We start from the raw sequence: 115,343 nt of genomic DNA, 5'->3' as shown, positions 1-115,343 counted from the left end.
ATATTACTAAGTTCTCCAAATGCTAACGACACATCTCCTTGTACAGCTTTTGCTTGCAATTTCTCACCATCTACTTTTGTTAAGCGGAACGATGGAATAGATGAAGTACTTTCCCCAAGATAACTTGTAATTTCCCCATCTACATTGTTGTATACAATTACCGCCTTTGCGCCTGCTTCCTTAGCATTTTTAATTTTTTCATCAAATGTAATCTCACCACGTTGGATAAGAGCTAACTTCCCTTTTACATCTTTCCCTGTAAAATCACCTGATTTCCCAAGCCCTGCATATACAACCGATAAGGATTGTCCTTTCAAATCTTCAATCTTATCAGTAAAGCTTTTTCCAAGTAGCATCATCTTATCTACATGTACATCACCTGCATCGGCGGAAAACGTTGGAATATTCACTGCAGCGTCACTGGCTCCAACTGTAATTGGAAGTGCTGCTGCACTAGGTGATCCTATAGTACCTTCTTCCGGACCACTATTACCAGCTGCTACTACTGTAACAACACCTGCTAACATCGCATTGTTCACTGCAACAGAAGTAGGATATAAAGGATCATTAATAGACGCTCCTAGTGATAAATTGATAACATCCATATCGTCTTTCACTGCTTTATCAATCGCAGCAAGAATACCGCTTGTTTGTCCACTTCCATATGGACCTAATACGCGATATGAATATAAGTCTACATCTGGAGCAACGCCCTTCACTGCATAATCCACACTATTCTGTTTGTCTGCAGCAATTGTCCCAGCTACATGCGTACCGTGGGATGTATAATATGCACTTCCCTCATAAATCTCAGGATATCCTCCAGAATTTTGCCAATCCTTATACGTTGTCTCCATTGGATCAGCATCATTATTAACAAAGTCCCATCCTTTTATTGAGTTCGGATCTATTTTAGTTGGATCTTCACCTTGTTTTGCACGATACCCTTTATATGCATCTTTCAAATCCGGGTGGTTGTAATCAATACCTGTGTCTAGTACACCTACCTTAATTCCTTTTCCTGTTATTTTTTCATCATGTAGCTTGTCTACACCAATTTGTGGTACACTATCTGCCATTTTTGGTTCAACAGCAGTCTTAGCTGTTTCTTTCGGCAAATCAATTTTAACCTCATGATCTTCCCATACGCGCTTAACGATACCGGTACGAACTAAGTCTTCGATTATATTTGCTGGTAAAGAAATCGCTACACCATTAAAAGCATTCTTATATTCTCTTGTTATCTTTGCAGATTTTACATTTGTCCCTTTCTCTTTATTCTTTTGAAGCTGTTCAAGCTCTGCTTTAAACCCTTTATGTGATGCCTCTACCTTTTGTTCCGCATTTGAAAGAGCTATCTTTTTCCCTTTAGCCGCTTGTTTTAATACCTCAATTTTGCTAGGCGCTTGCTTAAATTCTATAATCACATTTACATTATTAGGACTTGCTGTATTGATACCTGGCGAAATAACAAAACCTGGTTTTGTATCTAACGTTTTTAAGGCATTACGTTGTTCCTTTGTAAGGCCTTTTAAGATAGCATCTGCATCATCAATTCCAGTTAAAGTAGATGTATTTACCTCTTCCGCTAATACGTTATATGGAATCCCTTGAGACAATAACATTCCAACTGTTAACGTTCCAATAAGAACCTTTCCAAATTTCCCTCGTTTCATATTGCATCTCCCCATTATTAATATTATTTTTTGAAACAAATTGATTCTTAAATTCCCATGTAGCATCGGAAACTCTATCAATCTCAATCTTTTGTATCATGAAAGATTTCCAACGCCACTACCATCCCCATACCTCATATAGCTAACCACTCACTTTACTCTTTTTATAAGAGCCCCCCATCATTTATTTCCAACAAAAGATTTTCATAAAATGAATTATTAACAATATTAAAATGTAATTCTATTTTTATTATTTCACATTTTGATTATTCTGAAAATTAAACAAAAGGAGTATCTTTTCTCTAAGGATTCTATGCCTACATAGTACAAAAGAACTATCTTGTCCTTTATTCTTTGTGATACAGAATAAATCGACACGATAGTTCTTTGATAGATTTCTTATTTAATCTAGCGGAACCAATTGATTTCGAACTGCATAAATCACTGCTTGCGATCGACTTTTCACATTTAGTTTTTTAAAAATTTTATTGATGTGTATTTTAACTGTTTTATCACTAATATATAAAACTTCAGCAATTTCTTTATTACTAAGTCCTTTTACTAGTTCAAAGAGAATTTCCTTTTCACGTTCCGTCAGTTCATTTTCATTTGATTCTACTTTCATTTTTTGCTGATGATATGTAATTAATTTTTTAGTCATACGCGGATGAATAACTGAATCACCTCGATATAACATTCGAATTGCTGCTACTACCTGCTCTGATGAGGAATCCTTCAATAAATAACCATCAGCACCGGCCTGAAGTGCATCCATTAAATACTCATCATGTTCATACATTGTAAACACAAGTACTCGGCAACTCGGATAAATTTTTTTCACTAACTCTGTAGCTTCAATCCCATTTTTCCCTGGCAGGTTAATATCCATCAAAATACAATCTGGTCCGCATTCTTCTACTTTTCCCAATACTTCATCCCCAGAGCTAGCTTCTCCAACCACTTTCATATCAGATTCATCTTCTAGTATGCTCCGAATTGCATCCCGTAAAAAAGCATGATCATCTACTACTAATATTTTAATCATTTTACGCACCCCTTGTTTGTGAATCTGGAATTAACAGTGTAATTTCTGTCCCCTTTCCTATAGAACTATCAATCTGTAAAGTAGCCCCTAATTGGTCAGCTTGTTCATTCATATGTAATATACCATAATGTGGCTCATTCTTTGTTTTAACCATAGACTCAAATAGTGAAAATCCAACTCCATTATCCTTAACCCTTAAAAGAACGTGTTCACTTTGATAACTGAGTAAAACATCAGTCTTTTTTGCTTGTGCATGTTTTACAATGTTTTGCAAACTCTCTTGTAATGTATCAAATATAACTCTTTCTTTTGAAAAACTAAGCGCACGTGCATGACCTCTTTCATGATAGGTAATGTCTAGTTCATATTCTCGTTTTAAAGATTTTATTTTACTTGCTATTGCCTGCTTAAGGCCTAATTGTTGTGTCGGATATGGTTTTAAAGCATAAATAGAATAGCGAACTTCTCCTAGACTTCCTCTTAAATCTTTTATGCTTTTCTCAACTACTTGCTGCATATCTTTTGGTTTATCATGGTATTTTTTCCGTGCGGATTCTAGTTGGAATATTACCCCCGCTAATGTTTGCGCAATACCATCGTGAATTTCACGGGCAATTCTATTTCTTTCTTCTAAAATCATCCTTTTTTTCTGTTCAGAAATCAATATCCTTGTTTTAACAACGTTAGCTAATTGGTTAGAAAATGTAGCTAACGACTGTACATCTTCTGGAAAGAAACCCGCATTTCTACTTTTCCCTGCAACAAACATTCCGACTAATTCATCATTTACTATAAGAGGAAAATATACAAGTGAGCGTATAACACTATCAAATATTTCATCTCCAGGAGCCGTACCAATTTTCCAATCATTAAATACAAGATTTTTAGAAAGTTTCTCAAACGCCCTTGATATTTCTGAATCATCAGAAATATGAGAGCGCACTTTCCCATCTTTTAATAGAATACTCCAGTTCCCATCATCTTTTGTCCATATTACATATGCTTGTATGCCAAAAAAACCTTTAAGTGCTTGTTTAATATGTTTCAAATTTCCTCCAGTTAATCCTCGACTAATTTCGGTCGTAATAAGAAATAACTCATATAATCGTTCCTTCTCCATCCTTATCCGTACAGAAAAAGAACTAATAACTGAAGCTGCTACAAGTGGAAAAAAGAAAAACAGTACTGTAATCTCGTTTATTTCCACACTATATATACTAATTAATACATGCATCAGGGCCGCATAAGAGAAACCAAAAGTTTCGCAAAGAAATACCGTTACAGTTTTTTTATACCACTGATATATTGAATATGGCTGTGGAAGAAGTATCATCAACAAATCGTAAAAACGATTGTTGAAAAAACAAAAAAACACGCAAAATAATAACAAAGATATTAAATTTTCATATAGAACTGACATAACTATCTTATTAAGTAATAAGGACATACATTTGTTTGAAAACCATTCGGCCAAAATCAAACTAAGTGCATGCTGAGTACTATTAAATAACATTCTTTGTATCGGTGAACGACGATGCAGGTGAATAATTAGCGTTACGAGTACAATAGCAGTAATAGTTATATGGATTCCAAACTGCCAACTCATAGCATAGATTATCGGAAAAGTAAGCGAGCTAGTTCCTCTCCAAAATCTTACAGGAAAATACTCTGCAATCCCCATAAATAGTAACAACATTATTAGTATTGTTGAATGAGAAGGGATTTTAATTTCAAGTAAAGATATAGTTATAGTAACCAAACCAAGAAAAGAAATAAAATAAAGATAAGAACTAGCAATCTTTTCTCTCATAAAGATAGAATTTACATCCTTCAAAACAACCCCTTCTTTCTTTATAAAAACTTCATTTTCCCTATTATCCAATAAAAAACCGGCACTGGCAAAATGGAAGAACATCCACTAGCCAATCACCGGCTGTGTACTGTACCTAAAAAGGCAAGACACAATACTAGTATTATAAATCGCTTTTCTTAAATTTCCTATTCATCAAATGATGTAATTATGCATCCCGCTAGATTTACTCTCCTATAGTACAAAAGATATATATTAATATCGCAAATATATACGTTCTTTCCATTTCCCTACTTTTCTAAAAAATCCAAGCATAATTTTCTCACAAAAAACAAAAATTAACAGAAATAATTTCAATGTAAAGGAGATGGAAAGTATGACCGAACAGAAGCACTCACAACAAGATAATAACAAAAAGCATATGTTTCCATCACTTCCGGAGAACATTAATTACATTGAAAATAAATTATCTCATTCTGATGATATAAAAAAATTAAATCTCCCTTTTCAAAACGGAAAAGGAACAATCTTATATATCGAATCTTTAGCAGATCCAAATCTAATTCATCAGTTAGCCCTTGAACCTTTATTGACACGGTCAGACCTAGCTTTAGATAAAGCTTTTTCTACATTAAATATGAAAAAAGAAACGAATTTAAATTATGGTGTGCAGCTTTTATTACAAGGTAAAACTTTATATTTTCATGAACATGTCGAAAGCTTTTGCATTTTTGAAACGGCTCTATCTTTAAAAAGAGATATAACAGAGCCTGATAATGAAGGCATTGTACGTGGACCACATACTGGTTTTGTAGAAGATTTAGCAACCAATTTAGCTTCCATTCGTAAACTCATAAAAAGTCCAAATATCGTCGTTAAATATTTCACACTTGGTGAAGAAATGCATACGAAAGTGGCAATTGCTTATATGCAAAACATAGCGAATGACGATTTAGTTACAGAAGTAAAAAGAAGGTTAGAAACGATTAAGACAGATGCACTTATGCCTCCGGGATATATACAAGAATTTATAGAGGATACGTCTTTCTCACCATTTCCACAGCAATTAAATACAGAGCGTCCAGATAGAGTCGCGGCAAATTTAATGGAAGGACGAGTTGCTATTTTATCTGATGGAGATCCAACTGCTCTTATCGTTCCCGTTACATTATTCGCTTTTTACCAATCACCAGATGATTATAATAATCGCTGGATTGTTGGATCTTTCGTCCGAATGATTCGCTTAGTTAGTTTCTTGATTGCCTTTCTCTTACCAGCTATATATATCGCAACCGTCGCTTTTCATCCTGATGTGTTGCCACTTGAACTCGTTTATACAATTAAAGCTTCTTTAGAAAAAGTGCCACTTCCTCCTATTTTTGAAGCTCTCTTAATGGAATTGATTTTCGAATTATTACGGGAAGCTGGTATTCGCTTGCCAAGCCGAGTTGGACAAACAATCGGTATTGTAGGTGGTTTAGTAATTGGTGATGCGATTGTAAAAGCCGGACTCGTTTCTTACACAATGATTATCGTTGTAGCTTTAACTGCAATCTCATCTTTTCTCGTTCCATCAAATGATATGAGTTCAGCAGTTCGAATTCTTCGTTTTCCGTTAATGCTCCTTGCTGCCATATTCGGATATGTAGGAATATCATTCGGTCTAATTATAACTTTCGTTCACTTATGTCAGCTTCATTCGTTTCATACACCATACCTTTCTCCTGTTGCCCCAATGCGGATTAAAGATATGAAAGATTCTTTTGTAAGACTACCAATTTGGTCGTTTTGGGAACGACCACATGATCCAAAACCGAAAAAAATGCAACGCCAACATGTAACGAGAGAGGATGAGGACGGTGACAAACACGCAAAGTAAAATTTCACTTGTTCAATTTACCTTTTTCGTTATTCAATGCCAAATTGGGGTCGGTATACTTTCTTTACCTAACCGTCTTCACCCAATAGCAAAAGGTGGCGGATGGATTTCTGCTCTCATCGCTGGGCTTGCAATTCAGCTTATTATTTTACTTATGTGGCTTTTCTTAAAACGATTTCCTGATGCAGATATGTATGAAAGTGTTTGTATGCTATTTGGTAATAAGTTTGGAAAACTATTAGGCTTTGCTTATGTTTTTTATTTTACACTTATCGGTATGACCGTTATGTTAAATGCTTGTAATGTCATTAAAGTATGGGTTTTGCAAGCAACCCCTTGGTCTGCAATTCTCATACTATTTACAATAGCTTGCTGCTATGTAGCCTATAATACATTTAAAGTAATTGTAAGATTTTATGTCATGGCTTCTATTCTCATTTTGCCCATGGCTCTTTTAATTGCACTAGGGTTTTCACGAGCTGATTTTTCTTATATTTTTCCAATTACAGAAGCCGGATGGTGGAATATTATTCAAGCATCTAGGGAAACCATTACAGCTATGTATGGTTTTGAAATTATTCTGATCGCTTTTCCAAAAGTAAATGGGAATCCTGTTGCACGGCTAAAGGCAATTTCTATCGCTAATGGATTTGTAACCCTTTTTTATACTTTCACTGTTTGGATTTGCTTTATCGTATTTAGTCCAAAACAAATTGAACTTATTCCAGAACCAGTTGCTTACTTATTACGCTCCTTGCATATCGGGATTATAGACCGTACTGATTTACTATTCATACCAATATGGATGATAACAGTTGTGGCTTCTATTGCTAGTTATTATTGTGCTGCTTCAATCGGAATTGGACATATATTCAATCTTGCTAATCATAAAAAAGCTGTTCCAATCGTTGGTATTATTGCCTTTAGTGTAGCCTTATTTATCGATACACCGGAAGAATTAAAAGTAATTGCAACTTTCACTGATAAGTTCACGTATATTTTTATTGTTGTCCTCCCTCTTTTATTTCTACTTTATTCTGTGATACGAAATAAGAAAGGAGAGCAGTATGTTCACAAGAAAAGTTAAATTACTTTCTATATTATGTGCTAGTTCCCTCCTTTCTGGCTGTTGGGATCAAGAACCATTAAGGGAAGCAAGGTTAGCTTATAGTATTGGATCTGATATTACGAAAGAGAATAAACTCCAGCAAACAATCGAGCTCGTAAAAAGTTCAAGCGGAGAGCAATCTTCATTCGAAAATGAAATACATTCAGCAACGGGGCATAACATAAGGGATACAAGCGATGCCCTAAAAAAAAATGTTACTGGGAATATTCGCTATTTTAAATATGGTGTTCAATTACTAGGAACCAAAATTCTAAAAAAAGGGATACTACCCTATTTAGATGTCAGCTTTCGGGACCCAACAAATCCAACTGCTTTAGTAAAACTTATTGCAGTAGATGGTGAAACATCCGAGATACTAGAAAAAAAGAAAGTAGGAAATTTACTAATTGGAGATTTTCTAAAGAAAAAAGTGAAAAGCTTAGAAGATATGAGTGTATTTCCAAAAGAAACTTTAGAAACAGCTGCTACAAAAATGTTAGATCCCGGTAAAGACTTTACCCTACCTTCTATAAAAGTAAAAGGAAAAGAAGTAATTACAAACGGTCTAGCTTTATTTAACAATGATAAATTAACTGGGCATTTACCTTTGAAACAATCTGTTTTATTCGTATTATTAACCGGGAAAATGGGAACAAGTGCCCGTATAACCCAGAAACTTACTAGCGATGAATCAGAGAAAACATCTGATTATTTAACAATGGAAATTAGCAATCGAAAGTTAAAACGAGACTTAAAAATAACAACAGATAAAAAAGGAAATGTTTATGCTCATATTAAGCTTCAATTAAAAGTTATAGCGCTTGAAGCTCCGAGAGATAATCTTTACAAAATGGATGAAAGAAAAAAACTAAATAAAGAATTGTCTAAACAACTTACGAAAGAAGCTAAAAAGATAACGAAAAAGTTACAAAAAGCAAACTGTGATGCTTTCGGTATCGGCAGACACCTTATCGCCTATCACCCTGACTTATGGAAGAAGAAAAATTGGAATAAAGATTATGCAAAAGTAAAATTCAAACCTGAGGTAGAGGTAAACATTTTGTACAGTGGTGTCCTAAAATAAAAGGTTGTATGCCCATGCGGCATACAACCTTTTTATTTCGTATATCGATATACAATTGATTCATATGGTCTTAAGTTAAGCTTTGTAATATCATTGCTAGCATCTTTATAATTCGACAGTAGTATTTCTTGTTTCATTCCATCTAATTGAACGTGCGCTGGTACAGAGTACGTTATTTCTTCTCCATAGAAGTTATTTATAACAAGTAGCATTTCACTTTCTGTAGTACGAGTATATGCCCAAATTTTAGAATCATTTTTATCCAAAATAGCATATTCTCCTTCTGTAATTACATCATACGTTTTTCTAAGTTCTATTAACTTTTTATAATGATAAAATACGGACTCTTTATCTTCTAATGCCTTCTCTACGTTTATTTCTTTAAAGTTTTCAGCCGCTGAAATCCAAGGTGTACTTGTTGTAAAACCACTGTTCATCTCTTCATTCCACTGCATTGGAGTACGAGAGTTGTCACGAGATTTCTGCTTTAAAATCCCTATAATCTCTTCTTTTGATAGCCCTTCTTTTAGCTTTATATCGTATATATTTAACGATTCCACATCACGATATTGCTCGATGGACTCAAATTTAGGATTCGTCATACCGATTTCTTCCCCTTGATAAATGTAAGGTGTTCCTTGCAACATATGCATAACTGTCGCTAACATTTTAGCAGATTCGTTTCGGTACTCCCCGTCATCACCAAATCGTGAGACGATACGGGGCTGATCATGATTACACCAAAATAATGCATTCCATCCCCCGCCCTTTTGCATTTCAATTTGCCAGTTAGACATAATTTCTTTTAATTTAATGAAATCAAAATCTGCTTTCGTCCACTTATCCCCATTTGGATAATCTACTTTTAAATGATGGAAACTAAACGTCATGCTTAATTCATTGCGCTCAGGATTAGAATATTTAATACAATTATCAATTGTCGTAGATGACATTTCTCCAACTGTAATTACATCTTTTCCTGCAAAAACATTTCTGTTCATCTCTTGTAAATATTCATGAACACGCGGACCATCTGTATAATACTTGCGTCCATCACTTGCCGCAGTACTACCTTCATCGTTTAAGAAACATTGGTCTTTTGAAATTAAGTTAATAACATCTAATCGAAATCCTGTTACCCCTTTATCCAGCCAAAAACGCATCATATCATATACTTCTTCACGAAGTTTTTCATTTTCCCAATTTAAATCAGCTTGTGTTTCATCAAATAAATGTAAATAATATTGCTCCGTCTTCTCATCATATTTCCAAGCAGATCCACCAAACTTAGACTGCCAATTATTTTTTTCATCACGCCAAATATAGTAATTACGATATGGACTATTTTTATCTTCCTTCGCTTCTTTAAACCACTTATGTTCAGTCGAACTATGATTTACAACAATATCAAGCATAATCTCAATGTTACGTACTTTCGCTTCTGCTAAAAGTTCTTCAAACTCTTCCATCGTTCCGTAAGATGGATCAATGCTGTAGTAATCACTTACATCATATCCATTATCATTTTGTGGTGATTGGTATATCGGTGTTAACCAAATATAATCCACTCCGAGTTCTTTTAAATAATCTAGTTTCTCTGTAACCCCTTTTATATCACCGGTTTCTTTATTGTAATAGCTATTAAAGCTCTTCGGATAAATTTGATAGACTACACTTTTATGCCAATCCTTCATGTTTAACTTCCTCCTACTTCTGTTTGACTCTTTTTGCAAATAACCATGTTAAAGTAAATGGGATTACAACTGCAATAATCATTCCGACAATAAACATTGGAATCGATTTCGGAATGATAGAAATAAATGCTGGTAATCCGCCAATTCCGATAGCAGGTGCTAATACACCATTTAATGTAATGAATATCGCTGCCACAGCAGACCCTATAATCGCTGCATAGAACGGGAACTTATTTCGTAAGTTCACACCAAACATCGCTGGTTCTGTAATACCGAAGTATGCTGAAATGGCTGATGTCGATGCCATACTTTTATCATTTTGATTTTTAGAAATCCAGAACATCGCAAGTGCCGCACTACCTTGCGCAATGTTAGAAAGAGCGATCATCGGCCAAATAAATGTACCGCCATGTTGTGCAATCAATTGTAAATCAATTGCAATAAACATATGATGCATACCTGTAATTACGAGCGGTGCATATAACGCTCCAAATAATACTGCTCCAACTACTGGTACTGTTTCATATACACCTATTAATCCTACTGTTAATAAATCTCCAATATGACGTGTAACCGGACCGATAATTCCTAATGCTAACACACCTGTCACAACGATTGTTGTAATTGGTACAACTAATAATTGAATTGCATTTGGTACATGTTTCTTTAAGAAAATTTCCACTTTACTTAATACAAATGCTGCTACTAAAACAGGTAAAATTTGTCCTTGATATCCTACCTTCTCAATTTGGAACAGTCCTAAAATGTTGAAGTACTCAATCTTTTGACCCTCTAAACCAGTCGCTGCTTTTCCATAGTCCCAAGCGTTTAATAAGGCCGGGTGCACAAGCATTAATCCCATAACAATCCCTAGTATTGGACTACCACCAAAACGCTTCGTTGCTGACCACCCGACAAGTGCTGGTAAGAATACGAATGCTGTATTGGCCATCATATTAATTAAATCCCAAAGCCCGCCTAAGTTCGGATAAACATCTAATAAATTTTTCCCATCAAAAAATAAGTCCTTTGCCCCTAATAAATTGTTAATACCCATTAGTAAACCAGCTGTTACGATCGCTGGTAATATCGGCATAAATACATCCGAAAATATTTTTACAAACTTTTGAGCTGGATTTAACTTCTGATTTCCAGAGTCTTTTACGTCAGCTACAGTCGATTCTTTCATACCTGCAAGCGTTATCAATTCAGCGTAAACACGATCTACATCCCCTGGACCAATTACAACTTGAAATATACCAGCGTTATGAAACGCTCCTTTCACTAATGAAACAGACTGTAATTTATCATTATCTATTTTACTTTCATCTTTTAAAGCGATACGGAGCCTCGTCACACAATGTGCAGCTTGTTCAATATTGTCTTTCCCACCAATATACTGCAACACTTCCTCTGCTGTTTTACGATAGTCTTTCCCCATATTCCCGTCCCTCTTTTCTTTTTTTGATACCGTTTACAATTACATATTAACTCGTATATATAAGTTAGTCAACACTCGTATATACGAGTTTGTGTTTTTTTTATAAAAAAAGAGATGAAACAATATTTTGTTCCACCTCTTTACTTCCTGCGTGCCACATCCGAAAAGTGAAAAATATCTAAACGGTGGCGTGATTCTGTATATTCAAACTGACTTCCATCATACAAATGTGTAAAGTTTTTCACAACGACAACATAGTCTGTTCCATTTAAATCTAAATACTTTCTGTCATCCTCTGTACATGGCTGTACTTCAATTACCCTCTGCGAATAACTAATGTGTAGCCCAAGCTCTTTCTCGATGTATTTATAAATCGATGCTGTTGCAATTTCTTTCGTTAATCCTGGAATAAACTCAGATACAAAATGATTTATATCTAAAATTACTTTTTCTCCATCAATATTTCGTACACGTTTAATATGGTCAATCTCTGTTTTTTCTTTTACATTTAATAATTTCGCAATTTCTTTTGTGGCTTTTTCTTTGCCCATTTCCACAACTTCTGTAATACAATGACGTCCTAAACGTTCATTTTCTTCTTGGAAACTTACAATACCGCCAAAATTAAATTCAATATTCTTTCGCTTTAAAACAAAAACACCTTTTCCATGAATTTTTTGCACATATCCACGCTCTTGCAGTAAATCTACCGCTTTTCTTACCGTTCCTCGGCTTGCCTCATACTGCTTCATTAATTCTGTTTCTGATGGGATTTTGCATCCCTCTTTTAATTGTTTATTATCAATAGATTTACTGATTTCTGTATAAATTTGTTCATACTTACTCATCATCTACAATAGCCCCTTGTCACCTTCTAATTCTATATGTATTATAACATGCTTCACTCTTCTGCCAATCTCTCACTTATTTTCCAGTACAAGAAAAATATAGGTAAATATTTAATCTTTAAAACGTATTTTTATAAAAATTTTTATATTTTTCTTTTCATTCAAAAAAACATGTAGTATACTAACTTCAAAATCAGAGGAGAAAGGGAGCAAAGAACTATGCTTACTTATACAACAACTGTAGTTACATTTGCACAAAAACATCATCATCATACGTAACCCTTGAAACCTAGCGGAAAAATTACGCGTAGGTACAAGGGTTATTCCCGTTGTACCTACGTTAGGCAAAGAGCCATGTAGGTATTTTTTATCTACATGGCTCTTTTTTTATTGTCAAAAAGCTAGTAAAAAATGATGTTTAAGCAAAACTTACTACAAAGGAGTTAACAAAAATGGAAACGAAAAAATGGGGATTATGGGTTTTAACAGCATTTGTTATCGGGAATATGGTTGGCGGTGGCGTATTTATGCTTCCAGCAAATTTAGCACAAGTATCAGGGCCAATGGGTTCTACACTCGCATGGAGTATTACAGGCCTTGGCGTATTTATGATTGCACTTGTATTTGGAAATTTAGCGATTCGGAAACCAGAATTAAAAGCTGGACCACAAAGCTATGCTCAAGCGATGTTTCCTTCAAAAAAAGCTGGTAAAGTTGCAGGATATAGTATGGCATGGGGATATTGGGCTGCTAACTGGGCTGCAACAGCATCTGTTATTATTTCCTTTGCTGGATATTTATCAACATTCTTTCCAGTTTTACAAAGTAAGCAAATTCTTTTTTCAATAAATGGATTTTCACTGGAACTCGGAAAAGGGTTAACTTTCCTCGTATGTAGCCTTATGCTGTGGGGAATTCAATATATTCTTTCTCAAAATATTGATCGAGCTGGAAACATGAATCTACTTGCTACCATTGCAAAAATTATCGGATTTACAATGTTTATTGTAATTACATTATTCATTTTCAACGCCTCTAATTTCGGAGATGGTCAAACCTTTATGAATGAAGCTGGACAATCAATCTCATTAGGTGGACAAATCAATTCAGCTGCTATTGCAACACTCTGGGCATTTATCGGTATTGAATCAGCAGTTATGCTTTCTAATCGTGCAAAATCACAGCGCGATGTAAAAAAAGCTACGATTTTCGGATTAATTATCGCTCTTCTTATTTACATGTCAATTACTTTACTTACAATGGGAGCTCTTCCGCAAGATGCTTTAAAAGAGTCTCAAAAACCTTTAGTAGACGCATTAAATTTAGCAATTGGAAATAAAGGTGCATATATAATGGCTTTACTCGCTCTTATATCTTTATTTGGATCTACAGTTGGCTGGATTGTTGTTAGTTCAGAAGTACCTTACCAGGCAGCAAAGAATGGACTTTTCCCTAAGTTTTTCGGGAAAACAAATAAAAAAGGTAGTCCTTCAAAATCATTATTGATTACAAATGTAATGACGCAAATCTTCTTATTTTCAACGATTTCTGGTACTGTTTCAGAAGCGTATAGTTTCGCTATCGTCGTAGCAACATTAGCCTATTTAATTCCATACCTTGTTTCTACTCTGTACCAATTCAAACTGGTTATTACAGGAGAAACGTATGATATAATGCCTGGTTCTCGAATAAAGGACGGGATCATCACTACATTAGCATTTGTATACTCAATTTGGGTTATCAAAACAGGAACTGCTGACTTAAAAACGTTCTTCTTAGGAATTGGATTGTTCGTATTAGGTCTTATTCTTTATCCTGTACTAATGAAAGACTCACAAAAAACGGATTAAATAAAGAGAAGCTGCTGGCTTCTCTTTTTTATTAAAAATCTGTAATTAACTTTTCTTTTAGCTCTCCTACAGATAAAGGTTTCGCATAATAAAATCCCTGTACATAATCACAGCTCATTGATTGTAACAAACTCTCTTGCTCTACTGTTTCTACCCCTTCAGCAACTACTGCTAAATTTAAACTATGAGCAATTTCAATAACGGATTTTACAATCGTTCGTTCTGGTTGTGCGTGATCATAATGAAATTCACGAATAAAATTACGATCAATTTTTACAATATCCAGTGGTAGTTGTTTTAAATAATATAAGGAAGAATAACCAGTTCCGAAATCATCCAAAGCAATTAAAACACCCATATTTCTTAATTCTTGTAATGTAGCAATAATATAATCAAAATGGCGAACTGCAATACTTTCCGTTATTTCTAATATTAAACGGTTCGGAGGAAAACCAGTCCTCTTTAAAATGCTACGTACAGACAAAATAAAACGTTTCTGCATTAATTGTTGTATAGATAAATTCACAGATAACTTTAGTCCTTCTTGGTAATTTGGCAATGTTTTAAACAATCGGCATGACTTTTCTAATACCCAGTCTCCTAGCTTTATAATAAGTCCAGACTCTTCAGCAACAGGGATAAATTCGCTTGGTGAAATAGGTCCGTCTTCTGTCATACAACGTACTAGAGCTTCTATACCAGAATATCTCTTCGTTTTCAAATCAATAATAGGCTGCAATGCTACATCTAACTCTTCATCACGAATTGCCTTTTGCAAAGCAAACTCAACTTTCATTCTACGATTTATTTTCGCGCGTAGCTCATCTGTAAAGAAACATGCAGCGTTTCTCCCCTGTTCTTTTGCACTATACATAGCTAAGTCAGAGTTTTTCAATAAAGTTTCCACATCTTGTCCGTCTTGTGGATAAGAACAAAGTCCTAGACTAGCTGAAATGTATACTTCATGGCCTTCAAGCATAAATGGTGCCTGGAAACATGACAACACAGATGTCGCTAACTGACTCATATCATCTTGTCTATGATTTTTTGTTAACAGCACAAATTCGTCGCCACCTAGCCTAGCCAGAACATCTTTCTCTCCTAGTACATAATGCAACCTTGAAGCAACTTCGCTTAAAAGTAAATCTCCTATCATATGACCTAACGTATCATTTACTAATTTAAAACGGTCCAAATCAAAGTAAATCATACCAAATTCTTTTTTATCTGCAATCAATTTATTAACGGTCGTTATTAATTGTAAACGGTTAGGCAAACTCGTTAAAGCATCGTGATAGGCAAGTTCCCTATAACGACTTTCACTTAGCCGTAATCTATGTTCCGCTTCTTTTCTACTACTAATATCATTTCGAATTGCGATAAACTGGTATGGCTCTCCTTTTTCATTTAAAAATGGAACAATTGTTGTTTTGACCCAATAATATGTACCATCTTTTGCTCGATTCCGAATCTCACCTGTCCATACTTTCCCATTCAAAATACGTTTCCATAAGTCTTGAAAAAAGGTTTTTGGATGATGTCCTGAATTTAAAATACGGTGATCTTTTCCAATTAATTCTTCTCTTTTGTATTTAGAGATTTCACAAAATTTATCATTTACATATGTAATAAGACCTTTTCGATCTGTAATTGCAACAATTGAAGACTCATCTAATGCTAACTTTAAATCTCGCAATGAAGAGTCATATAATGCATGACCTCTCTGTTCTAGCATGCGCATCTCTCCTTGCTTCTATCTGACTAAAACACAACCTGTTTCTCTTCATAGAAATAGAGATATTTCATTTTCTAATACTAGCCCATTACATAAATTATCTTTTTAAATAGACCGATTAAAATAACATAATATTATTTGTAATAAAAAGCAATATTATACCGTTCCAATTATAACTAGTAGCTTCTCATCTCCCTAATTATTTCGCGCCTTATTATACTGCAATCCCTTTAAGCGGCTCTATGCAAGCCTTGTTTCCAACTAATACCACTCACATCTGATCTCTTTGTTTTTAATAACGAAATAGAAATTAGAACATACTACATAACTATTCACGAATAATAATATAAAACTCTACATCAATGTATATGTTTTTGAATTACAATAACAAAATATTAACATATTTTCACCTTAATTTTGGAAGTATTTTATAAATAAATACCGTATTAAACTAAAAAAGAGGATAGCCTCTTTTTTAGTTTAATACGAATATGGTATTTGCTGATAACCTGGGTATGGCATTGGATACGTTACAGGGTATGGTGATGGATAAGCTACTGGATATGGAGCCGGATAATATCCTCCACTTGTTGCACCTGTTAATGCACCCGCTGTCAGTCCGCCTAATACTCCTCCTGCAAAGCTTCCAGGGAAAAATCCGCCTCCCCATGAACTACCACCACCCCAGCCCCATCCGCCTCCGTGATGATGATGGTGATCATAGTGATTGTGTCCTCCATGGTGATGATGTCCGCCGTTATGATTGTGCCCACCATGATGATTCCGATAGTACAATCCATTATTTTCTATATAATTCATGTTTCTCCGCTCCTTTTCAATTTTTTCATTTTCATATGCGTTAAGAGTGAGATAAAAAATGGGATAGTACACTGTATGTAGGACAAATGCGGAAAGTATAGGTGAAATGTCTATATTTTGTAAAAAAAGCAAAACACCTTATAATAAAGATGTCATATTACATCTTCTATTTAAGAAGTCTATATTGAAAAAAGATTAGGGGAATTATATAGAAATGAAGAAGCCTATCGTTCAATTACTATTAATATTTACAATTGTATCTATCGTTCTGTTCCTATTAAATACATCGTATATCTCGTTATATACATTTGTCGGTGCTCTATGGTCCATCACAATCGTAGGAATTTCATTCGTTATTTTTATAGAAAATAGATCTCCACAAAGTACATTAGCATGGTTTTTAGTATTAGCACTTCTTCCTATTATAGGTGTGCTTTTATACGCTATTTTCGGACGCAGCCGCTGGAGAAGAAAAAAACATCTCCATCGTTCAGAAGAACAAAGAAAATTATTCCGTGAAATATTAGAAGGAAGAAGACTAGAGTTATTACTCACAGTCCCACTAAATGAACGTTCCTTACATTTAACAGAAGTCATACAAAAATTTGGAGGCGGTCCTGCCGCAGATAAAACAACTACAAAACTTTTAACAAACGGAGATCAAACATTTTCAGAAATTTTGCGAGCTATAGAGCAGGCAAAACATCATATACATATTCAATACTACATTTATAAATCTGATGAAATTGGTACAAAAGTTCGAGATGCTTTAATACAAAAAGCAAAAGATGGTGTTATTGTACGCTTCCTTTATGATGGCCTTGGAAGTAATACGTTAAGAAGACGATTTTTACAACCTATGAAAGAAGCTGGGATTGAAATTGTAGAATTTGACCCTATTTTTTCAGCTTGGTTACTTGAAACTGTCAATTATCGTAACCATCGAAAAATTGTTATTGTAGATGGAGAAATTGGTTTTACCGGAGGACTCAATGTCGGTGATGAATATCTTGGCCGTTCAAAGAAATTTCCTGTTTGGCGTGATAGTCATTTAAAAATAGAAGGAAAAGCATTATATAAATTACAAGCAATCTTTCTAGAAGACTGGCTCTATGCCTCTAGTGGTTTAAATACTTATTCCTGGGATCAATTCATGAATAGACAATACTTCCCAGGTAAAGAGATTTCAAATGCAGAAGGTGCTGTTCAAATCGTAGCCAGCGGACCAAGCTCCGATGATAAAAGTATTCGTAATACATTATTAGCTGTTATGGGCTCTGCAAAAAAATCAATTTGGATTGCTACACCCTACTTTATTCCAGATCAAGAAACTTTAACATTATTACGCTTAAGTGCAATTGCCGGAATAGATGTACGGATTTTATATCCAGGTAAAAGTGATAGCATCATTAGTGATCAAGCATCTCAATCCTATTTCACTCCGCTTTTAAAAGCTGGTGCTTCTATTTACAGTTATAAAGATGGTTTTATGCATGCAAAAATTGTACTCGTTGATGATACAATTGCAACTATTGGAACAGCAAACATGGATGTACGTAGCTTTGAATTGAATTACGAAATTATTAGCGTACTTTATGAATCAAAAACAGTTCACGATATTAAACGTGATTTTGAAGAAGACTTTAAACATTCAACTGAAATTAAATGGAACTCTTTCCAAAAAAGAAGTATAAAAAAACGCATATTGGAGTCTTTCATGAGGCTCATTTCTCCTCTACTGTAAGCAATCAACTTCATCTTGATTGCTTTTTCTTTTCCCTTTATCCTCCTTCCTTTTCTTTGCATACCATATTAAAACAAGTTATCATAAGATGTATTACTTTATGAAAATAATGTTAGGTGGGAAATACATGTTAGAACAATTTCATATACATTCTGATTTAAAACAACAGCTTTCTACGATTCATGAAAAGAATAAACAACAAGCTGGTGAAAATGCACATTTAATCGGAACGAAAATATATAAAGCGTCTGATAATAGCATTATTGAAGATGCGATTACAGCACTTCTTCTTGGCAAGAACATTCTATTAAAAGGACCGACTGGTAGTGGTAAAACAGTACTAGCGGAAACTCTTTCTTCTTTATTCCAAAAACCAATGCATAGCATTAACTGCTCTGTCGACTTAGATGTAGAAGGTATTTTAGGATACAACACACTACAAACGAAAGATGGTGCATCTGAAGTTTCATTCGTTAACGGTCCTCTTATGAAAGCAATGAAGAACGGTCACTTCCTATATATTGACGAAATCAATATGGCAAAACCTGAAACTTTACCGCTACTTCACGGCGCATTAGATTACCGTAAAATGATCACAAACCCATTTACACAAGAGGTTGTATACGGGGATGACGAATACCGTGTAATTGCTGCGATTAACGAAGGTTACGTTGGAACAAGTGAACTAAATGAAGCATTAAAAAACCGTTTCGTTATTATTGAAGTTCCTTACATTCAAGGTGACACATTAAAAGAACTATTATTAGCAGAATCAAAATTAAATGATGTTGCAACAATTGAAAAGTTTGTTGCATTTGCAAGCGACCTTATGCCTTTAGCTCGCGATGGACGTGTAAGTGAAGAAGCAGCAAGTATTCGTGGTATTATCGACGCATGTGATTTAGGTGTATATATTCCTGTTATGCGAGCGATTGAACGAAGCATAATTGCAAAACTTAATGATGAAACAGAACAAATGACTGTCCGTGAATTAGCAGAAAGTTATTTCTTTGAGGGATAATTTATGAGACAAATTTTTAGTGACAAAAAAATTGATGCGTCGCTGTTTCTACAAATGGAAAATTTAATGTATGCCCTTCTAAAAGAAGACGATGCCTATCTTGAATATGGCTATAAAGCATACTACGACGAAATTGAAAAGAAAGTTGTCATTAGTCACTTTTGGGATGATCGAAAAGAAGAAGATACAGTAATCGGATTAAAAAGCGAAGTGTTCTTAAAAGCACTTGGTAATAAACATTACTCGGACATGACTTTAATTCGTTCGTATGCGATTGAATTGCAAGAATCGCCCCTAAAAAAGTTTTTAACACAATTATTTGTTCTATTAGAAGATTTACGCGTTGAGGAAATCGTAAAGAACTTACGTCCTGGCACGAAGCATGTTTTTAAACGCCGAAAAGAAATGTACCGCAACTATTTCGGCTCTCAAAATGAAATAAACCGCGTTCGTAATTATCACGGTGATCGTCTATTTTGCCTATGCTATCTTTCATTAACGAGCGATAAATATGAAATGTTTAATAATGAATATTTTGAGCAAATTGAAGCGATTTTACATGAAACATTCCAAGCACGTAATACAGAAGATATTATGTATATCGTTGAGAAAATTCGCTATCGCTTAGAGGCGCTTCTTGAAAGTGATATGCTTAACAACTATTTCGGACATGCTCCACTTTACTTATCTGTCCTTGCAGACGAAAAGAACTGTCGCGTCGAAGATTTAGCAAATGATGATACGCAGCTTATAGACGATGAAAATAAAAACAAAATGGATGAAAGTTTCTCCACATGGCATCGTGAAAATAAAAATAACGAAAACGAGAACTTTTTACGCTTTGAATTAGAAAGCGGAACAAAAACAAACATGATGGGCGATACTGCTCGTGAATCAGAAGATGGCGACCAAGCACTTGGTTCTGTACAAGGTACTTCTCAAAAAAGTACACAATCCAACTTTGATGGCGCTGATACAGAAGAAGCAAGGGCTTCACACGCTTCTAGCCATCCCGACGGTGCATACGGTAAGTATAATGTAGGTGCTTCTCATACATTTAAAGAAGCTCGCAAAGCAAATATCGATGAGAAAAAAGATTACCAAGCTATCAAATCAGTCGTCAATAAAGATGTAAAAGAATTAAAGAAAATTATCGAAAAAACGATTGAAAATAAAACGAATGCGAATAGTGATAAATATTACGGAAGACTTCGTAAGAAATTCCTTCGTATTTATACCGAAAAACAACCGCGTATGTTTTATAAAAAAGGACAAGAGTCACAAGAACTCGATGTTGCATTCCAACTGTTAGTTGACTGTTCTGGTTCTATGTATAACAAAATGGAAGAAACGAAGAAGAGTGTTGTACTATTCCATGAAGCTTTAAAATCTTTAAAAATCCCGCACGCTATTAGCGGATTTTGGGAAGATGCCTCTAGCGCTATACCTGAAGATAAGCCGAACGTTATCCATGAAGTTGTAAATTATAAAAACTCAACGTTACCAAACGTTGGTCCAGAAATTATGCAACTTCGTGAAGAAGAAGATAACCGCGACGGATATATTATTCGTATCGTTTCTGAAAAGCTTGCCAAAAGACCTGAGAAACATAAATTCTTACTAGTCTTCACAGACGGTGAGCCTTCTGCGCTAGACTATCAACAAGACGGAATTTTAGATACGCATGAAGCTGTTAAACTCGCGCGTAAAAGTGGTATGGAAGTAATCGGTATCTTCATCGAAGAAGGCGAAGCGAAAGAAGCAACTTATCAATTGATGAAAAACATTTATAACCATCACTTCTTAGTTGCAAATCATGCTGAAGATTTACGATTGAAGATTAAACCATTGCTGAAAAAACTATTACTGAAGACGATTGAATAGAAAATAGGAGCCTTGTGGCTCCTGTTTTTTCGTTCAATTACTTTGTTTCTGGTTGAAACTTGTATGGAATGGCTACTTCTAACAAAGATTCAAATCCTCCGTCATAGTATGGGAAGCGCTCATTCGCAATTGTTCGATCCACCCACTCTATTGCAGAAATTTCACCTTCATCTTCCGCAATAAGTTCACCTTTTACTACATTCGCTCGGAATGTAAAAAATAGCGCATGATTCCCTGATTCTTCAAAGAATTTTTCATTAATCGCAACAAGTCCAGCTAACGCAGCAGTTAAACCTGTCTCTTCTTTCACTTCTCTTATTAGTGCTTCCTCTAATATTTCACCTTTTTCCACAGCCCCGCCTGGCAATGACCAAACGTTTTGTTCTACATTATGTACCATTAATATTTTATCTGTTTCTTCGTCATGTATTAGTGCATATACGACATCAACTCTTTGCATGTTGCATTTCCCCTTCAATTAACTCATCCATTGTAAATAAGGAGTGCAACTGCAATCCATCTTCTAATAAGTTATCTCTTCCTTCTTTTGTTCGTTCAATCACACCTAGAACATGATTAACTTTCGCACCTAGTTCTCTTAAATCTTTCGTGCTTAATAATATTTGACCGCCTGTCGTAATGACATCTTCAACAACACAAACATTTTTCCCAGCAATATCAACACCCTCTGCCAACTTACATGTGCCGTACTTCTTCGCTTCTTTTCTTACAAATACGACTGGTATACCTGTTTGTAAAGATAATGCCGTTGCTACTGGAATTCCTCCCATCTCTAAACCAGCGAGTGCTTCTGTATCAGGAGGAATGAGCTCTTTCAACTGTTTAGTAATTTCTAATAACAGTACTGGATTAGATTCAAATAAGTACTTATCAAAATATTGATTTGATACTTGTCCTGATCGAAGTTTAAATGTTCCCGTTAAACGTGACGTATTGTAAATTTCCTTTGCTAACTCCCATTTCTCCATTCCTTGTCTCCCCTTTACACACAAATTAACTCATTCTATCACATTTGTAATTATTTGCATATTCCCAAAATACAAATAAAAAGAGTCGATTCCTAAGAATCGACTCTTCCTATTAATTCATCACTAACTCAGCTGTGAGCTTTTTTTTTAACTTAGCCAGCATGTCAGTTGTCATTTTATCTAAATCGTATTCTGCTTTGAAGCCCCACTCTTTCATTGCTGCTGTTGCGTCAATAGAGTTTGGCCAGCTATCAGCGATTGTTTGACGAGCTGGATCTACTGCATAATCCATTGTAAACGTCGGAATGTGTTTACGAATTGACGCTGCAATTTGCTCTGGCTCGAAGCTCATTGCTGTAATGTTAAATGCATTTCTATGCACTAGCTTACTTGGATCAGCTTCCATTAATGAAATGATCGCTTGTAAAGCATCAGGCATATACATCATGTCCATGTACGTTCCTTCAGCAATGTATGAGGTGTATGCACCTTTTTTAATCGCCTCATAATAAATTTCAACTGCATAATCAGTTGTTCCGCCTCCTGGAGGAGCTACGTAAGAAATTAAACCTGGGAAACGGACACCGCGCGTATCTACACCAAACTTTTGATAATAATAATCACATAGTAATTCTCCTGCTACTTTGTTTACCCCATACATCGTAGTAGGACGCTGAATTGTATCTTGCGGTGTATTATCTTTTGGCGTCGATGGACCGAATGCACCGATAGAACTTGGCGTGAAGAACTTACAGTTTAATTCACGAGCTGCTTCTAGAGCATTTACAAGTCCACCCATATTTAAATTCCATGCAAATAACGGATTTTTTTCTGCTGTTGCTGAAAGTAAAGCTGCTAAATGAATAATTGTATCTACTTCATTACGCTTTGCGATATCATGTAGTTTTTGTCCATCTGTTACATCTAACGTTTCAAATGGACCAGACGTTACTACTTCACTGTCTGTTTCACGAATATCTGTTGCAATAACATTTGATGCGCCGTATACATCACGAAGTTTCATTACTAGTTCAGAACCAATTTGCCCTAAAGAACCGGTTACTAGAATTTTTTTCATTTTCCCCACTCCTCATTTGCAAGCTATTCAAAAGATGTCGTTACTTAAATGATGCCCATTTCTTTCCCTACTTTTTCATACTTACGAATTGCTTCATCTAACATTTCTTTCGTATGAGCTGCTGTAGGCATATTACGAACACGACCTGTTCCTTTTGCTACAGTTGGGAACACGATAGATTTTGCGTATACGCCTTCTTCATTTAGACGTTTACTAAATTCTTGTGTTAATACTTCGTCCCCAATAATACAAGGTGTAATTGGCGTTTCACTTTCCCCAATGTTAAAGCCAAGTTCTTTTAACCCTTGTTTTAAATAGCGACCGTTTTCCCATAGACGATCATGTAACTCTGTGCTTTCCATTAAGATTTCAATTGATCTCATGCAAGCTGCCGCATCAGCTGGTGTTAATGCTGTAGAGAATAAGAATGGACGTGAACGAACTTTTAACCAGTCAATTAAGTTTTGTTTCCCTGCTACATATCCACCAATTACCCCAATTGCTTTTGATAATGTACCAATTTGGAAATCAACTTTATCAGAAAGACCGAAGTGCTTTACAGTTCCTGCACCTTTTCCAAGTACACCTGAACCGTGTGCATCATCTACGTATGTCATTAAATCTAACTCTTCTGCAATCTCAACAATTTCTGGTAGTTTTGCAACATCTCCATCCATTGAGAAAACACCGTCTGTAATTACCATTAATTTATTATAAAGACCTGATTCTTTCGCCGCGATTGCTTTTTGGCGTAAATCTTCCATATCAGAATGTTTATAAACAATAATTTTTGCTTTTGATAGACGACTACCGTCAATAATAGATGCATGATTTAATTCGTCTGAAAGAATCGCATCATTTTTATCCATAACAGCTGAAATCGCTGCCATATTACAGTTAAATCCTGATTGATAAGCAATTGCTGCTTCTGTATGTTTAAACTTTGCAATTGTTTCTTCTAACTTAATATGCAAATCTAAAGTACCGTTAATTGTACGAACAGCCCCTGCTCCAACACCGTACTTATGAATAGCACCAATTGCTGCTTCTTGCAAACGGCTATCTGTTGCTAATCCAAGATAGTTGTTTGAAGATAAGTTAATATATTCTTTTCCGCCAATTGTAATGATTGGTCCATTCGAACTCTCAAGCGGATCAATTACGTTATAAAGCCCCTTTGATTTTAAATCCTCTAAATTTTCTTCTAAAAATTTCGCAAGTGTTTTACTAGACATTGTGAAGCCTCCCATCGTTCATGTAAGCGGATTATTGTCTTAATAGTTCTAATAATCCCTCTACTAGCTTAACACGTTTTCAGAATTTATTATAGAAAAATAGTTTAAAGTAACCGCTTACAATTCTAGATTATATATGATTCATTACAATAAATCTATCATTTACTTTTCATATTTGATAGAATTAAAAAAATATTTAGGGAGGCTTCAAACATGGCATTTAAAGAATCTGATGTATACAATAACACAGCATTTTTCGAACAATATATGAAACGAAGATACCGAGAAAATAGCCCAAATGAATCCATTGAAAAACCAGTATTCTTTCAGCTCATTGGTCATGTGCAAGGAAAACAAATTCTCGATTTAGGCTGTGGTGATGCTAAGTTTGGTGCGGAATTATTAGAGAAGGGATGCTACTCTTACACCGGCATTGAAGGCTCCGAGCTTATGTATGGAAAAGCTAAAAAACAACTAGAAAATAAAAATGGATCTGTTCATTTTTTAAACCTCAAAGATTATACCTATCCCTCTTCCACTTTTGATTTAGTAACCTCTAGACTCGCCTTACATTATATTGAACATCTTGATATCATTTTTCAAAATGTGTTTCAAACTTTAAAAACAAATGGCACCTTTACCTTTAGTGTTCAACATCCCGTTATTACTTCTTCATTTGAAAGCTTACAAACAAGTGGTAAAAGAACGAGTTGGCTCGTCGATGATTATTTTAAACTAGGCAAACGGGTTGAACCATGGATTGACCAAGAAGTTATTAAATATCATCGTACAACGGAAGAGTATTTCACATTATTACAGCAAGCCGGATTTACCATTACATCATTAAAAGAAGCTACACCAAATCCAACCTATTTTCAAGATGAAGAAGAGTATAAACGTCGCTTACGTATTCCTCTCTTCCTGTTATTTTCTTGTACCAAATAAAAAAAACGATGACTCACTCATCGTTTTTTTATCTCATTGCCTGAGCAACTTCTTTAACTACACGTCTTCCTCTTCCGTGAGGGATACAAAGCGGTGTTCCAAACAACGGATCCGTACTAATTTGACACTCCATTCGGAATACATCACGTACTAGTTTCTCATCTACCACTTCTTCAGGTTTACCTTGTGCATATATTTGTTTATCTTGAATTGCTACAATGTTATCTGCATAGCGGCATGCTAAATTCAGATCATGTAATACCATAACAATTGTTCTTTGTTCTGTTTCATTTAATTCGAATAATAAATCTAGCACTTCAATTTGGTGAGTCATATCTAAGTATGTAGTTGGCTCATCCAGTAAAATGATATCTGTATCTTGTGCAAGTGTCATTGCGATCCAAGCACGTTGACGCTGCCCACCTGAAAGAGCATGCACATCACGCTCAGCAAATTCTGTCATACCTGTTGCTGCAAGTGCCTTCTGTACCATTTCCTCGTCTTTTTCTGACCATTGCTTCAGCCATGTTTGATATGGATAGCGTCCTTGCTTTACAAGTTGTAATACTGTAAGTCCTTCTGGTGCTTGTGGTCCTTGCGGTAAAATCGCCATTTGACGAGCAATTTGCTTCGTTTGCATACTTTGAATTGCTTGATTATCTAACAAAATATCACCATTTGTTGGCTTTAATAATCTGGCTAGTGAACGTAATAAAGTTGATTTCCCACAACCGTTAGAACCGATAAAAATTGTAATTTCTCCTTTTGGAATTTCTAAGTTCAGCTCATCAATAATAATTGTTTCACCATAAGACAACGTCAAGCGTTTCGTCTCCAATGCTTTTTGCATATTCATCTCCCTTTATGAATTCCGACTTTTATAAAGTAAATAAATGAAATAAGGTGCACCAATTGCTGATGTAAATACCCCTGCTGGAATTTCAAGTGGTGTGAAAATTGTACGCCCTATTAAATCTGCAGCAAGTACTAGAATTGCACCGACAATAGCTGCAACTGGGAGTAATGCACCGTATAAAGAACCAACTAATCTTCGTGAAATATGAGGTGCCATTAAACCGACAAATCCAATCCCTCCGGCAAAAGCTACCGCACCACCAATTAAAGCTGTACTAAGTAATAACATAAATACACGCGACTTCGTTAAAGGAACCCCAAGTCCTACCGCTATATCATCCCCTAGCTCTTGTGCATTTAAATGCCTAGCTGCGATAAATGATATTACTGTTAAAATGAGAACCCAAGGCGCAAGTACCATAACATTTTGCCAAGAAGAGCCGTAAACGGTACCCGTAATCCATACATTCGCTTGGCTCGCTTGATAAATTGGTGCTAGCAACATAAATAATGTTGTCGCCGCCTTCGTTAATGCCCAAAATCCAACACCAATTAAAACGAGACTAATTGGTGATAATCCATCATTTTTCCATGCAAATAAGTATACAAAAACCGCTACAATCGTTGCTCCTGCAAAAGCTGCGAGCGGCATATAATGAATACTTACCGTTAGTGCATTATTTTTATCACTAAATAGCGCTAAAAATAATACAACTGCGACACTTGCCCCGCCCGTAATCCCGATGATATCAGGAGAAGCAAGTGGATTTCGAACGAGCCCTTGTAAAATACAGCCCGCTACCGCAAGTGCAATTCCTACGAGGATAGCAATTAAAATACGTGGCATACGAAACTTATTTACAACCATATTTGACATTGCATCGCCATTTCCGGTAATTGCTTGCCATACATCATAAGGAGCAATTTTCATGTCTCCCATACCTGCGCTCGCAAAGAATAATCCTATTAAAACAACTAGTAAACTTAACAAGACGAGACAAGCTCGTTTATACATTAAAAACGAGAGCTCGCCTTTTCCTATACGAAACGGAATATATTTCTTCATTTGCTAAGCCCTCTCTTACGTGCAATATAAATAAAGAACGGTGCTCCAATAAATGCTGTCATAACTCCTACTGGTACTTCTTGTGGCATAATGACATATCTTGCTGCTATATCAGCCAATATTAGTAGTATTGCCCCTAACAATCCGCTATAAGGTACTCTCCATCTGTGGTCAACTCCAACAAGAAATCTAGCAAAATGCGGAGTAATAATTCCAATAAATCCAATTGGACCAGCAACCGCAACTGAACCACCAGACAACAGTACAATAATAAGTAACACGAATGATTTCATTAAAATTGTTCGTTGTCCAAGTCCTTTCGCGACGTCTTCTCCCATCATCAATGTATTTACTTTCCCTGCCATCATAAGAGATGCAATCCATCCTATTAATAAATATGGGAATACAGATTGTAAAATTTCTAACTTTCTCCCTTGCACAGATCCAGCAAGCCAAAATAATACCTCTTCAAGTGCTTTTTCATTTAACACAAGTAATCCTTGTGTTAATGATGAAAATAACGCACTAATTGCGACCCCTGCTAACGTTAACTTAAGAGGAGTAGTCCCTTCTTTTCCTAAAGAACTAGAAGCAAATACAAGTACAGCTGCAACCGCAGCTCCTAAAAAGGCAATCCATGTGAAAGCTGATAATGATGTTACTGAAAAGATTACAATTGCTACAACTATGAAGAACGCAGCACCTGAATTTAATCCAATAAAATCTGGAGAAGCAAGTGGATTCTTAGTTAAAGTTTGCATAAGACAACCCGCGATGGCTAAACTAGCACCAACACTTGCTGCTATAAGTGCCCTTGGAAGGCGCACATTTTGAATAATAATATGTTCATTAGAACCATTAAAATGGAAAAAAGCATCTAGCGCTAATTTCCAGCTCGTATTTGTATATCCGAAAATAATACTTCCCCAAATACAAATAACGACTGCAATGATTCCAACAAATAATCCAATCCATTTTGCTTGATTTGTTTTTAATAACATGCAGCGTTTCCCCTTCAATGTATAATGATACGTTGTAAGTGTATTTCAACTTAATTCTTATTGTCAACGGAAATGAGAATTATTTTCAACCATATGTATTGACAATCAAAAGATAAAGGCTTAATATCATGCTTGCTATTGAAAAATATTCTCAACATGTAGGGGGTACATAATGAATTTCATGCGGAAAAAATCGTTTACAGTATTTGTATTTTTACTAGCATTTTCAATGCTTTTAAGCGCTTGTGGAAAATCAAATAACAAAGAAGAATCTACAAAAGAAGATAATAAAAAAGAAGTGGTTACTGTAGAACATGCAATGGGTAAAACAGAAGTTCCTGCTAATCCAAAACGTGTAGTTATCTTAACAAATGAAGGAACTGAAGCTTTACTTGAATTAGGTGTGAAACCAGTTGGTGCTGTAAAGTCTTGGACGGGTGACCCATGGTATCCACATATTAAGGATAAAATGAAAGATGTAAAAGTTGTTGGTGATGAAGGACAAGTTAACGTTGAAACAATTGCTTCTTTAAAACCAGACTTAATTATCGGTAACAAAATGCGTCACGAAAAAGTGTACGAACAACTAAAAGCAATTGCACCTACTGTGTTCTCAGAAACATTACGTGGGGAATGGAAAGATAACTTCAAATTTTATGCAAAAGCATTAAATAAAGAAAAAGAAGGTCAAAAAGTTGTAGCTGATTACGAATCACGTATGAAAGATTTAAAAGGCAAACTTGGCGATAAAGTAAATCAAGAAATCTCTATGGTTCGTTTCATGCCTGGTGATGTTCGTATTTATCATGGCGATACATTCTCTGGTGTTATTTTAAAAGAACTTGGATTTAAACGTCCTGGAGATCAAAACAAAGATGATTTTGCAGAGCGTAACGTATCTAAAGAGCGTATTTCTGCTATGGATGGTGACGTATTATTCTACTTCACATTCGATAAAGGAAATGAGAAAAAAGGATCTGAACTAGAAAAAGAATACATAAACGATCCTCTATTTAAAAATTTAAATGCCGTAAAAAATGATAAAGCATACAAAGTCGACGATGTTATTTGGAATACAGCTGGCGGTGTAATGGCTGCTAACCTATTACTAGATGATATCGAAAAGCGCTTTGTTAAATAATTTCATTCTAACCAGCTCTCTCTTTGATGGAGCTGGTTTTTTCATTTCACTGAAGTGTCACATTATTTCATTTTGTATTTTTATTCCCAATATGTTATATTATAAAAGTAAATAGAATATATTTTCTCTATATCAGAATAGATGTTGTAATCTAAATTTTCTGATTAATCACTATTTTATTTTCTTTTAGAATTCAATTATTACATTTGAAAACGCTTATCATCTCGTTTTCAGGGCAAAATACAGTAACGGTTGAAGAAAAATAGAACTTTTTTAGAAATTTTCTTTCTATTTCCATATAATTCTATTGACTTCTAAATATTTTGTAAATTAAAATGATTACATAAATATCCGTTATACAGGATTAGGGGGAAACAAAAATGGATGCAGCTTTAAAATTAGACAAAGCTGGAGAGCAACAGTCACCAAAAAAACATCCACCAGGGTTGTATTTGTTGTTCTTAACAGAAATGTGGGAAAGATTTAGTTATTATGGAATGCGTGGCCTTTTAGTTCTTTATTTAACAACTGCTGCTGTTAGTGGTGGGTTAGGATTTGATAAGGCAGTCGCAGTGCAATTATATGGTACTTTTACAGCGGCAGTATATTTCATGCCAATTATAGGCGGATGGCTAACTGATCATTATATCACAAGACGTCATGCCATTACTCTCGGCGGAATTATTATGGCAATCGGCAACTTTGTACTATTCTCAATGAATACAAAAACAGGACTATTTCTAGGATTAATACTATTAGTTATTGGTAATGGGTTCTTCAAACCAAATATTTCTACACTGTTAGGTGAATTGTATGGTGAAAATGATTCACGTCGTGACAGTGCATTTACTATCTTCTATATGGGTATTAACGTAGGTGCTTTCTTCGCTCCACTTATTTGTGGATTTTTAGCAGAAGATTTCTTTAAAACAAGCGTTGATGGCGTTATGGTTATGGGATATAAATACGGATTCTTAGCAGCTTGTATCGGTATGATTATTGGACAAATTGTTTTCAACTTATTAGCTCCTCGCTACCTTGGTACAGCAGGAACAACAATTGTTGGTAAAAAAACAAAAAATCAACCTGCAATCGAAAAGAAACCTTTAACAAAACAAGAAAAAAATCGCACTTGGGCAATTGTAATTTTAACTTGTTTCGTAGTATTCTTCTGGGCAGGCTTTGAACAAGCTGGTAGTTCTTTAACACTTTATACAGATAAATTTGTTGATCGTACAATTTTTGGATGGGAAGTTCCAACATCTTGGTTCCAATCCGTTAATCCAGCGTTCATCGTACTCCTTGCACCATTCGTATCTATGCTATGGTTAAAACTTTCTAAATCAAAGCGTGGCGATTTAAAAATACCAACAAAAATGGCATTTGGTATGATTTTACTAGGTATAGGTTACCTGGTTTTAACATTAGCGGTTCTAAAAACTGGAAGTAGTGAAGCTGATATAACTGTTAAAGCAAACTTATTATTCATCGTTATCACTTATATGTTCCATACAATTGGAGAACTATTCTTATCACCAATCGGTCTATCAATGGTAAGTGCAATTGCACCTGTTAAATTAGCATCATTACTAATGGGTGTATGGTTAGCTGGTTCAGGTATGGCTAACTGGTTAGCTGGTAAACTTGCTTCCTTTACACAATCATTAGGATACCTTGAAGTATTTGCAAGTATCGGTATTATCGTTATCGTCTTAGGACTTGTACTCCTTCTCTTCTCTAAAAAAGTTGCGAGTATGATGGAATAACACACAAAAAGACGCTTCTAAAATTAGAAGCGTCTTTTTTATTATTTCTCCTCTAAAGCTGTCACGTCCACATGAACGCTCTCACCAGGATTAGATACATCATACACTTGAGCACTCCCTTTCTGCTCATCACAGCTCTCAATCCATACTGGTACGCCCTCATATGTAACGTCAATTCTACTTGAAGAAGATAAGATTTGTTTCACACGTTTCACATCCATACTAATATCCCTCCTTTTGCTTACTACACTCCTTTCTATTTTTTCTTTTCCTTTTAGAATATATTCCGTAAAGCAGCATGTTGATTGATAGTCATTTCTTCCTCACATGCTAATATTTACTCTCTCGCTACCTTTCTGACAAATAAAAAAAGACGTATATTCTACACGTCTTTTTCCATAATATTCAAATTTTAAGAAAATAATGTTTTTACTACCGCACTTACTTTATCATTATGGATTTGGTAATACACTTCTAATCCTCGTCTTTCAAAGCGCACTACTTTATTTTGCTTTAACTTCGTTAAATGTTGTGAAACCGTTGATTGCGGAATTTCTAATACTTCCTGTAGTTGTGTTACATTACATGTTCCTCTTTGCATAAGTTCCATTACTAGACGTAGACGAAGTGGGTGAGCTAACGCTCTTAACATTTGTACATCTTCTTCTGAAATACGACATTCGAATTGATTTTGGCTCATAAAGTTCCCCTCATTTTCGTTTTTATTTGCGTTTTTATGTTCTTTTTATTTATTTATATATCTGTTCTTATATTTCCTGTTACGACATAACTTTATCAACCTATAAAGCCGAAAAATTTTTCCATTTTCATCAACAAAAATTCAGGAAAAAATCCTTGTTGATTTTGAATATTATACTATATGATATAACGAAAAAGCAAAATAATGGCCTACGAATACTTTGCTTGCAAACGTTGTTTTATCAGGCTTTTTGTTATATTTTCACCTCATTGAAATGCACAGTAACGGTATTGTAAAATACCGTCTATAATTGATAACCTATCGTAATGTAGCTGAACTATACTTAACCTCTTTGTTACGCTAAAAGGAATTTTCAGTAAAAAGAGATGATGTGGTATTAAAAATTTGTTTCTAATTTTTTATTCGTATTGCAAGCGGTTGGACTGTTGTGCAAAACTTCCTATTAAATCCACTCACCATTCCTCCCTCACTAGATCAAACAGGACAGATCAGTTCATATATCAAACTTTATACTCGATATAAAAGATGGCATCTAATATACGCCTATAAGGAACATGCCATCTGAATAAGCAAAATAATATGCAAATAACTTATACAGCACATTTAAATTCATTTGAGTGTGTTTTTTGTCTACTTTATGAACAAAGCTTTTCTTTTAACACTATTATGGAATAATTATACTTTTTTACGTTGACAATAGTGTTGAAGGAGAATATACTAAGCATGTAAGTTGATTGTGAATAGTTTCACAAATAATGTGAATTTCTTCACATATAATAGATAGGAGTTGTCATTATTATGAGTACTTGGACACAAATTTATGACCCATTAAACAATATTTGGTTATCTGCACTAATCGCAGCACTTCCAATCTTTTGTTTCATCATTTGTTTAATGGGATTCAAAATGAAAAGTTACATGGCTGGTCTTTATAGTGTGATTGTCGCTATTATCCTTGCAATATTTGTTTATAAAATGCCAGCAACAGTAGCTGTAGCATCTGCCGGATTCGGTGTTTTATCTGGATTTTATCCAATTTGTACTATCGTTATCGCCGCAATTTTCCTTTACAAATTAACTGTTAAAACAGAGCAATTCAATATTATTCGCGATAGTATTTCAAGCATTACAAATGATCAACGTTTACAAGTATTATTAATCGCTTATTCTTTCGGTGCTTTCTTAGAAGGCGCAGCTGGTCTAGGGGTTCCAGTTGCTATTACAGCTGCACTACTTGTAGGTATGGGATTTAACCCATTAAAAGCAGCAGGTATTTGTTTAGTAGCTAATATCGCTGGTGGTGCTATGGGTGCTATGGGTATTCCAGTTACAGTACCAGCACAATTAACTGAACTTGACGCATTAACTATCGGTCGTCAAACTGTTCTTATTTTACCTTTCATTAGTATCATCTTACCTTTCTTACTTGTTTCAATGGTCGATGGAATTAAAGGTATTAAAGAAACTTGGCAAGGTATTCTTGTAAGTGGTGTTTCTTTCGCAATTACTCAGTTCCTTGTAACTTACTTCTTAGGTGCAGAACTTACTAACATTTTCGCAGCCGTTGTAAGTATGATTGCTCTTGCATTATTCTTACGTGTTTGGCAACCAAAATCTTCTACTAAAGAAGAAAAACAAGAAACTAAAGTATCACATACATTCAATCAAATTTTATATGCTTGGTCTCCATTCGTATTCTTAACTGCATTTGTAACAATCTTTAACTTAAAACCGATTAAAGCTTTATTTGCTCCAGATGGTGCGTTAGCAAACTTAGTATTTAACATTCAGTTCCCTGGTCTTCATAATGCTGTTATGAAAACTACACCAATTACAAAAGCTGATACACCTTTCGCAGCTGTTTTCAAATTCGATGTATTCTCTTCTACAACTACTGCGATTGTACTAGCAATTATCGTTTCACTTATCGTTTACCGCGTAAAAGGTAAAATGGTTAAAGAATTAATGATTGAAACAATGAAAGAATTAAAAGCTCCAGTATATACAATTTGTAGCGTTATCGCTTTAGCTTACGTAGAGAACTACTCTGGTATGTCATCTACACTTGGACTTGCATTCTCTTCTACTGGTAATGCATTCCCAGTTCTTTCTCCAATCTTAGGATGGATTGGCGTATTCATTACAGGTTCAGTAGTTTCAAGTGGTTCTTTATTTGCACCACTTCAAGCAGTAACAGCAGACCAGTTAAACATCGTTCCTTCTACACTCGTTGCCTTAAATGTAGTAGGTGGTACAATGGCAAAAATGGTTTCACCACAATCTGTAGCAGTTGCTTGTGCCGCAGTTGGACTAGTTGGTAAAGAATCTGCTCTATTTAAAACAGCAATGAAATACAGTTTAATTTTCTTAGCTGTTATTAGCTTACTTCAATTAAACGCTGTATTTAATATCTTTTAAAAATAAAACACCGATCCAAATGGATCGGTGTTTTTCACATTACATTTTTTTATTTTTTAATAAAGAAGCTCCAGCAATTTCAGGGTGAGTCATTTCGAATGGATCTAAAATAATATCCAATTCCTCTTCTGTCAGTACACCATGTTCTAAACATAACTCCCTAACAGATTTTCCTGTTTCAATTGCTTCACGTGCAATACGAGATGCTGCTTCATAACCAATATGAGGATTAACTGCTGTAATAATTCCAACACTTTTCTCAACATATTGCTTCAGCAATTCTTCATTTGCTGTAATTCCTTCAATACAATATTCACGGAATACACGGAATCCATTATTCATAATAGTTATAGATTGAATTAAATTAAATACAAGCACAGGCTCCATTACGTTTAACTCTAATTGTCCTGCTTCTGATGCTAAGCAAATTGTATGATCGTTTCCGATTACTTGGAATGCGACTTGGTTAATCACTTCTGCCATAACTGGATTTACTTTACCTGGCATAATCGATGAACCCGGCTGACGTGCTGGCAATTGAATTTCAGCTAACCCAACACGTGGACCAGACGCCATAATACGAAGATCGTTTGCAATTTTAGACATGTTCATCATACATACTTTAAGTGCTGCAGATACTTCTGTGTATGCATCTGTATTTTGCGTTGCATCAACTAAATGCTCTGCACCAACAAGTGGGAATCCACTAAACGTTCTTAAATGTTTTACTACTTGTTCAATATACGTAGGATTTGCATTTAATCCTGTACCAACAGCTGTCGCCCCCATATTCACTTCATATAAATGTTGACGAGACTGTTTAATTCTTTTTATATCACGCGCAAGCACTCGGCTATACGCTTCAAATTCTTGCCCAAGGCGAATTGGAACTGCATCTTGTAAATGTGTGCGTCCCATTTTAATAACGTGATCAAACTCTTTTGCTTTTTTACGAAAAGCAGAATGAAGTTCTTCCATTGTAATAAGAAGCTTTTCTAACATCATAAGAGTTGCAATATGAATCCCTGTTGGAAACGCATCGTTCGTTGATTGGGCCATGTTCACATGAGTGTTTGGGCTAATTTTCGCATACGCCCCTTTTTCATATCCCATACGTTCTAACGCTCTATTCGCAATTACTTCATTTGTATTCATATTAATAGAAGTTCCGGCTCCGCCTTGAATAGGATCCACGATAAATTGATCATGAAACTTTCCATCAACAATTTCTTGCGCTGCTTCTGCAATTTCATATCCAATGTCTTTAGCTAAGTAACCAGTATCTATATTCGCAAGCGCCGCCGCTTTTTTCACAATTGCCATTGCTGTAATGAGTGATGGATGAATGCGATATCCTGTAATTGGGAAGTTTTCTACGGCACGTAATGTTTGTACACCATAATAAGCTGCACTTGGTACTTCTTTTTCACCTAAAAAATCTTTTTCTATACGTATATCCTTCGTTGCTATCATTTTTATCACCTATACTTTTTCATTCTAAATCCTTATCCAAAAAATCCGCCCTCTAAAAACACGAGTATCATTCAGAAGAATTTTTCAGTATCCACCTTCACTATATAGCACCTTTTTTGAAAGCGCAAACATTTATTTTTCTGTATATCCTTTTTATTAAAGTTTATAGAAAATCATTCTTCTACTTTCCTTATTTCCACTCGTTTAATTTGATGCATATCCTTTTCAAGGACTTTAAAATAAAAACCGTGTTTCTCAATAACATCTCCTTCAGCAACGATTTGTTTTTGTACCATAATCCAGCCACCAATTGTATCTACATCATCAGCAATTAAATGTATGCCAAGCAAATCATTTACTTCACTAATAAGCACTTTTCCCTCTACGATTTTATACCCTTCACTTACATGCTCTATAGGTGGATTCTCATCTTCATCGTATTCATCTCGAATTTCTCCAACAATTTCTTCTAAAATATCTTCTAGTGTAACAATTCCTGCTGTACCACCATATTCATCATACAATACAGCTAATGGAATGTGTTTTCTTTGCATTTGTAATAATAAATCATGAATTGGAATATTTTCTAGCACTTCAATAACTGGCCTTGTATATGGCATAATCGAGCACTCCTCGTCACGATTCCCATCCATATAACGAATAAATAAATCTTTTACATTAACCATCCCAATAATTTCATCTTTATCTTCACCAAATACAGGATATCTCGTGTACTTTTCTTGTGCGATTACTTTAATATGTGTTTCAAATGGTTCGTCCTCATATAAGCCTACAACTTCCGTACGAGGTACCATAATTTCTTTTGCTACTCTATTATCAAATTCAAAAATATTATTTACATATTTAAATTCCCTTTGGTTAATCTCTCCGCTCTCATAGCTCTCAGATAAGATTAACCTTAATTCTTCTTCTGAATGAGCTACTTCATGTTCAGAAGCTGGATGTAATCCGAATAAACCAGTTACAACCCTCGCTGAACCATTCAAAGCCCAAATAAACGGATACATAACTCGGTAAAAATAAATAAGTGGTTTCGATAACAATAAGCTAACTTGTTCTGCTTTTTGTATAGCAAATGTCTTTGGAGCAAGTTCCCCAATGACAACATGTAAAAATGTAATTACTGCAAAGGCAATAATAAATGAAACTGTACTGGAAATTGCAGGTGAGAATTGTAATTTTAAAAACAACGGCTCGAGTAAGTGTTTAATAGTTGGTTCCCCTAACCACCCGAGCCCTAAAGCAGTAATTGTAATACCTAGCTGACAGGCCGATAAATATTCATCTAAATTTGACGTTACCTTTTTAGCTGCCAGTGCACCTCGTCTTTTTTCGCTAACGAGTTGATCAATACGACTGCTACGTACCTTAATAATTGCAAACTCAACAGCCACAAAAAATGCTGTTAACCCAATAAGAATGACTACCATCAATAATTTTAAAATATCCACATATGTCCTTTAGCTTTCTTAGCTAAAGTTACACCTCCTTTTAAAAAGAAGTTTCACTTTAGTTTCTTCAATTATTGGAAAGCAACTCTATATAAAATCCACCAATTTTCAAACCTCATACAATTCTAAAGGTAAACCATCGGGATCTTGGAAAAAGACGAATTTCTTCTCCGTTATTTCATCAATACGGATCGATTCTGTCTCAACACCACATTGATTTAAATGCTTCACAGCTTCTTCTATATTTGTAACAGCAAATGCTAAATGTCTAAGACCTGCTGCTTCTGGAAAACTTTTGCGCTCAGGCGGATTTGGAAATGAAAATAATTCGATTTGATACTCTTCTCCTACACATAAATCTAATTTATAAGAATCTCGTTCCTTTCTATATACTTCATTTAGTTCTTTAAATCCTAATATTATAGTATAAAAATCCTTTGACGTCTCATAATTCGAACAAATAATTGCAACGTGATGCACTCTACATATATTCATACTCTCTCTATTCCTTTCTTTACCAAAGATGCATATTCTCTCTTGAAATGAAAAACATATATAGCAGAATATCTCTTTTAGGGGGCTTATCATGAAATTCATTACTTTTTTCGTCGGACTAATTGTTGTTTTCTTGCTCGCTTATATTGCTAGCAATAATAAGAAGCATATTAAATTTAAACCAATTTTTATCATGCTTATTATACAGTTAATTTTAACCTATTTACTACTAAATACAGAAGTCGGCCTCATACTAATTAGAATCATTTCCAGTTTGTTTACCAAGCTACTCGAGTATGCTGCTGATGGAATAAATTTCGTATTTGGTGGTCTTGCAAATAAAGGTGAAATGCCATTTTTCCTTAATGTATTATTACCAATCGTCTTTATTTCTGTTTTAATTGGCATATTACAACATTTCAAAATACTACCATTTTTTATTCATTGGATCGGGTACTTTCTTAGTAAAATAAATGGTCTTGGGAAATTAGAATCTTACAACGCTATCGCCTCTGCCATTGTCGGCCAATCAGAAGTTTTTATTACAGTGAAAAAGCAATTAGCTCAAATTCCAAAACACCGTCTTTATACACTTTGTGCCTCTGCTATGTCAACCGTATCTATGTCTATCGTAGGTGCCTATATGACAATGATTGAACCTAAATATGTAGTAACTGCACTCGTTCTCAATTTATTTAGCGGTTTTATTATCGTACTCATCATTAACCCTTACGACGTTAAAGATGACGAAGATATTTTAGAAATCAAAGGTGAAAAACAGAGCTTTTTTGAAATGCTTGGAGAATACATTCTTGATGGTTTTCGTGTAGCCATTGTTGTCGGCGCTATGCTCATCGGATTCGTCGCATTAATTAGTTGTATTAATGACCTGTTCCTCATTATATTCGGTATTACGTTCCAACAATTAATCGGCTATGTATTTGCACCTATCGCATTCCTTATCGGTGTACCAAGTTCTGAAATTGTCGCAGCTGGAAGCATTATGGCAACGAAGCTTGTAACGAATGAATTTGTTGCAATGATGGACCTCAGTAAAATTTCTAATAGCCTTTCTCCCCGTACAGTTGGTATTATTTCTGTTTTCCTTGTGTCTTTTGCCAATTTCTCTTCCATTGGTATTATTTCAGGTGCGGTAAAAGGACTAAACGAGGAACAAGGAAACGTTGTCGCGAGGTTTGGCCTTAAATTACTATATGGAGCTACTCTCGTTAGCATTTTATCTGCAATTATCGTAAGCATTATGTTGTAATTAGGTAAAATTTTATCATTTTCTTATCCCTATCTTTTGTATACAATAACGAATAGATGTCTTATAAATAATCAAGACATCTATTTTTTATACATGTACAATCGCTTTTATTTAGCGTAAAATATTTTTTATGTGTTTGAATACACTTCTAAATGTATACACTTTGATAGTTTTAAAGGAGAAAAAATGATGAAATCCGACACGAACAACAATACGCGAGCCAAAAAAGGACGCTCAAAGAAAAAACGCCTACTTTGGTTCCTTCTTATTCCATTACTAATTGTAGCACTTGGAGCAGGAGGCTACTCCTTCCATATATACAGTAAAGCAAAGTCCGTCTTAAATAATGCTTATGCTGAACTAGGTCGAGGAGATAAGTCCAGCAAACGTGAAAAAGCTGTTAAACCTATGACCGACAACATTTCCGTACTTATTATGGGTGTTGATGAAAGTGAAATTAGGGAAAAAGGTTATGGAAAAGCGACTCGAACAGATGCGTTATTACTTGCAACAATTAATAAAAACGATAAATCCGTTAAACTTGTAAGCATTCCACGTGACTCACGCGTCTACATTAAATCACGTGATAAATACGATAAAATTACACATGCGCACGTATTCGGTGGTGTAGACAGCACAATTGATACAGTAGAGAACTTTTTAGATGTTCCAGTTGATTACTATGTAAAATTCAACTTTAAATCCTTTATTAAAATTGTTGATTCTCTTGGTGGTATTACTGTAGACGTTCCAGTTGAGTTCACAGAGCAAAATAGTAAAGATGAAGCAGATGCAATTCATCTTAAAAAAGGACGTCAACATTTAAATGGAGAAGAAGCATTGGCGCTAGCTAGAACTCGTCATATCGATAGTGATTATATGCGTGGCCAACGACAACAGCTTGTATTAGAAGCCATTGCTGAAAAGGCACTATCTCTTAATTCCATTAATAAAATCGGTGGCCTACTAGACGCTGTCGATAAGGATTTAAAAACCAATTTAACGTTTGATGATATGATGACAATTACAAAAAATTCAATGGATTCAAATTTAAAGATGGAAAAAATGCAAGTAGAAGGTACAGATAAATATATAGGTGGTATTTATTATTACGTTCCAAATGAAAAAAGCGTCGACACTATTTCAACTACCCTTCAAAAACATCTCGGTGTTACGAATAAAAATGAACATAAAAAATTATAATAAAAAGGCTGCTAGATCTTTCTAGACAGCCTTTTTATTATATTTTTCAACATATTTTTCATACACATTGTGACAAGAAGTGACAATTATTACAGCGATGTAACATTTTTTATGAAAACATTACACACACAGTGAAAATAATAGTATACTAGTACGTACATAATGTTATTTTCATCATTTTTATACAAAAAATGTAATACATATATTTATACATAAATTTCTGGGGGGAAATAAATGAAGCTAAGTAAAATACTGATTGGTTCTGCAATTGCTGGGGGCATATTACTTTGTGTAGGCGGTGTTGGGGGATATCAATATGTATCCAAATTAAATAATCAATTAGATACTACTGCATTACCAAATACTACATTTGAAGGTATTTCTCTCGAAGGAAAAAATAAGAAAGATATTCAAGCAATTATTAATCAAAAGGTAACTGAGTTAGATCAAAAATCCCTTACCTACATATTCCAAAACGATAAACAAACTTACACATGGAAAGATTTAGGGATAAATTATAAAGAAAAAGATATTATTGACAAAATCTTCAAAGAACAAGAAGGAAACGTAATGAATCGTTACAAAATGCGTAAGCAAGCTGAAAACGGTGAATTAAAACGTGACTATAAATTAACACCACAATTAAATGCAACAGCTTATGAAACCTTTATAAAAGATAAATATAATGAAACATTAAAAAATCCTGTTAATGCAGAATTGAGTATTGAAGGCTCAACAGTAAATGTTAGTCAAAGCCAAAACGGAGAAAAAATTGATAAAGGGAAACTAAACGGTTTAACAAACGAAGCTATTACTACTGGTAAATCAGATGTTACATTGCCAGTTACATTTATAAAACCAGAACGTTCTACAGAAGACATACAGAAAATGGGTATTAAAGAAGTCATTGCTGAATATTCTACGCCAATGGCTGGCCGTAACGGAAATCAATCATTTAACGTAAATAAGTCAGCCAATACTTTAAGTGGGGTTATTGTCGCACCTGATGAAACATTTAGTTTTAATGGCCGCGTTGGCGTAACTGATGCTGCACATGGTTATAAATCTGCAGCAGTATATTCACAAGGTAAAGTAATACAAAGTGCAGGCGGAGGAGTTTGCCAAGTCAGTAGTACTTTATACAGCGCAGCTTTAAGGGCAGATTTAGGCATTGTTTCTCGAAGCAATCATTCTATGCCGGTAAATTATTTACCACTTGGACAAGATGCAGCAGTAGCAGATTATGGTCCAGATTTAAAATTTAAAAATAATACGGGCAATCATATTTATATTCAAGCATTTTCAAATGGAGGTAGTATTACTACACGCATTTTCGGTACAAATACTGGTAAAAATGTTGAAGTTTCTTCTCAAGTAATTAGTAGGACTAGTGATAAAATCACAGCGGTTACGTATAAAAAAGTAACACAAAACGGGGCAGTAATATCAAATGGACAAATTTCAAAAAGCGTATATAAAAGCGCTCCAAAAGAATAGATAATATCAACCGAATAGCATAAAGAAAAAGGCGTGATTTAATCACGCCTTTTTCTTTTGCAGTAATAGTAAAAAAGTTTCAAGATGGTCTTTCGTTTCTTCTAAAGACCACATACGATTCCCTTCCTTCGCAGCTAATACACACGCCTCTTCCCACACGTTCTTTTTCTTCATATTTATTAATTCATCACGTAATTTCAAAACGATTTCTTCGTCTTCTTGTTCAATAAACTCTTCCATCACGCTTACTATTTCATCCTCATGAATACTTAACGTACAGTACGATTTAAGAAAGTATTGTAATGTCGTATACATAATGTACTCCCCCTTCTTATTTATCAGATGGATAAGAAGTAATAATCTTAAACCCTAATTCTCCTGACTTATCTCTTGCTAAAACAGTAACAGTTTTTACCAACTTGTCTTTTACACTCATATTTTTCTTTATTACCGTTTTTCCAACCGGGAATGAATGTGTTGTATTTAATACGAGACGAGCCTCTTTAGAATTTTTTAACCAGTCTTGAATTTCCTTATCATGCTGCTTCAAACTATCTTTTACAGCTTTCGTTGCTATTTCCTTGTCATAGTATGTACTTGCTGCTGATACTTTATCTGTCTTCAAGCGATTCTTCAAATCTTCTTCTGATTTGCCTACATGTCTTTCAATCGTATGACCATTTTTAGGTGGCCCTTCCATTTCATCTAAAATATTATCACTAATTTTTTCTACTGATGTCGATTGATTCCCTGTTTGTTTCTCTGTTTTTTGTTCTTTTCCTGCACATCCACTTAAGATCAGCATTAGTGCCAATAAACCACTCAAGAAAAGACTACTTATTCGTTTCATCATATCACCTCTTTCATGATTATTATCGCAACTTCACTAAAAGTCAATTTCACAACGAAAAAATCTATCAGTTTTCATTTTTTCCATCTATTTTTCCATATTTACCCGCGCAATTTCATCAACCCTCTATTTTTCGACTTTTATAATATATACCCCCTATATTTTATGATTATTTCCCATATAAAAACACTGATAATATCACTATAAAACTCTTTCACGCAAAGGTTTTTATAGTGTTTTTCAAAATATTTTAAAATACCCCTATTTTTATATACCCAATACCCATATAAGGTATAAAGCCCCCTTCTTATCAACGTTTTTCTACATTATGTAAATTTACCCTTGCCTATACAAACGAAATATGGTGTAATGCAAAAAAAGATAAAGGATTTTAAACAATGGCTGAAACGATTCAAAATTTCTTAACAGAATACTATTCAATCGCAATTCCACTTAGTATCTTAATTAACATCATCATTAGTCTTTTAGGTTTTATCCCTAGTATTTTTTTAACCGCCATTAATATACAGCTCTTCGGTGTAACAAATGGCACAATCATTTCGATCGCAGGTGAGGCCTTAGGGGCTATTATCTCGTTTTATATTTACCGCATGGGCCTTCAAAAGTTCACTCACGATAAAGTAAATAAGTACCCAAAGGTAGAGCGTCTTCTTTATGTACAAGGTAGAGAGGCCTTTCTACTCGTTCTATCGTTTCGATTGATACCTTTCATCCCATCAAGTATCGTGACTTTATTTGCAGCTCTAGGGAAAATGTCATTACTCTCCTTCAGTATTGCCAGTACAATAGGTAAAATACCGGCATTATTGATTGAAGTATATTCGGCATATCATGTTATGAACGGAACAAATGAAGCGAAGTGGATTGTAACAATCGCAGGTTGCATTGGATTGTTCTATTTGTGGAAAAAATGGAGAAAAAAATAAAGAAGGAGCCTATGCTCCTTCTTTATTTTTGAGGTATCTTATTAATAGCTATCCTTTAAATCCTTAGTTAATACCAACAGCACTAAATGATTGCTTAACTGCTGCTACTTCCGCAGAAGTCGCACCATATAAATCAGCTGCAGCTTGTACTGCACCAGCACGAGCTTGGCTAAATGTAGTAGATTGCGTGAAATATTGTGTATTTGCACGGTAGTAAATCGCACCTAACTTATCTTTACCAATGCCCGTTACAGTTACACCCGAATGCGTACCACCATTTGCTAATAAATAAGCTTGTTTGTTAATGATACCACTGTTTGTATGAACCCCACCGTTATCACTAGTACCAGTGTAACGCTTAGAATAATGGTCTGGGTCACCATATTTCGCCGGATCACTCATAGAGCGAAGCGCATCTCCTGCTTTACCAGGCGTGTAAATATCTTCACCAATCTCCCAATCTGGGTTACGGTTATCATAGAATTCTACTAAAGTACCAAAGATATCAGAAATCGCTTCATTTAACGCTCCTGATTCATTTTGATAAATTAAGTCCGAGCTATTTTCCGTAACAGCATGCGTTAATTCGTGACCAATTACGTCAATTCCACCAGATAATGAAGTGAATGTTACACCATCTCCATCTCCGTATACCATTTGTGAGCCGTTCCAGAATGCATTATTATACTTACTTCCGTAATGAACTGTTGATTTTAACGGTGCCCCTGCATCATTAATAGAGTTTCTATTAAATGTAGCTTTATAATAATCATATGTTTTACCTGCATAGTAATGAGCATCTACTGCCGCTGCATCATACGCTGCATTGAAAACATTATCTGCATCTACCCATAAAGTTCCTGGCAATGTAGTACGATTTTTCGCATCATATGTGAAAATCGTTGCTCCGCGCGTATTATCTTGTAAGTAGTAAGATGAGCCAGATAATGTTGTATTGAGTGATTTCGTATCTCCTAATACACCTTTACCAGTTCCTACTTTATTTGTTCCTGTTACAGGTTTTACTACTGCTTTCGCATCCTGTTTAGGAGCCTCTTGCTTAATTGGTGATTTATCTTCATTTGCTACATGATCCAATTTATTATATTTATTTAATACTTTACCGCTGTCTGCTTCAATGAAATAGTAGTAGTTTCCTGGACTTGGATCTAAGAAATTTAGATTTACAACATATGCATATGTTGTTTCTTCACCATTTTGATATACATATAAGTCCGCTTTTGGTTCTACCTCATATTTCGGTGTTACCCCTAAATCTTGCTGCGCGATTTCAATCGCTTTTGCGCCTTCAATCTTATTTTTATTTTTTAACTTTTCCTTTTTGTCTAAATCAGGTGCAACTGTTCCAGACAATACTTTTAAAGAACCGTCTTTACTTACGTGAGCTACTTGAGTAGAACCCCATACAGGTACTCCTTCGTAAACTTGTTGCATACGTACTACTGTTGAATCAGTTACAGCATCTTTCTTCACTTGTTTCACTTTGAAAGAATCTTGCGCACTCTTTTCCCCTAGCTTGTAATCACCTTTTGCTGCGTTTAAGTAATCAAACACAACAGATTCTGCTTTCTTACCAGTCGCTCCAGTTAGATCACCAGAAATAAACTCAGGTGACTGTACTGTCTCATTGTACTTCTTCGTAGAGAGTACATTTTTAGAATCCGCAAATGCAGAGCCTGTCCCTCCAAATGTTGTAACTGCCATTCCTGTCGCTAACACTAACGCTAAACTTTTCTTTTTCATGAACCTTCCCCCTAATAAAAATTTTTTTGAAAAAGAGTAGTTTCATATTAGCATTATGTTTCCACTATTAATATACTAAAAATTCAATTAATTTATTTCTCAAGTTTTGTAGAATTTTGAGGAACAAATATTGAAAAACCCCCTTCCGATTGGAAAGGGGTTTCTGTTAAGAATTTATTAATTCTACTACTTTTTCTCCTTGACCATAAATATCCGATGTCCAAGCATATTGCGGTTCCAATACCACTAATACAGCTACCAAAGCCAAAGCACCAATAATTATTTTTTTCATATTATTTTCCTCCCTTTTCTTCTAATAAATTAATTGCTAATTTATAGTAGTTATTACTTTCCTTAAATTCTAGTAATTCCTCGTGATATCCTGCTAGTTCTAAATACACCATTTTTAATTCCTTTTTATTTTCTTCGCCTCTAAAAAATGGGATTGCCTCAACTTCTAAAAATCTTTTATAAACATCTTTCGTTTCAAAGTATTTATTCTTAAGCATTGAAAGTATATATAGCATACTTTTATACTTTTCATCCCTCTTGGCAACATCTATTCCTTTATTAATCCAATCTTTCGCTTCTTCAAATTCTTTTAATTCAATACACTGCAAAGCGATCTCATACACTGCATCAATATAATTTAAATCCTCTTCCTTTTTGTACTTTAGGCATTGTAAATAATAATCTTTTGCTTTTGAATAATCTTTTAAGTTATAGTACAAGAAGCCTAAATTATTTAAAGCAATAGCTGTTATACTTTCTTTATCAGCAAAAGAATTTGCTTCCCTCAAAATATTATTATAAATAGATAGTGCTTCATTATATTGCTTTTTTTGTATATAACTCAACGCAATAAGTAACTGGCAATTTATCACATAACGGAATTTATATTCATTCTTAAATCCTTCCATTGCTACATTAGCAAAATGTAAAGTCATATGTTCAACTTCTAATTCATTATAAACAAGAGCCAAATTGAAATATATTCCATTCTCATGATAACCTTGTTCCTTTGCCATTACTTCTGTTCGAGTCAAATACTCCAATGCCTTCTTATATCTATGTTGTAAAAAATAATATAACCCTTTGCTATACGTATATAATAATTTTTGGAATGGTGAATACTTTTTGTACATCTTCTTTAAGCTCTCTAACTCTTTTTCGACAGCAGGAAAATCCCTTTTCATAATTAAATAACGTGTATACAGCAGTTTATAATAATTTATAATTTCAAAATCCAACACATGCTTCATTTCACCTTGCAACTCTTCATATATACGTTCTACTTGTTGCTTGTCTAAATGAACTAGTGCATTTAACCATTCATCCAGCTTCCCCTTCACATCTTCTTCTACATCTCTCAAATCCGTCACGGCAATTTCTAGTCTTGTGCAGAGCAATTGTAGAATTTCTTCTGATGCTTCGATCTTTCCATTTTCAATCTTACTTAAGTATGAGACAGAACAAATGCCCTGACATAATTCTTCTTGTGTCATTTTTTGCTGAAGCCGTTTGTAAAAGACTTGTTTGCCTATTTTTTCTAATGTTTGTTGCATTGTCCTCCTCCATTCTCATTACCCCATTACTCTAATAATACATAAAATTTGGAGAAATATAAATTGATAAATATAAATTTTCTAAAAAATATGCATAATTTCATTTTTTTCTCTCTTGACTTCACTTCAATATCTCTTCTTTGCTACGAATGGTGAAAAATTGGTATACTATAACCAAATTATGGAGGTGTTCTCGCGATGACTCATTATAAAGACGATAGTTATGCCTTACATACAGACCTATATCAAATCAACATGGCTTATACATATTGGAAAGATGGTATTCATAATCGCCGTTCCGTGTTTGATTTATACTTTCGAAAGCTTCCATTTGAGAACGGCTACGCTGTTTTTGCTGGCCTTGAGAAAATTGTAGAGTACATAGAAAATTTCAGCTTTACTGAAAGCGATATCGCTTATTTAGCAGAATTACAATTTGAAGAAGAATTCCTTCATTATTTACAAAATATGAAATTCACTGGGACGATTCGTAGTATGCAAGAAGGTGAAGTTGTATTTAATAACCAGCCTTTATTACGCGTTGATGCACCACTCGGTGAAGCACAAATTATTGAAACCGCTCTCTTAAATATTGTGAATTACCAAACATTAATTGCAACAAAAGCAGCCCGTATGAAACATGCTGCAAGTAATGATGAGCTTTTAGAGTTCGGCACAAGACGTGCCCACGAGTTCGACGCTGCCCTTTGGGGGACGCGTGCTGCCTTTATTGGTGGTTTCTCCTCTACAAGCAATGTTCGTGCTGGGAAACGCTTTGGGATCCCTGTAGCTGGCACACATGCGCACTCGTTCGTTCAAGCATATCGCGATGAATACGTCGCATTTAAGAAATACGCTGAAACTCATAAAAAGTGCGTCTTTCTCGTTGATACATATGACACATTGAAATCTGGTGTTCCAAATGCAATTCGTGTTGCAAAAGAATTTGGGGATCGTATTGATTTCTATGGTATACGTCTTGATAGTGGTGATATGGCTTATTTATCGAAAAAGGCACGAAAACTACTAGATGAATCAGGGTTTACAAATACAAAAATTATCGCTTCTAGCGATTTAGATGAATACACAATTATGCACCTTAAATCTCAAGGAGCAAAAATTGACGTATGGGGCGTTGGGACGAAATTAATTACGTCCTTTGAGCAACCTGCATTAGGGGCTGTTTACAAACTAGTTGCGATTGAAGATACTGACGGAAAATTAAATGATACGATTAAAATTTCATCTAATCCTGAAAAAATTACCACTCCAGGACTGAAACGAATTTATCGTATTATCAATCGGGTTAACGATCATGCAGAAGGCGATTATATTGCGTTAGATTCTGAAGAACCTGGAAAAGAAGAGCGCTTAAAAATGTTCCATCCAGTTCACACATATATAAGTAAATTCGTAACAAACTTTGAAGCCCGTGAACTCCATAAAGACATTTTCGTTAACGGTGAAAGAACATATGAACTACCAAGTATATTAGATATTCAACAATATAATGAACAGAGTCTCGCTCTATTTTGGGAAGAATACATGCGAACTTTAAATCCCGAAGAGTATCCTGTCGATTTAAGCCAAGAATGTTGGGATCATAAAATGAATTACATTCAAACTGTTCGAGAACAAGTTGAAAAAAACATACAAAAGTAAACAGAGAAGTTTCTCCTTCTCTGTTTTTTTCAATACTATATGGATATTTGTAAAAAATATATTAAAATAATAAGACGAATGTTTTTTATTTGTAAATTTTAATATTACACTATTTAAAAGTGGAATAATATTTGATATTATTTTATTGAATCAATTTCAACAAAATCACTAATAAAAAAGAGGACGCAGGTTGCGTCCTCTTTTTATAAATCCTTCACTCGTAATACACGCATTGCATTTAACACTGCAAGTAGTGTCACACCAACATCTGAGAAAACAGCTTCCCACATTGTTGCAATACCAAAGGCACCAAGTAATAGAACGATCCCTTTTACACCTAAAGCAAAGATGATATTTTGCCATACTATACTTCTTGTGCGTTTTGCAATTTTTACAGCTGTCGCAATTTTCGAAGGCTCATCAGTCATAATAACGATGTCTGCCGCTTCAATTGCTGCATCTGATCCTAAACCACCCATCGCAATACCAACGTCTGCACGGGCTAATACTGGTGTATCATTAATACCGTCACCAACGAAGGCAATTTTTTCTTTTCCGTGCTTCGCTGCATCAATTTTTTCAATCTCTTCTACTTTTTGTTGCGGTAGTAATTCCGCATGAACTTCATCTAAGCCTAATTCTTTACCGACAGCTTCACCAACTGTTTTTGCATCACCAGTTAACATTACTGTCTTTTTAATACCTAGTTCTTTTAACTTTTGAATCGCTTGTTTCGAATCCTCTTTCACCTCATCAGAGATAACAATGTAACCTGCATATTTTCCATCTACAGCAACGTGAACTAATGTACCTACTGTTTCTGGTTGTTTAAATTCAATATTTTCTTTTCTCATTAATTTTGCATTACCTGCAAAAATTTCTTTTCCTTGTACTTTTACAACTGTACCGTGACCAGAAATTTCGTTATAATCATCGATTATTTTTTCATCAATTGATTTTCCATATGCCTTTCGAATAGATTGGGCAATCGGATGGTTAGAATACACTTCAGCAAATGCCGCATACTCTAATAACTCTTCGCTTGTAGTACCTTCACTCGGTTCCATTTTTGTAACTTTGAAAACACCTTTTGTTAATGTTCCTGTTTTGTCAAAAACAATATATTTTACATCATTTAAAGCTTCTAAATAGTTACTACCTTTTACTAACACACCACTTTTAGATGCACCACCAATACCTCCAAAGAATCCAAGAGGAATGGATACAACTAACGCACATGGACAAGAGATTACTAAGAACACTAAAGCTCTATAAATCCACTCAGAGAATGTAGCCCCTTCTAAAATAAGCGGTGGAATAAACGCCATGATCGCCGCTGTAATAACTACAACTGGAGTGTAGTAACGCGCAAACTTCGTAATAAAGTTTTCTGTTGGTGCTTTTTTACTGCTTGCATTTTGAACTAAATCTAAAATTTTCGATACAGTTGATTCACCAAACTCTTTTGTAACTTCAATTGTTAATACACCGTTTTGGTTCACAAAGCCACTTAATACATCATTTCCAACTTCAACTTCACGTGGTACAGATTCACCAGTTAATGCTGAAGTATCTACCATTGATGTTCCTTCAATTACTTTTCCGTCTAATGGTACTTTCTCACCTGGCTTAACGATAATATAATCGCCAATTTGTACATCTTCTGGTGATACTTGTTTCGTTTCATTCCCAATCTTTACATTCGCATAATCAGGACGAATATCCATTAATGAAGTAATTGATTTTCGAGAGCGGTTTACCGCAATGCTTTGGAATAGTTCTCCTACTTGATAAAATAGCATTACTGCTACGGCTTCTGAATATTGCTGAATTGCAAAGGCTCCTACAGTTGCAATTGCCATTAAGAAGTTTTCATCAAATACTTGGCCGCGAGTTATGTTTCTTACCGCTCTCCAAACGATATCTCCACCTATTAATAAATAAGCAAGGACGAATAACGGAATTGTTACCATTTGTGGTAAGCTCGCTAATGCAGCAATTGCTGTCAAAATTCCGCCGACCACTAACCTCCCTACCATCTTTTTCACGTTTGCTTCACCATGATCGTGACTATGTCCGTGGTCATGACCGTTCTTCTCTTCACGAACAACTTTCACATCTGGCTCTAACTTTTGAACGACATTTGTTATATTTGCTACAGTTGCTTCTAGTTCTCTTTTATTCGCAACTTCTACTCGTAGTTTCTTCGATACGAAATCAACAGTTGCTTCTGAGACAGCTGGCATTTCCTTCACTTTATTTTCAATTTTCATTGCACAGTTCGCGCAATCTAAACCTTCTAATATAAATACTTCTTTAGCAATTTTATTTTTTTGCTCTTCTTGCACTTTAATATGCGGTTCTAATTTTGTAACGAGTTGTTTTGCTTCCGTAACAACTTCGTTTTCTTTATTTTGTGCTGTTTCTAAGATCATTGTCTTTGTTGCGAAGTTTACAGAGCAAGAATTTACTCCTTCTATATTCCCAACACCTTTTTCAATTTTCATTGCACAATTCGCACAATCTAAACCTTCTAACATCAGTTTCTTTTTCACTAACGCTTCAGCCATCGTTCTCCCTCCTCGCGTTCTTTTTATTCTTCTTCGTTTACGTGTTCAAACGCTTGCTCGAAGATATGAATTACGTGCTGGTCAGCTAACGAATAATAAACAACCTTTCCTTCTTTACGATTCTTCACAAGTTTCGCTTGCTTTAACACACGAAGCTGATGCGAAATAGATGATTGTGTCATTCCTAATAGATAAGCTAAATCACAAACGCACATTTCAGCTTCAAATAGCGCATGTAATATTCTCGTACGTGTACGGTCACCTAATACTTTAAATAGTTCTGCTACTTTACTTAAACTTTCATCAGTTGGAATTGTTTGTTTTACTTGCTCTACAACTTCTTCATGAATTATCGTTTGAGAACATGTCTCTTGTGGTGTTTCTACTTTATTTCCAGCCATAATAGCTCACCTCTTTAATTGAACATATGAACAATCATTCATATATCTTATACTCTCATTATATGAGCGCCTACTCATATGTGTCAATGAAATCTGAATTTTTTTATGAACATTCCGTTCACATTTTAATAAGTCATATACGTATTTTCCGCACCCTCTATATTCTCATACAAAAAAGGATGTACAATTCGCACACCCCTTTTTACTTACTTTTCATTTTTTACCGCATCCACAATTAAAGAAACAAATCCTAACTGATTATCCCGATTTCTATGGTCAAAACGTTTCGAACGATAAATAAATCCATCTTTCTCATTCCAATCATTATAGTGAAACTTACCATTCTCATCACAGTATTCTAAGAGCATCACTTGAAAACCTGCTGATTCAAACATGGACGTGATTGTTTTATAGTTATGAACAATTTTATGGCTTGCTGCAGGATGATCTAATGGACCAGGTCCACCTACTTGTACCCCTTGCTGATATTCTTCATCTGGAAAAAATGCATCTGGTACTGCACAACGAATATATCCATTCTCCATTAAAAACTCATAACAAATTTTTGCAGCTTCAATTCCTTCTTCATATGATAAATGCTCCCATACATGTTCTGCCAAAATTACTGATAAAGAATTAGGTTGAAATTTATCAAGCCAAGTTTCTCTCCGTAATAAATTTAATTCCTCTTCATTCGTATGTAACCAACCAGGGTTATTATTATAACCCTCTGCTCCAACAACAACTTTTGTTTCTTCCATTTTGCTCCCACCCTTTTTTCATATTCCGACATAAAAATTCAACAAAGTAATATACATCCCCTTTATTTCAACAAAAGAAAAAGCCTTGCGCGCTCCCTAGACGCACAAGGCTTACTGTGTTTATATCCCTTTAATTAGCTTGATCTAAATTATCCTGCGAACTTCCATCGTCTTTTAAATGACTATGTTTTTTCGAATAAACAAAGTATACAACTACTCCAATCGCTAACCAAATACCAAAGTATATCCATGTTGTTAACGGTAAATTTACCATTAAGAATAGACAACATGCAATTGAAATAATCGGTAAGATCGGTACAAGTGGTACCATAAATCCACGTTGTAATTTCGGATGCGTTTTACGAAGAATGATAACAGTTACACCAACCATGGCGAATGTTAATAACGCTCCAATATTCGCTAAATTCGACAATTCTTTTAAATCGATAAATCCAGCAATTAAAGCACTACCAATTCCTGTTAACCAAACTGAAAATGTTGGCGCTTCAGTCTTCTTGTTAATTTTCGCAAAAGATTTTGGTAATAAACCGTCACGACTCATTGCGAAGAATACACGTGTTGTCGCATAAATGTAAGCGAAAATTACAGCCATAATACCGATTACAGCTCCAATAGCAATTACACCAGCCACTTTATCTTGTCCTACAACCTCTAACACATATGCCATCGCTTCCGGTACATCTAGCTCTTTATAAGAAACCATACCCGTCATAACGAGACAAACTACAACATAAATGATTGTACAAATAACTAACGAAGCAATAATACCAATTGGTAGATCACGTTGCGGATTTTTTACTTCTTCAGCAGAAGTTGCTAATGCATCAAATCCTAAGAAAGCAAAGAATACTGCTGCTCCCCCTGCGAACACTCCACTTAAACCGTAAGGTGCAAATGGTATCCAGTTTTCTGGTTTCACGTAGAATACACCAACTGCAATGAATAAAACAACAATACCAATTTTAATTAATACCATTATGTTATTCACACGCTTACTTTCTTTCGTACCTCGTGATAATAACCAAGTTATCACTAACGTAACGATAACTGCTGGTAAGTTTACCATACCACCTTGCGCTGGAATTGTTAGCAACGCTTTCGGAATTTCAAGTCCCAGTCCACTCACTAAATTATTGAAATAACCCGTCCATCCGCCAGCTACTGCGGCAGTCGTTACGACATATACGGATAACAATGTCCATCCCATTAAATGAGCAACAAACTCACCAATTGTTGCATACGAATATGTGTACACACTACCTGAAACAGGAAGTGTAGATGCAACTTCTGCATAACATAATGCTGCAAATCCACAAACAATTGCTGCAATCATAAATGAAAAAATAACTGCTGGACCAGCATCTCTTGCTGCTACTAATCCAGTTAATACTAGAACTCCTGTACCAATTATCGCACCAATCCCTAGCATTGTTAGGTCAAATGCCCCTAGCGTTTTCGTCAAAGTTTTACTTTTACTTTCCCCTAACAATTGCGTAACGGATTTCTTTTTAAATAGGTTGGCCACGATGTATGCCCCCTTTTACTAAGAAGAGCTAAGAGGTATTATCTCTTAGCTCTTATCATGTTGTATTATATATTGTTCGATTTTGTTTTGTATAATGCTTCTATTAGCAAGATACTGTTTCTGCTTCTAATAATTCTTTAGCACCTTTGTACTCTACACCGTGAGCTTCTGCAACTGCTTCAAATGTTACATAGCCATCTAATGTGTTAATACCTTTTAGTAATGCAGAGTTGCCTAGGCAAGCTTCTTTGTAGCCTTTGTTAGCAATTTGTACTGCATATGGTACTGTTACGTTTGTTAATGCAAGAGTTGATGTACGTGGAACCGCACCTGGCATGTTTGCAACTGCATAATGGACAACGCCGTGTTTTTCGTAAGTTGGGTTATCATGAGTTGTAATACGGTCAGTTGTTTCGAAAATACCACCTTGGTCAATCGCGATATCTACAACAACAGAACCTGGTTCCATTGATTTAATCATTTCTTCTGTTACAAGTTTTGGCGCTTTTGCACCTGGGATTAATACTGCACCGATTACAAGATCAGACTCTTTTACAGCTTCTGCAATATTGTAAGGATTAGACATTAAAGTTTTTACTTGGTTTCCGAAAATGTCATCTAATTGACGAAGACGTTCTGCACTTAAGTCGATGATTGTTACATCCGCACCTAGTCCAACTGCAATTTTAGCAGCATTTGTACCAGCTTGTCCACCACCGATGATTGTTACTTTACCACGTTTAACTCCTGGAACACCTGCAAGTAAGATACCTTTACCGCCTTTGTTTTTCTCAAGGAATTGCGCACCAATTTGTGCAGCCATACGACCAGCTACTTCACTCATAGGTGCAAGTAATGGTAGAGAACGGTTTTCTAATTGTACTGTTTCATATGCAATCGCAACAACTTTCTTCTCAATTAACGCTTTTGTTAATTCTGGCTCTGGAGCTAAGTGTAAGTATGTGAATAAGATTAAGCCTTCACTGAAGTGTTTGTATTCGCTTTCAATTGGTTCTTTAACTTTCATAACCATTTCCATGTTCCAAGCTTCTTCAGCTGTATCAACAATTTTTGCTCCCGCTTCAACATACTGAGCGTCTGTGAAACCAGATCCTAAACCTGCACCCTTTTGAATGAATACTTCGTGATTGTTACGAATTAAATGTACAACACCTGCTGGTGTCATTGCCACACGGTTTTCGTTGTTTTTAATTTCTGCTGGTACCCCAATACGCATAATGAAATGCCCCCTTATAATTAACAGAAAAAAGAGATTCTTTTTTCTTTTTGTAATAATTAATAACTTATGTCCTTATTCTAGCATAACTTAAAAGTTATGAAAACGCTAACATATCATTTTTCTAAAGTTTTTATATTTAGAATAGTGTAAATATATAAAACATTGATTCTATTATGGGTTTCGTGACATTCCATTATCTTTCACTCAATTTTTATTATACTTCTTCAAAATAAACAGTAATCATTTATTATTTGACAATAATGTAACAATGTAAAAAACTAAGCTATAACGTATACATATACAGTTATTATTTTACTTAATACTTTAGAGATATATTCTTTTCACAAAAAAACAGCTGCTAGCATTTAGCTAGCAGCTGGGTAACTTATAAATAATTTTAAAAACAAATCATCTGTCGTTTCAGTAATTTTATCAAACAGATCACTTTCTTCCACTTCTTGCTCTTTTAACATCTTAATTGTTTCACGTGCATCTTCAGGGTAATCAGTTATGATACCATCTACGTTTAACTTATAATATGCCTTTAAATTTTCCATATCATTTACTGTCCATACGTAAATTGGTTTGTTTAACTTCCTTGCTTCTTTTACTAATTTCTTATTTAACATATATTCTTCTGCTACGTAAAAGTCAGCCTTCACATTTTTTAAGTTAGCTCTACTTGCATACAATATATACCCTACTTTTATATCTGGATTTGCACGCTTAAACTCTTTAATAAGCGGATAGTGTAACGTTTGAATTACACATTGCTTCTCAAATTCATTATCTTTAATCGTTTTTAAGACTTTGTTTACAAAGTCTTTTTCGCCCCCATGAAGCTTCACTTCTATATTAAGTTTGATTTTGCCATTTGCTAGCTTAATGATTTCATCAAGTGTACTTATTTGTCCTGAAAGTCCATCTTGACTAAGGGTAAGCTGCCTTAACTCAGCCATCGTTAAATCTGACACATGCACATTTGCATTTGCGAGACGTTTCAGCTTCAAATCATGTATAACCGCTAGTTCACCGTCTTTCGTTTGTAATACATCTATTTCAGCGTAGTCTGCTTTTGCATCAATAGCACCTTGCACAGCTTCTTTCGTATTTTCTACGCCTTTTGATATATACCCGCGGTGCGCCATAATAATTGGTTCTTTATACGAATTTGAAATAAACGTTACAATGAAGGCAACAACCATTCCGGCAGTAATAATCCCCACAATATATACGCCAATAAATTTCCAGCGATGTTTTTGGAAGAAACATTTATCTGCTTTCGTTTTCGAATAATCTAATCCTTCTTCTAATAAAACATCTTCAACCGGTACCTTTTGTAAGTATAATCGCGTAATCGCCATAATATAAAATGGCGTCACGATAAAGCTGAATAAATACAATGTGCTCGTTAAAAATACAGAAATCGTTGATTCAGCTAATAATGCAAATGTTCCTTTCGGGTTTGTAAATTCATAAACACCCCATAGGCACAATAAATATATTCCCAAAAATACGACATATACAATTCCAATTGAAATAAAAAATCCTACTAAAAAGAGTAGTACTTTAAAAAAGCTTTCCTTTACTAAATTTGCACTTTTACGTGCTGCCACGCGAAATGATTTTTGCTCTAAAACAACAATAGGTAGAACGAAAATCCATCGAAGATTCAAATACGCGACTACAGCAAAGAACGTGTAATAACCAACTTGCCCCATCGTTGTCTTAAACAGTTCTCCTGTAATAAAGTTAGGAATTTGAATTTGCGGGATTAATGCCGTTTCATATCCCATATTTAAAAGAGGCAACAATACGACAGCATATAAAATAAATCCTGGTAAGCAATATGTGAAAAGAGTAGGTAAATACGTTACCGTTTTATATAAAATCGGACGTAATTTCACCTTCTGTCTTTTATGAGCGAAATACGAAATAATAATAAGCACCGCAAATTCCGTAAAGATAAGAAACAGTGCTAACAATGACAAAATTACAATTGCTAAGATGCCATAAGGCGTCTTTAAAAATGCTAATAATTCATCATTTGTCGCATTTGCATAACCACCAAAATACAATAACTTATTAAAAATGATCCCAAATAGTGGAACAAACACAATCGCTGCTAATAATTTATAAGCAAGTTGAAAAGTTAATACATTCCAAAAAGCAAATTTAACTGTTTGAAAGGAATGTCTCATTACTCCTGGTATAGATAGTTTTTTACGGTGTTGCATATATTCCTCCAAATTCTAAAACGGTATTTGAGATGGATTCCACATTTCCAGTTCTAATCCATCTTTTTAATAATAATAATAATAATATATTCCGCTTAACATGAACACTCTTATACATATAATGAAAAAAGTGATGGCTACTTCCCATCACTTTTTCATTTATTCTATTTTTTCTCTAACCCTTGTCCAAATGCTTTCAAGAAGCTAAAACCGAATGTAATAGCTCTATTGATATCTGGATCTTTTAATACTTTAAAGAAATCCATCACTTTTGTTTTTTTACCACTATTTAATTCGTCTGTTGCAAATTGCAATCCTGTAACTAAACTTGACGTAATTTGCTTCGTTATTTCTGGGTCAACTGAAGATAACGCTTCTCCTGCCCCCATCATATTATTTAACGCATTTTTAACGGGTTCACGATTTAATTGCTCCACAGCGATTTTTGAAACATCTTCCTTCGCAGCAAGTAAACTAATTGCTGCATCTAATATACCAGCCTTCTGCAACTGCGCTAAAAGCTGCATCGTCTCTTCTACTGCTTCACGATTATTAGATAGCTCATTTAGAAGTTCATCTGCTACTTGCTGTTTCTGTTCTTCCTCTGTTACAACTTTCTTTTTAATTACAGTAATTTCTTTCGCCACTCTCTCCGCCCCCTAGTCCACAAGTGATACGTATTGTTTTCTTTGCCATTTTTGCTGGATTTCAACACCGTTTTGCGGATTACGCTTTTTATCTCTCGGGTTTGAAGATGGTAACGGACGATTCCCTTTTTCACGTAGTACACGCATCTTTACCATCGTTTGTTTGTACGCTGGTGTACACGTATAAAGATCTGTCGCCGTTCCAGTTAAAATATTGATTGCCTCTTCATTTACCGTTGCATGCATCGGTAAATATAGCTCTTTCCCCGTTACACGATCTGTAACAAGTGCCTGTACTTTAATTTTCCCAAATGGTGATGCTAATTCTACAAGACCACCATCTTTCACATTGCGCTCTAGGGCAAGTTCAGGCGAGATTTCAACGAACACTTCAGATACTTTAGATAAAATACCAGCCGATTTATTCGTCATATTCCCTTCATGGAAATGTTCTAACATACGACCATTATTTAAAAGTAAATCATACTCATCTGGCGCTACAACTGGTGGTACCCATTCATCTAATGATAGACGAGCTAGTTTATCTGGGAAGTTAAATCCGTCCACATATAATAGTGGTGTATCGCTACCATCATGGCTACCCCAACATAAACTATTCCATCCTTCTAAACGATCGTATGTTGCCTGAGAATATAAAGGTGCAAGCGATGCAATTTCATCCATGATTTCACTTGGATTTTCATAATTCCAGTCCCCGCCAAGTGCACGAGCTACTTTTTGTAAAATCCACCAGTCTGGCTTTGAATCACCAAGCGGCTTCAATACTTCATATAATCTTTGAATACGGCGCTCTGTATTCGTAAATGTTCCCTCTTTTTCTAAGCTTGGTGCTGCCGGTAAAATAACATCAGCAAAACGAGCTGTTTTCGACAAGAACATATCTTGAACAACAAGGAAATCTAAATTCGCTAAAATATGTTGTACATGGTTGGCATTCGAATCTACTAAAGCCATTTCTTCACCCATAACATACATACCACGTAGTTTTCCTTCATCTGCCGCAAGTAACATTGCAATATTATTTAAGCCTGGTGCTTTCGGAATTGTAGTACCGTATGCTTTTTCAAATTTCGCACGGAGCGCATCATCTGAAACTGCTTGGTAACCTGGAAGCCAGTTTGGTAATGTTGCCATATCACAAGCGCCTTGTACGTTATTATGTCCGCGTAATGGATATGCTCCTGCACCAGGACGACGATAATTACCCGTAACAAGCAATAGATTTGAAATTGCTGCTGAAGTTGTACTTCCTCCAGTATTTTGAGTTACACCCATTCCCCAAAGTACACAAGTACCATCTGCTTCATATACCATACGAGCCATTTCTTTCAGATTTTCTTTCGAAATCCCCGTAATTTCTTCTGTATAATCAAGCGTATACTTTTCTACCATTTTGCTATATTCATCAAAATTCTTCACATTTTCAGCTATGAACTTTTTATCGTGCCAATCTTGATCAATAATATATTTCGTAATACCAGCGAGCCATACATAATCAGTTCCTTGGCGCGGATGAATGAATAAATCCGCACGCTCTGCCATTTCATGTTTACGAAGGTCCGCCACAATTAATTTTTGGTCATGTAATTTATGAGCACGTTTTACACGCGTTGCAAGTACAGGATGTCCTTCTGTTGGATTTGCTCCAACGATAATGACAAGGCCTGCTTCCGCAATATCCTTCACTGTTCCAGCGTCCCCTCCCATACCGACAGTTTTAAATAAACCATCTGTTGCTGGAGATTGACAATAACGGGAACAGTTGTCTACATTATTCGTTCCATATATTTGACGGGCTAGTTTTTGCATAAGATAATTTTCTTCATTCGTTACTTTCGAAGAAGAAATAAATCCAAATGCATCACTTCCATATTCTGATTTAATATGCTGCATATTGGATGCAACAACTTCAAGAGCCTCTTCCCATGAAGCTTCAACAAACATATCTCCTTGGCGAATTAATGGCTTTGTAATACGATCTTCACTGTTTACAAAATCCCATCCAAATTTTCCTTTTACACATGTGGAAATACCGTTAACCGGCGCATCTGAAACAGGCTGTACTTTCAAAATGTGGCGGTCTTTCGTCCATACTTCAAATGAACAACCTACACCACAAAATGTACAAACTGTTTTTGTTTTATTCACTTTCGTCTTACGCATCGCAGCCTCTACTTCTGAAACTGCTAAAATACTACTATATCCAGGCTCTACATCCTTTACAAAATCAATCATCGGATCTAACACATCTGGTTTCAATCCAGTCATGAATCCGGCTTCACCCAGCATTGTTTTTTCCATTAACGCATTACATGGACATACTGTTACACACTGTCCACAACTTACACAAGATGAGTCATTTATACTTACACCATTGTCCCATATAACACGTGGACGGTCTAAGCTCCAATCAATCGATATAGTTTCATTCACTTGTAAGTTTTGACATACTTCTACACACTGCCCACAAGCAATACATTGATTTGGATCATATCGATAAAATGGATGTGACATATCCACTTCACACGCACTTACTTTTGGCTCATACGGATATTTCTGTTCCTCAATTCCCATCATATGTACTGTATTATGGACTTTACAGTTACCATTATTGTTATCACAAACGGTACAATACAGTAGATGATTCTCTAATATTCGATCCATTGCCTCAGTCTGTGCCTCTTTTGCACGCTGGGACTGTCTTTCGATATACATACCGTTCTCTAATTTCGTTGAACAAGCACGCAATAACTTTCCATTTACTTCTACAATACACGTATCACAAGTTTGAATTGGATCTACTTCTGGTACATGACAAATTTGAGGATGTTCCAAATTACTCTCGTTAAATAATTGTAGTATCGTCTTTTCACCTGATGCAGAAAATTCTTTACCATCGACGGTTACACGGACTGTCTGTTCTGCCATAGTTTCCCCTCTCCTTACAACCAACTGTACAACACAATTATGAATCCGTTTTCAAAACCGCATTACTGTACATATTTTTGAAACGCTCTACCCAAATACTTTCTTATGAAGTCGATTCTAGATGTTATAAGGTATAACTACGAAAGCTTGAAAATATCACTATTCTACAGTTCTATTATATCGTACATATACAATAATAACCAAAATAATCTGTGATCTTCTTGTTAATAGGTGTTTTTATTTTTTCCATTGTTTTATGATAAATGTGGGAGAGAAATACATATAAAAGGGGAATTAAATATGGGGCCTACGCAAGAGACTTATACAATTGTACGTTATCAATCTGGTACATTTTCAAAACAACTGGATGAGATTGTTACAGAATCTCCTATTACTATTAAATTGAATGGTGAAGAATATGTAACAGTCGTATGCACACCAAATTATATTGAAGATATGGTAATTGGTTTTTTAATTTCTGAGGGGATTATTTCTTCCTATAACGATGTTGAAGAACTATGGATTCAAAAAGATAACGGAATTGTCCATGTAAAATCATCAAAAGTGAATCCGCTCTATCAAACTTTATATAATAAACGATACATCACTTCTTGCTGCGGAAAAGGTAGACAAGGTTTTATTTTCGTAAACGATGCGGCAAAAGCAAAAGACTTACATGATATACATGTAAAAATTACTCCTGAAGAATGTTTTTACTTAATGAATACTTTACAACAATCTTCCACTACCTTTCGCCAAACTGGTGGTGTTCACAATACCGCGCTATGTGATCGAAATAATATCCTTCTATCAAGAATGGATATCGGAAGACATAATGCATTAGACAAAATATACGGTCATTGTTTACGCAATGATATATCTGTTAAAGGAAAAATTATCGCATTTAGCGGACGTATTTCATCCGAAATTTTACTCAAAGTTTCAAAAATCGGATGTGAAATTGTTCTATCTAAATCTGCCCCAACAAAACTAGCATTGCAACTCGCTCACGATTTAGGCATTACAGTCGTAGGATTTATCAGAAATGAATCCTGCAATATTTACACACATCCACATCGAATTGATGGTTATCAATCGAATAACTAAAATAACTCCTCAATTGAGGAGTTATTTTAGTTATGAAAATGTAATATATTAAAGACTTGAATAGTTAATAAAGTTAATATATAATTTCATTACATATTAAAAAACAAAACATTGTAGCATATATCTTTTCATTCTTTTACAAATTAAAAGAGACTGCTAACAAAACACATACACAATCTTATAAAAGTAATGGATTTATTTTATTTGAAATCGACCAAGGAGGTTACAACTATGGAAATTCGCTTATTAACGACAGAGGACGCAGAAATATATTTAAAAGTTTGTATGGAAGGTTTAACGAAGAACCCGGAAGCTTTTAGCTCTTCCTATGAAGATGTTTTGAAACATGAGGATCCTGTAGCTGCTATGGCAAAACGATTAAGCAATCCGGATAATTATACTCTAGGGGTCTTCAAAGATGATGATTTAATCGGCATTGCTACTTTAGAAACAAAGCCTTTTATTAAACAAGAACATAAAGCAAAAATCGGTTCCGTTTTCGTTTCCCCAAAAGCGCGTGGCCTTGGAGCAGGACGAGCTCTTATTAAAGCAATTATTGAAAATGCCGATAAATTACATGTAGAACAACTTATGCTCGATGTTGTAGTTGGTAACGCTGGTGCCAAAAAATTATATGAATCATTAGGTTTCCAAACTTACGGCGTACAAGAGCGTTCATTAAAACATAACGGTCAATATTGGGACGAGGAACATATGGTTCTGTTCTTAAATAATTAATACTTCAATATAGTTTTCCAAAAGCATCTTTTTATTAAGAAAGATGCTTTTTTCATTACAACAATGTAATCTTCATGTCACCTTTATCGATCGTACCAAACCTTTCCATTCATTATACTAAAAATATAAAGTGAAACTTTACTCAGTGGGGAACTACATCCCACGTTAATCGCATGTACTTGATATGTAGAGGAGAATGTGACATGAAACAAAACAAACGAGCTATGCTTTTAATATTTACTACAGCAATTGTAACTTCTGGGTTAGCAATTTTACCTTGGTTTATCATATGAACACTCCCCCACTTAGCAAAGCTTGAAGTGGGGGTTTCTAACGTTTCGACCTAACGGACGATTAACGTCAGGGGAGTTAACACATTAGCGAGCTGTTTCACGCCTTCCCCTAACAACGAAAAAAGCTGATTGCTTTGAAGTGACCCCTAAAAGTTAGACACGGTTATTTCATTAGGCAGCTTGATAAAAATGAGTCCGGTATTGCACCGGGCTCATTTTTAATTTTGCTTTTATCCGTTTTGTATTGTAATAATCTATATATTTTTCTAATTCTATTTTGAAGTGCTCTACACTTTCAAACTCTTTTATGTAGAGAAACTCAGACTTCATGATTCCAAAGAAATTCTCCATTACTGCGTTGTCATAACAGTTGCCTTTACGAGACATACTTTGTACGATACCTCTTTTTTGTAATGCGTGACGGTACTGTTTCATTTGATAATGCCACCCTTGATCTGAATGCATCATTAGTTGGTGATTTTCAGGTAAACCTTCTAATGCTGTCTCTAACATTTCTGAAACAAGTGAATACGTCGGTCTAGAGCCAATTGTATAGGTAATGATTTCACCATTATACAAGTCTAATACAGGTGATAAATAAAGTTTCTCACCGAATAATTTAAATTCTGTAATATCGGTTACCCATTTTTCATTTGGCGTATCTGCCGTAAATTTACGCTCTAAAATATGAGATGCAATTTTACCGACTGTTCCTTTATAAGATTTATATTTTTTCATACGTACAAGACATTTTAAACCTAACTCTTTCATAATTCGTTGCACTTTTTTATGATTCACTATTTGATTACGATTGGCTAACTCATCACGAATACGACGATATCCATAACGACCTTCGTGTTCATCATAAATCGCTTTAATTTCTACTTTTAAATCGGCATCTGGATCGATTCTATCCATTTGTTTTACATAAAAATAATAGGTGCTTCGAGGGATATCCGCTAACTTTACTAATTCTTTCACTTGAAACTCATGCCTTAATTCATAGACTACTTGTGCCTTGTCTTGTTTGGTGATTTTTCCTTGTTTTGAACTAAGGCATTCAACTTTTTTAAATACGCATTTTCCATACGTAAGCGTTCTAATTCAGCTTGTAACGCTTCAACTGAACCTTCTGCCGGAATCTTTTTAGTATCATGTTTTGTGTTTTTATTTTTCATGGATGGACGCCCCTTTTTCTTTGGTTCAAGGGCATCTAAGCCACCTACTTCAAATTGCTTCTTCCATTGATAAACCGTTGTAAAAGAAGGAATCATGAAGATAGCCGCTGTATCCATTAACGATATACCCGATTGAGCCATAAAATTTAGTACGTCTAGTTTAAACTCTGCGGTGTAATTTGTATAGACCTCGTGTAAACCTTCTTCTCCATGGAGTTCGTATAAGCGTAACCAGTATTGAAATTGTGCCTTTGTAATATGCATCTGTTTTGCATATTCTGCTTGAGAAATTATTTTCGGATTAAATCCTTGAACGAGCGTTAACTTTAAATCCTTCGTAAATTTTGTCATACAAAAAACTGCACCTCCAATTGTTAGACTGTGTCTAACAATTGGGGTGCAGTTCACTTCTTAAGAAGCAATCAGCTTTTTTTATATTATAAAATCCCCAAAATTTTATTTACGCAACTTATAATAATAACCATAGATACGGCAACGCATATGACAACCGTATTACGATCTTGCTTTTCTTTTTTTGAAATTTCTTCTTTTGAATTCATGTGTATGATCTCCTTTTAAAAAAAGTGTGAGATAGGAAATTTTTCTTATCCGATGCGAGGTGAATACGAAAACCCTCTCTATCTCACATACACAATAGAATGGAATTGTCATTTTATAAATAAAATGACATGACGTTATGTCGCAACATAGGGTATTTTGTGTCGCTACGTTTTCTATTATAAAAAATAGTTGTGCAAAACTAGTGCATTTTTTATGTCAATTACTCTGAGCGAAAAAATCAGCCCTCCATTCAATCACATAAAAAGAGTTTTTTATTATTTTCATGTAAACTATACAAGTAGAATGAACAGTTTGGGGTGCACAAGATTATGGTAAAAATTTTATTAGTAGACGATGAAGAACGTATGTTACGATTATTAGATCTGTTCTTAAGCCCTCGCGGCTATTTTTGTATGAAAGCTACCTCTGGCCTTGAAGCACTAAAATTAATCGAACAAAAAGAATTCGATATTATTTTATTAGATGTTATGATGCCAAATATGGATGGATGGGATACTTGCTATCAAATTCGTCAAATTTCCAACGTTCCTATCATTATGTTAACAGCTCGCAACCAAAACTACGATATGGTGAAAGGCCTCACGATGGGCGCAGATGATTATATTACAAAACCATTTGATGAGCATGTATTAGTCGCGCGAATCGAGGCTATATTACGCCGTACAAAAAAAGATGGCTTTGTTAGTTTCAATGGTATTGAGTGGGATAAAACGAAACATACTGTCACAGTTTATGATGAAAAAATCTCGCTAACTCCTATCGAATTTTCGTTACTCGGGCTATTTTTGCAAAATACAAACCGTGCTTATAGCCGAGATGATTTAATCGAAAAAATTTGGGGCTATGAAACAGATATCGAATATAGAACAATTGACTCACACATTCGTAATATCCGTGATAAACTACGCAAAAAAGGATTTCCGATTGAAGATTACCTAGAAACGGTCTATAAAGTCGGATATAAATGGAAAAGTGAATAATTACTTCGGTCAGTGGGAAATCGTATACCACTGACTCTTTATTATGAATAAGGTATGGTGAAAAAATGAGTAAACTTTCCCTTAAAATTGGGACATACTTTTTAATATTAGCTTTATGTATTGAAACAATTGCTTTCGTATCTTTTTATAAAAGCCTTTCAAAAATGCGTATTGTAGAGGAAACAGATGCTCTTTTAGAGAAAGGTAATCGCTATAGTAAAAAAATTAAAAGCCGCGAGAGACGGGATGAATATTATAAAGAAATGAAACACGCTGAACATAATAAAAATCCTAAACGTCCTGTGTACCCTGAGTTCGATATTACGAATGAGGCTGCACACTTAGTTGAATCGGAATCAATTTCTAACTCCGATATAGCTATCATTATTACTGACCATAACGGCAAAATTATTTCCACCTCAGAACCCGTAACAAAAGATATGCAAAAACAACTTACTTGTAAAACAGAAACTGTCCCAGACGGCGGCTTAGTCGTTGAAAGGAACTGGAAAAAATCAAAGTTCATCACAACAGTAAGCCCACTTAACACAACAAAGTTTCAAGGAAAGCTATATATGTTATTAAAAACATCTTTCCTAGAAAATATGTTGCTTAAACTCATGAACCAATTTCTTATCATTAGCGTTTTAACAATTATTTTAACAACAATTTCTGTCTTTGTTTTTTCACGCGTTATTACAGAACCACTTGTAAAAATGAAAAGAGCGACAGAAAAAATGTCAAAATTAAACAAGCCAATTCAATTAGGTATTAAACGAAATGATGAACTCGGTAGTTTAGCAAAAACAATTGAAGATTTATCGAGTGAACTTACGTATATGAAAAAAGAGCGCAATGAATTTCTCGCTAGTGTCGCTCATGAACTATTAACTCCATTGACCTATATGAAAGGTTATGCAAAGGTAGCAAAGAGAGACTCTTTAACAAAAGAGGAGCGAGAAGAATACTTACAAATCATTGAGGATGAAACGGATAGTGTAACCGATCTCGTCCAAGATTTATTTATGCTTGTACAATTAGAACAACACCAATTTGTTATAAAAAAACAAAAAGTGCTTCTTCAGCCATTTTTAGAACGAATGGTAGAAAAAACAAAAACAACATTAACAAATAAGCAAATGCAACTTCATGTATATTGCAAAGATGATTTAGAAGTTTGTATAGACGAAAGACGTATGGAACAAGTTATGTTAAATTTATTACACAACGCTTATCAACATTCGCCAGAAAACACAGCCATTACGATACGTGTACTTACAAAAACAGATTCTTTTACAATAAGTGTACAAGATGAAGGTGAAGGTATTCCTGAAGAAGATATCCCGCATATATTTGACCGTTTTTATCGTGTCGATAAATCTAGAACACGAGCTACAGGCGGAAAAGGTATCGGGCTAGCTGTTGCAAAGGAAATTGTAGAATTGCATAACGGTTCTATTCTAGTAACAAGCCAATTAGGAGCGGGAACAAACTTTATAATCGAGCTACCTTTTGAATAATATGCGTGTGAAAACACCAGTAGTAGTAAACACTACTGGTGTTATTTTGTTCATAAAAACAGCTCATATAAGCTAAGCTTTTGAAATTATTCTTATTTCAATATAAAATAAAGGTACATTTGCAAAGATTTGGAGGGTGATATAATTGGATATCCATGTATTAACAAAAGACGAAGCAGAAATTTACTTAGAACTTCGCGTAGAAGGATTAAAGCAAAACCCTGAAGCATTCAGCTCTTCTTATGAAGATATTATTAATAAAGAGTGTGCGATTGAATATAAAGCACAAAAATTAGCACAAGATGAAAACTATACGCTAGGTGCATTTAAAGATGGAAAATTAATCGGGGTTGCAACACTGGAAACGAAACCATATGTAAAACAAGAACATAAAGCTAAAATCGGTTCTGTATATGTATCTCCAAAAGCACGCGGACTTGGAGCAGGAAAAGCACTTATTAAAGAATGTCTTGAGCTTGCTAAATCTTTAGAAGTAGAACAAGTTATGCTTGATGTTGTTGTTGGCAACGATGGAGCGAAAAAACTTTATGAATCATTAGGTTTTAAAACATTCGGTGTACAAGAACGTTCATTAAAATATAACGGACAATATTGGGACGAAGAGCATATGGTCTTATTCTTAGATGAAAATAAATAATAAAAAACATCCTCATGTTTGGAGGATGTTTTTTACTTTCTTGTAAACCATGCCGTGTGTAATAATTGAATCGCTTTCGCAATTTCTTCCTCTGATAATATCGCAAACCCAAGTAAAACTACATTCTCAGGCGCCGTACCGTCTTTATAGTACGTAGACACAGGATATATTTTGATACTATGTTTCGCAGCTTCTTGAATTAATTCTTCTTCCCGCATTCTATTATGCACTTTTAATAAAATGTGTAATCCCGAATCTTCTCCTATCACTTCAACACGATTAGAGAAATATTTCTCTATTTCAAAAACAAGTCGATCTCTCTTCTTTCGGTAGACGACACGCATTTTATGAATATGTTTTTCCCAATAGCCTTCATTTAAAAATCTTCTAATCACTTCTTGGTCCATTCTTGAAACACTTTGTGTATAAAATAAATATTGCTGTTGATACTTTTTAATTAATTTCTTCGGCAACACCATATAGCTCATCCGTAGCGATGGCAATAATGCTTTAGATAGCGTCCCCATATAAATAACTTTCCCCTCTGTATCTAACCCTTGCAGCGCCGGTATAGGCTTTCCAGAATAGCGAAATTCACTATCGTAATCATCTTCAATAATATACCTGCTCTCTTCTTTCTTTGCCCATTGTAAAAGCTGCATCCTTCTCGTAATAGGCATAATCATTCCATATGGAAACTGATGGGAAGGTGTAACAAATACAACATTCGCATTGCTATTTTCTAAATCTGCAATACAAATTCCATCTCTATCTAAAGATAACATTTGGACTCTTGCTTCTCCCTGTTCAAAAACAACCATCTTTCTATGATACCCTGGGTTTTCAACTGCATAATTGCTTCCCTTTAACAATTGAAACAATAGTTTCACTAATATTTGTGTTCCCGCTCCTAATACAATTTGACTAGCTGAACAACGTACACCTCTAGATTCATACAAATAATTCGTAATCTCTTCTCTTAAGCTCGCTTCTCCTTGAGGGTGTCCTAGAAAGAGAAGTTCGTTATTATGCGGCTGCCATATTTCATTTACAATTTTCCGATACATATTGAATGGAAAAGCATTTGTATCAATTCCTGTTTGTGTAAAATCAAATTTATAACTCTTCTCCTGAAACGGTACTTCTTCTATTCTCTCTCCGCTATCCTCTACATGAGCCATTTGCTCAATCTTGCATACAAAATAACCTTTTCTCAATATCGACTCAATATAACCTTCTGCAAGTAATTGTTCGTACGCTGCCTCTACTGTATTTTTACTTACCTGTAAATGTATCGCTAACTTTCGCTTAGCCGGTAATTTCGTAAAAGGGACAATTGATCCATCTTTAATCTCTTTTTTTATATACTCATACAATTGCACATATAATGCCTTTTTACTATTCATATTTAAATTAGGCGTTAATTCTAACATAATATCTGACCCCTTAATAAAACTAAAATCTGATACTTTTTACAGTACCAGATTTTATATATAATTCCTTTTATCATGTCACACATAAAAAATCAAATACTGGAGAGGAGAAACATGATAATGAACAATGGTAGACGTATCGGACTTATTATGATTATTACAGGGGCTACATTATGGGGATTATCTGGTCCAATGATTCAGTGGCTATTTCAGCATACTAATGTATCCTCAATTGATTTTTTAACAATTCGATTGTTGCTTGCAGGAATATTTATTTTGTCTTTCTTACTTATAAAGAAACAAAATATATTTCAAATTTGGAAACACCCTAGATATTCTATACAACTTATTATTTTTTCTATTCTCGGCATGCTCGGTGCGCAATACGCCTTTATCGAAACGGTTCATATTAGTAATGCAGTCACAGCAACGCTATTTCAATTTCTAGGCCCTGTTCTTATTACCATGTATGTTGCATTTGAACAAAGAAAATTCCCTGCTTCCATGCAACTATTCGCAATTATAGCCGCGCTAATAGGAACATACTTTATTATTACAAATGGCTCAATTGAAAATATTGTTTTATCCAAAAAAGCTATTATTTTTGGACTATTAACAGCAATCGGATTTGCATTTTATACCCTTCATCCGGCTTCTCTCATTAAAGAATGCGGGACAACTGTAGTAATTGGTTGGGGGATGTTAATCGGAGGAATTGCACTACTTATTTATAATCGTTCATTCGGGTGGAATCAATTTTCACAAACCCTTACACTAAAAACTTTTTCTATGCTTATTCTTATCATTATTAGTGGTACCCTTTCTTTCCTTCTATATATCGGTAGTCTTAAATATTTAGCAGCAACAGAAACAAGCATTTTATCTAGCATTGAACCCCTTGTAGCTGCCATCGTTTCAATCACTTGGCTAAATGAATCTTTTGGAACATATCAATTATTAGGCGGCGTATGTATCGTTCTGTCCGTTATTTTTTTGACGATGCCTCAAAAAGAAACCGAACCAACCTATACAACGGAACAAATATAAAATGAAACTTTAATTAGTGGGGACTATCTCCCACTAATTATTAACCTACACCAATCGGGCTTTTACGGGATAAAAATGTCAAAAGAGGTCGTACAAAACTTACGACCTCTTTTTATACTTTAAAGGAATTGTCCCGCCTTCTAGCAAATACAATTACACTAACAATAAAAACTAGGAGTGTGGCACCATGAAAAAAATCGGAACTATGCTACTTCTCTCCTTCCTCATCACTGGATGCACACCAGCACAACCTGATTCAAAAGCATCTAAAACTGAAGCTGTCGCAACGTCATCCAATCAAGTGAACGCACCTTCCTTCTTTCATCTTAGTGTTTTAAAAGATGTAAATTGGGAAGAAGCCCCCTCATTCATAGACGGAAAAATACCTTTAAAAGGCATCGAAGGAAAAATCGCAATGGCTGATAGTCCTATTATCGCGAATGAACAAAATGAAATAATGTGGTACTTTCTAGATTCTGAAATACCAACTGGAAAATTGTCTATTATTGCGCTAAAACAAGGATCTGTAACTCCGACACCAGTACTCTTTCAAAAAGAAACTTCCAAACAAACTTGGACCACTTCAAATACAATCGATTCTACTGCAAACGAACTCCCTCTCACTATGTCACTACCTTCATCTGGATTATGGTTATTAAATATATATGTGAATGAAAAATATTATGATCAGTTTGTAATCACTGCTGAGTAAAGTGACAAAATAAACCACTTTCTTACAATAATGTAATTTCTACGTCTTGTACTTCGATAGTTGAATTCTCTCTCTTCTCTTATACTTAAAGTAAGAAATGAAACGAGGAGAGATGAGAGATGAAAAAAATGATAGAAGTAATCGTAGCAGTAACTGAGGTTTTAGTGAATGGTAAACAAGTTGCAATGGAATTAAATAAATAGTGAAGAAACATAAATAATTCTACACTTCTTCATTATTTTGATTTCTTATCTCAAAAAAGCAGTGCCTTTTAGGCACTGCTTTTAACTATTAATAACTTGGTATTTTCGTAATTTGCGCCACGCCCGAATCAATAGCTGCTTTCGCTACTGCTTCTGCAACACTTGGAACAACTCTTTTATCTAATGGATTCGGGATTACATAATTCGCATTACGTTCTTCATCAGTAATGATGTTAGCGATCCCATATGCTGCCGCTAATTTCATCTCTTCTGTAATATCAGTTGCGCGCACATCTAACGCACCGCGGAATATTCCGGGAAACGCCAATACATTATTTACTTGATTCGCATAATCCGAGCGCCCAGTTCCTACTACAGCTGCACCAGCCTCTAACGCATCCTCAGGGAAGATTTCTGGAATTGGATTCGCCATTGCAAACACAATTGCTTTCTCATTCATCGTCTGTACAAGTTCTTTCGTTAATACGTTAGGAGCAGATACGCCAATAAAAATATCAGCTTGGTGAATCGCTTCTTTTAACGTTCCACGCACATGTTCACGATTTGTCTTTTTTGAAACTTCAATTTGTGCTTCGTTCATCCATGTTTCACCTTCACAAACAATACCTTCTAGGCTAACTAGCGTAATGTGATTTGCACCAGCCTTTAATAATAATTTTCCAATTGCAATTCCTGCCGAACCCGCACCGTTAATAACGATTTTCACATTATCCATTTGTTTGCTAACAACTTTTAATGCATTAATAACAGCTGCTAAAACGACAATAGCTGTTCCATGTTGATCATCATGGAATACAGGAATATTCGTTTCTTCTTTTAGTCGTTTTTCAATTTCAAAACAACGCGGTGCTGCAATATCCTCTAAATTGATCCCTGCAAATGTAGGCTCTAAATTTTTTACAAGGGTAACGATTTCATCCACATCCGTCGTCCCTAAACATAATGGGAAAGCATCTACATTCGCAAATTTCTTAAATAAAATACTTTTTCCTTCCATAACAGGCATAGCCGCTTTCGGTCCAATGTTTCCTAGACCAAGTACCGCTGTTCCATCTGAGACAACTGCTACCATATTGCCACGTGCTGTATAGTCATACACTGTTTCTTCATCTGCCGCAATTGCTTTACAAGACTCCGCTACACCTGGTGTATACGTCAGGCTTAAATCATCCGCTGTATTTACTTCTACTTTACTTGTAATTTCAATTTTCCCTACTAATTCTTTATGCAATAACAATGATCTTTCATTAATTTGATTTGCTAACATACTTATAATCTCCCCTTAATTTGACAAGCTAGCTATATGAATATAGCTAGCTTGTTTGATCATGAAAACATTTTTAATAATATTGTCGCCGTTACAACCATTGCCGCCCCGCCTAAACGAGTTGAAATTTGCGCGAACGGCATTAATTCCATACGATTTGAAGCCGATAAAATAGCAACATCTCCAGTTCCGCCTAAACCGCTATGACATCCAGTTACAATCGCCGATTCAACTGGATACATCTTCATCACTTTCCCTACAAGAAAACCTGATGCTACCATTGTAAGAACAACCGATGCGCACACAACAACATATCCTACTGAAAGAACTGCTGCTACGTCTTTTAACGGAATATATAGCAATCCTAATCCAACCATTAAAGGCCAAGTTAAATTCTTCGAAATAAATTTATATAAATGGAATGCTCCTTGCTCCATTTTTGCTGGCATTAATTTAAAGTATTTCACAAGTGCTGCTGAGAAAATCATAATGATCGCCCCAGGAATACCGATGAACTTAGAAGCAAATCCTCCGAAGATGAAGAACGTACACGCAATTAATAAACCTGCTCCCATTAATGAGAAGTCAATTGGTTTCTCTGTATTTTGTTCTTTTAATAATTCTGCTTGATTGTCTGTTTTCACTAATACACCGTTACCACTAAGCTCCGGTTTCTTCTCACCTAAACGCTTCATATACCCTGCACTTACAATTGCGAACATATTTCCAATAATAGCTGCTGGAATAAGCTGTGATACAAACGTTGCTGATGATTCATTTAAAATATCACTATAAGCTAGCGACAGTGGTAAAATTCCTTCCCCGATACCACCACTCACAATTGGTACGATGATAAAGAAGAATGTCTGCTTCATTTCAAATCCAAATAATGAACCGACTAATAATCCTACTGCTACAGAAGCTAACGTCCCTACTACTAAAGGAATAAACATGCGAACGAAACCTTGTACTAACACTTTACGGTTCATTCCTAAAATACTTCCGACTACTAAACAAGAAATATATAAATATAAAAAGTTCGATTTTTTCATTAACATAGTCGCGGCTTCCATTGAAGCTGGATTCATCCAGTTAAAAAATACAAGTAATGATGGAATAAATAACGAAAGTATTGCTGGACCGCCGATATTTTTTAAAATTGGAATTCTCATCCCAATATCGCCTAAGAAAATTCCCATGATCATAATAACTGCAAATCCACCAATCATATCTGCTGGCAATTTATTATATACAGATGCCCCATAAATAATAGCAGCCAATACTACATATAACGGTAAAGGTATAACACCGATTTTTACATTCATAATTTTAGAAGCGAAAGATTCTCTTTGTAATTCATTTCCTCCAGAAAATGATACCGCTTCCACATTCTTTTGAATTCCCATATGGCACCCCCTCGTTTTCTTAATAACAATATTAAAACGCTTTCAATAGTAAAAATAGTTTTTGTAAGTTTTGTAATTGATTTTGTAATTAAAAAAAGTATAAGCGACTTATACTAAGTCGCTTATACGTAAAACTCTATTTTCTTTTGATCAACACATCTTAATTTACTTACAGGTCTTCCCACATGTTGGTACATCATTTCGTTTTCTAACACCCCAATGTCAGTCAGAAACATTACATATTTCCGAATAGAAACTCTTGAAATTCCAACTAATTGTGCCATTTCATCTGTTGTAAACACTCTTCCATTCAAAGACTCGATCTTTTGCCAAATTAATTGCAACGTTTGCTTCGTTAACCCTTTCGGAAGCTCTTTAGTGACAATAGGCTCCCTTTTTTCTTTTTGTAAAATTAACGAATCTAATTCCGATTGACTAATTTTTTGTTGTTCTTTCATGAAAGTAAGTTTTTCTTGATATATAGTTAATGCTTCTTTAAATCGTTCAAATGTAAATGGTTTAATTAAATAATCTACAACTCCATATTGTAATGCTTTTTTTATACTCCCCATATCATGTACAGCTGAAATCATTATAATATCAATTTCTTTTTCTTGGTTCCGGATATACATTAAAAGCTCAAAACCAGTCTCTTCAGGCATAAAAATATCAAGTAATACTAAATCTACTCGTGATTTCTCTAATATTTCGATCGCCGACTTTACTGAGTTAACTGCTTGAACAAGTTCAAACCCTCCTACTTGCTCTAAATAATGCGTATTTAACATCGCTACCATCGGGTCATCTTCTACAATTAAAACTTTAATCATATTTGCCTCTCATCCCTACCTTTAGGTATTTCAATTGTTATCGTTGTTCCCTTTCCTACTAATGAATGCATATGAATTTCCCCATTTATTCGCTGTATACTTTCTTTTACAAGATACAAACCATAACCGCGGTTATCTCCCTTTGTGGAATAACCTTTCGTAAATAATTCCTCTATTTCTTTTTCTTGTATACCTTTTCCCGTATCTTGCACTGTAATAGTTAATATATCCTCTTGTTGTATCTTAACTTCAACTTGTTTCTGTTCACAATTCGTAACTGCCTCTAATGCATTATCAATTAAATTTCCAACAATCGTAATAAGTTCATGGATAATACTTTCATCATCTATTTCCGGCATATAAGAATCTTCACTTATAATTAATTTTATATTTTTCTCTCTAGCATAGCTGAGCTTACCGAGTAAAAAACCAGCAAATACTGGACTTTTTATTCTTTTCATAACTCCACCAATTTCATATTGATGCTCTGATACCATGCCGCTTATATACTTCTGTAATTCTTCATACTGTTTCATATGTGTAAGCCCTAATACGACATGCATCTTATTCATAAACTCATGAGATTGTGCCCGTAATGCTTCTGCATATAGTCTAATACCAGTTAGTTCCTCTGCTAGTTTTCTAATCTCTGTTTTATCACGAAATGTTGCAATTGCACCAACTATTTCTCCTTTTACATATAAAGGAACTCGATTCGTCACAATCGTAATTCCATAAATATTTTGTTCTTCGTTTAATTGTACTTCTCCCGTTTGCAATACTTCTTTTATACGTGAATTTGGCATATACAACTCAACATCTTTACCGATAAAATCTTCTTCAAGTCCGCTTTTTTTAAATAGACGTTTCGCTTCATTATTAATTAACGTTACTCTAGCCTCTTTATCTACAGCAATAATACCTTCCTTTACAGATTGTAGCATCGTATTTCTTTCTTCAAGGATTTTTGCTATCCTGTGCGGCTCAAGACCGAATAAACTTTTCTTTATATGTCTAGCTAGCAATATTGCTCCTATAATTCCGACTAATACACCAACTCCGACACCAATATAAATGATATGTCTACTTTCCTTAACTCTCTCTTTTACATTATCTGCTGAAATACCAACAGACACTGCTCCAAGTTGTTCACCTGTTTCAGAAAATATTGGTACAAACACTCGCATGGAAATACCTAAAGTTCCTTCTGCTAACGATACATGTTCTTTTCCTTTCAATACAGGCCCTTCATCCCCGCCAATAAAATGATGACCTATTTTTTGAGGATCTGGATGAGATTTTCTTATTCCATCCATGTCCATAACTACAATAAATTGAACACCTGTGTTTTTTAATATCCTATTTGTATACGTTTGGATTGCAGAGGTATCTGCTTTCCCAACCAAACCATCGATTACAATCGAATCATTCGCCACAATGTGTGCAATTGTTTTTGCCTTCTCTGATTGGCTATCCTCCGTCGTCCGTTCCACATTATGACTAATTAATATATCTGTCACAAGTAAAGAAAAAATTACAACTGTACAAACTAACAATGTAATCGTTTTCCATAAATTCCATAGTCTTTTTCTTTTTTTCATCCCGTTAATGACTCCCCTAATTGCTGAATAGAAAAATAAGTAAGGTGATATTATTTTCACCTTACTTATCTGCTGTTATTATACTTTAAATTTACTAGTCATCGCTTGTAGTTCTTCGGCCATCTCAGCTAAGTTTTGCGAAGCTGAACTAATTTCTTCCATGGAATTAACCTGTTCTTCTGTTGAAGCTGCAACACTTTGCATACTAGCCGTATTTTCTTCTGCAGCAGCTGCAATTTCATCAATAGCATTTGTCACTTCATTTGCATCTCCAGCAATTCTCTTCGTTGTTTCTACCATTTGATTAACTTGAGAAACAATATGTGTAGTAGAACTTAAAATTTCCGTAAAACTTACTTTCGTTTTTGTTACAACATCAAGGCCTTGTTGAACTTCTCCATTCACATTATCCATTGCCTTAACAGTATGTTCAATATCCGCCTTAATTTCTGCGATTAAATTTGCAATCTCTCCAGATGACTCTCCTGATTGCTCTGCTAATTTTCTAACCTCATCTGCTACAATAGCAAATCCTCGTCCCTGTTCACCTGCTCTTGCTGCTTCAATAGCCGCATTCAAAGCTAACAAGTTTGTTTGAGTAGCGATATTTTGAATTGCTTCAGAAATAGCTCCTACCTGCTTTGATTTCTCATCAAGAAGTTTAATAATAGCATCTGACTCGGATACCGATTTAGAAATAGACTGCATTTGTTTTGCGGTTTGTTCAACTAAATCTTCTCCCTCTTCAGCTCTTTCTCGCGCATGTAATGAGGAAATAGAAATTGACTCTGCGCTTCCAGTTACATCTTGAATTGCTGTATTTACTTGTTGCAATGTAGCCGCACCTTCTTCAACACCTTGACTTTGTGATTCGGCCCCACCTGATACTTGTTCCATTGCAATTGTAATTTGGTCTGTCGCATCATTTGCTTGCTGTACGCTTGCTGTTAACTCTTCTGCCGATGCTGCAACATGTTCTGCTGAAAAGCTAATTTGGGTAATAACATCTTGTAAAGACGTAGACATTTCATTAAATGAATTCCCTAATTTTCCTATGTCATCCTTGGAATGGATTGTAATTTTCTCTGTTAAATCTCCCTTACTAATTTTATATGCCGATTCAGCTATTTTTCGTAATGGCCTTGTAATAGACTTTGTAATGAAATAAATTAATACACTACCAAATGCAATAGCAATAGCAATGACAATCAAAGTCTTATAAAACACTGGACTGGCAGCTTGGGTAATTTCTTCATCGAACATAACGCCAACTACTTTCCAGCCCGTTTTCTCATTTGTTGCAAAGATTAAATTCTTTTTATCATCTTGTTCTGTATAAGACACATTTCCTTGTTTATCTTCATAAATTGGTTTAATCCAAGGATCAGTAACTTTTGCACCTGGTTTTCTAGATGGATGACTAACAATTTGCTTATTTTGATCTAAAATAACTGCATAACCTTTTTCACCAATGTTAATCATTTTGGAAATTTTTAAGATGTTATCTAAGTTTAAATTAATTCCTATAACACCTTTACCATCTTTTACTTCTTTCGCAATCGTCACTACCATATTTTTTGTAGATGCTGACTGATATGGCGCAGTAACAATTACTTTCCCTTTATTTTCATGTGCTTCTTTATACCAAGATCTATCTGTTGGATTATACCCATCAGCCATTTGAATAAATGGTTCTCTTATAAACTTTCCCGTCTCTGTTCCAATATAAATACCTTCTACTTCTGGATGAAGCTTTATATATTGTGCTAACTTCGTTCTTACTATTTCTTCTTGTCCATTTGGATATGTATCCTCTGTTAAGATGTCTGCAAAGTACGTCGCATCAACAAATTTCTCTTCTATATTTTGAGAAATAACAGTATTTAAAATCGAAATATTCTCCTTTGCTTTATCTGTCATTTGATGTTCAAAATTTGTTTTGGCAGTTTGATATGAAACACCACCGATAATAATTCCTGGTATAGTTAAAATAATAAAAAATGAAATGATTAATTTTTTATTGATACTCATACATTTAACCCAGTTAAATATTTTTTGCATAATAAGCCTCCTTTATGTAATGTGGATACTTGTGTCATTTTATACAATTAACATGTATAAAACAATATATAATGATAACATGTAAATTTTTCGTCAATTATGCATTTTTGCATATTCACTCCTTATACGTATTTTAATCATAAAAATAAGAGAACTTTAGCATTATATATACTAAAGTTCTCTCATTTCTTAACAGCTTCTACTCTACAAAACTTCTCTTATAATCCTCAAATCTTTACCCTTCGCCTTATAGTCATATTACTAAAACTCTTCGTCCTAATTTATTTGGCGCTCTTTACATAACTAATTGCCTGACTTCCCATTTGTACCCATGCCTGTTCAAAGGTTTCTCTCGGTACTTTTACATCTAAGCTATCCTCAAGTGGATCTCGAATATATACAGATTCCTGATCATATCCAATAAGTACAACACAATGTTCATTATACGTAATAGAAACATCTCCACTATTTGTTTCCCATGTAGTAAATTCATCTTCATCTAATGGTGCAAATGTTGCATTCGTGATCATGACTACAGGTTTCCCTGCTTTTACACTCTTATAAATTTCTTCTATATTCTTCCCTGTTAAGTCTACAGCTTTATTAGGTAAATATTCTTCCGCTAACTGAAAAAGTGGCCCATGATATACACCGTATCCTGATTCAGAGAATGTATAAATATTACCTACAAATCCTTCATTTGGATTCCCGCGCACACCAGCGTCTATAAAATCAACTTTTTTTATTTCATTTGCTAATGTCATCTTATCCACTGAAACACCAGCGTATTGTAACATCATCGCTAAGCTTGTCACTTCACAGCCTCTATCCAATTCTGGTAACTGCTGAATTAATGGAACATTTGATAAGATGACTTTTTCATCGTTATTACTAAACTCCGTTTCTTTTCCTCTTTGTATATTTGAGAGTGTTAACTTCTCTACATACTTTGGAATTCCATTTGTATATACACTCCATATTGCTGCACCTAGTAAAGCTGTACATATATACCACTTCAATTTTCTTATCGCTTTCACGCCCTTATTAATTCGTTAAATAAGAATAAAATGCGTCAGCATCCGTTCGTATCATCGGTACAAAATTTAGTTCTTTTCCTTTTTCAGGCTGATCTTTTTTTATCTTTTCCGCTAACTCTTGAATATTCATATTCATTTTATCCATATTAAGCTCATCTGCCATTTGTAGCACCTTTTGTTCATTAATTTCTCTTAATATTTGATATATATCTTTACCATACAAATCAATATGATATTTTTTTGCTTCTTCCTGTACTTTTTGTTCGTACACTTCTTGTGCTAACTCTTCAATCTCTTTTCCTTTTTGAGAAATGTCTAACTTTCCTGCTTCTTCTCTTACTTTCTTTCCGTAGATTTCTTCCGCGATGTCTTCGATTTCTTTTCCATCTGTCGAAATACCTAATTTATCTGCTTCATCTTTAATTTTAATCGCATTAATTTGAGTAATTAAATCTACAATTGATGCATTCTCTATAGATATACCTAGCTTTAATGCTTCTTGCTTTACTTTTGTTTCATAGATTTCTTCTGACAGCGTCCCAACATCTTTTCCTTCAATCGATATGCCTAACTGCTCTGCTTCCCTTCCTACTTCTGTTTCATGAATTTCTTTTTCTAGTGTAATTTGTTCTTTTCCTTCCGTTTCAATACCTAGTTTCTCTGCTTTTTCTTCTGTATGCACTGCATGTATCTTACCATTGTTCAATTGTTCTTTACTGCGCTGCGTGTAATCAGTCTTTCCTTTTGATGTTTCAGAAGGAGAGGCACCCCCTAATATACTTAAACTCATTACTCCAATAGCGAATACCGTCATCATTTTCTTTTTCAAAATTAATTCCTCCCTCTTATACTTTCTTTCCCATCATTCCCCTAGTTTTTTTAATACTATACATACATCTCATCGCTGCTTGAGATAACATTATGATTGATAAAACTCACTCACATACACCTAGTCTCTTCTTCATGTAACGAACTTTCTTTATGCCATACATAATATAAATAGTTTCTTAACTTTATCTTAAAAAAAGACGACCTTGTAAAAACAAGATCGTCTTCTTACTTATATTCTTTGATTTTTAGGGAATATCACTTCAAAGCAAGTTCCATCTCCCCATTTGCTCTCTACTGATATTTTTCCATAATGCTTTTCTACAATCCAATTTGCGATTGAAAGACCTAATCCAGCTCCTTCTGACGTACTTCTTGCTTTATCCCCTTGATAAAAACGATTAAATAATTTCGGAATATCCTCTTCTTTCACTCCTATCCCGTCATCTTTCACCTGTATACGAATTGAACTACTCGTTTGCGTGCAATCGATTTGAATATGCCCACCTTCGTTTGTATACTTCATCGCATTATCTAACAGTATGACCATCATTTGATGAATCCGCTCTCTATCCCCCATAAAAGATACACCACGTTCTACTTTTAGCATCATTTCTTTTTCTTGATAAGAAGCAATCTCCTTATATGGAGCTACTATTTCTTCTAACAATTTATCAAGTTCAAATGTTTTCTTATCCATCTCAATTTGATTAGAATCAGAACGTGCTAGCAATAATAAATTACTAACGAGTTTCGATAACCGCCTACATTCTTTTGAAATTGTAGAAATATCCATCGCTTTTTCTTCTATCGTAGCGGATGGTGACTGGAATAAAACATCCGTTTTTGATTGAATAACTGCAAGTGGTGTCCTGAGTTCATGTGATGCATCAGAAACGAATTGCTGCTGTTTCTCCCATGAATTTTGAATAGGTACGAGTGCTCTACCAGCTAGGAAAAAGCCGATACCTATCGCACAGAGGCTTCCTATGCTACAACCTATAACAAGGATTAAAAATAAAGTATTTAACATTCTTTCTTCCGCTGTTATATCTCGCACGATTTGAACTATTTCTCCATCTTTTTGAAGCGAAAATACTCTAAAATATCGTCCTTGTACTTCAATATCTTGTAACTCCTCTAAATTTTTTGGAGAAAACTTTTCCAAATTCTCTTCAAAAATAGAACGGAATTTACGGTTATCGCCCTCTATTTTCACTATTTTTCCATTCCAAGTTATTCTAGTTACTCGCGGATCTCCAATTTGGATATTCTCCATGCGTTTTCTTGGTGGTATTTTAACATCTAATTTTTCTCTATACTGAGCCATCATTTTTATAGATTGATCCACTTCATTATAAATACGCTTATATGTGTATGAATAAATAATACTACCTAATATACCTATTAATAGGATAAATACTAATGAATTCACTATAGTCAAACGAATGCGTGTCTTTTGAAACATACTTCCCTTTTTCATTGTTCTTTTAATATATATCCAATACCTCGAACGGTTTGAATATCTTTCTGATAACCGAATGGTTCTAATTTTTTACGTAAATGATGCACATACACTTCTACAATCGCTACTGTCGTATCTGAATCAAATCCCCAAACACGATCAAAAATTTGTTCACGCATTAAAATCTTCCCGCTATTTTGAATGAGGTACTCTAGTAGCTCATATTGTTTCAATGTCAACTTAATACTTTTTCCATCTACTTGAACGTCTTTATCTTTTCCGAACAATTCAATCCCTTTATAACGAATCGTTTGCTGCGTTGTTAAACTACCACTTCTGCGTAGTAAAGCGCGAATTCTCGCTTTTAATTCAGGGGCCTGAAATGGCTTAACGATATAGTCATCTCCACCAAAGTCCAATCCCTTCACCCGATCTTCTAAAGAATCTCTCGCTGTCAAAAACAGGACTGGTGTTTCAATCTTTTCATCACGTATTTTTTGAATCACTTCAAATCCGTCCATCCCTGGCATCATCACATCCAGCAAAATTGCATCATATATATTTTGAAGAGCTAAAAACAATCCATCTTCTCCATTTATTGCCGTATCTACTTCAAATTCATCACGCAAAATTTGTACGATAGACTCTAATAACGAAGCATTATCTTCTACTACAAGTAAACGCATGCTCTCACCTTCCATCAAATAGTTCAATTCTATTTATTATTACATTTCTTCTCTTCATAACAAAAGAATGTAGTTGCATTACGTAATTTCATTTTTAACTATTTCCTTCTAAAATTTTGAAGTTTTATTATAAAAACTTTGTCTTAAATTTAGCTTAATAAAAAATTGAAAGAAATAAGATTCCTCTTATCTCTTTCAATTTTTTATTACATATACCTTTTTACTCGGCAACTCCAAACAATTTAGCTGACCGCCATACACAGCCCCGCCATCAATTCCAATAATACGATTACTACCAAAATACACTCCGCAATCCTCACTACCATGAAGCATTTTTGTTTCCGTATGCCCAAATACAACAACCTTTTCACCACTATATCCATTATGAAATTCATTACGGATCCACATTAACGTATATGGTTCAGATTCAGAAATTCGTTTCATCGGTTCAACCCCAGCATGTACAAATATATACTCTTCTGTTTCAATATAATGATCTAATTCTTGAATAAACTTTATATGTTCCTCTAATACACGAGATTGTAACATCGGTTTTTGAAAGTCTTTCTCATTAACCGCAATATCCTCTTCTACAAATCCATAGCTATATAATGTCTTATCTCCACCATTTCTTTTTACCCAATGGTTCCATGAACGTTCCTCATTTGTCGTTAACGCCTTAATCATCATATCTTCATGATTTCCTTTTAAAATGAGTGCTCCCTCTTCTTTCAATTCTCTTACCTTTTCAATTACAGCACGCGCATTTGGACCACAATCTACATAATCTCCCAGTAAGATCAATTGATCCTGTTTCGCATCATATTGAGCTTCTTCCAATAACTGTTCGAACTTTTCTATCTCTCCATGAATATCACTAATAACAAGAATTCTTTTCATATTATCCCCCCTCTTTCTAATTATAGTTCAAAACAACAGAAAATTCCGAATCTTAATCTTGAATCAAATTTATCCCGCATTAACGAGCAGTAACCCCCCACTGATTACAGTTTCACTTTATTACAAACTAAACTATTATCCTTACAACAATGTAAGTCTCTTGTCATCCAATTCGATAGTTGTAATTACTGTATTTCCTTATACTGAGAGTAAGAAATGAAACAAAAACAAGGAGAGATGAGAGATGAAAAAAGTAATGGAAGTTATAGTAGCGGTAGTAGAGGTTTTCGTAAATGGTAAACAAGTCGCAATGGAGTTAAATAAATAATGAAAAGGACAACATTCACTCTAGACCCTTTACTCATATAAAAGAGATAAGACTTCATCACTTCTTTGATCCCTTATCTCCCTATAGAGAAAGCCGTATCCCTTTTAAGGATACGGCTTTCTCTTATTTTTGACTCGTACGAGCTGAAATGCTAATTGCTCTATCTGTTGCTTTGGCAGCTTCATCTAACGCTTCTTTACTATTCTTCCCGTCATACATTGCTTCTAATGCTTTTACAACTGCATCTCGTGATTCTGGGAATACACTAATTAAAGCCCCTTGTGTTGCTGGAGATTGCTTTGTCGCTTGCAGTTGATCTACTGTTACTTTTAACTGTGGATATTTTTCATATTGCTCTTTTACTAATGGCTCATTATATGCATCTGGATTAATTGAGAAATAACCTGTTGCCGTATGCCATTTTGCTTGTACGTCTGGCTTCGTTAAATATTTCATAAAGTCCCAAGCACCTTGTTGCGTTTCTTCTGAAACCATATTCGTCATCCATAATGATGCGCCTCCAATGACAACACCATTTTGTTTCGAATCCTCTGGATATGGAATATATGAAACACCTACATTAAACTTAGATGCATCAATTAAATCACGAACACCTGCTGAAGAATCTAAATACATAGCAACTTGTCCAGACTGGAACGCAGCACGAATATCATCCCAACTTGCTCCATACTTTCCAAGTGCGCCAGCTTTATTTAAATCATCTAACATTCCAAATACTTTCTGTCCTTCTTTACCGTTAAATACCGCCTTCTTTGCAGCATCTTTACGGCCGTTTTCGTTATCTACATATAAAGCACCTTGTGTCGCTAACAATTCTTCAAAGAACCAACCGTAGTTAAGCATGGAGAATCCATATTGTTTTACATTTCCGCCTTCTTTAATCGTTAACTTTTTCGCCGCTTCTTGTAATTCCGCATATGTTTTCGGAGCTTTCTCTGGATCTAAGCCCGCCTTTGCAAAAGCATCTTTATTATAAATTAATACTGGTGTAGATGAATTAAATGGCATAGAATACATTTTTCCATCAACTGAATAATAATTTGTAATTGCTTTTTCTAATTTTGACGTATCGTACTTATCTTTTTTTATCCAGCTATCAATTGGTGTGATTTTTTTGCTATCAATCATATATTTCGTTGTAATTTCACTCGATTGAACAAGCGCTGGCGCTTCTTTCGTTGCAGACATCGTTCTAAATTTTGTTAAAGACTCTTCATATGTTCCTTGGAACTCTGCCTTTATCTCGTATTTATTTTGTGACTTATTATAGTCTGCAACAAGACCATCTAGTACCCCTTGTGTTTTTCCACCCATCGCATGCCAGAAGCGAATTACAGTTTTATCACCATTTTTTTCAACTGGTGCTACTTTTGCCTGCGCTTCAGGTTTTCCCTCTGTTTTACTATTTGAACAAGCGGCACTAGATAATGCCATTGTTGCTGCCATTAATAGAGCAGCACCTTTTTTTACTAAACTCATTTTAAGCTCACCTTCTCTTAGTTATTTAATTGCACCTTTTGTTAATCCTTGTTGTAATTGCTTTTGCCCTAAAAATAGTAAAATCAATGTTGGAATAACGATAACCGTAACACCGGCCATTACGCTTCCCCAATCAGTTGCAACTTCTTGAGACTGAAGCTGCTTCACACCGATTTGCACTGTTCTTACTTTTTCATCAGTGGTCACTAAAAGTGGCCATAAATACATATTCCATGTTGTTAAAAAGCTATATACTCCAAGCGTAATAAAACTCGTTTTACAATACGGTATTACAACGCTAAATAAAAACCTTACATTTCCAATCCCTTCAATAAAAGCAGCTTCTTTCAGTTCATTCGGGAGTGTCATAAAATGTTGACGTAACAAGAAAATACCGAAAGCTGTTGCAAAAAACGGCACTGTCATTCCAGCGAAACTATTGATCCAGCCAAAGTTTTGAATCGTTAAAAAGTTAGGCACCATCGTTGCTTCCCACGGAATAAGCATCGTTGAAATAAACAGGAAGAAAATTAAGTTTCTCCCTTTAAACTGAAGAAAAACAAAAGCATAAGCTGCTAAACTTGATACGATAAGTTGTCCAATCATAACGACTGTCGATACAATTAAACTGTTATATAAGTATGTAAAAAGCGGTACTTTTTGAAAAATATTAATGAAATTATCAAAAGTAAACTGGGTCGGAAATAACCTTCTCATTTGAATATCGTCTGGTGTCATAAAGCTTATTAAAAACGCATACAGTACAGGAAAAAATACCATTACTGCACTAATTATGAGCAGCATGTATAATAGGAAATTTTGCTTCCACTGTTTAACAATCATTTATAATGCACCTTTCTCTCAGCAAACTTAAATTGAAGTAATGTAGCAACAAAAATGAAAACAAATAATACCATCGCTTGTGCACTTGCTGTTCCAAATTGATGATTCACAAACGCCTCTTTGTAAATCGAGTACACAATTAAATTCGTTGCATCATTCGGTCCACCGTGCGTTAAAATATCAATTTGTCCAAAGCTTTGGAACGCACTAATTAATGTTACTGTTACAATAAAGAATAAAGTTGGTGATAGCATCGGTAATGTAACACAGCGAAGCTTATATAAATAACTAGCACCATCTATAGATGCACTCTCATATAAAGACGTATCAATATTTTGTAAACCACCTAATATAACTAAAAATGCAAAACCTGTATTCACCCAAACTATTGTAACTGATACAGAGAATAGTGCCCAGTCCGGACTCGTTAACCATGCGATTGCAGGAAGGTTCATAGAGGCTAATATATTATTAAATAATCCTACACTTGGATGAAATAAAAATAGCCAAATCACTGCACTAGCAGCTACTGATATTCCCATCGTCGAAGAAAACAGAACTCGGAATAACCCAATACCTCTTACCTTTCCATTTGCAATCAATGCAAGAAACAAAGCAAATATAATACTCGTAGGAACTGTATATAAAACAAATAATAAAGTTGATTTTATACTTTTGTAGAAGGCTGGATCAGAGAATAAATATTGATAATTTTCTAAGCCAACGAAAAGATTAGCTTCTCCATGTATATCGGTTAAATAAAAACTATAATAAATCGTCCTAAACAATGGATAGAACAGAAAAATCGAAAATAGCAAAATAGATGGCGCCAAAAACAATAATCCTATTCTTAAATCTTTCGTTCTCCCCCATATTTTTTTCTTTTTTGACACCTTTGTTTGAACTGGTAACTTACTTACTTCGATCATTATTTCGCCACCACTTTCAACTCTTCTTCAGCTACCACTTTTAAGCGTTCATTTGTGTTTTCGTTAAAGAAGCATAACTTTTCTTGTGAGAATAATAATTTTACTTTGTCACCTTTGTTCAAGAGTAACTGTCCGATGACTTTCGCACTCCAAGTTGTTCCATTTACCGCAAAGTTTAATATAGATTCATTCCCTAATACTTCTACAGATTGCAGCATCACTTCTTGTCCTTCCTCAGACAGTGCAATATGCTCAGGACGCATGCCTATACGAATTATTCCTTCTGGTAATTGCTTTAACTGTCCAATAGATAATGGAATTTGCAATTTCCCTATATGTAATACACCTTTTTCTTTATCCACTTCTCCATCATTTATATTCATAGAAGGAGAACCTATAAAGCTTGCAACAAATTCGTTTGCTGGTTCGTTATATATGTCAAGTGGTGTTCCAACTTGCTGTATACTTCCTTTATTTAAAACCATGATACGATCTCCCATAGTCATCGCTTCTATTTGATCGTGGGTAACGTAAATCATCGTAATTCCTAATCGCTGCTGAATTTCTCTAATTTCAATTCTCATTTGCGCACGTAATTTCGCATCTAAATTCGAAAGTGGTTCATCCATTAAACAGATTGGTGCTTGACTCACGATCGCCCTAGCAAGCGCAACACGCTGTCTTTGTCCGCCTGATAATTGACCTGGTTTCATTTTCACATACTCTTTCAGTCCTACCATTTCAATAGCTTCCATTAGTCGCTTTTGTCGCTCTTCTTTTTGTACTTTTCTTACCTTAAGTCCAAATAAAATATTTTCTTCTACAGATAAGTGTGGATATAATGCATAATTTTGAAATACCATTGATAGATTACGGTCTTTCGGCTCTAGATCATTTGCAACACGTTCATTAATAATTAAATCTCCCGAAGAAATCTCTTCTAAGCCAGCGATCATTCGTAATAATGTGCTTTTCCCGCATCCCGAAGGTCCAACTAAAACAAAAAATTCGCCCTTCTTAATATGAACCGATACGCCTTTAACCGCTGTCTCTTCTGCATTTTTATATACCTTTGAAACATTTTTCAATTCAATCACAAAGTTGCACTCCTTTTTTCTTCATGTATCCATACTTCATAATGACTTGTTGAAATCGCACTTGCTCCTGCACGAATTGCAATTTCCGCATCTTCTCGCGTTTGAATCAACCCGCCTGCAATAATAGGAAACTCTATTTCCTCTACTAGCTGTTTAATTATAGAAGGCATAATCCCCGGCATAATCTCTACTGCATTTGGTCTAGTCGTTTTACAATTTTCAATTGATTTAGTAAGAGATAAAGTATCTACAATAAAAATACGTTGAATTGTTTTCAATCCAATTTTATTAGCATTTCGAATTGTCGAACCCTTTGTTGAAATAATACCTTGTGCCCCGATAACATCTTGAATATACAAAAGCGCTTCCTCTGTATTCGTATTTAAACCTTGTATAAAATCACAATGAAGAAATACATCATGTCCATGTTTCTGCAATTCATATACACGCTCTGGTAATTCCAGCATTGAACCAGTCATAAGAAAAACTGTTTTCGGCAATTTTTTGTATGCTTTGTATCCTTTCCAATCCTTTATCATCGCAATATAAGGTTCTTTAAACATTCATTCCACCTAACTGTTCTATTTTTATCCAAACTAAAAACACCTACTTACATAGAACGCCTTTCTCCTTATTTGAACTCTAGGGAATAGAGCACACCTAAGAAAGTGGCACATTATATGTAAGTGGGTGTTCTCAAATGTTCTCTACCCTAGTTATTTTGTTACCTTTACTATATTACGCATTTATTAAGTCAGTTTTGATAGATTGTTAATTAGGTGTTAACCGAATGTTAATATTCACCATATCACCATTTACATTAATCTATATATTTAAATACAAACAAATAGAACGAAACAATACTTAAAATTCAATAAATATGTAAATTCATTCCATAGTTAATAAGTTTTAGTTTGCTTGCCACTGCTTGCGAAGCAAAGTTATCCCAAGCAGTACTATAAAGTGGAATGCGCTTTTCCTCTTGTATTGATAAGGCCCAGGCTGTAACAACATCAGTACCATATCCATTCCCTTGAAATTCCGCTAAAGTTTCCACACTTGCCTCAGCAGCTACGGGCGTACTTCTGGCACTGCAACAAACAGAAACTACCTTTTCATTTTTTACAATTGCAAAATAAGGTTTCCTCCATTCCATCTGTTCTATTAGATTAGGAAAATTTTCTCGCAAAAGCTCTCTATTCTTCTCAGTTATTTGTATTGTTCTAGTCGGCTTATGTAAATTACTATGAAACATGAAAGCAGGACCCATCCAAATATTTTCCACTGTTCTTTCTTCATTTAATATATTAATAATCTTTGCTATCTCTATATGCTTTGAAGGTTCTCGAATTAACTTCTCAATCTTACTTACCGTTTCATCATCCACATTACAATGATATCTCGTTATACTCCCTTCACGAGTTCTGCCAAGAAAAAAACGTGGTGCTTTCGGATTTCCTTGTTCATTTACATATTTCATTTTTCCTACTTGATTATGAACAAATAAAACCTCTGCCTGAATTACTATTAAATCAAGTTTTGAGAGCCTCATTTTTATCCTCCTTATTTACTCCATTTACCATCCATTCATAATCTATTTTTCATGTTCAAAATAAAAATCCCATTTAAATACACATTACTGAATCCATCATACTAACTGATTTCTTCATTCTGTCTATCCAAATGGGATTATTTTTCGTTTTTTACTCTACTGGTTGTTGTGGCTGTACTACTTCATTCGCTCCAGCTAACCTCAACATATTTACAATATCTTTAAAACCTCTTTTTTCAGCGTATTGCAGTGGCGTCAGATGTTCCTTGTTAGCCATGTTTACATCTGCACCGTGATCAATAAGCAATTGAATTACTTTCTTATGGTTTTCACTACCATTTCCTAATACAATTGCTTCTAATAGCGCTGTTCCACCACGTTCATTTTTATAATTCACATCAATATCTGTATGCTCTAATAATTCTTTAACAACCTCTACATGGCCACGTTCAGATGCAGAAATAAGTGCTGTCCCACCTGACCTAGTCGTTTCTTTCGTATTAACTCCTGCATTAATTAATACTTTTACAATATCCGTATATCCTTCTCTACTTGCATAAAGAAGTGGATTACTTTTTTTCTCATCTTTAATTTCAATATTAGCACCTGCACCAATTAATGCTTTAACTGTCTCTACATGATTTTGGTACGTCGCTGCAAGGACAGGCGTTTCTCCGTTGTCACCTTCTACGTTTATATTCGCTCCATCCTGAATCAACTTCATAGCTGTCTCTGTGTCTCCAAGAGTAGCTGAAAGTAACAACTGTTTGTCCATTAAATTTATACTTTTCTCTTCTTTAGATTCTTCCTGTTCTTTATGCTTCTCTTTTTTCTTTTCATTTTTCACATGAACCGGTTTCGATTCTGGTTCTTCTTGCTTATCGCAAGCCACTACCGTCATTAAAAGTCCTAATAAAATACATAATAAAATTTTTTGTTTTCTCACAACTACAGCTCCTATGAAAGATAATGTTTTCTTAACCATTCCTCCATCACATACAATAACTCTTCTTGAGTACATTTATCCATAAGCCCTTTAGATTCCTTCTTTAATCGGATTATCTTAAGCTTATACTATGTTTCTCAACCTATTGAAATGATACGCCTGATGGCCCCATCATTAACATTATGAAGCAATTAGTTTAGCACGTTTTTACCGCATTTGTATACATTTCTAAAAAGTACATAAATGATTGCTTTAGGTTACTATATTCCATTGTAACCGTTCTGCTAAAAATTTTACACCTTTTCTATATTTGCACCTGAGTAATAATAGAAAAAGACAACTACATAGTTGTCTTTTTCTATTAATGATGTCCACCATGATTTCCTGCTTTCGGTTTCCCCATCATCTCTTTATTCATTTCCCATTTATGCTCTGCTAGCTCTTTATACGAAAGAACTTTCCCCTTATAGTTAGATACAAAGCTCTCTGCATCTTTTTTATTTTTAAATGAAATGACATTATAAGCCATCGGTGTCGTTATTGTTTTATCATATACGTAAGTAGCGTCTTCTAACGAAATCCAATCTTTCGAATCATAATCTCGGACAAATTTCTCTTTCGTCTTTTCATCTGAGTTGATCTCCATCCATTTATACATACAACCGATATCATCAAACTTTAACGCTTTTCCATTTTCTAAAATAATTTCTGTTGCAAATTGATTATCTGTTACCCCAATTTGGCAAATATCACATTTATCATGTTTCTCATCAATGGCAACAGCTGCTGTTTCCTTTTTCCCACACCCGACTACTGTAAATACGAAACATAAACATATAGCAAGTACGACATATTTTACTTTCATCAATATTCCTCCCTAGAAACCGTATACTCCACGAAAAGAATACCAAAAGGTTGTGTGAGATTTGTGAAAAAACAATGTGCTTTTTGTAATATAGGAAACAAAAAAAGATGTGTAGTTATTTCTACACATCTCTCATCACTCACAACCTGTAATTAATAAATCATCTTCTAATTTAACTAATAATGTATCCGCACTAATTTCCTGTCCAACTTCTACATTTACCAATCTTATATTTCCACTAATCCCGACTGCAATTTTTTTTAGCTCACCGTCATTTTTTCGGATCATCAGTAATTTTTCCCATTCATATACGTAAGAAGATTCATTAATAAAAATCTCCTCTACTTTTCCTTCATAAGAGCTATAAATCTCTTCTATTCTCGTTTTCATATAACATCTACTCCCTATTTCACACTTCACTATTTTCATCTTATTCTACCATTCTTACGAGGAGTGGCTTACTTTTTAAAAATTCAAATTAACTACCGTGAACAAAATGAACAAAATAAAAATTATGCTTCTAATGATGTTATTTTTCAAATTATTTACCATTTGAATAGATGCTTTTATTATAAATAAAAAACCTTTTTCTGAATTTTTATTCTATTTTGAAAGCGCAATCATTCTTTTGAGGGGGAAATTACATGTTAGCACTACTTGGATTTGCGATGGTATTTGTCTTTATGTTTTTAATTATGACGAAACGTATGTCAGCACTAGTAGCCTTAATATTAATTCCGAGTGTTTTTGCAGTAATTGGCGGATTCTATGCCAATATGGGGCCTATGATGTTAGAGGGGATTCAAAAGTTAGCACCTACTGGTATTATGCTTATGTTCGCTATTTTATATTTTGGGATTATGATTGATAGCGGTTTATTTGATCCTGTCATTAGTAAGATTTTAAAATTTGTAAAAGGAGATCCTTTAAAAATCGTTGTCGGAACGGCTATATTGACTATTATCGTTTCTCTAGATGGTGATGGTACAACAACATACATGATTACAGTTTCCGCAATGTATCCACTATATAAGCGCCTTGGAATGAACCCCCTCATATTAGCTGGAGTTGTTATGTTAGGGGCGGGGGTAACAAATCTTACACCTTGGGGTGGACCCACAGCTCGTGTTATGAGCGCACTTGGACTTGAGGCTTCCGAATTATTTACACCTCTTATTCCGGGAATGATTGCTGGTGCAATTTGGGTTGTTTTCGTTGCCTACTATCTTGGAAAAAAAGAAAGAAAACGTTTAGGAATTATGGATGTACAGTATTTAAAACAAATGCAAACAATGGATGAGCAAGCTGCAACTGTTGAAGCTGCAGCGCATAAACGCCCTAAACTTCTATGGATTAACTTTTTATTAACCGCTGCATTACTTGTTTGTCTCATACTAGAAGTTATGCCGTTACCTGTTTTATTTACAGTCGCTTTTGCTATTGCTGTTATGATTAACTATCCAAACTTAGAGCAACAGAAAGAACGTATTGCTTCTCATGCAGGGAATGTATTAGCAGTTGTTTCTCTCGTATTTGCTGCCGGTATTTTCACTGGTATTTTATCTGGAACAAAAATGGTAGATGCAATGGCTAACAGTGTAGTAACTCTTATACCAGATGCACTTGGACCACAACTACCAATTATTACAGCACTTCTCAGTATGCCATTCACATTTTTCATGTCTAATGATGCATTTTACTTCGGGGTATTACCTATTTTGACGAAAGCTGCTGCTACTTACGGAATTAGTGCAGCTGAAATGGGACGTGCTTCCTTACTTGGGCAACCCGTTCACTTATTAAGTCCTCTTGTCGCTTCCACTTATTTATTGGTCGGAATGGCCAAAGTTGATTTCGGTGAACATCAACGCTTCACTTTATTGTGGGCCGTTGGAACGACAATGGTTATGTTAATTACCGGAATTGTGATTGGGATTATTCCAATATAAGATGCAAAAAAACAGTAGAAGAAATAAAATCCTCTACTGTTTTTTATTATGAAGAAACAAGAAAATAACGTCTCTCCGGTCTCCCAACACTTCCATATATTAGCTCTGCGTGGACTTTCTTCCTAGATATCAAATACTCTAAATAGCGCCTTGCCGTTGATCGGCTTACTCCAATCATTGAGCTTAACATTTCTGCTGTAATCCCTTCTTCATTAACTGTTAACATATGCTTTTTTACTTTCGCTAAAGTATAAGGATCTATCCCTTTCGGGGCATATTCTATTTGATCTCCCTTCACGCCTCTTTGAGACCATAAATATTCAATTTGCTCCGTAGATAATTGATTGTTTTTCTTTAACTGTATAATCTTTTTTTGATAGCCTTCCAGACTTGCTTTAAATCGGTCAAACATTAGTGGCTTTACGATATAATCTGTTACTCCACCTCGCAGCGCGTGCCTTACTACATCTGTTTCCGATGCCGCTGTAATCATAATAATATCTGTATCGTGCAAATGATGCCTAATATATGTGACAAGTTCCGTTCCTTGCATATCAGGTAAGTACACATCTAATAAAACAAGCTGTGGCTTCACAAGCTCTAGCCATTCTTTCGCTTGTTCTCCAGTCGTTGCCGTTCCAATTACTTTAAATCCCTCAATTTTTTCAGTAAAACGACGATGAATGTCTGCAATCCGAATATCATCTTCTACAATTAATACTTCAATCTCCTCACCCATTACTATTCGCCTCTCTCTTTCGGTAGTGCAATAATAAATAACGCACCACCTAAATCCCCTTTTTCGATTGCAATACTTCCATTTAAATCTTCTACTAACTCTTTCACTTTTGCTAATCCATATCCTCGCTCTCCTCCTTCTTTCGTCGAAAAGCCTTTATAGAATACGCTAGTAATTATTTCATCATGAATCCCTTGCCCTGAATCTTCCACTTCAATTAATATTTCTTCTCCAATATCAGTTACAAACATCCTTACTTTCTTATCATTCTCTTCATTTTTTTCAATTGCTTCAAATGCATTCGTAATTAAATTTCCTAAAATAGAAACGACATAATTACTCTCAATATGTGGACTTAATTTGTCTAAACCACTTTCTCTATCTAGCATAAAATCAATCTTCAACTCTCGTGCTCTATTATAAAATCCAATTAAAATTCCACCTAGCCATGGATTTTGAATCCGCTTCATAATAAATTGAACAAAATCTTGATATACCGCTGTTTCCTTATGAATAAGCTCTAAAGCATCTTCGTATGATTCTAATTGGATAAGACCTGAAAGCGTATACAATAAATTGTTATATTCGTGCGTTTGCGCTCGTAATGCCTCTGTATATTGCTTCGTCTGAGATAATTCTGCTGTTAACTGATCCATTTCAGATTTCAAACGTAAGCTCGATACAACGCCAGTTACTTTATTCTTTACTTTAATAGGTAGACGGTTCGCAATAACAGCCTGTCCTTTTATATTTAATTGACGATCAAACTGTTCTTCACCAGTTTGAAGTACATCTAGTATCGTTGAATTAGGAATTACATTTAAAATAAATTCCCCAATAATATTTTGTTGCTTATCTAGCGAAAGAATATCATAAGCTGCTTGATTGACTAAACTAATCATGCCATTTTTATCGATTACAATAATCCCTTCACGTACAGATTGAATCACTGTACTATGCTCTTCATATAAAGATGAAATTTCTTCTGGTTCCATCCCGAACATCATTCTTTTTATACTTGCCGCTAAATATATAGAGCCGATTATCCCAATTAAAAGACCTATTATTGTAATCCAAAATACACGCTTTCCATACACTTCTACCGCTCCATGAATATCAGCCATTGAAAACCCAACAGACACCACACCAATAATTTCATTTTCCTGGTTACGGACTGGGACTTTCCCACGCAACGAAGGGCCTAATGATCCATTAGCTTTAGAAACATAAGATTTCCCTTCTAATAAAACGCCTCTATTATCTCCGCCAACCATTTTTTCTCCTATTTTATCTCGCTCAGGATGCGCATAACGAATCCCCTCTTTGTTTCCAACTACAATAAAGTCAGCCTCTGTATCAATTCGAATTTTTTCTGCGATTGGCTGAATAATAGAAGCTGGATTTTCTTTTTGAAAAGCTTCCTGAATTTCTGGTATCGCGGCAACTGTTTTCGCAACATGCAAAGCCCGTTTACCAATTTGCTCTTCTACCGTTTCAGATAATATGTAATAAAATAAATAACTCGTTAGCATAAGTACAACTAAAATAAGTGTACTAATAGTTAATGTAATTCTCGGTTGGAGTTTTAATTTTTTAAATTTCAAAACCATTCCCCTAACATGATTAAAGATAGAATTTAAAGAAAATACAGTTTTTTATTATCATAACACGGTTACTATATATTTCTTTCTTTTTTATCTTCATAAAAAAAGAAACGAAGCATAAGTACTACTTCGTTTCTTAACAGTTTATTATTATATTTTAAACTTACCAATCATCTCTTGTAATTCTTCTGCCATTTGTGATAAATGGACTGCTGCTGCATTTATTTCATCTACTGAAGCTAATTGTTCCTCAGAGGAACCAGCAATATTTTGAACACTTGCGGCATTTTCTTCAATCGTAGCTGCAATTTCATTAATAGATGCACTTACTTGTTTTGCATCTACCGTCATTTGTTTTGCTACATCTACCATGCTATCAATTTGTACAACTGTATCATTTGTAGACTTCAATATTTCGACAAAGCTTTGCTTCGTTTCATTTGCAACTACAAGTCCTGATTGTACTTCTGCTCCAACTTGATTCATAGAGCTTACTGTTTCTTTTATATCAAATTGAATCTCTTTCACTAGTTTCCCAATTTCCGTAGAAGACTGTCCTGATTGTTCTGCTAGCTTTCGCACTTCATCTGCTACAATTGCAAATCCTCTTCCTTGTTCTCCAGCTCTCGCAGCCTCAATTGCCGCATTTAACGCTAATAAATTTGTCTGTTCTGCAATATGTTGAATTACTTCAAGGATTGCTCCAATTTGTTTCGACTTATCGTCTAACAAACCAATGATTTTGTCTGATTGTGAAACAGACTCATGAATTAATTGCATTTGATTCACAGTTTGTTCAACTAACTTCCCACCATTTTCAGCTTTTTTCTTCGTATACATAGAGGCTGTAGATACTAATGAAGAACTATCTGCAACACGCTGAATTCCTTCTGTAACTTCTTCTAACAATGTTGCTCCTTCTTCAACTTCTTTCGTTTGTATTTCTGCACCACTTGATACTTGCTCTATAGCCTGTGTAATTTGTTCCGTTGCTTCGCTTGTCTGCTTCATACTAGCTGTTAATTCTTCTGAAGATGCCGCTACATGACTTGCTGAAGTGTTTATATTGGAAATGACACTTTGTAACGATGCAGCCATCTCGTTAAAACTTTCTCCTAGCTGTCCAATTTCATCTTTAGAATGAACTGTAATTGATTCTGTTAAATCACCTTCACTAATCTTCTTCGATGATATGACAAGTTGTTTTAACGGTTTAATAATAGACGCAATTATGAAGTAAATTACAATCCCACCGATTATTAGTGAAATTCCAAGAACAGTTATTGTTTTATAGAAAATAGGTTCAGCCGCTTCGATAATTTCTTTGGAAGGCATAATTCCTGCTATTTTCCATCCAGTTTTCTTATTCGTTTTAAAAGTGATATTGCGATCTTCACCATCTAATGAATAATGAAAATCCCCAGCTTCCTGTTTATACAATTCTTTACTAAGTTTCTCTTCTAATTTCTCTCCTGGCTTCATTTTCGGGTGCGCTACTACATTTTTATCTTGATCAAATATCGCTACATATCCTTCCTTACCGATATTAACCATCTTGGAAGTAGTAACGATATCATTAATGATTAAGTCAATCCCAAGAACTCCACTTTTATCCTCGTTTTGTTTTGCTAGTGTAATAACAATATTTCCTGTCGTTTTTGACTTATATGGAGCAGTTACAATTACTTCTCCGCTTTTCTTCACTGCCTCTTTATACCAATCTCTTTCTGTAGGATTATATCCATCTGGCATCTGAATAGCTGGTGATTGAATGAACTGTCCATTACTAGATCCTGTATAGATTGCTTCCATTTCTGGATGCAGTTTATTGTATTCTTCTAGTTTATTTTGTATGTTTTGAATTTGATCTGCTTGGTAACTTGATTGTGTAAATAATTTCGTAAAATAAGTTGCATCTATTTTTTTACTATCCAATTCCTTATTAATTACATTATCCAAAATTTTTATATTATCTTTCGCCGAGTTTAAAATTGTTTCATTAAAATTCGTCTTCGCCTGTTGATAAGACGTCCAACCAATTACAATACTTGGAAGAATTAAAATAATAATAAATGATACAAGTAACTTTGTTTTTAAACTACTACTCCTTAATTTCCCTTGAAACATACTTCTACCCCTCCATACCGTTTTAAATGTAATTAATTAACATTTAATCTTTCTATAAAAATAATACGATTTAAATGTATCAATGAGACTCTCTATCTTTTTATACATCTAAAGAATTGATACATATCTTTTTCATTCTATATAAATTAAATAATTAAAACAATGTATAAAAATGTATATTATTCGAAATATTATAATTCATAGGAGAACCTCTAGTATTTCACTTACTAGAGGTTCTTTCCACCTTACTATTCTTTATCTACTTCTTTTTTCTCATCTTCTACTACAGATACAACAGGTTTATCGCTTGATAATTGTTGTACCGCTCCTTTTCCTGCAAATCCTTCTAATAGCTCTTTTAAGTCAATGCCAGAAGAAGCTTTTAACGTTTCTTGCATCGTTGCCATTAAATCAGTCGCATAACCCGCAACTTTTCCGGCCCCGCTATTTTTACCACCGCCGCCTGTATCGACAACTGTGATTTTATCAATATTACTAAGCGGACTTGCAAGTTCCTTCGCATAACTTGGAAGCATTTTAAGAACCATATCCATAATTGCCGCTTGACCATATAATTCAAATGCTTCTGCGATTTTTTGTTTCGCTTCTGCTTCTGCTAAACCTTTTAATCTAATAACATCTGCCTCTGCTGTTCCTTGCGCTTTTTGTACTTCCGCTTTCGCTTGACCTTGTGCTTTTTCAATTTCCGCCTTCGCTAAACCTTCTACACGTACTTCTTCTGCACGTGCTCTCGCTTCTGCTTCAATCTTATATTGATCCGCATCGGCTTTTTTAATTTGTTTTACTTTTTCTGCTTCCGCTGATTGCTCAACAGCATAGCGATCTGCATCGGCTTTTTTCTTAACTTCTGCATCATATTGCTTTTCACGACGCGCAATTTCTTTTTCTTCTAACTCAATTTGCTTTTCACGCTCAATGATTTTAACGCGCATTTGCTCTTCTGTAACACCTTGTTGTGCTTTCGCTTGTTGTAATTCGTAAGAAAGATCCGCATCTGCACGCGCTTGTTCTTGTTCTCTCTTATAAGACTGTACTTTTAATTCTTTATGTTTTTCAGCTTCAGCGATTTGTGCATCACGTTGATATTCTGCTTCTTTTGCCTCTTTTTCAGCACGGGCTTTTTCAATACGTGCTTCTTTTTCACGCTCTGCATTCGCAATTGTTGCATCACGCTTAACTGTCGCAATTTGGGGCTGACCAAGCGCATCTAAGTATCCGTTTTTATCCATTATTTCTTTAATTGTGAAAGAAACAATGCGAAGTCCCATCTTCTTTAAATCTGTAGAAGCTACTTCATGTACCTTTTGAGCAAATTGCTCTCTATTACTATACGCATCTTCTACTGTCATAGAAGATAAGATAGCACGGAGATGCCCTTCTAAAACTTCTTTTGCTTCTATTTTTAACTCTTCTGTTTCTTTTCCTAAATATTGTTCAGCTGCTGTGGAAACTTCTTCAATTGTTGATCCCACTTTAATAATAGAAACACCGTTTACTGTGATCGGTACACCTTGTTTCGTATACGTATCACGTGTACCAACTTCTAATTTATAGTTTAATAAGCTTAAAGGCTCTGCTCTCTGCATAATTGGAACTACGAAAGTACCGCCCCCGCGAATAATCTTAATCTTCTTTCCATCATCAGTGGTAACTACATTCTTTCCTCCACCAAGCCAGTTCCCTGTAACAATTAACGCTTCATCCGGACCAACCGTACGATACTTCGTAATAAATACTAAAATGAGTAGAATTAAAATTGCGAGTAAAACTCCACCGATAATTAATGGAATCGTCATGTAAATTCCCCCTTATAATTTTGGTTTCTTTAAAGAATAAGCGATGTTTTGTACAAGTAAAACACCATCTTGGACTCCCTCGATAATAACCTCTGTTCCTTGCGAAATATCTTTTTTTCCAACAGTTTTAGCTGGGATTGCATTACTTCCAAATTGGGATGAAATTAATACTTCACCAAATCCTTCTGTAGGAATTGTCGTAATGACTTCTCCTTTGCAACCGATAAATTCATCCATACGTTGCATCGTATTTTGTTCTGCTTCTGCAATCGGTTTTAAAATTAGTATTTTCATGATGAAAACACCGATAAAAGATATAGCAAATGCAGCCCCGAAAATAGTAATACTATTAAAGGAGAATAAGTACTCTCCTATATAACTAAGCCCACATAACATGGCGAAAAAACTAAGTAATAAAGTAACAACGGATACAGATCCGCCCCCAAAACTAAATATCGATTCAAATATATCTCCAAAAAAGATATAAATAACAGTGAGTATAGTAGCAATAATAAATCCATATAAATAAATTGTTTCAAGTGGATAACCAAACAAAGCCATTTCTTATCCCCCTCTCTTAAACAATCCCTTTTTTGTTATGTGTATGCCCCACCTCTTTCAAAGATTATTGTTCTTAATTTTCAGTCATTTACCTTTTAAATAAAAGCCTGTAAGACAGGCCTCTAAAAAAGAACAGGAGAAACCTATTGTGACAGGCTCCTCCTAGAAAATAACCGATATATTATATATCTATATAATATACTATTTTCCACAAAAAGTAAAGTTAAACATACATTGGAAAAGCACTTATTTTACTGACAATTCGTATGTTCCATCGCCATTATCATATTTATATACATACAAGTAATACTTACCTGGTTTTGCATTAAATTTTGCTTCTATATGATTCCCATTAGCTTGACCGTAAGCCGCATAATTTTGCATATCTGATTCATGGTGAAGTACCCACGTCATCCCAATTCCATACTCATTTAAAACAGAAATGTCGATATCTTTCGCTGATGCTACATTAAATGTATAAACATCAGTGTGGTCCCCGCCAATAAGACTACCTTTTATAGTACTATTTAGCTCGATACGATTTGCTTCCTCTGGACGATTATTTGGTTCTGATTCTGTTAAACTTCCATCTTTAATCGTAACAGTTGTTTCGCTTCTGCTCTCTTTTCCTTTATCGTCTTTTACTCTTAACGATACTTTATAAGAACCTTCTTTTTCATATACATGTACTGGATTCACTTCTGCACTTGTGCTTCCATCTCCAAATTCCCATAAATAAGAAACAATTTTTCCATCTTCATCGTTTGAACCATCACTTTTAAATTGAATTCCCTCTTTTACAAGCCCATTATAAGGGCCATTTATATTAACTGTTGGAGCTTTATTTTCTCCATCATCTTTCGCAATTCCATGGAAGACTACATCATATTCAAATTCATTTGAACTATTCACACGATAATTAACGAAGTAAGCTGTAACAGTTTTGTAGCCACTCCATTCTTTTTGCGCCAATTGTTCTAAAGATTCATTTACTCTTTTACTCATCGCTTTCCAATCTTCTGATTCACCTTTTGTGACACTTCCTGTATACGTACCTTCTAATGTAAATGTATTAAAGAATTGAGAATTATGTTTTGTCATTTTTGTATCTTTCATAGGCAACGTATCACTAATTTCTTTCTTCACCGCTGTTAATGACTTTGTTGCATGTTCAGCTAAATAATCATCAGCTACTTCTGGTACAGTGTATGTATCTTGATTATCAATTAACTGCTGCATATACTCTTGATACTCTTTATTTAACTTAGGATCTTTACTTAGATTTTCACGATATGCATCATAATTTTTCACGTCATTCGCACGAATCAAATCTTGAATTTTATCAAATGTTTCAAACTGATGCGTATATAAGTAAGACTGCAATGCGAACGAGTAATTATAGAAATCCCAAGAACCGTATTTAGCAAATAGTGTACGCTCTGCTGTATAACGGCTTGCAGGATCAGATGATAATCCGCTAATTATACTCTTTCTTGGTACAACGTTATTCGTACGAGTAGATCCTGCGAAAAACTCTGCATTTCCTTCTTGGAACCAAGTTAACCTTTCATTTTGATACATATCTCCTCTTCCAAATAGACCTGGTACTTCATATCTACCTTGCAGGTAATGAGTAAATTCATGACGGAATAACTCTTCTAAACTATAAATACTTTGCTCTGGTGTACGCTCATATGTAAAGAATGTACCTGTCTCTTCAATATAAATTCCACCGTTGTTTGTTTCATATCCATACAATTGTCTATTTAACTGATATTCATCTGGACTATTATAAATTACGATCGTTAATACATCATCCGCATTTCCTGGCTCTAACGCTTTGTCATTTCCAATTACACGGTGATACTGTGCCTTTACTTCCTTCGCAGCCCAATATAGTCTCTTAATTTTTTCTTCTGATACTTTATCTCCTGTTTTGAACACAATTGATCCATCGTCGAATGTATACGTTTTTGGTAAGTATTGCTCTTTTCCTTCTTTACGTATTTTCTCTAAATCTACTGTATTCCCGCTATAATCTTTACCATTATAATTTGTTGTAATTTGTTCTACCGCAACAAAATACGGTTCACTTAAGCGCGGGTACATATGCATCGCTTGTGTAACAACCTCTAATCCTTTATTTGGATTGATATGAAACTTCCCTAAACGGCTAGCAAAATAAATGCCATTATTAACGAGCCATTTATTTTCTGGCGTTACTTCATTTAGAAGAGCAATACGATTTATTTCATTAATAAACCCATCTACTTTTCCATACCACATCGTTTCATTCGCTTCTTTACGAGCCTCAGTTAAGTACGACTGTATATCATAGTCAATACCTTGCATAATATCGTATATTGCTTGTCCCTTCATTCGATCATTTACATAAGTAGTATAATTATCATTGTATTGCTTTAAAATATTCGATGCGTATTGAACCGTTTCAACATCGCTTGAAGCATTACTAATTAATTTACCGTATGCAGATACGACTGTATCTTGTTCAACTGTACCAAGCTTAAAGTTTGGATTTTTTGCGATTGCTTTTAAAGCAGGTAAACATTTATCCTGGAAGCTTCTTTCATTTAAGTCGCTTAATTCACTATTATAAAATGCAAGATAAAAAGCTGAACGCAACACTTCAGTAAACGTTTGAATTCCTTTTGAATCATCTTTCGTAAATGTACTACCTCTATGAGCTAATTCATCTATAATGACTTGCATTTTTCCTTTATCTTTATAAAAAGCCTTTGCATCTTCATTAAACTGGAATAAGTCTGTAATTTGGTGCCACTTAATACTGCCTAACGTTTCAACTAATTCTTGATCATTCATTTTGTTTAAATCAGCCATTGAATAGCTTTCTTTAACTTGCTTTACTGCAGTTTTCTTCGTAATAGATGCTGGTCGCTGTGAAAAATCTCCTACTTTTAAACGTTCTTGAAATGATAAAGTTTCATCAACTTTTGAAATATGTCCAACTTCCTCTACCGACTTTTCAATTCCAACCGGTTTCGTTTTCAACACGTTATACGGTACTTTTTCTTCCGCTGCTGCATGAGTTTGAAGTGCCCCTAACGATAAAGCCATTGTACTAATGCTAAGCATCACTTTATTGATCTTTGATTTCTTGTTCATATCCTTGCCCCCTATTTTAATATTCCATTCAAGAATTTAACATAAAATCTGGATGTAACAATATAAAATGCAATATTTCATATTATTTCTTCCTATAATTTGTACATATCGTGAACGCATTGCTCTTTACCTCCCTAAAACAAATTACATCCTTTCACGTTATAAAAAGGGAATTTTTTGACAATTAAAAACTTAATTGTTATGATTATTATAATTGTTAACTTTATTAAATAAGGGTGGGATTCTATGATAAAAAAAGAAAACAGCGTATTTTATATCTCCTTCTTGCTAACAACATTATTCATTATATGGGGAATTACCCCAGCAAGTTGGATACAAGGCTACGATTTACAAAGTGTTACATCTTCTTTAAACTCATTTATCCTCAATAAATTTGGGTGGTTTTACTCTCTACTTATGACTACAATGATTATTTTGGCTGCTTATTTAGCATTTTCTAAGTACGGTTCTATTCGTCTTGGTAAAGATGGAGAAAAGCCAAAATATAATTATCCATCTTGGCTATCCATGTTGTTTGGAGCAGGAATGGGAATTGGACTCCTCTTTTATGGAATCGCTGAACCGATTTCACATTTTACAGATCCATTAACAGGAAAAGCAGGTACAGAAGAAAGCGCCAAACTCGCTATGCAATATTCATTTTTCCACTGGGGACTCTTTCCGTGGTCACTATACGCAATGGTCGCTTTAACAATTGCATATTTCACATTCCGCAAACAAAAAGGTAGCACTATCGGGGCTACAGTTACTCCATTATTTAATCGATCGAAAAATTCCCGTATCGGAAAAACAGTTGATATTTTAGCTGTTTTAGCCACAGTGTTTGGCATTGTACCATCTGTTGGGATTGGTGCTCAACAAATTGCTGGAGGATTAAGCTATTTATTCCCTTCCATTCATAACACTTTACTTACCCAGCTCGTACTTATAGCTATCTTCGCTGTTTTATATTTAACAAGTGCACAAACTGGCTTAGATCGTGGGATTAAATATTTGAGTAACTTGAATTTCTCTCTTGCAGGTATTTTACTCATCTCTTTCTTACTTTTAGGGCCAACCGTATTTATTATGAAATATTTCACATCTACACTCGGTTCTTATATTGGAGCTTTGCCTAGTATGGGATTAAATTTAGGAGCATTTAATGAAAAATCTTCTTCTTGGATTGAAAATTGGACTATTTTCTATTGGGGATGGTGGATTTCTTGGTCTCCATTCGTCGGCACATTTATCGCACGTATTTCTAAAGGGCGTACAATAAAAGAATTTATTTTTGGAGTTGTATTAGTCCCAACTCTTATCTGTACATTTTGGTTTGCAGTATTTGGTGGTACCGCAATTCATATGGAAATGTTCCAATCGCTTGGAATAGCTGATGAAATTGCAAAAAATGGTACAGAGATTGGATTATTTGCTATTATTTCACATCTACCATTCTCTACATTTTTAACGATTATCGGGTTAATTTTAGTAGCCACATTTTTCGTTACTTCTGCTGATTCAGCAACATTTGTTGTTTCCATGCAAACGAGTAACGGAAGCCTATCACCGAAAAATAGTTTAAAACTTATATGGGGATTAACAATCGCGATAATTGCCGCTATTTTATTACAAGCTGGAGGATTAAATGCACTACAAATCGCAGCTATCATCGCAGCACTACCATTTTCTATCGTAGTCGTTCTTATGGTCATTTCGCTCTTTAAGGAGCTGCGAAAAGAAGATGTTAATTTGCAAACAAAAGAAGTATCTCAAAAAATAAAAAAGGTTATGTAACGATTAGCACCTCAAATTACTTCTGAATCCGTAACAACTGAGGGAAAAGTAGATTAATAAAACCCATTCGTATGAAATATAATTTTCATACGAATGGGTTTTCACTCTATTATATAGTGTTGTAAACATGCCTTCTCCTCAAATCCTACTTTCTTGTACAATTTCATCGCACGATCATTATTCGTATTCAAACATAATTCTATCTCCTTCATTCCTTGGAAGGAAATAATATACTGAATTGCCTTTTGTAATAACCGCTCTCCGACACCTTTTCTTCTACTATTTTCAGCGGTTGCAATAAATTCGATATTCGCTTCTTGAAACTCTGGATTTACTTCCACATATACATAACCTTCTAACTTATCATTCTTCATACTTACAAATAATTTATTCGTATTACTTAAACGTTCAATAATTTCGTTTCCGTCATAATACGTATTAGAAAACACATGATTGTGTAAAGCGATAAACTGCTCAAACACTTGTGGTAAAGCCTCTTCTACATTACATATAATACGGTGCTCCACAATATTATTTAAAACGAGAATACTATGTCGACCTTGTTCTTTTGCATGTAAATTCCTCATTAAACGGGCACAATTATTATTTTCCACATGATAAAAACCATAAAATCTCTCAATATGAAAAGGCACCTTTTCTATAAGTTCCTTCCACATATGTAAAGCAACTTCTTCCCAATTCTCTGCGATAATAAACGGCCCCCATATCTCTGCACATTTCTTTACTTCATCCACATCAAATCCTAATAAACCTATTAAATTATTATTCTCATAAGTAGCAACAAAAGATTGTTCCCAGCCTATATCTGAAAAATCATGAATAATTGTCTGTAACAACTCCTCTTTCTCATCTCCACAATAGCCAACATGGTGAGTAGCATCTTTATTCATATTCGCAATAAATGCTGCCACCTCTTCAATTTTCAAAATAGAACTGACATACATAACCTCTCCTCCTTCACTAATATATTCACACCTTTTCCATTTATATCCTTCTAAAAAAAACATCACCATAAGCATATTTCAAAATGAAATCGCCATGATAATGTCTTCTCAAAAACTCATATAATCATCTTACGTTATAATAAGATAAAACGTTTTTTATTTCTTAAATAATCTCTTTCTAAATACAAACATACTCAGTGCTGAAAGAACTAACGCTATGCCTGAAAGTAATGTTGATGTATTCTCTTGTCCACCTGTTGCTCCTAATGATTTCTTACTTTCTTCTTGCTTATTAACAGCTGGTTTATTTTCTTTCACAACTTGATTATTCACGTTTTGTTCTTGGACTACTGCTGATTGATTTACCGCGTCTTTTGAACCTTCAATTTCTTTTCCTGTTTCTTTTACCTCCGCTTTCGATCCTTCAACTCCTGTTGTTGGCTCGTCCACTTCCTCTTTCGCTTCTTCAACTTCTTTCGTTGGCTCTTTTACTTCCTCTTTTACTTCCTCTTTTACTTCTTTTACCGGTTCTTTCACTTCTTCTTTTGTACCTTCAACTTCTTTTACCGGTTCTTTCACTTCTTCTTTTGTACCTTCAACTTCTTTTATCGGTTCTTTCACTTCTTCTTTTGTACCTTCAACTTCTTTTATCGGTTCTTTCACTTCTTCTTTTGTACCTTCAACTTCTTTTACCGGTTCTTTCACTTCTTCTTTTGTTTCTTCAACTTCTTTTGTTGGTTCTTTTTCTTCTTCTTTTGTTTCTTCAACTTCTTTTACTGGCTCTTTCACTTCTTCTTTTGTTTCTTCAACTTCTTTTACCGGCTCTTTTTCTTCTTCTTTTGTTTCTTCAACTTCTTTTACCGGCTCTTTCACTTCTTCTTTTGTTTCTTCAATTTCTTTTACCGGCTCTTTTTCTTCTTCTTTTTCCACTATATTCTGTATAACTGTTCCGTTAAACCTTATGCTAATTTCATCAGAATCTAAATCAAATTTATACACCTTTTCACCTGGGGTACTCCATTTTATTACTCCGTTATTAAACGTCCCTCCCTCACTTACCAATTGAATATTTTCAATACTTTCTCCTTCTAAATCATATACAGGAACTTGAATTTCTTCGTTTATTTTTGCATCATTTAAAATGATATTTTGTCTTCCAACATCAATTGTAAACCACTGACCTAATTGTATTAACGGCCTTACATCACGAATCTCATTTCCAGCTAAATTTAAGCTAAATAAGTTTAGCATGGAACCAATAACCGTTACATCTTTAATATGATTGTCCGCAAGATTTAACCACTGTAAATTTTCCAATGAAGATAGTGGTGTTATATCTTCAATTTGATTATGAGATACATTCACATTATTCAATTGTTTCAAGTTTGAGATAAACTCAATATTTTTCAGGCCTACTCCTTCTAAAGTGAGTTTTTCTAAGTTCGTCATGTATTCTAAACCTGTTATATCTTTTATCTCATTTCCTTTTTCTTTAAGTATCTCTAATTTTTTAATCTGTAATAAATCTTCTTTTGTGATAGGAGCGTTTACATTCTCTCTACCTAAATTCTCTTTATTAATATGTTGTTGTAAAGTTTTATCGAGAATTACATTTTGACTTTCTTTTTGTTTTTCAACTATATTCTGTATAACCGTGCCATTAAATCTTATTTTACTTTCAGTAGAATTAGTATCTAGTTTAAATTCATATATTTTTTCTCCAGGACTATTCCATTTTATAAATCCGTTATTCAGAGTAGCCCCCTCACTTTGTAGATTAATATTTTGAAGTGGCTCTCCTTTAAGGTTGTATACTGGGATTTTTATTTCTTCATCTACACTTGCTTCATTTAAAAAGATTTTTTGTCTTTGAATGTCAATTGAAATTCGCTTACCTAATTCCTCAACAGGCCTTACGTCAAAAATTTCATTTGCTCCAAGATTTATCTCATGTAAATTTGTTAAAGTGCTCAACGGCGATATATCAGAGATATAATTCTCTTCTAAATTCAGCACTTGTAAATTTCCTAATTGAGATAGTGATGATATATCTTTTATTTCACTATCAGAAATTTCTAGTTCAATAAGATTACTCATTTTACTAATAGATTCAACATTATTAATTTTATTGTTCCCTATCCATAATAGTTCCACATTATTTAATCGATCAATTCCCGTAAGATCACTGATTTGATTATTTGCTAAGTATAATTGTTTCATAGTTGATAATGTAAATAATGGCTGGATATCTTTAATGTTATTACCGATTAAATCTAATGTTTTAATTTTTTTCATTTTACTTAATGGTGTAAGATCAGAAATTTTATTATCTCTTAAAAAAAGCATATTAATATTCTCTAACTGCTCAATTGGGTGAATACTTTCAATTGAATTAGACGTTAAATCAACGTACTTCAAACCTCTCAATTTCGAGATGGCTGATATGTCTTTTACATTAGACTCTCGTAACGTCAACTTCTCTAAGTTTGTCATATACTCTAAACCAGTTATTTCAGTTATTCCTTTTCCTGAATAAATGGATAATGTTTTAATTTGTAATAAATCTTTCTTTGTGATTGGCGCATCTACATTATCTCTATTTAAGTTATATTTATTAATATATTTTTGTAATTGCTTATCTAATATTACATTTCCGTTTTCATCTTGTTGCTCCTCTTTATTTTCCTTTTGTTTTTCTGGAACATTGTTCTCTAAATTCAATGTATTTACTTCAAACTGTACTTGGTACTTATTATCATAGGCCATTGTTGGAATATAAATATGCATTCGCATATTATACCTTTTTCCTAATTCCCCTACTTCAAACTGAATCACTTTCGTTCCATTTTTCTTTTTATCTTCTGATATTACTTTCACATCATGAAACACACCTGGAGTATGAATATCCTCTGTTTTCAAGTATTGAAAGAAATCACTATCACTTAACGTTGCTGTTACAATTTTCTTTCCATTCTCAATTGTTAATTTCGGATCCTTTATATAAACAGCTGCCATAGACTCTTCATTCGTTTTATCTTTATAGGCTTTAATAACAGCGTCATATGTACCATCTTCTAAACCTTGTCCCGTTTTATTCGTCTCAATTGCTACTGCCGCTAAAGCAGGTGTTGAATACACAGCAAACGGAAGTGATAACGCCGCCGCTATAATCATTGCATTTATACGTTTTCTTTTATTTTGTTTCAACTTTACATCTCCTCTGAAATATATAATTCGAAATGTAATCATTTCTCGAATAAATGATAATGATTTTCATTATCATTGTCAACTAAAAAAATAAAAAGTTTACAAAAAAAGAACCTCTTTGAAAGAGGTTATGCCATTTTCTCACCTGATTCTTCTCTAAAAAAGCTTTTCATCGCATGAAATACGTCTGCTTTTTGCTTTAAAATATAGTATCTAAAGTTTTCATCTTTAATATTTTTATAGGCTGACATGAGTGTACTGTGGCGATTGTATTGGTTCACTTCCCCATATCCAAACATATTACATTTCTTCATTAATTCTTCCACAAGCTTTACACATCTAGCATTATCTGATGTTAAATTATCACCATCTGAAAAATGGAATGGATAAATATTATAGCGGTCTGGTGAATATTTATTATCGATTAGCTCGAGTGCTTTTTTGTATACGGAGGAGCAGATTGTTCCACCACTTTCTCCTTTTGAAAAGAATTCTTCTTCTGTAACGACTTTCGCTTCTGTATGATGAGCAATAAATTCAATATCAACTGTTTCATACTTTGTGCGTAAAAATCTTGTCATCCAGAAAAAGAAGCTACGTGCCATATACTTCTCCCACATTCCCATCGATCCACTCGTATCCATCATCGCTAAGACAACAGCCTTTGAATCTGGCTTTAATACTTCATTCCAAGTACGGAACTTTAAATCTTCTTGATGAATTGGATGGAAAGATGCTTTACCACGCATCGCATTTCGTTTATATGCGGATATCATTGTTCGTTTCTTATCGATATTTCCCCATAATCCTGTTTTTCTAATGTCATTAAATTCAACATGTTCAATCCGGTTTTCATCTATTTCTTTTCTCTTTAAATTAGGCAGCTCTAACTCTCTGAAAAACGCTTGCTCTAATTCTAAAATAGAGACTTCAGCTTCATAGTAATCTTCCCCAGCTGCATCTCCTGCTCCTTGCCCTTTTCCTGGCCCTTTTTGTTTTTGACCACCTGATCCATCTCTCGCAACGACATCACCAACTTTGCTGTCACCGTTTCCTTGCCCTACATGTTTATTTTTATCATAATTGTATCTAATCTTATATTCATCTAGAGAACGAATTGGTATTTTTACAACATCCTTGCCATTAGACATAACTATACTTTCTTCTGTTACAAGATCGGGTAAATTATTCTTAATTGCCTCTTGTACTTTTTCTTGATGGCGCTGTTGGTCGTCATATCCTTTGCGATGGAGGGACCAGTTTTCCTGTGAAATCGTATAATTTGGTTGATTTTCTTCGCCCATTCCTTTCCCTCCTTACTGTAATTGTCTTCCTGTATGAACAGCAAGCTACAAATTTTGTTCTGTAATGTGCAAGCTAGAATATTTGAAAGGTAACTGCCCATAGAAAATCATCCCATAAACATTTATAACGTTTTTCATACAATACCCCGAGCATCCTAAACAAAATTTTGCCACTCACATAATAGAAAGAAATATTCAGCCACTGATAAGAAAGAAACACAATGCATTGTTGCACACATTTTTACTTTGCAACATATTGTATTGTGTTGGCTTTTTTCGTATGAATGGTTGGTTACTCTATCATATGCATATTGTAAAAATAATTGACAATAAATTCATCAAATTGCATCTTAATTTATTACATTTGGACAAGGTATGACACTTTACACACATATGAACGGATAATAAAACGCTGTCCCGCAAAATACAAGAGACAGCGTTTTGTTATCAAACTATCGGTTTAACAAGCTACCTACATAGCGTAGTAATTCATTTGCTGAAGAAGAATTATAACCATGCTCATCAATTAAACGCGCAACAACATCATTGATTTTCTTAAGCTGATTTTCGTCCGGCGTTTTCGTTGATGTTGTAATTTTCACTATATCTTTTAAATCAGCAAATAGTTTTTTCTGAATCGCTTCACGAAGACGTTCATGTGAATTATAATCAAAGCGTTTTCCTTTACGGGCATAAGCAGAAATGCGAATTAAAATCTCTTCACGGAACGCTTTCTTAGCATTTTCTGAAATTCCAATTTGCTCTTCAATTGAGCGCATTAATTTTTCATCTGGACTCATTTCTTCTCCTGTTAACGGATCACGTAATTTCGATTTATTGCAGTACGCCTCAACGTTATCTAAGTAATTATCCATAAGCGTCTTAGCTGATTCTTCATATGAATAAACAAACGCTTTTTGTACTTCTTTCTTCGCGATTTCATCGTATTCTTTTCTCGCTAATGAGATGAAGTTCATGTAACGTTCACGGTCTTCATTACTAATGGATGGATGCTGATCTAGCCCATCTTTTAAAGATCTAAGTACATCTAACGCGTTAATAGATGGTACCTCTTTTCGAATGATTGTAGACGAAATTCGGTTAATGACATAACGAGGATCAATACCCTTCATACCTTCATCTTGATATTCGCGTTGTAATTCTTCTACATCAATCGCATTATAACCTTCTACCGTTTCTCCATCATACAAACGCATCTTTTTAATTAAATCAATATCCGGACGCTTCGGATCTTTTAAACGAGTTAAAATAGTGAACATTGCTGCAACGCGAAGTGTGTGTGGTGCAATGTGAACATTCGATACATCACTTTCACGAATCATTTTTTCATAAATATGTTCTTCTTCACTTACTCGTAAATTATAAGGAACTGGCATTACAATAATTCTTGAGTGCAATGCTTCATTTTTCTTATTTGCTATAAATGAGCGATACTCTGTTTCATTCGTATGCGCTACAATTAATTCATCTGCTGAAATAAGCGCAAATCTTCCCGCTTTGAAATTCCCTTCTTGCGTAAGCGATAATAAGTGCCATAAAAACTTCTCATCGCATTTTAACATCTCTTGGAACTCCATCATTCCTCGGTTTGCCTTATTTAATTCTCCATCAAATCGATACGCACGCGGATCTGATTCTGAACCATATTCTGCAATCGTAGAAAAGTCCAGACTACCTGTTAAATCTGCAATATCCTGTGATTTTGGATCAGACGGGCTAAATGTACCAATCCCTGTACGGCGATCTTCAGAGAAGAAAATACGCTCTACAACTACATCCTCAATTCTTGATCCGTATTCTTGCTCTAAACGCATGACATTTAGTGGTGATAAATTCCCTTCAATTCTAACCCCATACTCATCAAAGAAATCATCTCGTAAATGATGTGGAATTAAATGCAGTGGATCCTCGTGCATTGGGCATCCTTTAATTGCAAAAATTGCTCCGCGATCTGTTCTTGAATATGTTTCTAATCCTCGTTTCAACATCGTAACTAACGTTGATTTCCCTCCACTAACAGGACCCATTAATAATAAAATTCTTTTTCTAACATCTAATCGTTTTGCAGATGGATGAAAATACTCCTCTACAAGGCGTTCTAGAGCATCCTCTAATCCAAAGAGCTGATTACTAAAGAAGTTATACTTTCTTCTACCATCAACTTCTTCAATTCCGGCATCTTTTATCATATTGTAAATGCGAGAGTGTGCTGTTTGAGCCACCCATGGTCTTTCTTTCACAAGCTCCAAATACTCCGCAAACGTACCTTCCCATTGTAAACGTTCTTCTGCTGCTCGATGCTGTTCAATCTTTTTTAGAATATCCATTATAGCTCCTCCCCCATCTCCTTGTTCAATCGGATTATTATAAAAGGTATGCTAGGATGTCCTTAAACATTCTTTAAATCAAAACGAAATATATAATAGCACGCTAAAATTCTCTCCAAAATTCAAAGAAAATTCTGTATAATATAGGTATTAACGTTTTTACACTGCTATTCATTATAAATAAATTCTTTTCTTCTAAGAACCTTACATACATTTTGGGTAATAAATAAAACTCGTGAACCGAAAAAAGTAAGGAGGATATTAGTATGAAATTATTATTAATTTTAGGTGTATCACTCACATTTCTTACAGCTATTTTTACATCCGGTTACAATGACAAACCAGGTACACATAAAAAATGATGTGCTTTTAGCACATCATTTTTTTATGCATTATTTATAATACATATTTTCCATATCATATTTGGATAGTGGTCGGCTATAATAATAACCTTGTACAAGCTTCACATTCTTTTCTTTCAAAAACTGTATTTGCTCCTTTTTTTCTACTCCCTCTGCAATTACATTCAATTCTAAAGTATGAGCTAAATGAATAATTGCAGCTGTAATATTCGTATCACGTTCATCTATATGTATACCTTCCATAAAAGAACGATCAATTTTTAAAGTATCAATTGGATATGTTTTTAAGTAACTTAAAGATGAATAGCCTGTTCCAAAATCATCTAAATGAATCTTTAAATTTTGTTCTTTTAATTGTAGTAACACCCTCTTCGATATATCTTTATGTATAAGAGCTCCTTCTGTAACCTCTATCGCTAATAAATGAGCTGGTACATTGTACTTATTTAAAGCCCGTGTAATCATCTCTATTAATGTAATAGAGCGAAAGTGTCTAGCTGAAATATTAACTGCAATTGGGACCACTTCATATCCTTTATTTAACCATTCGCGCAGTTGCTGACACACTTGATTTACTACCCATTCATCGAGCTTAATAATAAATCCTGTTCTTTCTGCCAACGGAATAAATTGGTTTGGAGAAACAAATCCTAATTCCTTATTCTCCCACCTTATTAAAGCTTCCATACTAGCTATTTTTTTCGTCTCAATATTAATTTGTGGCTGATAATATAAGAAAAATTCATTTTTTTCTATAGCACGATGTAACTGGTTTTCTATTATAAACCTTTGTTCACGCTCACAGTCTAATCCACTACAATAAAAATGATAATGTCCTTTTCCTTTGTCTTTTGCTTTTTCTAAGGCAGCATCGACTCTCTGAAATAGTATTTTTTCATCTTCTCCATCTGCTGGAGCCATTACAATTCCAATTGACGCACTTAAATATACATCTTCTTTCTCAATTACAAAATATTCACTAATATTTTTCAGTATGCTTTTTGCAACTTCCTCTACACATTCTTTCGTTATATTTTCTATCAACATAACAAATTGATCATCGTGTTCTCTAAATAAGTGCATACCTTCTATTTTTAGATTGCTTAAACATTCTGTCACTTTTTGTAATACTTTATCTCCCTCTTTATGACCAAATGTATCATTAATACGATGAAACTCATCTAAATCTATAAATACAAGCGCAAAATTTATACTCTCTTTTAAAAAAGTATTTAACTTATTTGTACATGAAATTCTATTCATTAATCCTGTTAACTGGTCATAGTAAGCTAAATATTCTGTTCGCATTTCGTTTAATACTTGCCTTGTAACATCTCTCGTAACAATATACACTCCAACAATTTCACCGTTCACAATAATCGGGATAGTTCTCAAAGAAATATA

91 protein-coding genes and 2 pseudogenes (2 of these 93 cut by a window edge) are annotated in these 115,343 nt (G+C 34.6%); 25 read left to right on the top strand and 68 right to left on the bottom strand.

Annotation, left to right across the window (positions count from 1 at the left end):
* The 3 genes from N2V79_RS03225 to N2V79_RS03215 form a co-directional block, all read right to left on the bottom strand.
* Nucleotides 1-1,676, bottom strand: the beginning of a protein-coding gene (locus N2V79_RS03225) for a S8 family serine peptidase (RefSeq protein WP_340719565.1). Its footprint begins 2,566 nt before the window's first position; the window shows 1,676 of its 4,242 coding nt (coding positions 1-1,676); the start codon lies at nucleotides 1,674-1,676; the stop codon falls past the left edge of the window.
* A 403-nt stretch (nucleotides 1,677-2,079) separates the two neighbouring features.
* Nucleotides 2,080-2,721, bottom strand: coding sequence for a response regulator (locus N2V79_RS03220; RefSeq protein WP_000590668.1), 642 nt, complete (start codon nucleotides 2,719-2,721; stop codon nucleotides 2,080-2,082).
* Between the two features lies 1 nt (nucleotide 2,722).
* Nucleotides 2,723-4,555: a GAF domain-containing sensor histidine kinase gene (locus N2V79_RS03215; protein ID WP_340720337.1), complete on the bottom strand. Its 1,833-nt coding sequence runs from the start codon at nucleotides 4,553-4,555 to the stop codon at nucleotides 2,723-2,725.
* Nucleotides 4,556-4,907: 352 nt separating this feature from the next.
* Here N2V79_RS03215 and gerKA point away from each other — a divergent pair, with 352 nt between their 5' ends.
* Genes gerKA through gerKC form a run of 3 tightly spaced genes read left to right on the top strand, consistent with a single transcriptional unit; the run spans nucleotide 4,908 to nucleotide 8,602 of the window.
* On the top strand, nucleotides 4,908-6,410 hold the full coding sequence (gene gerKA / locus N2V79_RS03210) for a spore germination protein GerKA (RefSeq protein ID WP_340719564.1): 1,503 nt from the start codon (nucleotides 4,908-4,910) through the stop codon (nucleotides 6,408-6,410).
* A complete protein-coding gene (locus N2V79_RS03205) occupies nucleotides 6,391-7,497 on the top strand; it encodes a GerAB/ArcD/ProY family transporter (protein ID WP_075718957.1) in 1,107 nt (368 codons plus the stop codon). The genes gerKA and N2V79_RS03205 overlap by 20 nt, the downstream gene beginning before the upstream one ends.
* A complete protein-coding gene (gerKC, locus tag N2V79_RS03200) occupies nucleotides 7,478-8,602 on the top strand; it encodes a spore germination protein GerKC (RefSeq protein WP_064532021.1) in 1,125 nt (374 codons plus the stop codon). Before N2V79_RS03205 ends, gerKC begins: the two co-directional genes overlap by 20 nt.
* A 32-nt stretch (nucleotides 8,603-8,634) precedes the next feature.
* Here the strand turns inward: gerKC and treC are convergent, their stop codons facing one another.
* From treC to treR, 3 genes are all read right to left on the bottom strand, one after another.
* Complete coding sequence (gene treC, locus N2V79_RS03195; protein WP_340719563.1) at nucleotides 8,635-10,296, bottom strand: alpha,alpha-phosphotrehalase; 1,662 nt, start codon at nucleotides 10,294-10,296, stop codon at nucleotides 8,635-8,637.
* 13 nt (nucleotides 10,297-10,309) lie between these two features.
* On the bottom strand, nucleotides 10,310-11,737 hold the full coding sequence (treP, locus tag N2V79_RS03190) for a PTS system trehalose-specific EIIBC component (protein WP_075718953.1): 1,428 nt from the start codon (nucleotides 11,735-11,737) through the stop codon (nucleotides 10,310-10,312).
* Nucleotides 11,738-11,877: 140 nt separating this feature from the next.
* A complete protein-coding gene (gene treR, locus N2V79_RS03185; RefSeq protein WP_053565260.1) occupies nucleotides 11,878-12,588 on the bottom strand; it encodes a trehalose operon repressor in 711 nt (236 codons plus the stop codon).
* Nucleotides 12,589-13,037: 449 nt separating this feature from the next.
* Here treR and N2V79_RS03180 point away from each other — a divergent pair, with 449 nt between their 5' ends.
* Complete coding sequence (locus N2V79_RS03180) at nucleotides 13,038-14,435, top strand: amino acid permease (RefSeq protein ID WP_000448446.1); 1,398 nt, start codon at nucleotides 13,038-13,040, stop codon at nucleotides 14,433-14,435.
* Between the two features lie 31 nt (nucleotides 14,436-14,466).
* Here N2V79_RS03180 and N2V79_RS03175 read toward each other — a convergent pair whose 3' ends face one another.
* Both N2V79_RS03175 and N2V79_RS03170 read right to left on the bottom strand, forming a co-directional pair.
* On the bottom strand, nucleotides 14,467-16,170 hold the full coding sequence (locus N2V79_RS03175; protein WP_000893346.1) for a putative bifunctional diguanylate cyclase/phosphodiesterase: 1,704 nt from the start codon (nucleotides 16,168-16,170) through the stop codon (nucleotides 14,467-14,469).
* Between the two features lie 480 nt (nucleotides 16,171-16,650).
* Nucleotides 16,651-16,989, bottom strand: a complete 339-nt coding sequence (locus N2V79_RS03170; RefSeq protein ID WP_001106382.1) for a hypothetical protein — start codon at nucleotides 16,987-16,989, stop codon at nucleotides 16,651-16,653.
* 214 nt (nucleotides 16,990-17,203) lie between these two features.
* Between N2V79_RS03170 and N2V79_RS03165 the strand changes: the two genes are divergently transcribed.
* The 3 genes from N2V79_RS03165 to N2V79_RS03155 all read left to right on the top strand — a co-directional run bounded on the left by N2V79_RS03165 (nucleotide 17,204) and on the right by N2V79_RS03155 (nucleotide 21,638).
* A complete protein-coding gene (locus N2V79_RS03165) occupies nucleotides 17,204-18,733 on the top strand; it encodes a cardiolipin synthase (RefSeq protein WP_023521037.1) in 1,530 nt (509 codons plus the stop codon).
* 127 nt (nucleotides 18,734-18,860) lie between these two features.
* The gene (locus N2V79_RS03160; RefSeq protein ID WP_075718949.1) at nucleotides 18,861-19,754 is read left to right on the top strand and encodes an ATP-binding protein; all 894 of its coding nucleotides are present in this window, start codon (nucleotides 18,861-18,863) and stop codon (nucleotides 19,752-19,754) included.
* A gap of 3 nt (nucleotides 19,755-19,757) precedes the next feature.
* Nucleotides 19,758-21,638, top strand: coding sequence for a vWA domain-containing protein (locus N2V79_RS03155; protein WP_075718947.1), 1,881 nt, complete (start codon nucleotides 19,758-19,760; stop codon nucleotides 21,636-21,638).
* 37 nt (nucleotides 21,639-21,675) lie between these two features.
* Here N2V79_RS03155 and N2V79_RS03150 read toward each other — a convergent pair whose 3' ends face one another.
* The 4 genes from N2V79_RS03150 to N2V79_RS03135 form a co-directional block, all read right to left on the bottom strand.
* The gene (locus tag N2V79_RS03150) at nucleotides 21,676-22,098 is read right to left on the bottom strand and encodes an NUDIX hydrolase (RefSeq protein ID WP_069354954.1); all 423 of its coding nucleotides are present in this window, start codon (nucleotides 22,096-22,098) and stop codon (nucleotides 21,676-21,678) included.
* Nucleotides 22,085-22,627, bottom strand: a complete 543-nt coding sequence (gene pyrE / locus N2V79_RS03145; RefSeq protein ID WP_000417032.1) for an orotate phosphoribosyltransferase — start codon at nucleotides 22,625-22,627, stop codon at nucleotides 22,085-22,087. The genes N2V79_RS03150 and pyrE overlap by 14 nt, the downstream gene beginning before the upstream one ends.
* 112 nt (nucleotides 22,628-22,739) lie before the next feature.
* Nucleotides 22,740-23,705, bottom strand: coding sequence for an L-threonine 3-dehydrogenase (locus N2V79_RS03140; RefSeq protein ID WP_000723149.1), 966 nt, complete (start codon nucleotides 23,703-23,705; stop codon nucleotides 22,740-22,742).
* 44 nt (nucleotides 23,706-23,749) lie between these two features.
* Nucleotides 23,750-24,940 (bottom strand): glycine C-acetyltransferase, encoded by a 1,191-nt coding sequence (locus N2V79_RS03135; RefSeq protein WP_000095906.1) that lies wholly within the window; start codon nucleotides 24,938-24,940, stop codon nucleotides 23,750-23,752.
* 213 nt (nucleotides 24,941-25,153) lie between these two features.
* Here N2V79_RS03135 and N2V79_RS03130 point away from each other — a divergent pair, with 213 nt between their 5' ends.
* Nucleotides 25,154-25,885, top strand: a complete 732-nt coding sequence (locus tag N2V79_RS03130) for a class I SAM-dependent DNA methyltransferase (protein ID WP_340719562.1) — start codon at nucleotides 25,154-25,156, stop codon at nucleotides 25,883-25,885.
* A 28-nt stretch (nucleotides 25,886-25,913) separates the two neighbouring features.
* On the opposite strand, the gene N2V79_RS03125 is transcribed toward N2V79_RS03130, so the two are convergent.
* Genes N2V79_RS03125 through N2V79_RS03115 form a run of 3 tightly spaced genes read right to left on the bottom strand, consistent with a single transcriptional unit; the run spans nucleotide 25,914 to nucleotide 28,807 of the window.
* Complete coding sequence (locus tag N2V79_RS03125) at nucleotides 25,914-26,735, bottom strand: ABC transporter ATP-binding protein (RefSeq protein ID WP_001167953.1); 822 nt, start codon at nucleotides 26,733-26,735, stop codon at nucleotides 25,914-25,916.
* A 12-nt stretch (nucleotides 26,736-26,747) separates the two neighbouring features.
* Nucleotides 26,748-27,806 (bottom strand): FecCD family ABC transporter permease, encoded by a 1,059-nt coding sequence (locus N2V79_RS03120; RefSeq protein WP_000760057.1) that lies wholly within the window; start codon nucleotides 27,804-27,806, stop codon nucleotides 26,748-26,750.
* Nucleotides 27,803-28,807, bottom strand: coding sequence for a FecCD family ABC transporter permease (locus N2V79_RS03115; protein ID WP_000925211.1), 1,005 nt, complete (start codon nucleotides 28,805-28,807; stop codon nucleotides 27,803-27,805). The genes N2V79_RS03120 and N2V79_RS03115 overlap by 4 nt, the downstream gene beginning before the upstream one ends.
* Before the next feature lie 172 nt (nucleotides 28,808-28,979).
* Here N2V79_RS03115 and N2V79_RS03110 point away from each other — a divergent pair, with 172 nt between their 5' ends.
* On the top strand, nucleotides 28,980-29,948 hold the full coding sequence (locus N2V79_RS03110) for an ABC transporter substrate-binding protein (protein WP_340719561.1): 969 nt from the start codon (nucleotides 28,980-28,982) through the stop codon (nucleotides 29,946-29,948).
* 380 nt (nucleotides 29,949-30,328) lie between these two features.
* Nucleotides 30,329-31,714, top strand: coding sequence for a peptide MFS transporter (locus tag N2V79_RS03105; protein ID WP_069354950.1), 1,386 nt, complete (start codon nucleotides 30,329-30,331; stop codon nucleotides 31,712-31,714).
* A gap of 41 nt (nucleotides 31,715-31,755) precedes the next feature.
* Here the strand turns inward: N2V79_RS03105 and N2V79_RS03100 are convergent, their stop codons facing one another.
* Together N2V79_RS03100 and N2V79_RS03095 are read right to left on the bottom strand one after the other, a co-directional pair.
* Nucleotides 31,756-31,935, bottom strand: coding sequence for an acid-soluble spore protein H (locus tag N2V79_RS03100; protein ID WP_000382679.1), 180 nt, complete (start codon nucleotides 31,933-31,935; stop codon nucleotides 31,756-31,758).
* A 191-nt stretch (nucleotides 31,936-32,126) separates the two neighbouring features.
* Nucleotides 32,127-32,414 (bottom strand): ArsR/SmtB family transcription factor, encoded by a 288-nt coding sequence (locus N2V79_RS03095; protein ID WP_000081428.1) that lies wholly within the window; start codon nucleotides 32,412-32,414, stop codon nucleotides 32,127-32,129.
* A gap of 819 nt (nucleotides 32,415-33,233) precedes the next feature.
* Between N2V79_RS03095 and N2V79_RS03090 the strand changes: the two genes are divergently transcribed.
* Nucleotides 33,234-34,853: an L-lactate permease gene (locus N2V79_RS03090; RefSeq protein ID WP_016083562.1), complete on the top strand. Its 1,620-nt coding sequence runs from the start codon at nucleotides 33,234-33,236 to the stop codon at nucleotides 34,851-34,853.
* A gap of 39 nt (nucleotides 34,854-34,892) precedes the next feature.
* Here the strand turns inward: N2V79_RS03090 and aspA are convergent, their stop codons facing one another.
* From aspA to gloA2, 3 genes are all read right to left on the bottom strand, one after another.
* On the bottom strand, nucleotides 34,893-36,326 hold the full coding sequence (gene aspA / locus N2V79_RS03085; protein ID WP_340719560.1) for an aspartate ammonia-lyase: 1,434 nt from the start codon (nucleotides 36,324-36,326) through the stop codon (nucleotides 34,893-34,895).
* A gap of 173 nt (nucleotides 36,327-36,499) precedes the next feature.
* Complete coding sequence (locus tag N2V79_RS03080; RefSeq protein WP_000353320.1) at nucleotides 36,500-37,798, bottom strand: hemolysin family protein; 1,299 nt, start codon at nucleotides 37,796-37,798, stop codon at nucleotides 36,500-36,502.
* Between the two features lie 108 nt (nucleotides 37,799-37,906).
* Nucleotides 37,907-38,293 carry an SMU1112c/YaeR family gloxylase I-like metalloprotein gene (gene gloA2, locus N2V79_RS03075; RefSeq protein WP_098679295.1) on the bottom strand — a complete coding sequence of 129 codons (387 nt, stop codon included), beginning with the start codon at nucleotides 38,291-38,293 and terminating at the stop codon, nucleotides 37,907-37,909.
* A 91-nt stretch (nucleotides 38,294-38,384) separates the two neighbouring features.
* Between gloA2 and N2V79_RS03070 the strand changes: the two genes are divergently transcribed.
* From N2V79_RS03070 to N2V79_RS03060, 3 genes are all read left to right on the top strand, one after another.
* A complete protein-coding gene (locus tag N2V79_RS03070) occupies nucleotides 38,385-39,563 on the top strand; it encodes a NupC/NupG family nucleoside CNT transporter (RefSeq protein ID WP_000668875.1) in 1,179 nt (392 codons plus the stop codon).
* Between the two features lie 186 nt (nucleotides 39,564-39,749).
* The gene (locus N2V79_RS03065; protein WP_002153524.1) at nucleotides 39,750-40,766 is read left to right on the top strand and encodes an LCP family protein; all 1,017 of its coding nucleotides are present in this window, start codon (nucleotides 39,750-39,752) and stop codon (nucleotides 40,764-40,766) included.
* A 234-nt stretch (nucleotides 40,767-41,000) separates the two neighbouring features.
* A complete protein-coding gene (locus N2V79_RS03060; RefSeq protein ID WP_064532000.1) occupies nucleotides 41,001-42,263 on the top strand; it encodes a VanW family protein in 1,263 nt (420 codons plus the stop codon).
* A gap of 42 nt (nucleotides 42,264-42,305) precedes the next feature.
* On the opposite strand, the gene N2V79_RS03055 is transcribed toward N2V79_RS03060, so the two are convergent.
* Together N2V79_RS03055 and N2V79_RS03050 are read right to left on the bottom strand one after the other, a co-directional pair.
* A complete protein-coding gene (locus N2V79_RS03055; RefSeq protein WP_000288806.1) occupies nucleotides 42,306-42,578 on the bottom strand; it encodes a hypothetical protein in 273 nt (90 codons plus the stop codon).
* A gap of 16 nt (nucleotides 42,579-42,594) precedes the next feature.
* On the bottom strand, nucleotides 42,595-43,113 hold the full coding sequence (locus tag N2V79_RS03050) for an RNase A-like domain-containing lipoprotein (RefSeq protein ID WP_000822703.1): 519 nt from the start codon (nucleotides 43,111-43,113) through the stop codon (nucleotides 42,595-42,597).
* A gap of 398 nt (nucleotides 43,114-43,511) precedes the next feature.
* On the opposite strand from N2V79_RS03050, the gene N2V79_RS03045 reads away from it, so the two are divergent.
* Nucleotides 43,512-44,060, top strand: coding sequence for a TVP38/TMEM64 family protein (locus N2V79_RS03045; protein ID WP_000852216.1), 549 nt, complete (start codon nucleotides 43,512-43,514; stop codon nucleotides 44,058-44,060).
* Between the two features lie 63 nt (nucleotides 44,061-44,123).
* On the opposite strand, the gene N2V79_RS03040 is transcribed toward N2V79_RS03045, so the two are convergent.
* The 3 genes from N2V79_RS03040 to N2V79_RS03030 form a co-directional block, all read right to left on the bottom strand.
* Nucleotides 44,124-45,824, bottom strand: coding sequence for a M4 family metallopeptidase (locus tag N2V79_RS03040; RefSeq protein ID WP_000730376.1), 1,701 nt, complete (start codon nucleotides 45,822-45,824; stop codon nucleotides 44,124-44,126).
* Nucleotides 45,825-45,990: 166 nt separating this feature from the next.
* Entirely contained in the window at nucleotides 45,991-46,116 is a 126-nt protein-coding gene (locus tag N2V79_RS03035; RefSeq protein ID WP_000720172.1) for an NprX family peptide pheromone, read from the bottom strand.
* A 1-nt stretch (nucleotide 46,117) separates the two neighbouring features.
* Complete coding sequence (locus N2V79_RS03030) at nucleotides 46,118-47,389, bottom strand: helix-turn-helix domain-containing protein (protein ID WP_053565271.1); 1,272 nt, start codon at nucleotides 47,387-47,389, stop codon at nucleotides 46,118-46,120.
* 198 nt (nucleotides 47,390-47,587) lie between these two features.
* Between N2V79_RS03030 and N2V79_RS03025 the strand changes: the two genes are divergently transcribed.
* On the top strand, nucleotides 47,588-49,051 hold the full coding sequence (locus N2V79_RS03025; protein ID WP_064531998.1) for a nicotinate phosphoribosyltransferase: 1,464 nt from the start codon (nucleotides 47,588-47,590) through the stop codon (nucleotides 49,049-49,051).
* A 203-nt stretch (nucleotides 49,052-49,254) separates the two neighbouring features.
* Here the strand turns inward: N2V79_RS03025 and N2V79_RS03020 are convergent, their stop codons facing one another.
* The 8 genes from N2V79_RS03020 to fdhF all read right to left on the bottom strand — a co-directional run bounded on the left by N2V79_RS03020 (nucleotide 49,255) and on the right by fdhF (nucleotide 61,402).
* Nucleotides 49,255-51,621, bottom strand: coding sequence for a heavy metal translocating P-type ATPase (locus tag N2V79_RS03020; protein ID WP_000796571.1), 2,367 nt, complete (start codon nucleotides 51,619-51,621; stop codon nucleotides 49,255-49,257).
* Between the two features lie 23 nt (nucleotides 51,622-51,644).
* A complete protein-coding gene (locus tag N2V79_RS03015) occupies nucleotides 51,645-52,022 on the bottom strand; it encodes an ArsR/SmtB family transcription factor (RefSeq protein WP_000918378.1) in 378 nt (125 codons plus the stop codon).
* A gap of 206 nt (nucleotides 52,023-52,228) precedes the next feature.
* The gene (locus N2V79_RS03010; protein WP_064531996.1) at nucleotides 52,229-52,783 is read right to left on the bottom strand and encodes a class I SAM-dependent methyltransferase; all 555 of its coding nucleotides are present in this window, start codon (nucleotides 52,781-52,783) and stop codon (nucleotides 52,229-52,231) included.
* Between the two features lie 130 nt (nucleotides 52,784-52,913).
* Nucleotides 52,914-54,329: an amino acid permease gene (locus N2V79_RS03005; protein ID WP_001284896.1), complete on the bottom strand. Its 1,416-nt coding sequence runs from the start codon at nucleotides 54,327-54,329 to the stop codon at nucleotides 52,914-52,916.
* Between the two features lie 103 nt (nucleotides 54,330-54,432).
* The gene (gene ald, locus N2V79_RS03000; RefSeq protein WP_001219741.1) at nucleotides 54,433-55,566 is read right to left on the bottom strand and encodes an alanine dehydrogenase; all 1,134 of its coding nucleotides are present in this window, start codon (nucleotides 55,564-55,566) and stop codon (nucleotides 54,433-54,435) included.
* Nucleotides 55,567-55,934: 368 nt separating this feature from the next.
* Entirely contained in the window at nucleotides 55,935-57,806 is a 1,872-nt protein-coding gene (locus N2V79_RS02995) for a glycerophosphodiester phosphodiesterase (RefSeq protein ID WP_197235730.1), read from the bottom strand.
* A 164-nt stretch (nucleotides 57,807-57,970) separates the two neighbouring features.
* Nucleotides 57,971-58,453 carry a DUF1641 domain-containing protein gene (locus N2V79_RS02990; RefSeq protein WP_001040540.1) on the bottom strand — a complete coding sequence of 161 codons (483 nt, stop codon included), beginning with the start codon at nucleotides 58,451-58,453 and terminating at the stop codon, nucleotides 57,971-57,973.
* A gap of 12 nt (nucleotides 58,454-58,465) precedes the next feature.
* Complete coding sequence (gene fdhF, locus N2V79_RS02985) at nucleotides 58,466-61,402, bottom strand: formate dehydrogenase subunit alpha (protein ID WP_064531992.1); 2,937 nt, start codon at nucleotides 61,400-61,402, stop codon at nucleotides 58,466-58,468.
* Nucleotides 61,403-61,702: 300 nt separating this feature from the next.
* On the opposite strand from fdhF, the gene fdhD reads away from it, so the two are divergent.
* Together fdhD and N2V79_RS02975 are read left to right on the top strand one after the other, a co-directional pair.
* A complete protein-coding gene (gene fdhD / locus N2V79_RS02980) occupies nucleotides 61,703-62,509 on the top strand; it encodes a formate dehydrogenase accessory sulfurtransferase FdhD (protein ID WP_064531990.1) in 807 nt (268 codons plus the stop codon).
* Nucleotides 62,510-62,740: 231 nt separating this feature from the next.
* Entirely contained in the window at nucleotides 62,741-63,247 is a 507-nt protein-coding gene (locus tag N2V79_RS02975) for a GNAT family N-acetyltransferase (RefSeq protein ID WP_340719559.1), read from the top strand.
* Nucleotides 63,248-63,711: 464 nt separating this feature from the next.
* On the opposite strand, the gene N2V79_RS02970 is transcribed toward N2V79_RS02975, so the two are convergent.
* A protein-coding gene (locus tag N2V79_RS02970; RefSeq protein ID WP_284558962.1) for an IS3-like element ISBce18 family transposase occupies nucleotides 63,712-65,069 on the bottom strand; the annotation gives its coding sequence in 2 pieces (ribosomal slippage) (nucleotides 63,712-64,613 and nucleotides 64,613-65,069; 1,359 coding nt in all).
* A gap of 86 nt (nucleotides 65,070-65,155) precedes the next feature.
* Nucleotides 65,156-65,278, bottom strand: coding sequence for a hypothetical protein (locus tag N2V79_RS02965; protein WP_340719558.1), 123 nt, complete (start codon nucleotides 65,276-65,278; stop codon nucleotides 65,156-65,158).
* Nucleotides 65,279-65,608: 330 nt separating this feature from the next.
* On the opposite strand from N2V79_RS02965, the gene N2V79_RS02960 reads away from it, so the two are divergent.
* From N2V79_RS02960 to N2V79_RS02950, 3 genes are all read left to right on the top strand, one after another.
* Complete coding sequence (locus tag N2V79_RS02960; RefSeq protein ID WP_000238956.1) at nucleotides 65,609-66,280, top strand: response regulator transcription factor; 672 nt, start codon at nucleotides 65,609-65,611, stop codon at nucleotides 66,278-66,280.
* Between the two features lie 65 nt (nucleotides 66,281-66,345).
* Nucleotides 66,346-67,800 (top strand): HAMP domain-containing sensor histidine kinase, encoded by a 1,455-nt coding sequence (locus N2V79_RS02955; RefSeq protein WP_000041023.1) that lies wholly within the window; start codon nucleotides 66,346-66,348, stop codon nucleotides 67,798-67,800.
* 145 nt (nucleotides 67,801-67,945) lie between these two features.
* Nucleotides 67,946-68,458 carry a GNAT family N-acetyltransferase gene (locus N2V79_RS02950; RefSeq protein ID WP_000351212.1) on the top strand — a complete coding sequence of 171 codons (513 nt, stop codon included), beginning with the start codon at nucleotides 67,946-67,948 and terminating at the stop codon, nucleotides 68,456-68,458.
* 32 nt (nucleotides 68,459-68,490) lie between these two features.
* On the opposite strand, the gene pdxR is transcribed toward N2V79_RS02950, so the two are convergent.
* Nucleotides 68,491-69,891 (bottom strand): MocR-like pyridoxine biosynthesis transcription factor PdxR, encoded by a 1,401-nt coding sequence (gene pdxR, locus N2V79_RS02945; RefSeq protein WP_064531988.1) that lies wholly within the window; start codon nucleotides 69,889-69,891, stop codon nucleotides 68,491-68,493.
* A gap of 120 nt (nucleotides 69,892-70,011) precedes the next feature.
* Here pdxR and N2V79_RS02940 point away from each other — a divergent pair, with 120 nt between their 5' ends.
* Both N2V79_RS02940 and N2V79_RS02935 read left to right on the top strand, forming a co-directional pair.
* A complete protein-coding gene (locus N2V79_RS02940; protein WP_064531986.1) occupies nucleotides 70,012-70,938 on the top strand; it encodes a DMT family transporter in 927 nt (308 codons plus the stop codon).
* A gap of 187 nt (nucleotides 70,939-71,125) precedes the next feature.
* Nucleotides 71,126-71,650 carry a DUF4871 domain-containing protein gene (locus N2V79_RS02935; RefSeq protein WP_000719680.1) on the top strand — a complete coding sequence of 175 codons (525 nt, stop codon included), beginning with the start codon at nucleotides 71,126-71,128 and terminating at the stop codon, nucleotides 71,648-71,650.
* 291 nt (nucleotides 71,651-71,941) lie between these two features.
* Here the strand turns inward: N2V79_RS02935 and N2V79_RS02930 are convergent, their stop codons facing one another.
* From N2V79_RS02930 to N2V79_RS02840, 20 genes and pseudogenes are all read right to left on the bottom strand, one after another.
* Nucleotides 71,942-73,141: an NAD(P)-dependent malic enzyme gene (locus N2V79_RS02930; RefSeq protein ID WP_197241428.1), complete on the bottom strand. Its 1,200-nt coding sequence runs from the start codon at nucleotides 73,139-73,141 to the stop codon at nucleotides 71,942-71,944.
* Between the two features lie 59 nt (nucleotides 73,142-73,200).
* The gene (locus tag N2V79_RS02925; protein ID WP_265939120.1) at nucleotides 73,201-74,547 is read right to left on the bottom strand and encodes a 2-hydroxycarboxylate transporter family protein; all 1,347 of its coding nucleotides are present in this window, start codon (nucleotides 74,545-74,547) and stop codon (nucleotides 73,201-73,203) included.
* A gap of 122 nt (nucleotides 74,548-74,669) precedes the next feature.
* Nucleotides 74,670-75,377 (bottom strand): response regulator, encoded by a 708-nt coding sequence (locus N2V79_RS02920; RefSeq protein ID WP_340719557.1) that lies wholly within the window; start codon nucleotides 75,375-75,377, stop codon nucleotides 74,670-74,672.
* Complete coding sequence (locus N2V79_RS02915) at nucleotides 75,374-76,978, bottom strand: sensor histidine kinase (protein ID WP_340719556.1); 1,605 nt, start codon at nucleotides 76,976-76,978, stop codon at nucleotides 75,374-75,376. Before N2V79_RS02915 ends, N2V79_RS02920 begins: the two co-directional genes overlap by 4 nt.
* A 78-nt stretch (nucleotides 76,979-77,056) precedes the next feature.
* Nucleotides 77,057-77,875: a methyl-accepting chemotaxis protein gene (locus N2V79_RS29190; RefSeq protein ID WP_438285312.1), complete on the bottom strand. Its 819-nt coding sequence runs from the start codon at nucleotides 77,873-77,875 to the stop codon at nucleotides 77,057-77,059.
* 120 nt (nucleotides 77,876-77,995) lie between these two features.
* Nucleotides 77,996-78,898: pseudogene (locus N2V79_RS29185) on the bottom strand (cache domain-containing protein); the annotation flags it as partial.
* 422 nt (nucleotides 78,899-79,320) lie between these two features.
* The gene (locus N2V79_RS02905; RefSeq protein WP_340719554.1) at nucleotides 79,321-80,076 is read right to left on the bottom strand and encodes a C39 family peptidase; all 756 of its coding nucleotides are present in this window, start codon (nucleotides 80,074-80,076) and stop codon (nucleotides 79,321-79,323) included.
* Nucleotides 80,077-80,083: 7 nt separating this feature from the next.
* Entirely contained in the window at nucleotides 80,084-80,905 is an 822-nt protein-coding gene (locus N2V79_RS02900; RefSeq protein ID WP_340719553.1) for a transporter, read from the bottom strand.
* A 231-nt stretch (nucleotides 80,906-81,136) separates the two neighbouring features.
* Nucleotides 81,137-82,387: a sensor histidine kinase gene (locus N2V79_RS02895; RefSeq protein ID WP_078401632.1), complete on the bottom strand. Its 1,251-nt coding sequence runs from the start codon at nucleotides 82,385-82,387 to the stop codon at nucleotides 81,137-81,139.
* The gene (locus N2V79_RS02890; RefSeq protein ID WP_016083590.1) at nucleotides 82,384-83,055 is read right to left on the bottom strand and encodes a response regulator transcription factor; all 672 of its coding nucleotides are present in this window, start codon (nucleotides 83,053-83,055) and stop codon (nucleotides 82,384-82,386) included. Before N2V79_RS02890 ends, N2V79_RS02895 begins: the two co-directional genes overlap by 4 nt.
* Nucleotides 83,056-83,250: 195 nt before the next feature.
* Nucleotides 83,251-83,955, bottom strand: coding sequence for a metallophosphoesterase family protein (locus tag N2V79_RS02885; RefSeq protein WP_340719552.1), 705 nt, complete (start codon nucleotides 83,953-83,955; stop codon nucleotides 83,251-83,253).
* Between the two features lie 451 nt (nucleotides 83,956-84,406).
* Nucleotides 84,407-85,783, bottom strand: coding sequence for an ABC transporter substrate-binding protein (locus tag N2V79_RS02880; RefSeq protein ID WP_000060579.1), 1,377 nt, complete (start codon nucleotides 85,781-85,783; stop codon nucleotides 84,407-84,409).
* A gap of 21 nt (nucleotides 85,784-85,804) precedes the next feature.
* A complete protein-coding gene (locus tag N2V79_RS02875) occupies nucleotides 85,805-86,626 on the bottom strand; it encodes a carbohydrate ABC transporter permease (protein WP_000635948.1) in 822 nt (273 codons plus the stop codon).
* Nucleotides 86,623-87,555: a carbohydrate ABC transporter permease gene (locus tag N2V79_RS02870; RefSeq protein ID WP_340719551.1), complete on the bottom strand. Its 933-nt coding sequence runs from the start codon at nucleotides 87,553-87,555 to the stop codon at nucleotides 86,623-86,625. The genes N2V79_RS02875 and N2V79_RS02870 overlap by 4 nt, the downstream gene beginning before the upstream one ends.
* Nucleotides 87,555-88,652 carry an ABC transporter ATP-binding protein gene (locus N2V79_RS02865; protein WP_053565290.1) on the bottom strand — a complete coding sequence of 366 codons (1,098 nt, stop codon included), beginning with the start codon at nucleotides 88,650-88,652 and terminating at the stop codon, nucleotides 87,555-87,557. Before N2V79_RS02865 ends, N2V79_RS02870 begins: the two co-directional genes overlap by 1 nt.
* Nucleotides 88,649-89,215 (bottom strand): glycerol-3-phosphate responsive antiterminator, encoded by a 567-nt coding sequence (locus tag N2V79_RS02860; protein WP_064531964.1) that lies wholly within the window; start codon nucleotides 89,213-89,215, stop codon nucleotides 88,649-88,651. The genes N2V79_RS02865 and N2V79_RS02860 overlap by 4 nt, the downstream gene beginning before the upstream one ends.
* Before the next feature lie 308 nt (nucleotides 89,216-89,523).
* Nucleotides 89,524-90,204: a GNAT family N-acetyltransferase gene (locus tag N2V79_RS02855; RefSeq protein WP_161114613.1), complete on the bottom strand. Its 681-nt coding sequence runs from the start codon at nucleotides 90,202-90,204 to the stop codon at nucleotides 89,524-89,526.
* Between the two features lie 151 nt (nucleotides 90,205-90,355).
* Nucleotides 90,356-91,225 (bottom strand): ankyrin repeat domain-containing protein, encoded by an 870-nt coding sequence (locus N2V79_RS02850; protein ID WP_000287335.1) that lies wholly within the window; start codon nucleotides 91,223-91,225, stop codon nucleotides 90,356-90,358.
* A 286-nt stretch (nucleotides 91,226-91,511) separates the two neighbouring features.
* Complete coding sequence (locus tag N2V79_RS02845) at nucleotides 91,512-92,015, bottom strand: nitrous oxide reductase accessory protein NosL (protein ID WP_000865665.1); 504 nt, start codon at nucleotides 92,013-92,015, stop codon at nucleotides 91,512-91,514.
* A gap of 135 nt (nucleotides 92,016-92,150) precedes the next feature.
* Nucleotides 92,151-92,405 (bottom strand): hypothetical protein, encoded by a 255-nt coding sequence (locus tag N2V79_RS02840; RefSeq protein WP_000857376.1) that lies wholly within the window; start codon nucleotides 92,403-92,405, stop codon nucleotides 92,151-92,153.
* Between the two features lie 254 nt (nucleotides 92,406-92,659).
* Between N2V79_RS02840 and N2V79_RS02835 the strand changes: the two genes are divergently transcribed.
* Nucleotides 92,660-93,964, top strand: coding sequence for a CitMHS family transporter (locus N2V79_RS02835; protein WP_053565293.1), 1,305 nt, complete (start codon nucleotides 92,660-92,662; stop codon nucleotides 93,962-93,964).
* Nucleotides 93,965-94,010: 46 nt separating this feature from the next.
* On the opposite strand, the gene N2V79_RS02830 is transcribed toward N2V79_RS02835, so the two are convergent.
* From N2V79_RS02830 to colA, 7 genes and pseudogenes are all read right to left on the bottom strand, one after another.
* Entirely contained in the window at nucleotides 94,011-94,703 is a 693-nt protein-coding gene (locus N2V79_RS02830) for a response regulator (protein ID WP_053565294.1), read from the bottom strand.
* A gap of 2 nt (nucleotides 94,704-94,705) precedes the next feature.
* The gene (locus N2V79_RS02825; protein WP_084745953.1) at nucleotides 94,706-96,313 is read right to left on the bottom strand and encodes an ATP-binding protein; all 1,608 of its coding nucleotides are present in this window, start codon (nucleotides 96,311-96,313) and stop codon (nucleotides 94,706-94,708) included.
* Between the two features lie 144 nt (nucleotides 96,314-96,457).
* Nucleotides 96,458-97,318, bottom strand: coding sequence for a methyl-accepting chemotaxis protein (locus N2V79_RS29180; protein ID WP_369812832.1), 861 nt, complete (start codon nucleotides 97,316-97,318; stop codon nucleotides 96,458-96,460).
* An 81-nt stretch (nucleotides 97,319-97,399) separates the two neighbouring features.
* Nucleotides 97,400-98,434 (bottom strand): annotated as a pseudogene (locus tag N2V79_RS29175) (HAMP domain-containing protein); the annotation flags it as partial.
* 248 nt (nucleotides 98,435-98,682) lie between these two features.
* The gene (locus tag N2V79_RS02815; protein ID WP_000154998.1) at nucleotides 98,683-100,251 is read right to left on the bottom strand and encodes a flotillin family protein; all 1,569 of its coding nucleotides are present in this window, start codon (nucleotides 100,249-100,251) and stop codon (nucleotides 98,683-98,685) included.
* A gap of 12 nt (nucleotides 100,252-100,263) precedes the next feature.
* Entirely contained in the window at nucleotides 100,264-100,812 is a 549-nt protein-coding gene (locus tag N2V79_RS02810; protein ID WP_001173146.1) for an NfeD family protein, read from the bottom strand.
* A 246-nt stretch (nucleotides 100,813-101,058) separates the two neighbouring features.
* On the bottom strand, nucleotides 101,059-103,956 hold the full coding sequence (colA, locus tag N2V79_RS02805; protein ID WP_340719550.1) for a collagenase ColA: 2,898 nt from the start codon (nucleotides 103,954-103,956) through the stop codon (nucleotides 101,059-101,061).
* A gap of 246 nt (nucleotides 103,957-104,202) precedes the next feature.
* Between colA and opuD the strand changes: the two genes are divergently transcribed.
* Nucleotides 104,203-105,753: a glycine betaine transporter OpuD gene (gene opuD / locus N2V79_RS02800; protein ID WP_069354927.1), complete on the top strand. Its 1,551-nt coding sequence runs from the start codon at nucleotides 104,203-104,205 to the stop codon at nucleotides 105,751-105,753.
* Between the two features lie 101 nt (nucleotides 105,754-105,854).
* On the opposite strand, the gene N2V79_RS02795 is transcribed toward opuD, so the two are convergent.
* From N2V79_RS02795 to N2V79_RS02775, 5 genes are all read right to left on the bottom strand, one after another.
* Complete coding sequence (locus tag N2V79_RS02795; protein ID WP_000289531.1) at nucleotides 105,855-106,718, bottom strand: GNAT family N-acetyltransferase; 864 nt, start codon at nucleotides 106,716-106,718, stop codon at nucleotides 105,855-105,857.
* 156 nt (nucleotides 106,719-106,874) lie between these two features.
* The gene (locus N2V79_RS02790; RefSeq protein WP_340719549.1) at nucleotides 106,875-109,925 is read right to left on the bottom strand and encodes a leucine-rich repeat domain-containing protein; all 3,051 of its coding nucleotides are present in this window, start codon (nucleotides 109,923-109,925) and stop codon (nucleotides 106,875-106,877) included.
* A 128-nt stretch (nucleotides 109,926-110,053) separates the two neighbouring features.
* Nucleotides 110,054-111,229, bottom strand: coding sequence for a sporulation protein YhbH (gene yhbH / locus N2V79_RS02785; protein ID WP_000503516.1), 1,176 nt, complete (start codon nucleotides 111,227-111,229; stop codon nucleotides 110,054-110,056).
* Nucleotides 111,230-111,681: 452 nt separating this feature from the next.
* Nucleotides 111,682-113,577: a PrkA family serine protein kinase gene (locus N2V79_RS02780; protein WP_000353273.1), complete on the bottom strand. Its 1,896-nt coding sequence runs from the start codon at nucleotides 113,575-113,577 to the stop codon at nucleotides 111,682-111,684.
* A gap of 392 nt (nucleotides 113,578-113,969) precedes the next feature.
* Nucleotides 113,970-115,343, bottom strand: the 3' portion of a protein-coding gene (locus N2V79_RS02775; protein ID WP_016513613.1) for a sensor domain-containing protein. It continues 696 nt past the right edge of the window; the window shows 1,374 of its 2,070 coding nt (coding positions 697-2,070); its start codon lies beyond the right edge, outside the window — the gene reads right to left on this strand; the stop codon is at nucleotides 113,970-113,972.

It is taken from the genome of Bacillus sp. CH_70 (assembly GCF_038007045.1).
GTDB classification, from domain to species: domain Bacteria; phylum Bacillota; class Bacilli; order Bacillales; family Bacillaceae_G; genus Bacillus_A; species Bacillus_A cereus.
The sequence above is the reverse complement of the archived record's forward strand: the minus strand, read 5'-3'. Positions and strand labels throughout refer to the sequence as shown.

Bases quoted from the DNA above. Each gene is read 5' to 3' on its own strand.
- N2V79_RS02895 (WP_078401632.1), bottom strand. From the start codon at position 82,387: ATGAAAAAGGGAAGTATGTTTCAAAAGACACGCATTCGTTTGACTATA.
- gerKC (WP_064532021.1), top strand. From the start codon at position 7,478: ATGTTCACAAGAAAAGTTAAATTACTTTCTATATTATGTGCTAGTTCC.
- N2V79_RS03035 (WP_000720172.1), bottom strand. From the start codon at position 46,116: ATGAAAAAAATAATTATTGGTGCTTTGGCTTTGGTAGCTGTATTAGTG.
- pdxR (WP_064531988.1), bottom strand. From the start codon at position 69,891: ATGTTAGAATTAACGCCTAATTTAAATATGAATAGTAAAAAGGCATTA.
- N2V79_RS02845 (WP_000865665.1), bottom strand. From the start codon at position 92,015: ATGAAAGTAAAATATGTCGTACTTGCTATATGTTTATGTTTCGTATTT.
- N2V79_RS02860 (WP_064531964.1), bottom strand. From the start codon at position 89,215: ATGTTTAAAGAACCTTATATTGCGATGATAAAGGATTGGAAAGGATAC.
- N2V79_RS02930 (WP_197241428.1), bottom strand. From the start codon at position 73,141: ATGTTAGCAAATCAAATTAATGAAAGATCATTGTTATTGCATAAAGAA.
- N2V79_RS03090 (WP_016083562.1), top strand. From the start codon at position 33,234: ATGAGTACTTGGACACAAATTTATGACCCATTAAACAATATTTGGTTA.
- N2V79_RS02885 (WP_340719552.1), bottom strand. From the start codon at position 83,955: ATGAAAAGAATTCTTGTTATTAGTGATATTCATGGAGAGATAGAAAAG.
- fdhD (WP_064531990.1), top strand. From the start codon at position 61,703: ATGGGGCCTACGCAAGAGACTTATACAATTGTACGTTATCAATCTGGT.
- N2V79_RS03165 (WP_023521037.1), top strand. From the start codon at position 17,204: ATGAAGAAGCCTATCGTTCAATTACTATTAATATTTACAATTGTATCT.
- N2V79_RS03100 (WP_000382679.1), bottom strand. From the start codon at position 31,935: ATGGATGTGAAACGTGTGAAACAAATCTTATCTTCTTCAAGTAGAATT.
- N2V79_RS02975 (WP_340719559.1), top strand. From the start codon at position 62,741: ATGGAAATTCGCTTATTAACGACAGAGGACGCAGAAATATATTTAAAA.
- N2V79_RS03125 (WP_001167953.1), bottom strand. From the start codon at position 26,735: ATGCAAAAAGCATTGGAGACGAAACGCTTGACGTTGTCTTATGGTGAA.
- N2V79_RS02870 (WP_340719551.1), bottom strand. From the start codon at position 87,555: ATGATCGAAGTAAGTAAGTTACCAGTTCAAACAAAGGTGTCAAAAAAG.
- N2V79_RS03095 (WP_000081428.1), bottom strand. From the start codon at position 32,414: ATGAGCCAAAATCAATTCGAATGTCGTATTTCAGAAGAAGATGTACAA.
- gerKA (WP_340719564.1), top strand. From the start codon at position 4,908: ATGACCGAACAGAAGCACTCACAACAAGATAATAACAAAAAGCATATG.
- N2V79_RS03120 (WP_000760057.1), bottom strand. From the start codon at position 27,806: ATGAAGAAATATATTCCGTTTCGTATAGGAAAAGGCGAGCTCTCGTTT.
- N2V79_RS02890 (WP_016083590.1), bottom strand. From the start codon at position 83,055: ATGCGTTTACTTGTAGTAGAAGATAATGCTTCGTTATTAGAGTCTATC.
- N2V79_RS03060 (WP_064532000.1), top strand. From the start codon at position 41,001: ATGAAGCTAAGTAAAATACTGATTGGTTCTGCAATTGCTGGGGGCATA.
- N2V79_RS03055 (WP_000288806.1), bottom strand. From the start codon at position 42,578: ATGTATACGACATTACAATACTTTCTTAAATCGTACTGTACGTTAAGT.
- colA (WP_340719550.1), bottom strand. From the start codon at position 103,956: ATGAACAAGAAATCAAAGATCAATAAAGTGATGCTTAGCATTAGTACA.
- N2V79_RS03050 (WP_000822703.1), bottom strand. From the start codon at position 43,113: ATGAAACGAATAAGTAGTCTTTTCTTGAGTGGTTTATTGGCACTAATG.
- N2V79_RS02850 (WP_000287335.1), bottom strand. From the start codon at position 91,225: ATGTACTCAAGAAGAGTTATTGTATGTGATGGAGGAATGGTTAAGAAA.
- gloA2 (WP_098679295.1), bottom strand. From the start codon at position 38,293: ATGAATATATGTAGAGTGCATCACGTTGCAATTATTTGTTCGAATTAT.
- N2V79_RS29180 (WP_369812832.1), bottom strand. From the start codon at position 97,318: ATGAAGCAGACAAGCGAAGCAACGGAACAAATTACACAGGCTATAGAG.
- yhbH (WP_000503516.1), bottom strand. From the start codon at position 111,229: ATGGGCGAAGAAAATCAACCAAATTATACGATTTCACAGGAAAACTGG.
- N2V79_RS03220 (WP_000590668.1), bottom strand. From the start codon at position 2,721: ATGATTAAAATATTAGTAGTAGATGATCATGCTTTTTTACGGGATGCA.
- N2V79_RS03040 (WP_000730376.1), bottom strand. From the start codon at position 45,824: ATGAAAAAGAAAAGTTTAGCGTTAGTGTTAGCGACAGGAATGGCAGTT.
- N2V79_RS03155 (WP_075718947.1), top strand. From the start codon at position 19,758: ATGAGACAAATTTTTAGTGACAAAAAAATTGATGCGTCGCTGTTTCTA.
- treC (WP_340719563.1), bottom strand. From the start codon at position 10,296: ATGAAGGATTGGCATAAAAGTGTAGTCTATCAAATTTATCCGAAGAGC.
- N2V79_RS02875 (WP_000635948.1), bottom strand. From the start codon at position 86,626: ATGATTGTTAAACAGTGGAAGCAAAATTTCCTATTATACATGCTGCTC.
- N2V79_RS03130 (WP_340719562.1), top strand. From the start codon at position 25,154: ATGGCATTTAAAGAATCTGATGTATACAATAACACAGCATTTTTCGAA.
- N2V79_RS03140 (WP_000723149.1), bottom strand. From the start codon at position 23,705: ATGAAAAAAATTCTAGTAACCGGTTCTTTAGGGCAAATTGGTTCTGAA.
- treP (WP_075718953.1), bottom strand. From the start codon at position 11,737: ATGGGGAAAGACTATCGTAAAACAGCAGAGGAAGTGTTGCAGTATATT.
- N2V79_RS02935 (WP_000719680.1), top strand. From the start codon at position 71,126: ATGAAAAAAATCGGAACTATGCTACTTCTCTCCTTCCTCATCACTGGA.
- pyrE (WP_000417032.1), bottom strand. From the start codon at position 22,627: ATGGAGAAATGGGAGTTAGCAAAGGAAATTTACAATACGTCACGTTTA.
- N2V79_RS03030 (WP_053565271.1), bottom strand. From the start codon at position 47,389: ATGCAACAAACATTAGAAAAAATAGGCAAACAAGTCTTTTACAAACGG.
- N2V79_RS02955 (WP_000041023.1), top strand. From the start codon at position 66,346: ATGAGTAAACTTTCCCTTAAAATTGGGACATACTTTTTAATATTAGCT.
- N2V79_RS02810 (WP_001173146.1), bottom strand. From the start codon at position 100,812: ATGGCTTTGTTTGGTTATCCACTTGAAACAATTTATTTATATGGATTT.
- N2V79_RS02830 (WP_053565294.1), bottom strand. From the start codon at position 94,703: ATGGGTGAGGAGATTGAAGTATTAATTGTAGAAGATGATATTCGGATT.
- N2V79_RS02840 (WP_000857376.1), bottom strand. From the start codon at position 92,405: ATGAAAACGAGAATAGAAGAGATTTATAGCTCTTATGAAGGAAAAGTA.
- N2V79_RS02855 (WP_161114613.1), bottom strand. From the start codon at position 90,204: ATGAGGCTCTCAAAACTTGATTTAATAGTAATTCAGGCAGAGGTTTTA.
- N2V79_RS03150 (WP_069354954.1), bottom strand. From the start codon at position 22,098: ATGCAAAGAGTTGATGTCGTATATGCACTAATACATGACGAAGAAACA.
- N2V79_RS03025 (WP_064531998.1), top strand. From the start codon at position 47,588: ATGACTCATTATAAAGACGATAGTTATGCCTTACATACAGACCTATAT.
- N2V79_RS02880 (WP_000060579.1), bottom strand. From the start codon at position 85,783: ATGAGTTTAGTAAAAAAAGGTGCTGCTCTATTAATGGCAGCAACAATG.
- N2V79_RS03175 (WP_000893346.1), bottom strand. From the start codon at position 16,170: ATGCTAGAACAGAGAGGTCATGCATTATATGACTCTTCATTGCGAGAT.
- N2V79_RS02995 (WP_197235730.1), bottom strand. From the start codon at position 57,806: ATGCAACACCGTAAAAAACTATCTATACCAGGAGTAATGAGACATTCC.
- N2V79_RS03180 (WP_000448446.1), top strand. From the start codon at position 13,038: ATGGAAACGAAAAAATGGGGATTATGGGTTTTAACAGCATTTGTTATC.
- treR (WP_053565260.1), bottom strand. From the start codon at position 12,588: ATGATGAGTAAGTATGAACAAATTTATACAGAAATCAGTAAATCTATT.
- N2V79_RS02965 (WP_340719558.1), bottom strand. From the start codon at position 65,278: ATGAATTCAAAAGAAGAAATTTCAAAAAAAGAAAAGCAAGATCGTAAT.
- N2V79_RS03160 (WP_075718949.1), top strand. From the start codon at position 18,861: ATGTTAGAACAATTTCATATACATTCTGATTTAAAACAACAGCTTTCT.
- N2V79_RS02920 (WP_340719557.1), bottom strand. From the start codon at position 75,377: ATGATTAAAGTTTTAATTGTAGAAGATGACCCGATGGTAGCGATGTTA.
- N2V79_RS03065 (WP_002153524.1), top strand. From the start codon at position 39,750: ATGATGAAATCCGACACGAACAACAATACGCGAGCCAAAAAAGGACGC.
- N2V79_RS03045 (WP_000852216.1), top strand. From the start codon at position 43,512: ATGGCTGAAACGATTCAAAATTTCTTAACAGAATACTATTCAATCGCA.
- N2V79_RS03010 (WP_064531996.1), bottom strand. From the start codon at position 52,783: ATGGAAGAAACAAAAGTTGTTGTTGGAGCAGAGGGTTATAATAATAAC.
- N2V79_RS03110 (WP_340719561.1), top strand. From the start codon at position 28,980: ATGAATTTCATGCGGAAAAAATCGTTTACAGTATTTGTATTTTTACTA.
- N2V79_RS02825 (WP_084745953.1), bottom strand. From the start codon at position 96,313: ATGGTTTTGAAATTTAAAAAATTAAAACTCCAACCGAGAATTACATTA.
- N2V79_RS29190 (WP_438285312.1), bottom strand. From the start codon at position 77,875: ATGGAACAAGTATCAGGTGGGGCCGAATCACAAAGTCAAGGTGTTGAA.
- fdhF (WP_064531992.1), bottom strand. From the start codon at position 61,402: ATGGCAGAACAGACAGTCCGTGTAACCGTCGATGGTAAAGAATTTTCT.
- N2V79_RS02835 (WP_053565293.1), top strand. From the start codon at position 92,660: ATGTTAGCACTACTTGGATTTGCGATGGTATTTGTCTTTATGTTTTTA.
- N2V79_RS02780 (WP_000353273.1), bottom strand. From the start codon at position 113,577: ATGGATATTCTAAAAAAGATTGAACAGCATCGAGCAGCAGAAGAACGT.
- N2V79_RS02940 (WP_064531986.1), top strand. From the start codon at position 70,012: ATGAACAATGGTAGACGTATCGGACTTATTATGATTATTACAGGGGCT.
- N2V79_RS03135 (WP_000095906.1), bottom strand. From the start codon at position 24,940: ATGTCTAGTAAAACACTTGCGAAATTTTTAGAAGAAAATTTAGAGGAT.
- N2V79_RS03015 (WP_000918378.1), bottom strand. From the start codon at position 52,022: ATGGCTGGAAATAAAGTAGAAACACCACAAGAGACATGTTCTCAAACG.
- N2V79_RS03115 (WP_000925211.1), bottom strand. From the start codon at position 28,807: ATGTTATTAAAAACAAATCAAGCAAAATGGATTGGATTATTTGTTGGA.
- N2V79_RS02915 (WP_340719556.1), bottom strand. From the start codon at position 76,978: ATGAAAAAAAGAAAAAGACTATGGAATTTATGGAAAACGATTACATTG.
- N2V79_RS02960 (WP_000238956.1), top strand. From the start codon at position 65,609: ATGGTAAAAATTTTATTAGTAGACGATGAAGAACGTATGTTACGATTA.
- ald (WP_001219741.1), bottom strand. From the start codon at position 55,566: ATGCGTATTGGGGTACCAGCAGAAATTAAAAACAACGAAAACCGTGTG.
- N2V79_RS03170 (WP_001106382.1), bottom strand. From the start codon at position 16,989: ATGAATTATATAGAAAATAATGGATTGTACTATCGGAATCATCATGGT.
- aspA (WP_340719560.1), bottom strand. From the start codon at position 36,326: ATGATAGCAACGAAGGATATACGTATAGAAAAAGATTTTTTAGGTGAA.
- N2V79_RS03105 (WP_069354950.1), top strand. From the start codon at position 30,329: ATGGATGCAGCTTTAAAATTAGACAAAGCTGGAGAGCAACAGTCACCA.
- N2V79_RS02815 (WP_000154998.1), bottom strand. From the start codon at position 100,251: ATGACGATTCCATTAATTATCGGTGGAGTTTTACTCGCAATTTTAATT.
- N2V79_RS02795 (WP_000289531.1), bottom strand. From the start codon at position 106,718: ATGTATGTCAGTTCTATTTTGAAAATTGAAGAGGTGGCAGCATTTATT.
- N2V79_RS03070 (WP_000668875.1), top strand. From the start codon at position 38,385: ATGAAATTCATTACTTTTTTCGTCGGACTAATTGTTGTTTTCTTGCTC.
- N2V79_RS03020 (WP_000796571.1), bottom strand. From the start codon at position 51,621: ATGGCTGAAGCGTTAGTGAAAAAGAAACTGATGTTAGAAGGTTTAGAT.
- N2V79_RS02925 (WP_265939120.1), bottom strand. From the start codon at position 74,547: ATGGGAATTCAAAAGAATGTGGAAGCGGTATCATTTTCTGGAGGAAAT.
- opuD (WP_069354927.1), top strand. From the start codon at position 104,203: ATGATAAAAAAAGAAAACAGCGTATTTTATATCTCCTTCTTGCTAACA.